The sequence below is a fragment of the Neorhizobium sp. T25_13 genome (assembly GCF_002968675.1).
Classification (GTDB): Bacteria; Pseudomonadota; Alphaproteobacteria; order Rhizobiales; family Rhizobiaceae; genus Neorhizobium; species Neorhizobium tomejilense.
The window spans coordinates 1-113,993 of sequence record NZ_PVBI01000007.1 but is presented as its reverse complement, the minus strand read 5'-3'; the positions used below and the strand labels follow the sequence as shown (position 1 = coordinate 113,993).

108 protein-coding genes and 9 pseudogenes (1 of these 117 running past the window's edge) are annotated in these 113,993 nt (G+C 58.7%); 74 read left to right on the top strand and 43 right to left on the bottom strand.

The window, feature by feature from the left end; genetic code table 11:
* Together C5J22_RS17845 and C5J22_RS17840 are read left to right on the top strand one after the other, a co-directional pair.
* Positions 1-833, top strand: partial view of a PAS domain S-box protein gene (locus C5J22_RS17845; protein WP_105439308.1) — the 3' portion only. Its footprint begins 271 nt before the window's first position; only the last 833 of its 1,104 coding nucleotides appear in the window; its start codon lies off the left edge, out of view; its stop codon occupies positions 831-833.
* Between the two features lie 226 nt (positions 834-1,059).
* Positions 1,060-1,434: pseudogene (locus C5J22_RS17840) on the top strand (PH domain-containing protein).
* Positions 1,435-1,826: 392 nt separating this feature from the next.
* On the opposite strand, the gene C5J22_RS17830 reads toward C5J22_RS17840, so the two are convergent.
* Both C5J22_RS17830 and C5J22_RS17825 read right to left on the bottom strand, forming a co-directional pair.
* Positions 1,827-2,186, bottom strand: a complete 360-nt coding sequence (locus C5J22_RS17830) for a DUF982 domain-containing protein (RefSeq protein WP_172746678.1) — start codon at positions 2,184-2,186, stop codon at positions 1,827-1,829.
* A gap of 34 nt (positions 2,187-2,220) precedes the next feature.
* Positions 2,221-2,460 (bottom strand): DUF982 domain-containing protein, encoded by a 240-nt coding sequence (locus C5J22_RS17825; protein ID WP_105439306.1) that lies wholly within the window; start codon positions 2,458-2,460, stop codon positions 2,221-2,223.
* A gap of 515 nt (positions 2,461-2,975) precedes the next feature.
* Here C5J22_RS17825 and C5J22_RS17820 point away from each other — a divergent pair.
* The 5 genes from C5J22_RS17820 to C5J22_RS17795 all read left to right on the top strand — a co-directional run bounded on the left by C5J22_RS17820 (position 2,976) and on the right by C5J22_RS17795 (position 6,188).
* Entirely contained in the window at positions 2,976-3,392 is a 417-nt protein-coding gene (locus C5J22_RS17820) for a hypothetical protein (RefSeq protein WP_105439305.1), read from the top strand.
* Between the two features lie 197 nt (positions 3,393-3,589).
* Positions 3,590-4,015 carry a hypothetical protein gene (locus C5J22_RS17815; protein ID WP_105439304.1) on the top strand — a complete coding sequence of 142 codons (426 nt, stop codon included), beginning with the start codon at positions 3,590-3,592 and terminating at the stop codon, positions 4,013-4,015.
* Positions 4,016-4,188: 173 nt separating this feature from the next.
* Positions 4,189-4,701 carry an invasion associated locus B family protein gene (locus C5J22_RS17810; protein ID WP_105439303.1) on the top strand — a complete coding sequence of 171 codons (513 nt, stop codon included), beginning with the start codon at positions 4,189-4,191 and terminating at the stop codon, positions 4,699-4,701.
* Between the two features lie 210 nt (positions 4,702-4,911).
* Positions 4,912-5,214 (top strand): hypothetical protein, encoded by a 303-nt coding sequence (locus C5J22_RS17805; protein ID WP_105439302.1) that lies wholly within the window; start codon positions 4,912-4,914, stop codon positions 5,212-5,214.
* A 722-nt stretch (positions 5,215-5,936) separates the two neighbouring features.
* Complete coding sequence (locus C5J22_RS17795; RefSeq protein WP_105439300.1) at positions 5,937-6,188, top strand: hypothetical protein; 252 nt, start codon at positions 5,937-5,939, stop codon at positions 6,186-6,188.
* Between the two features lie 44 nt (positions 6,189-6,232).
* Here the strand turns inward: C5J22_RS17795 and C5J22_RS17790 are convergent, their stop codons facing one another.
* Complete coding sequence (locus tag C5J22_RS17790) at positions 6,233-6,574, bottom strand: hypothetical protein (RefSeq protein ID WP_105405409.1); 342 nt, start codon at positions 6,572-6,574, stop codon at positions 6,233-6,235.
* Between the two features lie 616 nt (positions 6,575-7,190).
* On the opposite strand from C5J22_RS17790, the gene C5J22_RS17785 reads away from it, so the two are divergent.
* Positions 7,191-7,613 carry a MarR family winged helix-turn-helix transcriptional regulator gene (locus tag C5J22_RS17785; protein ID WP_245440450.1) on the top strand — a complete coding sequence of 141 codons (423 nt, stop codon included), beginning with the start codon at positions 7,191-7,193 and terminating at the stop codon, positions 7,611-7,613.
* 33 nt (positions 7,614-7,646) lie between these two features.
* Here the strand turns inward: C5J22_RS17785 and C5J22_RS17780 are convergent, their stop codons facing one another.
* From C5J22_RS17780 to C5J22_RS17765, 4 genes are all read right to left on the bottom strand, one after another.
* Positions 7,647-8,069: a hypothetical protein gene (locus tag C5J22_RS17780; protein ID WP_172746677.1), complete on the bottom strand. Its 423-nt coding sequence runs from the start codon at positions 8,067-8,069 to the stop codon at positions 7,647-7,649.
* 470 nt (positions 8,070-8,539) lie between these two features.
* Positions 8,540-8,746, bottom strand: a complete 207-nt coding sequence (locus C5J22_RS17775; protein ID WP_105439296.1) for a hypothetical protein — start codon at positions 8,744-8,746, stop codon at positions 8,540-8,542.
* A gap of 235 nt (positions 8,747-8,981) precedes the next feature.
* The gene (locus C5J22_RS17770; RefSeq protein WP_105439295.1) at positions 8,982-9,284 is read right to left on the bottom strand and encodes a hypothetical protein; all 303 of its coding nucleotides are present in this window, start codon (positions 9,282-9,284) and stop codon (positions 8,982-8,984) included.
* Between the two features lie 1,185 nt (positions 9,285-10,469).
* Complete coding sequence (locus C5J22_RS17765; protein ID WP_105439294.1) at positions 10,470-10,838, bottom strand: DUF488 domain-containing protein; 369 nt, start codon at positions 10,836-10,838, stop codon at positions 10,470-10,472.
* 136 nt (positions 10,839-10,974) lie between these two features.
* On the opposite strand from C5J22_RS17765, the gene fsa reads away from it, so the two are divergent.
* Both fsa and C5J22_RS17755 read left to right on the top strand, forming a co-directional pair.
* Positions 10,975-11,631, top strand: coding sequence for a fructose-6-phosphate aldolase (gene fsa / locus C5J22_RS17760; RefSeq protein ID WP_105439293.1), 657 nt, complete (start codon positions 10,975-10,977; stop codon positions 11,629-11,631).
* 228 nt (positions 11,632-11,859) lie between these two features.
* A complete protein-coding gene (locus C5J22_RS17755; RefSeq protein WP_105439292.1) occupies positions 11,860-14,361 on the top strand; it encodes an NAD-dependent epimerase/dehydratase family protein in 2,502 nt (833 codons plus the stop codon).
* A 138-nt stretch (positions 14,362-14,499) separates the two neighbouring features.
* On the opposite strand, the gene C5J22_RS17750 is transcribed toward C5J22_RS17755, so the two are convergent.
* Together C5J22_RS17750 and C5J22_RS17745 are read right to left on the bottom strand one after the other, a co-directional pair.
* Positions 14,500-14,799, bottom strand: coding sequence for a hypothetical protein (locus C5J22_RS17750; protein ID WP_105439291.1), 300 nt, complete (start codon positions 14,797-14,799; stop codon positions 14,500-14,502).
* 281 nt (positions 14,800-15,080) lie between these two features.
* Entirely contained in the window at positions 15,081-15,581 is a 501-nt protein-coding gene (locus tag C5J22_RS17745; protein WP_105439290.1) for a PTS sugar transporter subunit IIA, read from the bottom strand.
* A 485-nt stretch (positions 15,582-16,066) separates the two neighbouring features.
* Here C5J22_RS17745 and C5J22_RS17740 point away from each other — a divergent pair, with 485 nt between their 5' ends.
* The 3 genes from C5J22_RS17740 to C5J22_RS17730 all read left to right on the top strand — a co-directional run bounded on the left by C5J22_RS17740 (position 16,067) and on the right by C5J22_RS17730 (position 17,906).
* Positions 16,067-16,480, top strand: coding sequence for a DUF5602 domain-containing protein (locus C5J22_RS17740; protein ID WP_105439289.1), 414 nt, complete (start codon positions 16,067-16,069; stop codon positions 16,478-16,480).
* Positions 16,477-17,004: a plastocyanin/azurin family copper-binding protein gene (locus C5J22_RS17735; protein ID WP_172746676.1), complete on the top strand. Its 528-nt coding sequence runs from the start codon at positions 16,477-16,479 to the stop codon at positions 17,002-17,004. Before C5J22_RS17740 ends, C5J22_RS17735 begins: the two co-directional genes overlap by 4 nt.
* A gap of 110 nt (positions 17,005-17,114) precedes the next feature.
* Entirely contained in the window at positions 17,115-17,906 is a 792-nt protein-coding gene (locus C5J22_RS17730) for a nitrogen regulation protein NR(II) (protein WP_105439288.1), read from the top strand.
* 8 nt (positions 17,907-17,914) lie between these two features.
* On the opposite strand, the gene C5J22_RS17725 is transcribed toward C5J22_RS17730, so the two are convergent.
* Positions 17,915-18,766, bottom strand: a complete 852-nt coding sequence (locus C5J22_RS17725; RefSeq protein WP_105439287.1) for a LysR family transcriptional regulator — start codon at positions 18,764-18,766, stop codon at positions 17,915-17,917.
* A 432-nt stretch (positions 18,767-19,198) separates the two neighbouring features.
* On the opposite strand from C5J22_RS17725, the gene C5J22_RS17720 reads away from it, so the two are divergent.
* Complete coding sequence (locus C5J22_RS17720; protein ID WP_105439286.1) at positions 19,199-19,903, top strand: CBS domain-containing protein; 705 nt, start codon at positions 19,199-19,201, stop codon at positions 19,901-19,903.
* A 1,209-nt stretch (positions 19,904-21,112) separates the two neighbouring features.
* Here the strand turns inward: C5J22_RS17720 and C5J22_RS17715 are convergent.
* The 4 genes from C5J22_RS17715 to rnk all read right to left on the bottom strand — a co-directional run bounded on the left by C5J22_RS17715 (position 21,113) and on the right by rnk (position 24,188).
* Positions 21,113-21,880: a pseudouridine synthase gene (locus C5J22_RS17715; protein ID WP_105439285.1), complete on the bottom strand. Its 768-nt coding sequence runs from the start codon at positions 21,878-21,880 to the stop codon at positions 21,113-21,115.
* Between the two features lie 42 nt (positions 21,881-21,922).
* Positions 21,923-22,816 carry a DMT family transporter gene (locus C5J22_RS17710; protein WP_105439284.1) on the bottom strand — a complete coding sequence of 298 codons (894 nt, stop codon included), beginning with the start codon at positions 22,814-22,816 and terminating at the stop codon, positions 21,923-21,925.
* 37 nt (positions 22,817-22,853) lie between these two features.
* Positions 22,854-23,186: a helix-turn-helix transcriptional regulator gene (locus C5J22_RS17705; protein WP_105439495.1), complete on the bottom strand. Its 333-nt coding sequence runs from the start codon at positions 23,184-23,186 to the stop codon at positions 22,854-22,856.
* A 582-nt stretch (positions 23,187-23,768) separates the two neighbouring features.
* Positions 23,769-24,188, bottom strand: coding sequence for a nucleoside diphosphate kinase regulator (gene rnk / locus C5J22_RS17700; protein WP_371412631.1), 420 nt, complete (start codon positions 24,186-24,188; stop codon positions 23,769-23,771).
* 372 nt (positions 24,189-24,560) lie between these two features.
* Between rnk and gdhA the strand changes: the two genes are divergently transcribed.
* From gdhA to C5J22_RS17680, 4 genes are all read left to right on the top strand, one after another.
* A complete protein-coding gene (gdhA, locus tag C5J22_RS17695) occupies positions 24,561-25,907 on the top strand; it encodes an NADP-specific glutamate dehydrogenase (RefSeq protein WP_105439493.1) in 1,347 nt (448 codons plus the stop codon).
* 349 nt (positions 25,908-26,256) lie between these two features.
* Positions 26,257-26,643: a GreA/GreB family elongation factor gene (locus C5J22_RS17690; RefSeq protein WP_245440449.1), complete on the top strand. Its 387-nt coding sequence runs from the start codon at positions 26,257-26,259 to the stop codon at positions 26,641-26,643.
* Between the two features lie 169 nt (positions 26,644-26,812).
* Positions 26,813-27,331 carry a hypothetical protein gene (locus C5J22_RS17685; protein ID WP_105439282.1) on the top strand — a complete coding sequence of 173 codons (519 nt, stop codon included), beginning with the start codon at positions 26,813-26,815 and terminating at the stop codon, positions 27,329-27,331.
* A 335-nt stretch (positions 27,332-27,666) separates the two neighbouring features.
* Positions 27,667-28,191, top strand: coding sequence for a transcription elongation factor GreAB (locus C5J22_RS17680; RefSeq protein WP_105439281.1), 525 nt, complete (start codon positions 27,667-27,669; stop codon positions 28,189-28,191).
* Positions 28,192-28,737: 546 nt separating this feature from the next.
* On the opposite strand, the gene C5J22_RS31690 is transcribed toward C5J22_RS17680, so the two are convergent.
* Genes C5J22_RS31690 through C5J22_RS17660 form a run of 3 tightly spaced genes read right to left on the bottom strand, consistent with a single transcriptional unit; the run spans position 28,738 to position 29,985 of the window.
* Positions 28,738-28,941, bottom strand: a complete 204-nt coding sequence (locus tag C5J22_RS31690; RefSeq protein ID WP_105439279.1) for a hypothetical protein — start codon at positions 28,939-28,941, stop codon at positions 28,738-28,740.
* A gap of 13 nt (positions 28,942-28,954) precedes the next feature.
* Positions 28,955-29,284 carry a hypothetical protein gene (locus C5J22_RS17665; protein ID WP_105403741.1) on the bottom strand — a complete coding sequence of 110 codons (330 nt, stop codon included), beginning with the start codon at positions 29,282-29,284 and terminating at the stop codon, positions 28,955-28,957.
* Complete coding sequence (locus C5J22_RS17660) at positions 29,281-29,985, bottom strand: 5-formyltetrahydrofolate cyclo-ligase (protein WP_105403740.1); 705 nt, start codon at positions 29,983-29,985, stop codon at positions 29,281-29,283. Before C5J22_RS17660 ends, C5J22_RS17665 begins: the two co-directional genes overlap by 4 nt.
* Before the next feature lie 107 nt (positions 29,986-30,092).
* Between C5J22_RS17660 and C5J22_RS17655 the strand changes: the two genes are divergently transcribed.
* Positions 30,093-30,992: a LysR substrate-binding domain-containing protein gene (locus C5J22_RS17655; RefSeq protein WP_105439492.1), complete on the top strand. Its 900-nt coding sequence runs from the start codon at positions 30,093-30,095 to the stop codon at positions 30,990-30,992.
* 29 nt (positions 30,993-31,021) lie between these two features.
* Positions 31,022-32,152 carry an HPP family protein gene (locus C5J22_RS17650; protein WP_105439278.1) on the top strand — a complete coding sequence of 377 codons (1,131 nt, stop codon included), beginning with the start codon at positions 31,022-31,024 and terminating at the stop codon, positions 32,150-32,152.
* Positions 32,153-32,163: 11 nt separating this feature from the next.
* On the opposite strand, the gene C5J22_RS17645 is transcribed toward C5J22_RS17650, so the two are convergent.
* Positions 32,164-32,511 (bottom strand): hypothetical protein, encoded by a 348-nt coding sequence (locus tag C5J22_RS17645; RefSeq protein WP_105403738.1) that lies wholly within the window; start codon positions 32,509-32,511, stop codon positions 32,164-32,166.
* A gap of 777 nt (positions 32,512-33,288) precedes the next feature.
* Here C5J22_RS17645 and C5J22_RS17640 point away from each other — a divergent pair.
* The 4 genes and pseudogenes from C5J22_RS17640 to C5J22_RS17620 all read left to right on the top strand — a co-directional run.
* Entirely contained in the window at positions 33,289-33,693 is a 405-nt protein-coding gene (locus tag C5J22_RS17640; protein ID WP_105439277.1) for a GFA family protein, read from the top strand.
* Positions 33,694-34,032: 339 nt separating this feature from the next.
* Positions 34,033-34,221: a hypothetical protein gene (locus C5J22_RS17630; protein ID WP_105439275.1), complete on the top strand. Its 189-nt coding sequence runs from the start codon at positions 34,033-34,035 to the stop codon at positions 34,219-34,221.
* A gap of 443 nt (positions 34,222-34,664) precedes the next feature.
* Positions 34,665-36,677, top strand: coding sequence for a methyl-accepting chemotaxis protein (locus tag C5J22_RS17625; protein ID WP_105439274.1), 2,013 nt, complete (start codon positions 34,665-34,667; stop codon positions 36,675-36,677).
* Positions 36,678-37,101: 424 nt separating this feature from the next.
* Positions 37,102-37,702 (top strand): annotated as a pseudogene (locus C5J22_RS17620) (transcriptional regulator); the annotation flags it as partial.
* A gap of 398 nt (positions 37,703-38,100) precedes the next feature.
* On the opposite strand, the gene C5J22_RS17610 reads toward C5J22_RS17620, so the two are convergent.
* Complete coding sequence (locus C5J22_RS17610; RefSeq protein WP_105439272.1) at positions 38,101-40,194, bottom strand: ATP-binding protein; 2,094 nt, start codon at positions 40,192-40,194, stop codon at positions 38,101-38,103.
* Complete coding sequence (locus C5J22_RS17605; protein ID WP_105403734.1) at positions 40,191-40,934, bottom strand: response regulator; 744 nt, start codon at positions 40,932-40,934, stop codon at positions 40,191-40,193. The genes C5J22_RS17610 and C5J22_RS17605 overlap by 4 nt, the downstream gene beginning before the upstream one ends.
* A gap of 214 nt (positions 40,935-41,148) precedes the next feature.
* Between C5J22_RS17605 and C5J22_RS17600 the strand changes: the two genes are divergently transcribed.
* The 5 genes from C5J22_RS17600 (at position 41,149) to C5J22_RS17580 (ending at position 47,385) form a co-directional block, all read left to right on the top strand.
* Entirely contained in the window at positions 41,149-42,171 is a 1,023-nt protein-coding gene (locus C5J22_RS17600) for an ABC transporter substrate-binding protein (RefSeq protein ID WP_105439271.1), read from the top strand.
* Between the two features lie 124 nt (positions 42,172-42,295).
* Positions 42,296-43,318, top strand: coding sequence for an ABC transporter substrate-binding protein (locus C5J22_RS17595; protein WP_371412639.1), 1,023 nt, complete (start codon positions 42,296-42,298; stop codon positions 43,316-43,318).
* 66 nt (positions 43,319-43,384) lie between these two features.
* Positions 43,385-45,607, top strand: coding sequence for an iron ABC transporter permease (locus C5J22_RS17590; protein WP_105439270.1), 2,223 nt, complete (start codon positions 43,385-43,387; stop codon positions 45,605-45,607).
* Positions 45,604-46,665 carry an ABC transporter ATP-binding protein gene (locus C5J22_RS17585; protein ID WP_105439269.1) on the top strand — a complete coding sequence of 354 codons (1,062 nt, stop codon included), beginning with the start codon at positions 45,604-45,606 and terminating at the stop codon, positions 46,663-46,665. The genes C5J22_RS17590 and C5J22_RS17585 overlap by 4 nt, the downstream gene beginning before the upstream one ends.
* 81 nt (positions 46,666-46,746) lie before the next feature.
* A complete protein-coding gene (locus C5J22_RS17580) occupies positions 46,747-47,385 on the top strand; it encodes an HAD family phosphatase (protein ID WP_105439268.1) in 639 nt (212 codons plus the stop codon).
* Between the two features lie 192 nt (positions 47,386-47,577).
* Here the strand turns inward: C5J22_RS17580 and C5J22_RS17575 are convergent, their stop codons facing one another.
* Together C5J22_RS17575 and C5J22_RS17570 are read right to left on the bottom strand one after the other, a co-directional pair.
* A complete protein-coding gene (locus tag C5J22_RS17575) occupies positions 47,578-48,207 on the bottom strand; it encodes an RES family NAD+ phosphorylase (RefSeq protein ID WP_105439267.1) in 630 nt (209 codons plus the stop codon).
* Positions 48,204-48,983, bottom strand: a complete 780-nt coding sequence (locus C5J22_RS17570; RefSeq protein WP_105439266.1) for a hypothetical protein — start codon at positions 48,981-48,983, stop codon at positions 48,204-48,206. The genes C5J22_RS17575 and C5J22_RS17570 overlap by 4 nt, the downstream gene beginning before the upstream one ends.
* An 80-nt stretch (positions 48,984-49,063) precedes the next feature.
* On the opposite strand from C5J22_RS17570, the gene C5J22_RS32065 reads away from it, so the two are divergent.
* From C5J22_RS32065 to C5J22_RS17545, 5 genes and pseudogenes are all read left to right on the top strand, one after another.
* A complete protein-coding gene (locus C5J22_RS32065; RefSeq protein WP_172746675.1) occupies positions 49,064-49,276 on the top strand; it encodes a hypothetical protein in 213 nt (70 codons plus the stop codon).
* Between the two features lie 1,017 nt (positions 49,277-50,293).
* A pseudogene (locus C5J22_RS17560) lies at positions 50,294-50,602 on the top strand (transposase family protein); the annotation flags it as partial.
* Positions 50,603-50,647: 45 nt separating this feature from the next.
* Positions 50,648-50,752, top strand: a pseudogene (locus C5J22_RS31680) (acyl-phosphate--glycerol-3-phosphate O-acyltransferase); the annotation flags it as partial.
* Between the two features lie 153 nt (positions 50,753-50,905).
* On the top strand, positions 50,906-51,244 hold the full coding sequence (locus tag C5J22_RS17550; protein ID WP_172746674.1) for a hypothetical protein: 339 nt from the start codon (positions 50,906-50,908) through the stop codon (positions 51,242-51,244).
* A gap of 287 nt (positions 51,245-51,531) precedes the next feature.
* Positions 51,532-51,912 (top strand): RidA family protein, encoded by a 381-nt coding sequence (locus C5J22_RS17545; protein WP_105439263.1) that lies wholly within the window; start codon positions 51,532-51,534, stop codon positions 51,910-51,912.
* Between the two features lie 290 nt (positions 51,913-52,202).
* On the opposite strand, the gene C5J22_RS17540 is transcribed toward C5J22_RS17545, so the two are convergent.
* Positions 52,203-52,616, bottom strand: coding sequence for a gamma-glutamylcyclotransferase family protein (locus C5J22_RS17540; RefSeq protein ID WP_105439262.1), 414 nt, complete (start codon positions 52,614-52,616; stop codon positions 52,203-52,205).
* Between the two features lie 732 nt (positions 52,617-53,348).
* Here C5J22_RS17540 and C5J22_RS17535 point away from each other — a divergent pair.
* From C5J22_RS17535 to C5J22_RS17470, 15 genes and pseudogenes are all read left to right on the top strand, one after another.
* Positions 53,349-54,179, top strand: a complete 831-nt coding sequence (locus tag C5J22_RS17535; RefSeq protein WP_105439261.1) for an amidohydrolase — start codon at positions 53,349-53,351, stop codon at positions 54,177-54,179.
* A 56-nt stretch (positions 54,180-54,235) separates the two neighbouring features.
* On the top strand, positions 54,236-55,132 hold the full coding sequence (locus C5J22_RS17530) for a LysR family transcriptional regulator (RefSeq protein WP_105439260.1): 897 nt from the start codon (positions 54,236-54,238) through the stop codon (positions 55,130-55,132).
* Between the two features lie 185 nt (positions 55,133-55,317).
* On the top strand, positions 55,318-56,193 hold the full coding sequence (locus tag C5J22_RS17525; RefSeq protein ID WP_105439259.1) for a shikimate dehydrogenase: 876 nt from the start codon (positions 55,318-55,320) through the stop codon (positions 56,191-56,193).
* Complete coding sequence (locus C5J22_RS17520; protein ID WP_105439258.1) at positions 56,190-58,082, top strand: bifunctional sugar phosphate isomerase/epimerase/4-hydroxyphenylpyruvate dioxygenase family protein; 1,893 nt, start codon at positions 56,190-56,192, stop codon at positions 58,080-58,082. The genes C5J22_RS17525 and C5J22_RS17520 overlap by 4 nt, the downstream gene beginning before the upstream one ends.
* Before the next feature lie 76 nt (positions 58,083-58,158).
* The gene (locus C5J22_RS17515; protein WP_105439257.1) at positions 58,159-59,004 is read left to right on the top strand and encodes a shikimate dehydrogenase; all 846 of its coding nucleotides are present in this window, start codon (positions 58,159-58,161) and stop codon (positions 59,002-59,004) included.
* 156 nt (positions 59,005-59,160) lie between these two features.
* Complete coding sequence (locus C5J22_RS17510; protein ID WP_105439256.1) at positions 59,161-60,309, top strand: ABC transporter substrate-binding protein; 1,149 nt, start codon at positions 59,161-59,163, stop codon at positions 60,307-60,309.
* Between the two features lie 54 nt (positions 60,310-60,363).
* Complete coding sequence (locus tag C5J22_RS17505) at positions 60,364-61,248, top strand: branched-chain amino acid ABC transporter permease (protein WP_105439255.1); 885 nt, start codon at positions 60,364-60,366, stop codon at positions 61,246-61,248.
* Positions 61,248-62,258, top strand: a complete 1,011-nt coding sequence (locus tag C5J22_RS17500) for a branched-chain amino acid ABC transporter permease (protein WP_172746673.1) — start codon at positions 61,248-61,250, stop codon at positions 62,256-62,258. The genes C5J22_RS17505 and C5J22_RS17500 overlap by 1 nt, the downstream gene beginning before the upstream one ends.
* Positions 62,259-62,266: 8 nt before the next feature.
* On the top strand, positions 62,267-63,013 hold the full coding sequence (locus C5J22_RS17495) for an ABC transporter ATP-binding protein (RefSeq protein WP_105439489.1): 747 nt from the start codon (positions 62,267-62,269) through the stop codon (positions 63,011-63,013).
* A 2-nt stretch (positions 63,014-63,015) separates the two neighbouring features.
* The gene (locus C5J22_RS17490; RefSeq protein ID WP_105439254.1) at positions 63,016-63,738 is read left to right on the top strand and encodes an ABC transporter ATP-binding protein; all 723 of its coding nucleotides are present in this window, start codon (positions 63,016-63,018) and stop codon (positions 63,736-63,738) included.
* Positions 63,739-64,176: 438 nt separating this feature from the next.
* On the top strand, positions 64,177-64,674 hold the full coding sequence (locus C5J22_RS31675; protein ID WP_245440447.1) for a CHASE4 domain-containing protein: 498 nt from the start codon (positions 64,177-64,179) through the stop codon (positions 64,672-64,674).
* Entirely contained in the window at positions 64,622-66,280 is a 1,659-nt protein-coding gene (locus C5J22_RS17485) for a bifunctional diguanylate cyclase/phosphodiesterase (RefSeq protein ID WP_245440446.1), read from the top strand. The genes C5J22_RS31675 and C5J22_RS17485 overlap by 53 nt, the downstream gene beginning before the upstream one ends.
* A 110-nt stretch (positions 66,281-66,390) precedes the next feature.
* Positions 66,391-67,013, top strand: a pseudogene (locus tag C5J22_RS17480) (aquaporin).
* A gap of 154 nt (positions 67,014-67,167) precedes the next feature.
* A complete protein-coding gene (locus tag C5J22_RS17475; protein ID WP_105439253.1) occupies positions 67,168-67,584 on the top strand; it encodes a hypothetical protein in 417 nt (138 codons plus the stop codon).
* Positions 67,585-67,709: 125 nt separating this feature from the next.
* A complete protein-coding gene (locus C5J22_RS17470; RefSeq protein WP_245440445.1) occupies positions 67,710-68,135 on the top strand; it encodes a DUF309 domain-containing protein in 426 nt (141 codons plus the stop codon).
* 36 nt (positions 68,136-68,171) lie between these two features.
* Here the strand turns inward: C5J22_RS17470 and rpsU are convergent, their stop codons facing one another.
* On the bottom strand, positions 68,172-68,426 hold the full coding sequence (gene rpsU / locus C5J22_RS17465) for a 30S ribosomal protein S21 (protein ID WP_105439251.1): 255 nt from the start codon (positions 68,424-68,426) through the stop codon (positions 68,172-68,174).
* 360 nt (positions 68,427-68,786) lie between these two features.
* Here rpsU and C5J22_RS17460 point away from each other — a divergent pair.
* Positions 68,787-69,239 (top strand): annotated as a pseudogene (locus C5J22_RS17460) (transposase family protein); the annotation flags it as partial.
* Positions 69,227-69,508, top strand: a pseudogene (locus tag C5J22_RS17455) (IS630 family transposase); the annotation flags it as partial. The pseudogenes C5J22_RS17460 and C5J22_RS17455, both read left to right, overlap by 13 nt.
* A 52-nt stretch (positions 69,509-69,560) precedes the next feature.
* On the opposite strand, the gene C5J22_RS17450 reads toward C5J22_RS17455, so the two are convergent.
* The 8 genes from C5J22_RS17450 to C5J22_RS17415 all read right to left on the bottom strand — a co-directional run bounded on the left by C5J22_RS17450 (position 69,561) and on the right by C5J22_RS17415 (position 76,994).
* A complete protein-coding gene (locus C5J22_RS17450) occupies positions 69,561-70,286 on the bottom strand; it encodes a hypothetical protein (protein WP_105439250.1) in 726 nt (241 codons plus the stop codon).
* Entirely contained in the window at positions 70,283-71,317 is a 1,035-nt protein-coding gene (locus tag C5J22_RS17445; protein ID WP_105439249.1) for a zinc-binding dehydrogenase, read from the bottom strand. Before C5J22_RS17445 ends, C5J22_RS17450 begins: the two co-directional genes overlap by 4 nt.
* A 59-nt stretch (positions 71,318-71,376) precedes the next feature.
* Positions 71,377-72,234 (bottom strand): ABC transporter permease, encoded by an 858-nt coding sequence (locus C5J22_RS17440; protein ID WP_105439248.1) that lies wholly within the window; start codon positions 72,232-72,234, stop codon positions 71,377-71,379.
* Positions 72,227-72,994, bottom strand: coding sequence for an ABC transporter ATP-binding protein (locus C5J22_RS17435; protein ID WP_105439247.1), 768 nt, complete (start codon positions 72,992-72,994; stop codon positions 72,227-72,229). Before C5J22_RS17435 ends, C5J22_RS17440 begins: the two co-directional genes overlap by 8 nt.
* A gap of 52 nt (positions 72,995-73,046) precedes the next feature.
* Complete coding sequence (locus C5J22_RS17430; RefSeq protein WP_105439246.1) at positions 73,047-74,072, bottom strand: ABC transporter substrate-binding protein; 1,026 nt, start codon at positions 74,070-74,072, stop codon at positions 73,047-73,049.
* Between the two features lie 144 nt (positions 74,073-74,216).
* Positions 74,217-75,170, bottom strand: coding sequence for a LysR family transcriptional regulator (locus tag C5J22_RS17425; RefSeq protein ID WP_105439245.1), 954 nt, complete (start codon positions 75,168-75,170; stop codon positions 74,217-74,219).
* Positions 75,151-76,068: an alpha/beta hydrolase gene (locus tag C5J22_RS17420; protein ID WP_105439244.1), complete on the bottom strand. Its 918-nt coding sequence runs from the start codon at positions 76,066-76,068 to the stop codon at positions 75,151-75,153. Before C5J22_RS17420 ends, C5J22_RS17425 begins: the two co-directional genes overlap by 20 nt.
* A complete protein-coding gene (locus C5J22_RS17415) occupies positions 76,062-76,994 on the bottom strand; it encodes a LysR substrate-binding domain-containing protein (RefSeq protein ID WP_105439243.1) in 933 nt (310 codons plus the stop codon). The genes C5J22_RS17420 and C5J22_RS17415 overlap by 7 nt, the downstream gene beginning before the upstream one ends.
* A gap of 109 nt (positions 76,995-77,103) precedes the next feature.
* Here C5J22_RS17415 and C5J22_RS17410 point away from each other — a divergent pair, with 109 nt between their 5' ends.
* Positions 77,104-77,922, top strand: a complete 819-nt coding sequence (locus C5J22_RS17410; protein WP_105439242.1) for a shikimate dehydrogenase — start codon at positions 77,104-77,106, stop codon at positions 77,920-77,922.
* Positions 77,912-79,174: an FAD-dependent oxidoreductase gene (locus C5J22_RS17405; protein ID WP_105439241.1), complete on the top strand. Its 1,263-nt coding sequence runs from the start codon at positions 77,912-77,914 to the stop codon at positions 79,172-79,174. Before C5J22_RS17410 ends, C5J22_RS17405 begins: the two co-directional genes overlap by 11 nt.
* Positions 79,175-79,435: 261 nt before the next feature.
* Here the strand turns inward: C5J22_RS17405 and C5J22_RS32060 are convergent, their stop codons facing one another.
* Both C5J22_RS32060 and C5J22_RS32055 read right to left on the bottom strand, forming a co-directional pair.
* Complete coding sequence (locus tag C5J22_RS32060; RefSeq protein WP_105439240.1) at positions 79,436-79,744, bottom strand: sugar phosphate isomerase/epimerase; 309 nt, start codon at positions 79,742-79,744, stop codon at positions 79,436-79,438.
* Positions 79,723-80,166: a sugar phosphate isomerase/epimerase family protein gene (locus tag C5J22_RS32055; RefSeq protein WP_371412638.1), complete on the bottom strand. Its 444-nt coding sequence runs from the start codon at positions 80,164-80,166 to the stop codon at positions 79,723-79,725. The genes C5J22_RS32060 and C5J22_RS32055 overlap by 22 nt, the downstream gene beginning before the upstream one ends.
* Positions 80,167-80,482: 316 nt before the next feature.
* Here C5J22_RS32055 and panC point away from each other — a divergent pair, with 316 nt between their 5' ends.
* The 4 genes from panC (at position 80,483) to C5J22_RS17375 (ending at position 84,409) form a co-directional block, all read left to right on the top strand.
* Positions 80,483-81,358 (top strand): pantoate--beta-alanine ligase, encoded by an 876-nt coding sequence (gene panC, locus C5J22_RS17390; protein ID WP_105439238.1) that lies wholly within the window; start codon positions 80,483-80,485, stop codon positions 81,356-81,358.
* On the top strand, positions 81,355-82,176 hold the full coding sequence (panB, locus tag C5J22_RS17385; protein ID WP_105439237.1) for a 3-methyl-2-oxobutanoate hydroxymethyltransferase: 822 nt from the start codon (positions 81,355-81,357) through the stop codon (positions 82,174-82,176). Before panC ends, panB begins: the two co-directional genes overlap by 4 nt.
* 758 nt (positions 82,177-82,934) lie before the next feature.
* A complete protein-coding gene (locus tag C5J22_RS17380; protein ID WP_105439488.1) occupies positions 82,935-83,708 on the top strand; it encodes a fumarylacetoacetate hydrolase family protein in 774 nt (257 codons plus the stop codon).
* Positions 83,709-83,875: 167 nt separating this feature from the next.
* Positions 83,876-84,409: a carboxymuconolactone decarboxylase family protein gene (locus C5J22_RS17375; protein ID WP_105439236.1), complete on the top strand. Its 534-nt coding sequence runs from the start codon at positions 83,876-83,878 to the stop codon at positions 84,407-84,409.
* Positions 84,410-84,606: 197 nt separating this feature from the next.
* On the opposite strand, the gene C5J22_RS17370 is transcribed toward C5J22_RS17375, so the two are convergent.
* Complete coding sequence (locus C5J22_RS17370) at positions 84,607-85,608, bottom strand: LacI family DNA-binding transcriptional regulator (RefSeq protein ID WP_105439235.1); 1,002 nt, start codon at positions 85,606-85,608, stop codon at positions 84,607-84,609.
* 376 nt (positions 85,609-85,984) lie between these two features.
* On the opposite strand from C5J22_RS17370, the gene C5J22_RS17365 reads away from it, so the two are divergent.
* From C5J22_RS17365 to C5J22_RS17325, 9 genes are all read left to right on the top strand, one after another.
* On the top strand, positions 85,985-86,830 hold the full coding sequence (locus tag C5J22_RS17365) for a branched-chain amino acid ABC transporter permease (RefSeq protein ID WP_245440443.1): 846 nt from the start codon (positions 85,985-85,987) through the stop codon (positions 86,828-86,830).
* A gap of 2 nt (positions 86,831-86,832) precedes the next feature.
* On the top strand, positions 86,833-88,581 hold the full coding sequence (locus C5J22_RS17360; RefSeq protein WP_105439233.1) for an ATP-binding cassette domain-containing protein: 1,749 nt from the start codon (positions 86,833-86,835) through the stop codon (positions 88,579-88,581).
* Complete coding sequence (locus C5J22_RS17355; RefSeq protein ID WP_105439232.1) at positions 88,571-89,278, top strand: ABC transporter ATP-binding protein; 708 nt, start codon at positions 88,571-88,573, stop codon at positions 89,276-89,278. The genes C5J22_RS17360 and C5J22_RS17355 overlap by 11 nt, the downstream gene beginning before the upstream one ends.
* Entirely contained in the window at positions 89,268-89,861 is a 594-nt protein-coding gene (locus C5J22_RS17350) for a cupin domain-containing protein (RefSeq protein WP_105439231.1), read from the top strand. The genes C5J22_RS17355 and C5J22_RS17350 overlap by 11 nt, the downstream gene beginning before the upstream one ends.
* 45 nt (positions 89,862-89,906) lie before the next feature.
* Positions 89,907-91,223 (top strand): phosphopyruvate hydratase, encoded by a 1,317-nt coding sequence (eno, locus tag C5J22_RS17345; protein ID WP_105439230.1) that lies wholly within the window; start codon positions 89,907-89,909, stop codon positions 91,221-91,223.
* A 29-nt stretch (positions 91,224-91,252) separates the two neighbouring features.
* Complete coding sequence (locus C5J22_RS17340; RefSeq protein ID WP_245440442.1) at positions 91,253-92,365, top strand: VOC family protein; 1,113 nt, start codon at positions 91,253-91,255, stop codon at positions 92,363-92,365.
* Positions 92,366-92,401: 36 nt separating this feature from the next.
* Positions 92,402-93,616, top strand: a complete 1,215-nt coding sequence (locus C5J22_RS17335; RefSeq protein ID WP_205837196.1) for an amino acid ABC transporter substrate-binding protein — start codon at positions 92,402-92,404, stop codon at positions 93,614-93,616.
* 101 nt (positions 93,617-93,717) lie between these two features.
* A complete protein-coding gene (locus tag C5J22_RS17330; protein WP_205837201.1) occupies positions 93,718-94,836 on the top strand; it encodes an alcohol dehydrogenase catalytic domain-containing protein in 1,119 nt (372 codons plus the stop codon).
* 53 nt (positions 94,837-94,889) lie between these two features.
* The gene (locus C5J22_RS17325) at positions 94,890-95,441 is read left to right on the top strand and encodes an NADPH-dependent FMN reductase (protein ID WP_105439228.1); all 552 of its coding nucleotides are present in this window, start codon (positions 94,890-94,892) and stop codon (positions 95,439-95,441) included.
* Positions 95,442-95,594: 153 nt separating this feature from the next.
* On the opposite strand, the gene C5J22_RS17320 is transcribed toward C5J22_RS17325, so the two are convergent.
* The 4 genes and pseudogenes from C5J22_RS17320 to C5J22_RS17305 all read right to left on the bottom strand — a co-directional run.
* Positions 95,595-96,590: an aminoglycoside phosphotransferase family protein gene (locus C5J22_RS17320; protein WP_105439227.1), complete on the bottom strand. Its 996-nt coding sequence runs from the start codon at positions 96,588-96,590 to the stop codon at positions 95,595-95,597.
* A gap of 21 nt (positions 96,591-96,611) precedes the next feature.
* Complete coding sequence (locus C5J22_RS17315) at positions 96,612-97,574, bottom strand: C-terminal binding protein (protein WP_105439226.1); 963 nt, start codon at positions 97,572-97,574, stop codon at positions 96,612-96,614.
* A gap of 86 nt (positions 97,575-97,660) precedes the next feature.
* Complete coding sequence (gene ppc / locus C5J22_RS17310) at positions 97,661-100,417, bottom strand: phosphoenolpyruvate carboxylase (RefSeq protein ID WP_105439225.1); 2,757 nt, start codon at positions 100,415-100,417, stop codon at positions 97,661-97,663.
* A gap of 225 nt (positions 100,418-100,642) precedes the next feature.
* Positions 100,643-100,978: pseudogene (locus C5J22_RS17305) on the bottom strand (integrase core domain-containing protein); the annotation flags it as partial.
* Between the two features lie 259 nt (positions 100,979-101,237).
* On the opposite strand from C5J22_RS17305, the gene C5J22_RS17300 reads away from it, so the two are divergent.
* The 6 genes from C5J22_RS17300 (at position 101,238) to C5J22_RS17270 (ending at position 109,144) form a co-directional block, all read left to right on the top strand.
* On the top strand, positions 101,238-103,058 hold the full coding sequence (locus tag C5J22_RS17300; protein WP_105439224.1) for a methyl-accepting chemotaxis protein: 1,821 nt from the start codon (positions 101,238-101,240) through the stop codon (positions 103,056-103,058).
* 713 nt (positions 103,059-103,771) lie between these two features.
* On the top strand, positions 103,772-104,947 hold the full coding sequence (locus C5J22_RS17295) for an acyl-CoA dehydrogenase (protein ID WP_105439223.1): 1,176 nt from the start codon (positions 103,772-103,774) through the stop codon (positions 104,945-104,947).
* 8 nt (positions 104,948-104,955) lie between these two features.
* On the top strand, positions 104,956-106,122 hold the full coding sequence (locus C5J22_RS17290) for a CaiB/BaiF CoA-transferase family protein (RefSeq protein WP_205837194.1): 1,167 nt from the start codon (positions 104,956-104,958) through the stop codon (positions 106,120-106,122).
* A complete protein-coding gene (locus tag C5J22_RS17285) occupies positions 106,119-106,994 on the top strand; it encodes a 3-hydroxybutyryl-CoA dehydrogenase (RefSeq protein ID WP_105439221.1) in 876 nt (291 codons plus the stop codon). Before C5J22_RS17290 ends, C5J22_RS17285 begins: the two co-directional genes overlap by 4 nt.
* A 785-nt stretch (positions 106,995-107,779) precedes the next feature.
* On the top strand, positions 107,780-108,427 hold the full coding sequence (locus C5J22_RS17275; protein WP_105439219.1) for a hypothetical protein: 648 nt from the start codon (positions 107,780-107,782) through the stop codon (positions 108,425-108,427).
* Positions 108,428-108,589: 162 nt separating this feature from the next.
* A complete protein-coding gene (locus tag C5J22_RS17270) occupies positions 108,590-109,144 on the top strand; it encodes a DUF4172 domain-containing protein (protein WP_371412629.1) in 555 nt (184 codons plus the stop codon).
* 461 nt (positions 109,145-109,605) lie between these two features.
* Here C5J22_RS17270 and C5J22_RS31930 read toward each other — a convergent pair whose 3' ends face one another.
* From C5J22_RS31930 to C5J22_RS17265, 3 genes and pseudogenes are all read right to left on the bottom strand, one after another.
* Positions 109,606-109,728, bottom strand: a complete 123-nt coding sequence (locus tag C5J22_RS31930; protein WP_256386137.1) for a hypothetical protein — start codon at positions 109,726-109,728, stop codon at positions 109,606-109,608.
* Positions 109,725-109,871 (bottom strand): hypothetical protein, encoded by a 147-nt coding sequence (locus C5J22_RS31245; RefSeq protein WP_172746672.1) that lies wholly within the window; start codon positions 109,869-109,871, stop codon positions 109,725-109,727. The genes C5J22_RS31930 and C5J22_RS31245 overlap by 4 nt, the downstream gene beginning before the upstream one ends.
* 136 nt (positions 109,872-110,007) lie before the next feature.
* A pseudogene (locus C5J22_RS17265) lies at positions 110,008-110,422 on the bottom strand (ester cyclase).
* Between the two features lie 1,105 nt (positions 110,423-111,527).
* Between C5J22_RS17265 and C5J22_RS17255 the strand changes: the two are divergent.
* Positions 111,528-112,079: a hypothetical protein gene (locus tag C5J22_RS17255; protein WP_105439217.1), complete on the top strand. Its 552-nt coding sequence runs from the start codon at positions 111,528-111,530 to the stop codon at positions 112,077-112,079.
* Between the two features lie 10 nt (positions 112,080-112,089).
* On the opposite strand, the gene C5J22_RS17250 is transcribed toward C5J22_RS17255, so the two are convergent.
* The gene (locus C5J22_RS17250; RefSeq protein WP_105439216.1) at positions 112,090-112,440 is read right to left on the bottom strand and encodes an AraC family ligand binding domain-containing protein; all 351 of its coding nucleotides are present in this window, start codon (positions 112,438-112,440) and stop codon (positions 112,090-112,092) included.
* 720 nt (positions 112,441-113,160) lie between these two features.
* On the opposite strand from C5J22_RS17250, the gene C5J22_RS17240 reads away from it, so the two are divergent.
* Positions 113,161-113,993 (top strand): FecR domain-containing protein (locus C5J22_RS17240; protein ID WP_105439485.1); only part of this gene is annotated, 833 nt, incomplete at its 3' end.

The following is a 113,993-nucleotide window of genomic DNA, read 5'->3' as shown; positions in this document are numbered from 1 at the left end:
AGGAGCCGTCGATCCTTGCGCGTATCCACGCCGGAGAGCGCGTCGACCATTTCGAGACAATCAGGCGTCGTAAGGATGGCACCTTTTTCGATATTTCGCTGACGATCTCGCCAATCCGCAACAACGACGGCAGGATTATCGGAGCCTCGAAAATTGCCCGTGACATTTCGGACCGGAAGCGCGCAGCAGAACGCCAGGATCTTCTCCTTCGGGAGATGCATCATCGGGTCAAGAACCTTTTTGCAATCACCGGGAGCATCATCACGTTGGCAGCGCGCACGGCGCAGACGCCGAGCGAGCTCGCCTCTTCAATGAAAGACCGTCTTGTCGCGCTCTCGCAAGCACACGAGATGACACTGCCGAGCTTTACAGGGGACGAAGCATTTCAAGAGCGGTCCACGACCCTATTCCAGCTGTTGTCCAGCCTGCTTTCCCCGTACGATGAGGGTGAGGGAGGTAGGTGGCGCCTTCATGGTGAAGACGCACCGATCAGCGCCGAGAGGGTGACAAACCTTGCCCTGCTCTTTCACGAATACGCCACCAACGCGGTGAAGTACGGATCCCTGTCCAATGCGGAAGGGCGATTGGACGTGACGCTCAATGCATTCCATGAAAGATTCGAGATTTCGTGGCTTGAGTCTGGCGGAGGACCTTCCAGCAAAGCGGAAACGAAAGATGCGGGATTCGGCACGAGGCTGGAGCAGATGATCATCCGCAGCCTCAGTGCAAACGTTTCCAGAGATTGGCAGCCGCACGGCCTCCTGATCAAGCTGTCAATGCCCCGCGCCGCATTCGCAGCGCCAGCTGAGGCTCAACGTGTGCCGAGACCGTAACCCATGCTCGTGGTTGATCGCCGCGAAGCGGAGACGCCGACCGAAATGGTGGGGGCTGAGTGGATGCAAAGCTCCCACGTTTTCAAGGGAGCCTTCTAAAGGATTTTGAGTGCCGGAAGAAATTGCATTTTTCTTCGAGGCTCATTTTCTTCTAGTCGCCCCTCCATCTGCGCTTGCCGTCGAGACGCTTCACTCCTACCGTCCATGAAGAAATGGGGTTGGTGACATGGGTATCTCTCATGGCCTTTTTGGGCATGGATCGGCGCTAGATCCCAACGACCTGAAGCGCCGCCGAGACGGTGTTCTGATCGAGGGAGAAACACCGCAACTGGCCAAAGGTGATTCGAGATTTCTTCGTCTTCACTCAGTCCCAGATCATCCTCGTCGACATCCAGGGCATCACCGGCAGCAAGGTCGACACACGTCCATCCCATATAAGGCCATCACCCGCTTCGCGGTTGAAACGGCTGGGACGTTCGATCTTGATTCCGAGCTCAAGATCTGGGTTTCCGGCTCCAGCACGCCTATCGCCAAGACGCTCAAAAAGGGAACCGACGTGCGCGGCATTCAAAGGGAGTTGGCGACAGGAGTGCTGCGGTAGACCGGCCAAGGTCCAGTCCTAGTGTAAGTCGGATCCCGGAGCCTGACTCCCAGGGCCATTGCCGCGCGTCGCCGGCGGAATCAAAATCTAAAGCCTTGATTGGGAGCTTCTGGTAGAGGCCGGCATTCAATGCGGAAGTAGACGTAGATGTCACCCCCAAACCGGCACCTAGGGAAATGACTTTGCGCCCGACAACATCATGAGCAACTGACGCTCCCCCCTTATTCCATGTTGAAAGAGATCGATCAGATCTCGAGCTATCCGGTTGGCCGCGGCGCTTCCCTTCTCTAAGCGCCTTCGTTCGCACAATTGATCGAATACCTTTTGGAGCATTTCCAGGTCTTCGGGATCGAGAATAGACGCCGACTGAGAATGGTTCTGGAGCATCGTCTTTAGTCACATGCAAGATCGAGAGCGGTTGAAGGGGACCCCACGATAGAGACGGTAGCAACGGGTGCCTTGCCGAATAATTCGGGATCGCCAGGCTGATCAGAACACCGCTCATGCCGGTCATCGACCAGCGCGCCAGCTTCGATCACTGCAGCGACAAATGCCAATCGAGCCTTCGCCAGTCTTTCTCGGCCAGCTTGTGCGGCATAGCAGGCGTCCATTGCGATGAGGCGGTAATTTCCAGTCCTTACTGGCCATCGATCGAACAGAGCGACCAGCGCCTCGTCAACGCCGCTCACGGAATGCACCATATTATCATCGGTCCGATAGTAGACGCACAAGCCCCACAGCGCAGTCTCCATTGTTACCCCCTTGTCCCAATTTTGCTCCATTTTATCACGTGATTTGTGCCTCCTTCAGCGCCAGGCCGAAGCAGGCCCTGGCGTCTTCGATCGACAGACGGCCATCCATGGCTGCGAGCATTGCCAGTTGGGCCTTCGCGAACTGCGAACCCTTCACCACGGGCCAGCACACATTCTGACCGCCCCGCGAATTCATGAAACCATATGCTTCAAATGGGCCGCGAATGACGATCCCACAGGCGAAAAATGGAGGGTCCCAGAATACTGTTCTCATGAAATGCCCCTTCCCGGAATGGAAAGGTAGTCAGATTTTTCGCATCTGACAAAGCGGAAATGTCGTATCCATCCGTTCATCGGCAAAAGAAGGGGAGCGACATGCAAGGGGAGCCGTCCGGAACCCCGAGGAAATCAGGCGAAAATAAGGATCTCTGTCCACCCAATCACAATCACGTGTTTACGTTCTGGACGTCGTCGCACAAAGACTTGCCAAATGAACACCAGTAAATACTTTCCTGCGATTTTCCTTTGGGACAGATCCAGAACAGTGAGCAAGCTGAGCTTACACCCAAGGAGGGTCATCTGCGTGGTCGCGAGCTATATGACTGGCGAAATGTCTCAACTTCCTGCGCCAGCCTCGGCTCGAAACTCAGGCTCAGCCATCTGCTGCTTAGAGCTGAGAGAAGATGTTTCTGACAACCGCAGACGATCAAACTTTTGTGATCAATGTTAGGTTGATCCGAAAGGCTATTTTTATATCATGCCATGATCAAATACGTGGGGAGAACAGCTATGCTAGCTTTCGGAGATGGTGGACGCTCTTCGTTCCGTCCGTCCAAGATCCTATGGCTTTGGTCGCTGGTCGGCGCGTCGGTACTGACGATGATCGTTGGCTTCACATGGGGTGGCTGGACAACATCGGCGAGCGTGCGAGAGATGAAAATGGTCGCAGCGCGGGATGCGCGGGCCGATCTGGTCGCCGACATTTGCGTCCACGACTTCATAAGCGCGAGCAATGCCGAGCAAAACCTGCAGGCCCTCAAAGCTACATCGTCCTGGGAACGCGAGAATTTCATCAAGGAGGGAGGCTGGACAAAGGTCGCCGGGATCGAGGGGCCTGTTATCAATGCGGCAAACAACTGCGCGGAACAACTGATGAAAATGAATGAGCTTCCGCAACAAGCCACATCGGCAGTGACGGACAGTTAACCTTCGAGTGGATGTGATGAGATGTCCAGTCGAACCAGGCCCGCCTGAAATGACTTCGGGCGGGCCTAACGGGATCGATGTCGCGGCAGGCTGCGCAGTGGCCTGTTTGTTGGGTTCGTGGAGCGACGCACCACTTCAATGCTCGAATTTTTTACACAATTCCCGTCTCCGTCAGGAGCCGACGCGAGGAGCTAGGATTGCAAACCGAGGATTTTGAGGAAACAGCGGCCGACATCCACTCTGCGCCATACAATCCGAAGCCGTTTCACAAGCACATGATGAGCCCCTCCAGCGAAGCGACGCTTCGAGTCAATTCGATCACCATCAATGGGATTTGGTGCGAGGTTGTAAAGGCTGACCAGCAGTCGCTGCTGGGCACCGTCGCATTCATCGGCCGCGGCGATCCCCTTTTGTGCAATCGAGACCCGAGCGAATTCACCGATACAACAGCAGGGGCGGAGATCACGCTCAGGGCCGTAACCGATGGGCGCGGACTGCGAAAGACGGATGTCCTGTCGTGGAGAATCAACCGGCATTCGTCGGCAAACCTCTCACAGAATATCGCTTCAGATTTATGTAACATTGACTTAGCTGCGCGGGCCACTGACGTGCCTGCCGAGTAGCGGGCCGCCAAAGTCTCCGACGTTATTCGATGGCTTCGATTGGGATCCGTCAGTCCACGAAAGCGTATTTGGTCTAGTCCCCCGACACTGCCACTGCAGCGCCAGATTTAGGTGGAGCGCCGTCCACGGCCGACTTGGCCTCAACCTCTATTTAATCCAGCCATGGAGATGAGATGTCCCTCAAAACATTCGCGCTCGCCGTTTTTGCCCTCGCTGCAATCGGTCCAGCATCGGCAAATGCGCGGCCCGGCTCCGCGCCTACGATGATCAAAACGTTTGGAGCTTGGGGTCTCTATTCGTATTCAACAGATGGTCGGAAACACTGCTATGCACTCTCCACGCCACAGGAGGCTCGGCCGGCAAATGTCGATCACGGCAACAACTATATCCTGGTGGCCCCAGACCCAAGGGCCGGCAGCTACTATCCGCAAGCTGTGATGGGCTATGACATTCTCGGCGGCTCAGAGATAACGGTGGCGGTCGATGGCAGAAATTTTTCGATGACGTCGAAAGGGAATTCCGCCTGGACGAAGAACGCGATCGACGACGCGGCACTGGTTGCGGCGATGAAATCCGGCAGCTCAATGACGTTGAGCGCGATCTCGAAACGAGGCACGCGAACGAATTACAAGTACGCACTCGCGGGCATAACAGCGGCGCTTACAGCAGCTGCAAAGTGTAGCTGAACTCGATCGACTACCGATCACGAGGCGACATTTCAGCGTGATCTACTCGATGCCAATCGAGAAATCGACCGATCCCGCCCCCTCACGGTGCGATAACACTCCTGTGTCCGCCTCTATCTTTTTACGTTTATCATGTCATGATATATTTTGCTGAGCGATCAAAAAGAATCGCGGGTGAAAGCTAGCCTAAAAAAGCCGGGGAGGGTGCAGATGAAGGATATTGCAGAAGTTGCCAAGTTGACGCTGCTACTTGAGCGAATCCTAAGGGAACGCGGGCTTCTAGATCAGGAACAGTTCGATGTCTCGGAGCTACCAATTGATCTGCAAAAGAGGATGGGCCGCCTCATCGAGAACGCCTCCGAGCTGCAGGGTCTCTTGAGGATTGGCCACGCTGCTCGTCTTGGTGAAGCACTTTCTCCGCCCGTTCTTGAGGCAACCCGCGTCATGGTTCAGGAAGTGTGCGAGGCATTGTTGGACCGTGATAAAATTCAGATTGAAAGCACGGTGCATTAGTGGGGGATGGCTATGTCGATGTCATCCCCCGCACGGGGTTCTGTGCAGGCTGGTTTGCTTGCCGCTGTTTTTTCAATCGTGACTTTCTCATATGCCGTTGCTGGCGAAACGTCGAACTGCGCGGACGCCGCCAAGAGCGCGATGGTTCGAACCCCTGGGCAGATTTTGTCAGTCAGATCCGGGAGTGGTCGGTGTGTCGTTGTTCTCCTCATGCACCGTGAAGGGCAACGGCCGAAGAGGGTGGTTCTAGATCTCACGAACGAAATGAGTTCCTCCCACGGTGCTAAGCCGAACCAACCCGCCCTGGGTCAAATCCGGGCAATGAGCGATTGAGGCATTGCATCTTCATCAGGAGTGACGAAGCTTGTTGAACGGGGCCTTCGAATTTTACTTTTCAAAAAGTGGAGGTACTTGGACCCGGCTAATGGGCGGTGCAGCCTTGCTGGTTCTTGCCTTGATGCTGATATGGGCAGGCAGCGCGGAGGCCGCGCCACCAAGCCACCCGCAGAGACCACCTGCGTTGAAGGCTAAACAGGCCACCTATATTACCGACGTGACAGGCAAGCGCGTTCGAATCGTTGGTCCACGCTTCTATCCAAACCCCACGAAAAGCCTACCATTTCCCGGTCGCGGCGCGAGCCCGCCGGACCGGCAAAACTTCTAGCGACAGTAGGCGCAGCGTGTTGAGTGGGTCGGCGCGAAAGCACAAGGAGGTGTAATTGATGAATCGACGCGAAGAAACAAGAGCGGCAGTCATAAACTATCTCAGATCTATCCATGCGACGCCCGCGGCGCCCGTCAACCTGCACCAGCTGACAGTCGCCCTGGCTAAGGCGAACTTTACTCAGGAGGAGATCGTAAGAGCATTGTTCTGGCTGGAAGCGGATCGCGTCCTGGAGCTGATGCAAGGCAATCTTGTCCGTGTCATGCATTTCATGACAGTCGATGAAGATGCGCCGGCTTTGACGCGCTGATATTTAACGTTCACGGGCCTCGCCTGGCCCAGTAAGATCAATTTCTAGTTCTGTTCGAGAACCATGACTTGCTCGATTTGCGCCGACCATCGCTTCCCTTTCTGAGTTACAAAGAAAAAGGTCGCAGGCTTGGTCCTCCGTATCCAGCGGAAGAGACGGGTCGGCTGCCTTACACTGTCAACAGCGCCGGCCGCGACAAGAGTTGCGACGGCATCGGCAATCGCGTCATCGGCAGCTCTGACGTGAGCGGATAGCTCGGCCCAGGTGAACGGAGCGGTGCAGTAGATCTCTCCACGGTGGAAAACTTGCATTCGCCGATCGCGATGTCCGCGACCGATTACTCCGAGCAGTTGCTTCTCGACCCCGTTGAGTTCCGAAATTGCCACCGCAACCTCCTCTCTTGTCGGCGTCTCATCAGGGTTTAACCCCACCGTTCTCATAGTCGAGTTAGGTCGGGCACCATCGGGCAAAGCGAGCCCACTTTGTCCCCCGCCTCCGCCGACGTCACTTGAACGAGAGTGTACCGAAGCTTTTGTCACCCCGGAAACCATCGCTTATCCCGTGGGTTAGATGTCATGAAGGGGGCATCGATGCCCTATTGCCAAGTTGACCGATGAACGAGCGGCTTTTTTTCGAGTGAAGCCAGATCGTGTAAGGGCCACTTGATAGGAGCAGATATTGACGTAGCGGTCGAATTCAGCGTCGGACACCCTGGATTGACGGGCCACACAGCTCACATCACACCCGCACTCATTGAGCGCGGGTAGCAGTTCTACTCCGCATCCGGCTGAAACACTTCCTACTTTCAAAAGCCCCCTCTTACCGTCGCCGCCAAGACAATCTATGATTCGCGCGCGCGACAGCGGACATCGTGCTCGAGGCGGACCATGCACAATCCGCCGCGCGCACGCGAACCGTCCTCCCCAACGCGGACACCGAAATTATATATCATGGCGTGATTCAATAAAAGGTTTTTGAATGCCGAGTGCAGAAGAAGTTGACTTGAAAAAGGAACTGCCCCCTGACTTGTACGGCGCGCTCGCCGGGTTCCGGCTCGCACTGCGTCGTTTCCTGGCACTCAGCGAAGCAGCACTTGCGGAGGCCGAGGTCACATCACAGCAATACCAGGCAATGCTGGTGATCAAGACGGCGGTCGGCGGTCGCATCATGATGAGGGAACTGTCAGAGCAGATGTTGATGCACCCTCACGGTGCAGTACAGCTGGTTGACCGCCTCTCATTGGCTGGTCTGGCAAACCGAACGCCCTCCGAAAATGACAGACGAAGCGTCTTGATCGGACTGACGCCCAGAGGGGAGGGCCTCCTTGAGGCGCTTGCAAGAATCCACGTCCAAGGCTTGTTGGCCAATCAGCCCTTGCTGGTCGAATCGCTGTCGAAACTGCGCGACCTGGGTGAGATAGATTAGCGTCAGGCGGCGAACTCCGGGATATAGGCTTGGTCAGAAAGGCAGGATCTGATCCTTGACAACCGGGATATGGGCCGTGGCCAGCGTGAGGGGTGCAAGCCACAAAGCGGTGATGATACTCCCGAGCAGCCAGAAGATCGTGTCGAAGTTCATGCTATAGCGTTGTTTCTGCCGTCGTGACGGGGCCGGACTTTGCGAGAGATTCCACGTCACGCCCGCAAAGAAGATGGCGCTCAGAAGGCTCCCGAAAATGGCGACGAAGTAGAACGTCATCGTGACGACTCCGGCAGCGAATTTTATGCCGAAGGGATCATCGCCCTGGCTCAAAACCGCGACACCCGTTGCCCCAACGAATATGCATACAGGCGCCAACGGCCACCAGAGAACAAGCCAGCCAAAGGCATCCTCCATACCTCGTGCGGCCGCTTTCAATGCCATCGAAACACGATTGGTCACGCCAGCATCCTCGCAACTTCCTGCGGTTCACCACTGCAGCCCGCTAAAGAGGGCTATGCGCCCTCCACGTATTTTACATCATCCGATGTCATGGTTTAAGGAGGTTTGCGTTCAAATGCCCGCGATGTCGGGGCTTTAGGCGGGTTGGTCCATCGAAGGCCGTTGGCCGAGAGTGACGAGGGGCCGACATCGTTGAACGTCACATCGAGTTTAATAACAGGGCTCGGCACCTCGTCGGCCGGCTTGCACCATAGGGGCAAGTATCGCTTGTCGATGATGCACATTCCGCGGCGTCCCCAGAACAGCTGGAGAGTTCGTGCATCTTGGGCGGACCTGGTTCCGGACGTCGCAGATCGAGCCGTTGTCGGTCGTGACAATGGAAGGAAATCGGATATCAGGCTCTCCTCATCTGAGGTGTTCCTCTTAGAACGAAGGGTCGATGACGCATGCGTCGGATGGTGAACGCAAAATCAGACGTCGGAGGGGTTAAGAGCGCGCCGAGGCGGCCCCATCGATTTTTCCAAACCGAAAAGACCGCCGCGCTCGCGGTCGGCGATCATCTCTTTCAGTTGCCGGATCTGGTTTGGATAATATTCGTCCCCAGTACGGCGCCATTTCTTCTCCAGACTGCGAACTGCGCTGTGTAGCACCCGCAGTTCATCGTCGATGTTTGACATGATCGGCCTCCACATCCAGAACCTAAGTTAACGGCCAAAAAATGCCACCCCTTCGCCAGTCGCCTTTGAGAGTAAAGCAGCACAAAGGAAACGACGTAGATCGTATTGCTGAGGTTGATGGTCTCGCTCACGGGTTGTCTGCGATGGCATTTGGTCGACAGCCAAGAAAACTGTTGACATCGTGGTGGAGAGAATACGTTCTATGGGGTGAGCCGCCGAGAAGGTTGCCGCAATCCTACAGGAGATCTTTGCCTCCGGGTCCCACGAACTCGATGCGCAAACCCTGAGCCTGCGCGCCTTTGACAAATCTATCCGCGCTCAGAACATCGACGCTGATCCTTCCGCCCAAACAGTAACCGAATGGCTGAGCTAATTCCTTGCGAACCCACGCATCGGCTCGTGCCGACCGGATCGAAATCTCCCATTGATCATCTTGTTTCCGATCGAGCGCGAAATCGCAGTTGCTGTGGTCCGTCGGGCATACCGCTCCCGCAAGCAGCGGTTCGTTATTCCGTGAACGATGGAAATCGGTGGGCATTCGTACGCTCCTGCATGTTTCTAGGTGACCATCATGGCCGTCCTGGTTGAAACGAGGCCACTATTCGTGATGACGTCTTTAGCTGTGGCGACATTATTCTGCGGGCTTCGGAGCATTGCTATCGTTTGCTTGCTCTTTTTGCGCCTGTTCTGCGAAATATCTCTTCCCCAAAGATTCCGATATATAACCGCTGACAGCCGAGGCTTCTGACGGCGTGTCGCACTGCTTGGGCGAGCCGAACGAGCGCGAACAACAACCAATCTGTGCCGATGATTGATAAGATGCAAATGAAACTTATTGGCCGTTACCAACAACGTTTCTGCTTTGTGTTAATCGTTGGAGGTCGCGATAGCCCCGGCATTGCCTGAATTTCACTCCAACCGGTCGTGCTACGTGAAACGCAGCATGTACGAAGACCCGCAGCCGTCGCTGCTTTGATCCGTTGCGCGCGATAGACTTTGTTCGGAAAGGGCAGCTATGCGAAAACCAGTGCACTTTGGCGCCGAATGCGATCATGACAAGGTAACCTATCAACATCAGCAACAGACCGCGGTCCTAGGCTCAGGACCTATTTAAATCGCTTTGTGTGGCGTACTGCCTTTGATTAATTGAGATCGAAAGGAGGCCGCCGCAATCAGTGATCTGATGTTGTTGTCAGAGGCGCAAATGCGCGGGATCACGCCGTATTTTCCGCTGCCCCATGGCGTTCCGCGCGTTGATGACCGGCCCGCTCACCCTTAGCAGGAGGCGTGCCGTAAGGGTAGACGGGATGACGATCTCCTTGGGCCGAGAATGCAGGTGCCACTTCCTCGGTCGTCAAGCAAATGCCTCCCAGCCTGCACAGGCGGGGAGTATGCCGGGATACGCCGTCTGCGCCGGAACCGGATACCTCAACGTCCGCCGGAGAGGTCCTTGGCATTGGTGTCACGCAGCATGTTAGGGCCCAGGATGGGCAACGTCCAACAACTAGCGTCGGAGCCAAGCCGAGCGGACCGAGCCACAACTCTTTAAACCGTAAAAGCTGCCTTTATTGTGCTATTAAATTCGTTTGTCTGCTGAAGGCCAAATGATAAGCTTCAATGCATGCCATTGAGCAAGGTGAGTGACGCTTGCGCAAAATGCCCCGGCCCGATCTGAGGGCCCATCAAAACTTTGAGCGACATGGAAAAACGTAACATAGTTTCTCTATCGATCTTCCCGCAGCATCTCTCTGAGGATCACGGCGTTGTTGTGTGTCTCGTCCTGAGCCGAGTAAACGAGCGTGACTGTGCCCTTCGCCATCATGCCGCGCAACCGGTCGAGAGCGTCGCGATGCTCTTGGATTTCCGCCCCATACCGGCGGCGGAATTCAGTCCAGCGCGCTGGGTCGTGCCCGAACCACTTCCGAAGGTCGGTACTTGGCGCGAGCTCCTTGAGCCAATGATCGATTGCCGCGTCAGATTTTTTGATCCCGCGCGGCCAGAGTCGGTCAACCAACACGCGGATGCCGTCATCCTCGGTGGGGATCTCGTATGCCCGTTTCAATTTTACTCTGTCGGAGAGTTGTTTCGCCATCGGCGTCGATCCTCCCTGCACTTCGTTTCACGGGTTCAGGATGTGGATCAACCGAGATCAAGATCAGCCCCCGAAACAGGTTAAACAATTCTACCGATATATATATACGCCGGTACGCACGTTGAGGAGAATGAAAATGAGGTTTTTTATCGACACAGCCGACACCACTGAAATCGCGGAACTTGCCGCCGCAGGCCTTGTCGACGGAGTGACTACAAATCCTTCGCTGATCGCAAAAACCGGTCGCCCTATCAAGGATGTGATCAAGGAAATCTGCGGAATGATCGACGGTCCGGTGTCTGCGGAAGTTACAGCGAGCCGCCTCGACGGTATGATCGCCGAGGGTGAGCGTTTAGCCGGCATTGCTAAAAACGTGGCCGTCAAGGTACCATCGACGTTCAATGGATTCAGGGCTTGTCGGGCGCTCAGCGCACAAGGGATGGCGGTCAATGTTACCCTCTGCTTTTCAGCCAACCAAGCCCTCCTCGCTGCAAAAGCGGGCGCGCGGTTCATTTCCCCATTCGTAGGAAGGCTCGATGATCTGGGGCTGGATGGCATGGAAGTTATCCGAGAGATCCGTATGATTTATGACCACGACAACTCGTTCAAAACGGAAATTTTGGCATCTTCAATTCGCACGCCCCTGCATGTCAAGCAGGCCGCAATAGCTGGAGCAGACATAGCGACCGTGCCGCCGGCTGTGCTCAGGAATCTTGCCCAGCACCCGCTAACCGAGAAGGGATTGGCGTCGTTTCTAGCCGACTGGGACAAGACAGGGCAAGCGATCCTGTGATCGTCCAACATAACGATCTGTGGGAAGCCGGTGAGACTGACAGCTGCCCCAACGTAGAGCGAGTAGCGCCTGTGTCGAAGCACCGCTTGCCAAGCTCTCCCTTGCCTAGCGGGTCAAGTTGTAGGTGATGCCTATCATCACGAAGCGCTACCGCCCAGCTTTTGTCAGTTTTGAAACCGGCTTTCGCTCGGAGTTCGATTTGCCGCGAAACAAATCGAGGATTTCCCCATGTCAACGGTTTCTACGTTTGCAGACATAGTCTCAGATACTCGGCCCGTTATAGTCATTACCGGCGGAACTGGAAATCTCGGACGTTCAATCGCTCAGACTCTTGGCCGGGATTACCAGATCGTTGCACTCAGTCATGTGGAACGCGATGCTGACATCCCGGTTTTTGAAGTCGACATCACATCGAATTCGTCCGTCGAACTCGCACTTCGTAAATTCCACGATGCGTTCGGCGAGCGTATTGCTAGCGTCATCCATCTCATGGCTTTCTTTGACTTTTCGGGCAAGGAAGATCCGCGTTACCATTCTGTCAATGTGGAGGGCACTCGTCGCCTACTACGGTCATTGCAACGATTCGAGGTTCGGCAGTTCATCTATGCAAGCACCATGCTCGTGCATGCTCCGTGCAGCCCCGGAGAGCGTATCGACGAGCACCAGCCGCTTGATCCGCGCTGGGCATATCCGAAATCAAAAGCTGAGGCCGAAGAAGTGGTCCGCGCTGAGCACGGGAATATCCCATACGTCATTCTGCGGCTAGCCGGTGTTTACGATGAGCGCACGATGGTGCCGACGATGGCCCATCAGATTGCACGAATTTACGAGCGAGAATTTCAGAGTTACTTTTATTCCGGCAGCACCCTTGTTGGCCAATCAATGCTCCATCGCGAAGATATGGTCGACGCCTTCCGGCGCGCCGTCGAGCGTCGCGCAGAGTTGCCGGTGGAAACTGAGATCCTGATTGGGGAGCCAGATGCGATTGGGTACGATGGTCTCCAGGACAAACTTGGCTATCAGCTTCATGGCAAACACGATTGGCCAACACTACGCTTGCCAAAGTTCTTAGCCGCCGCGGGCGCGTGGATGCAAGGTAGGCTGGAGCCACTGATACCGGATGTCATCGATCAGGGTGAGGAACCATTCATTAAGCCGTTCATGGCTGGCATGGCCGATGACCACTACGCGCTCGACATACGGCGCGCGCGCCATCTGCTTGGCTGGGAGCCGCGACATCGGTTGAGTGACGAACTTCCCGGGCTCATCGCCACGCTCAAGGCCGACCCTGCGGGCTGGTATGATGCCAATCGGATTACACCGCCAGCATGGTTCGATGAGGCGGCGGGTGCCGGAAAGAACGCGGAGATATTGAGAGCAAAGCGCAACGCGCAGATCAAGGCCGAGCACGCCGCCAACCTCTGGGCGCATTTCGTCAATATCGGCCTCGGCACCTGGCTTCTCACGCAGCCGGCGCTGATAGACGTTTCCGAGCCGCTTCTGCGTAGAAGCGAAATGGCGCTCGGCGTCGCGCTCATCGTCTGCGCTGTGCTGGCGTTGTCTTGGCGCGCGATGTGGGCACGCTGGCTCTGCGCCGGCATCGGCGCCGTGGTCATGGCTGTACCGTTCCTGTTTTCGACGGCGAACGCCACAGCATATCTCTCCGACACGCTCGTCGGGGCCATGATCTTCGGGTTTGCGGTCTGCACCAGACCCGAGCCCGGTCCTTCGGCGGTGGCGGCGCTGACCGGTCCTGGCGTTCCCCCCGGGTGGAGCTACAACCCGTCCGCCTGGACCCAGCGGCTGCCCATTATCCTGCTGGCCCTGATTGGCCTCTATGTTTCGCGATACCTCGCCGGTTACCAGCTTGGCCATATTTCGGAGGTATGGGACCCATTTTTTGCTGGCTCGACCTCTGATCCACAAAACGGCACCGAGGAGATTATCACTTCCTCGGTTTTGAAAGCCTGGCCGGTCTCCGACCCAGCCGTCGGCGGTTACGTTTATCTGCTCGAGATTCTGACTGGCATCGTCGGCTCCCGCACGCGCTGGCGTACGATGCCGTGGCTGGTCGTGCTGTTCGGACTGATGATCGCACCGCTCGGTATCACTTCGATCGTGTTCATTATCATTCAGCCGATTGTCATCGGCACGTGGAGCACCATCGCGCTGATCGGCGCGGCGGCAGTCCTTGTGCAGGTTCCATATTCGCTCGATGAACTGCTGGCGACGCTGCAATTCATGCGTCGCCGGATCAAAGCAGGACGGAACTGGCTGCGCGTGCTCCTCTTTGGCGACACCGACGAGGTGCCGGAGTGCGGAGCGGATCAACCCTTACTGGACGAGTTCGACCGCTCCCCGGGTGCCGTGCTGAAGAGTATGATGAGCGGCGGTGTCAGCCTCCCGTGGAATCTGGCTCTCTCCGCCCTCATTGGCCTGTTCGTGATGTTCACCCGACTGACGCTCGGAGCCGAAGGCGGCATAGCCACTGCGGATCATGTGATCGGCGCGCTTGTTCTCACCGTAATTTCGATCTCCGCCGCGGAGGTTGCTCGACCGGCTCGGTACCTGACTGTGCTTCTAGGGGGAGCCCTAGTCATCATTCCGTTCATTTACGATGCCAGCCTAATTGGGACGGTTGCAAGGATTGCTGTCGGATCAGCTTTGGTTCTACTCAGCTTTCACCGCGGTCAAATTAAGGAGCGCTACGGGACCTGGAATCCTGGTTGAGCATGCCCTTGCCCAAATCTAGTTGCGCAGCGAGCAGGCCCACGGGGTCGCCGCAAAGTTTGTTGTAATGGAATGGAATGCCGCCGACTTGCCGCCAGACAAATCATCCTCGATAGTCATTCGGGGCTGAGCGCGCACTTACGGCACCCGGTCAGGTGCAACTATTCCGCCTTCATTTTCCAGTATTGCGATGCGTCTAGCGTCAGATTTCGAAAATTTCAGACGCACACCGATGCCGCGACCGTTGTCAGGAATGAAGACCGGGCCGGCCTCTTCCAACGCCGATTGCAAGGCCGACACTTCATCATCAGTTGGTTCCGAGAGTTTAGCCTCAAAATGCAAGATGCTTTCCATGCTAACACCTGCAGATAGTGCAAGGCGTTCGCACGAGAATTCGACAAGTGCTCTTGCTGCCCGACATTGCGAACCGTTGATCATAACTCACCTTCCTCTCTAATTACGAACGCTGCAACGGCTCGGGATATCGGCGTCCTTAGGTAAAACATGTTCTACTCCGATCCTGTGCGCGTACAGTTCCGGCCCCGAGACGTCGGCTAGCACATGCGTGCGTTCTGCTCGAGCAACAGACCACCGAACCCTCCAGAAGGCAATCTGTCGCTGTAAGGTTGTTAGTCGCTCACGATCCGTTATAGCAATGACGTTTGGCAGTGTACCCGGATCTTCGATGTATCTCTTCATGTCCTGCCGAATCCTTTCGTTCACCGGACCGACACATAAGTGGGGGGTTGCTCTGAGACGGGCCAGTAGATCGCTCGCGGATCGCCATCTAGTATCGCTATCACCTCGTCGGCGGATCGTGCCACTCGAAGCCCCTCGCGGATCCGCGAAGCCCGAAGCAGCCGGCACAATTGCGCGAGCGCTGGAAGGAAGGCGACAGCGGCGGCGCGAGGCCAAAGCAAGGTGAAAATAAGGTCGACAGCATGGCCGTCGGCGCTCCCGAAATCAATAGGAACGGTTAATCGCGTGAACGACGCGACAGGATCCGAGATCGGCTCGAGCAGCGCATGTGGGATGGCGATACCTCGCCCAATACCGTTTGTTCTGCCACTTTCGCGCTCCCAAAGGCCGCGAAGAACAACATGGTCGTCAACCTCGGCACTCTTCGCGATATTCAACGCAATTTTGCGCAGTGCCGAGTACTTTCCGTTCGCCACGAGGTCAAGGGTAACGACATTCGCTGACAAGTTTCTGAAAATCATCGTGGTCGCCTCTAAGCAAGGCCGCACAAATGCAAACGAAGCGCGTTTTGCACTCATCTGCAGCGGAGTTACACTAGATTGAGATGCTAATGGCCCCGGACGCGACGCAAGCGAATCGCGCCAGGGCTAGAGGCGTGCTTTCAGGCGTCGTGGCTCTCGCATACGTAAAATGATAGTCATGAGTCCGAAGATGGGAGTTTATTTTCACAAATCAAGACAGCCGGAAGGACAGAGGCGAGTAGTGTGAGTTTGGAATCGCCGCGTTGTCTAAATCTTATTAACCGGTGATTCGACCAAAAATAGGTAATGCGGCTTCGTTAAAAACATGCAACCGCGACGATAGTGCATAAATACTGCATTTAAACTCCATCCATTTTCATTGGACTAATATAAATGATAGGTTTTTGAATAGCGGCAGACGACGGACCGTGCCGCGGTTGGCTGCCGAATAATACCCGACGCGAATCAATGTAGAAAGATTTCCCATGAAAATGCTGCTCCTCATACCTCTTCTGACAGGCTTCACCTCGGTTGGTGCCATAGCCGCGGATGGCTTTAGGAAATCGCCACCGGCCGCACCCTATCAACAGGTTAGCAAATTGGTGAAGTTGCCCGACTTTTTGCCTGGGATGGGCCAACTCTTCGTCGATCCGACGACACTGCCAGCCGGTCCGTTCCTTGCCTATGATCATGACGGAAAGCTTGTCAGCACGATCTATATGTTGCCGATGAGGGATCTCAATCCGGACAAGTCATTCGATAACCTTGCCGCGCCCGGCGGCAATGTCGACCATGTCGACGTCCACTACAAGGCTGGCCATCCGGGAGTGGAAGAGCCGCATGTCCATGTGGTGCTGTGGCATGTCGCAGCGGACGGCGAAGCTGGTGTCGCCAAATGACGGTCGCGCGACGTGAATTGCTGTGTTTGGGTGGTGGGCTTCTCGCCATCCTTTCTATGTCCCAACAGATTTCGCGGGCCGAAGAGGTGGTGGAGATCAGGATGCAGGGGCGGGCAGATGGCTCGCATGTCTGGTTCGACCCGATCGGTGTTTTGATCATGCCCGGCCAGATGATCCGCTGGATCAACCAGAACCCCGGAAATTCGCATACAACCACCGCCTATCATCCAGTAAACTTCGGGAGGCCGCTTCGCATTCCCGAAGCCGCAAAGTCCTGGAATTCAGACTATCTCCTACCAGACGAGAGCTTCTCCGTCACCTTCACCGAGCAAGGGGTGTATGACTACTATTGCGTTCCCCATGAGCACGCCGGAATGGTCGGCCGCATTGTCGTCGGCCAACCAGAAGCACCTGCTGGCTGGATGGAGTCGCTGGCTGTGAGCAGCGACCTTCCCGACGAGGCCCTCAAGGCGTTTCCGATGGTTGAAGAGATTGTTGCGAAGCGGATTGTCCGTCGCTTGTAAAGAGCCGAAGCGACAGGTTCGGCAATAGCCGACCAAGCCAATAGATGAGGACAGCGCAGACGGCAAATGATGCCTCGTGACGGCATCTTTGAACAGAGGGATGGGGCAACGTGACAGACAATACGGCGTTTCCGAAAGAAGGCTCGCTGCCATCGCAGGAAAAACGCAGGGGTCGCCCCCGGGCGGTCCAACAGCGCGAGCGCGGAATGTATCGACTATCGACCTTGGGCGAGATGACTGGCGGTATTGTCCACGACTTCAGGAACCTCCTGACGATCATCGAATCCGGCTTGAGGCTCGCCGAAATTAAAGCGGACCACCCCGAAAGCGTTCGCAACTATATTGCAGCGGCGCGGGAAGGCGTCAATCGAGGTGTCGAGCTTACGTCGCAGTTGCTCACATTCGCGAACTATGAGGAACTCCACCTCAACGCACGGAACTTGAATGAGCTCATCAATTCTTTCAAGCCTATTCTTAACTATGGGAGGGGAACAAACATTCGTGTCCGATTCGCGCTAGGGGCGGACGTGCCGGACTGTCTGGCCGATCCGTCGTTGTTCGCCGCGGCCCTACTCAATCTGATGCTCAACGCGCGGGATTCCATGCCGAGCGGCGGGGAAATCTCAGTCACGACGGAACGTTTTGTCCAAACCAACATTGCGATCAACGAGCCGCCGCCGGGGGCCTATGCGCGCCTTCGGGTCAAGGACCAAGGCTGTGGGATAGAGCCGGATCTATTGCTGAAGGTGATGGATCCCTTCTTTACGACTAAGGGTGAAAATGGCACCGGGATGGGGTTAGCTCAAGTCCATGCGACTATGCAATTGGTTGGCGGCCATTTACGAATAGGCAGTGAGCCAGGATTGGGAACTGAGGTCGATCTCCTTTTTCCATCGCTCTGAGCCGCCACTTAAGCCGGTATGTTGCCCCCAGCGATGGCGTGCAATCCAGTCAAGGCAGCGCCTACGACGCTCTCGTCTGCGTTTGCAGATCTCACTGCGTAAACTGGATACGAGTACTGCGGCATTTCGGGTACCAGGTGAAGCTGACCCGCCGCTATATGCGGCTCAACCGCACTCATCCTGAAATACCCGGATCCGCCGCTCGCCAAAACATAACTAAGGGCCAATGGGCCAAGATCGAATGAAAGATTTGGGGTGACATCGGGGAAGCTCATGTCATGGTGCAGCACGAAATCTGGTCCCCAATCAATGTGAACGTAATTCGCCTCCTCAAGGCGCTCCACCCCAACATTTGTCGTCACAAGCACAAGTTTTTCTTCCACGAGGAGGTCGATTTGCAGGCCTGGGCGATGCTGTGGCGCATACATGATCGCCACATCCACTATCCCTGAAGCGACCTGAGTGATCAGGTCTTGGGGCACATCGACGTGCACACGAAGTGCGATATCGGGGAGGTTCTGACGGATCCATCGGACCCAATTCAGCAAGAGCGGTTGCGCAAGCGTGACTTCGCTGCCTATCGTTAACACCGCCCGGTGGCCTGCCGGCACCGCGACCTGTTGACGAGTGCGCTGCCACAACTGGACGAACGCCGGTGCGTGGCGCAGAAACTGCTCTCCAGCCGGGGTGAGCGACGCGCCAGACTTATTTCGAACGAAAAGCGGCCGACCGAGCAATTGTTCCAGGTTGCGAATTCTAGCGCTGACTGTGGTTTGAGCTACGTTCAAACGTTCTGCAGCCCGAACAAAGCTACCCGTTGAAACTATCTCCAAAAATGTACGGGCAAGTTCTATATCCATCGAAGCATAGCACGAAACTTGGGCTCCATTGTCAATCAACTTCGCTTGTCAAAACCTATAGGTGGTGTTGGTGAAACGAGGTTTGGATTCAGCCACCGTCCTACGGTGCCTGCCGCTTATCTGCGGCATCGGGGATCGCGCTGTCGCAGCCCACTTCAGGAACATATGCGCTCAGATCTCCACCAGTGGAGAGTAAATGGGAGGAAACGCCCGCGCGGGAACCATTCCTCGGAGACGAGAAATTCATTGTGGATGCGCACCGGCCTTCTCACCGGAGCGACCGCCAATTCTCCGGTAATCGCACAGGCGGGCGGAATGATTGGGAAGAGCACGTGCCATTGCGCAGAAAGATTGCTTGATTGCTGCGCATAAATTCGTTTGTCACGGCGGATGAGCCGGACGATGATGCCTTGACATTAAAGGAACGCGACGATGTTGACTGCTCAAGAAATCATGACGTCTGAAGTCATAACGGCACACAATGCAGATACGGTGGGGCACGTAGCCGAGGTCTTGGTATCCAGAAATGTTAGCGCCCTTCCTGTCGTCGACGATGCCGGCATGCTGGTAGGGATCGTGAGTGAAGCAGATCTACTGCACCGCGCGGAAATCGGGACTGAAGTCAGACCACGCTCTTGGTGGCTCAAGCTTTTCAAAGAGAACGCCTCCCTCGCCGTGGACTACACCACCTCTCATTCGGTCCATGTCGCCGACGTAATGACGACCAAGGTCATCACCGTGGGTAAGACCGCGCCAATTTCTCAAATTGCTGATCTCCTCGATCAAAACAAGATAAAAAGGATACCGGTCGTGTGCGACGGACGGGTGATAGGGATGGTTGGCCGGTCGGACATAGTCCGCGCTGTTGCTCGCGCAAATACGGCTGAAGGCCCGCAATTGCAACGGCCTGACGACGCGCAAATCAAAGCCACCATATTAGAAGTGTGGCGCAGCCAAAAATGGGCCTCGTTCAGAGCGTCGCTTGTGGAGGTGTCTGACGGCGTCGTCACGCTCTCGGGGGACTTCGGGTCCGCAGAAGAGCGCAAAGCCACCCAAATCCTTGTTGAAAATGTTCCGGGCGTTCGGGAGGTACTTGATCATCGTATTCGGCTCGATCTCGCTTATCCCGCTGTGTGATCTGAACCGAATGTTGCTGAGGCAGGAGCTTATTTTTGGGCCGCCGAGAACGTCCACATCCTTGACGGGGACAAGCTTCCGCAAAACTGCTGCCTGGAGCGCCGCTGATCGGTCGCTCCGATGGTGTCTTGGAGGAGGATCTTGTAGCGTTCGACGCTCTTCCAAAATCAGAGTTCCGTCTGTCCAATCCCTTCATCTTAGGAACATGAAACCGCACGGCTACGTCTTCAATTTCGTTCGTCTCAATCGTAGGATCCTCATGCTCCTGGCGCTTAGCGGGATCGTGCCATTGTGGATGCCGTTCATCAATAGATCTACTTCCACCGCCGGTTCGGCGGGCCGTCTGCGTTCTTCTCGTCGTTCGTGCCGCCGCTGTTGCTGTCAGCACGTAGGCACTTTCGCATGGGCCGACTTAAGACAAGCATCTTCAGCTTCCTAGAGACGAAGATATGTGTGCTATGAAGCACGGTAATTCATTGCCCCACTATTCATATTGGATCTGCTCTCTCGCAGAGTAGCTGACCCGGATCCGGGTTTGTCGCTCCGGGTTCTGGAAGTAATCAACACCGCTATGGTGTTGTAGGCGACTTTCTCCTGAAATTGTAACTGTACCGTAACATTAAGTCGGAATTATCATCGGTAGGGACGGGTATGCCAGTCTGAAGAGGCTCTGCAGGATTTGATTCGCAGCCGTCTCTGACGCTCAGGAAGAAGGGTTTTCCGGCTATATCAGGGCGGGTCTAGCCGAGGAGGCTCAGCGGTGAGAACACAGGGATCCACGTTGGTACCAAACTCTTGAGGGCACCGGATAGAATTGCCAGGATCTGGATCGGAGACATTTCGAAAAAATTTCTACTGCGACCGCTGCGATAAACGACGCGGAGTTTGCGGGTGACTGGGTCATAAATCCCGCACGCTATACGTCTTCCAAACACATAAAAATGCTGTTCATTGTTTTCCATGCAGCAAACCTCTGAGGCCAGCCTATCTGGACCTGTCCTTGGGGCGATCGCAATTGAAACTCGCGCTCTTGGTTGACTGTTAAGGTTACGATTGCGGAAGCAAACACCAAAGGAGTTACCTCAGCTCATTCCCGACAATCACTGCATTTGAAGTAAGTTGTCCCGTGGCACCGCAGCCATTCTCCTGGTCTGGACCATCCTGCCGGCGTTCAGCGGCGTGTGACTACCGCATTTCTTCAAAGCCTAATTAACCAGCAAGGACGGGCAACCCAACACGACGCCGTAGGCTCTCGATTTCGATGTCATTGAGGCAACGATACTCGCCCTTGTTCAGAGAACCGAGACTCAAAGTGTCGATACCGACTCTCACGAGCCTCTGACACTCGAAACCGAGAGCCTCCACCATCCTTCGGATCTGCCGATTGCGTCCCTCACGCAGCTCCACTTCGAGCCACACGTTCTTTTCCGCTGACCTGAGGATGCGCGCGGACGATGCGGTCAGGCTTTCTCCGCGATCCGCGATGCCGGCTACCATCTGGCCCATATCGGTCTCGGTCGGCTTCCCCGAGAGCCGGACATGGTAAATTTTCCTGACGTTCGTTTCCGGGTCGAGAAGACGCTGTGCGAGCACAGTGTCATTGGTGAATAGAAGCAGCCCTTCACTCGCCTTGTCCAGGCGACCGACCGGGGAGATATGTGAAGTATTCAGGGCCCTGAGGCAGCTAAACACCGTATCTCGGCCGCCGGGGTCGTCCCGAGTGGTTATCAGGCCGCGGGGCTTGTTTAGGACTACGTAGGATTTCGCTGCCCTGCGCACCGACGCGTCATCGACTGCGAGCACGTCGAGATCAACGTCGACCCAGATGCGGCAGTCTCTCGCTCTGGTACCATTTATCCTAACCCGGCCCTCGTTGATCAAGGCTTCGGCCTGCGTCCGCGAGCAGTAGCCGAGTTTTGACATCGCCCGGGAGAGCGTGACCCGTCTGCCGCTTGGTGTGCCGTTATGCTTTTTCATCTTTGGATCACACGCCAAAAAAAGGAGATTGAATAGAACGCGTTAGCGGGAGCGAGCCCGCTCAGCGAGAACGGCCCGGTAATTCGAGAGCAGGATGATCCCGCCACCAAATAGGACCCAGAGGTCGATAGCCTCACCGTAGGCGTAGTACCCGACCACCGCTGCGAAAGGGACCCTCAGGAAGTCGATCGGCATGACCACAGACGCTTCCAATCTCTTGAGCGCTTGCGCCTGGCAGTAATGCGCGCTGAGCGCACCAAGCCCCGCAACTAGCATCCAAGGGACGTCGCTGAGATGCACGTCATGCCAGTCGGTGAGAGCTGCAATCAATCCTAGTGGAGCCTGGATTAGGATCATCCAAACCACGATGGCGCCAGGAGAGCAGTCACGGGTCAACCGCTTTACGAAAATCAGCGAGAGCCCGTATCCAGCAGCGGCGATCAGGACAAGGCCGGCAGCCGGATCGACCATTGCGGTTCCCGGTCGAACAATGACGAGCACACCTATGAATCCCCCGATGGTGGCAAAAATGCGTGGAGCCGAGAGCCTCTCCTTCAACAGGATCCATGCGAAGAGCGCCACCCAGATTGGCATGGTGAATTCCAGCGCGAAGACCGAGGCCAGTGGCAGCATGACAATGCCGATCGTCCAGAAATACTGCGCACAAAAGTGCACGACATTTCGGAGGAGATGAAGCTTCACAAGCTTCATTCTCCGGATCTCGGGCAACAGCATCCGCCCTACCGCCAAGATCACAATGAGGCCGACCAGAGCTCTGAAGAAGAGGACCTGTCGGATTGAGAGGGTCGCGGCCAGTTCACGCGAGCCGACGGACATTCCGATGAAGGACGCCATGCTGACCGCCATCCAGATCAGCCCCTGGCCGAAGCTTTTCCGCGTTTCAACATCCGCGGAAGGAAGGTTTGTAGAAATCATTCTGTGGCTCCGGGTCAGGCGGATCAAGGTCGATGGACTAGAAGAGGGCTTTCAGAAGCTCTGCCTGCGACCCGGGGGAGTCACATTCGAACTTCCAGATGCCGAAGCCTACCTCCGGAAGCTGCGTAAGTACCAACCCCTCGCGTTCGAAGGCGGCAGTGATCAGCGATGCGGTACGCCGGTGAATGACGTGCCTGCAGCTCTCGTAGTCCCGTACTGTCGTCCGGGAGATAGTCGATCGCTTCGCCAGATCTTCCTGGGTCCAATCCAGCGCGCCCCGTGCCGCGCGGCACAGTGCAGGCGAAAGAGCCGGAAGGAGCCGCGTAACGGACACGTTTTGCGTCTGACTATCGGGGCCTGCAATCTTCATCTCGTCGGGCGCAAGATGGATCTGGTCCTCAACGAAAATTCGCGATGGCGCAACAGCCGTGTTCCTATCCTCACACGGCATGTCGAAGATCCTTGGACGACCAGGGGATGGGGCCCGTAACCGGCGAAGCGGCTCCCACCGTCCGGGTTGGCGGCGGATGAGCACACCACGGACATCGCGTTGCTGCACGAGGCAGTTTTCGGTAGCAGGCATGACAGCAGTATCGGTTGCTGGCGAACGACATATCAAGCTCCTTTGCCGGTGGGGACCGGCTAACAAAACCAATGTTTACTTGGAATCGTGCGTTTGCCCCGAAACGCCCACGGTTCACGGCCGTGCGGCGCCCGGGGTGGAGCCATGTGCTTGAGATCTGCTGCTCGAAGCCGATATGATTTCTGCCCTGGTCATGTCTGATAATTGGATCCTTGAACGACGGACACAAGAGCGGGGGACATTCCGCCGCACTCACGGGTTCCCACTGAAGTCGGCCTTCCGGCAGAAATGCGATGTCGGCGCGCAGACCTGCACAACAGTGAGCGCAGGGCACGCGTTCTGCACCTCCGGAATCGACAGGTGTGCTCGTCAGGCGTCGCTAGAAGCGACGTGAGGTTCGACGAAGGTCACCGTCAGCCTGTGAACGTGGCCGTCACGACCGTTCCAGTTGATCGACTGCCCCGGCGAGAGTCCCAGAAGGGCGACTCCGATCGGGGTCATCACACTCACCATCGATCGCTCAATGTCAGCTTCGTTTGGAAAGCAGAGCGTAACCGTCCGCGCCTGCCCATTTTCCGTCTCGTAAGAAACGGTGGAACCAATCCCGACGGCTTCCGTCGGAAAGCTATTGTCGTCCACGACCGCCGCCCGCTCAAGTTCCGCGAGCAGCTCGTCGGCTACGTCGAGATCGCGACCCGGCGCCGCCATGGCGAGCGAAATGAGGCGGGAGTGCTCGGTTTGGCGCACGATGATAGACGGCTTGGTGCCGTGAGTTGAGATCATTTCCATTTGTCATGCCTCTTCGCGCAGCCTTGGAGCCGCGCTGTCATGGTTTAGTTAAGTGCCGTGAAGGGGAGTCGCGCAGAAAGCCAGCGAACAGGAGTATGACGATCCCAGGGTTCAGGTGCGCGACAGCAGCGAAAGACCCTGGGCTAGTGTCCTGCGATAGAACACGCCCGGCGGAGGCGACAGCAATGAAAGCGCGAAATGTTCGTCATGGTCAGTAGATCATGCCGTTCCTGAAGCGGAAGTCAAGGCCGATCCAATAGCATCAGAGCTCGGCAGATGACGTGCCAAAAAAAGAGGTTCACTTACCGCGGCTGTTCCGGTATGGCGCCCGCGCCGATCGCAATCATGCGGATGTGGCTTAGGAGAAAAATCTTGAATGTCGATGAGAAGCTGGAACCAATTCTAACTGAAGTTTTGCGGCGTAACGGCGGTGAACACGAGTTCCATCAAGCCGTGCGGGAGGTGCTCGAAAGCCTGGGGCGTGTGATTGCCAAACACCCCCGCTACGCCGAAAACGCACTGATCGAGCGTATTTGCGAGCCGGAGCGACAGATAATCTTCCGCGTGCCCTGGGTGGATGATACCGGGCAAGTGCAGATAAACCGGGGCTTCAGGGTGCAGTTCAATTCAGCGCTTGGCCCCTATAAGGGCGGCATCCGCTTCCACCCTTCGGTAAATGTCGGGATCATCAAATTTCTCGGCTTCGAACAGACCTTCAAGAACGCGTTGACCGGAATGCCGATCGGCGGCGGCAAGGGTGGGTCCGATTTCAACCCAAGAGGCCGTTCGGACGGAGAAATCATGAGGTTCTGCCAGTCCTTCATGACCGAGCTTCACAGACACCTGGGTGAGTACACCGATGTCCCCGCGGGTGACATCGGCGTGGGAGGCCGGGAAATCGGCTACATGTTCGGCCAATACAAGCGCCTCACCAACCGTTACGAGGCCGGTGTTCTCACGGGTAAGGCGCTGTTCCATGGAGGGTCGCGAGCCCGTAGAGAGGCGACTGGCTACGGAGCGACCTACTTCGTCCAGCGCATGCTTGCAACCCGGGGCCTGGAGTTCGACGGAAGGCGTGTGACAGTCTCCGGCTCTGGAAACGTCGCAATCTACACGATGGAGAAAGTCGCTGAATTTGGGGGGCGCATCGTCGCATGCTCCGACTCAAACGGCTACGTGGTGGATGAAGACGGCATTGATTTCGGCCTGGTCAAGGAGATCAAAGAGATCAGGCGGGAGCGGATCTCTGAGTATGCAAAACGGAAGGGGTCACGCGTCCGCTACGTCGAAGGCGGCTCCATATGGGACGTTCCTTGCGACGTGGCAATGCCATCGGCAACCCAGAATGAACTGACCGGCAAGGACGCGCGGGCCCTCGTCAAGAACGGCGTTGTGGCAGTAGGTGAGGGGGCAAACATGCCCTCCACACCAGAGGCTGTCCGTCATTTCCAGCAGGCAGGTATCATGTTCGCGCCCGGCAAGGCCGCGAACGCAGGCGGAGTTGCCACCTCGGCTCTGGAAATGCAGCAGAACGCCTCCCGTGACAGTTGGACCTTCGAGCAAACCGAGGCGCGTCTCGCAACGATTATGCATGCGATCCATGACCGCTGCGCTGTCACTGCCGACGAGTACGGTGCCCCAGGCGATTACGTGCTGGGGGCCAATATAGCAGGCTTCGTTAGGGTCGCTGAAGCAATGGATGCCCTCGGCGTGATCTGATCCCTCAAGTCAGGAACGAAAGCCATCCGCTTTGGATGCGGCGGCCTGCCGCACTTCATGCACCCGAACGGATGGCTTGACTTCCGAGCTGCCAATGGCAATCTTAGGGTCATGCTGATCAATCACGACCTACTCCCGATCGAAGTGTTGCGGGTTTGCCCTATCGCAGGATCATAGCCCGGATCCGGCCCTCGTCGCCTGCCGGATCCTGGGCGAAAAGAGTCAGCACCAGCGTTCACTGACGGCGCGACAATTCTTCCAGAACAGTCACCGCATGCATGGAGCCCCCATGTCTGTAACGGAGGTTTAGCGAACAATGTCGCAAGCTCGTCCCTCTCCGAAGTATCAGATGTCCGTCGTCGGTGCATCGGATTACTCCTCACTCATTGACCTAGCTTACGCTGCCTTGTCGAAGGATTACGATGTCGCGGCTGAATTGGTTGGCAAGCTTGAGAAGAGCCTCGTCGTGCCTGACGGACAGGCACCACATGACGCTGTCCGTATTGGTTCCACCGTCACCTTCGAGGTCGCAGGCGGATCCCGCCGCACCATCAAGCTCGTCTATCCCGATAAGATCGACGTCGTCTTGGCTAGAATATCGGTGCTTACTCCGATCGGGGTGGCACTCCTTGGCCTTCGCGAGGGGCAGTGCAGCCAGTGGTTCTCTCGTGACGGCCAGGCCCATCACCTGACCGTGGTTTGCGTTGTCCAGGAAGCCGCCGGCCTGGTGCTCTAAATTCCGTCGAACATCAGCAACCCTGAGGACACCAATGATCTTGCGCGACAGCAGACACAGAAAACACCGGGGAGGTTGCCTCACCGCAGGCCCGTAGCCCTGTGCCGCCCATCGGGGTCGGCACAGGGCGTTCCTGTTGAACCAACATGGACATCCAAGGAGACCTACGATGAATGCGTCCCATCTGCCTCTCATACTCTTCGACGAGGACACCGCTATCCTGCGCCGTTTGCTCGATGACATCACTGTGTGTCATCGGGCGAAGGCTTTGATACGACGAAAAATCGCAACAGCTCGTGTGGTTGACGCGTCGAGCCTTCCTGGAAATGTCGCGACGATCAACAGCCGAGTCGCCTTTCAAGTCGGAAGTGACCTGCCGACCACGGCGGATCTCGTAAATACCGGGCAGTCCATCAGGCTGTTCCAGGATATCATCCCGCTACGTAGCCTGGTGGGGCTCGCTGTTCTAGGTCTCCAGGAAGGCGACGTTGCAGTCTTCGGTCCTCATCAAAACCCGAATGCGACACTTTCACTCAAGCGGGTTCTCCACCAGCCGCAGCGGGGGTTAACGGCGATCTTCGGATCCGCACTCTCGTCGGCGCCCTCGGGAACGGCACGCGGTGCCGCCCCTTCAGGTAATTTCGAGCGAGCTGGTATTTTCTCTTTTGGGAGCGAGGCAGCGCGATGACAAATCCTTCCTTCTCCAACAACAATTCTACCGGCGGAGCTATCCATGTTCAGCTCCACTACGACCACCTGAGCGGAACTGCACACGCGTGGTCGACCGTCTTCGACGGAGTACTACCCTCGCGCTATCCGACTCGCGAAGCTGCAGCCGACGCGGCTCGCACTGTGATCGCAAGGATTATTTCAAAGGACGACCCCAAGAAGCCCATGCGAGACATTCGTATTTGGCTGCGCTGACGCGGCGTACAGCATTGCGTAGCCAACAATGAGCATAGCAGGCCGGCGAGTTGCCCGCCTTTCTGTCACCTCCATGAATGTGTGCTGGAGAAATGAACTATGTCCAGGGAAGTATTCTGCCAACTGACGGCAGGAGATGCCAATGTCCTGATGTCGATGCTCGAACAGGAGGCCGACCGGCCGAGTCCGTTTTCGATCCTGCTTCGTGAGAAGCTGAATCATTCGGACGTATACTTTCGGGAGGATATACCCCCGAATGTGGTGACGATCGACACTCAGGTCGCTTTTACCGTCAACGGGTTGAGCATCGGACCGCAAATTCTTGTGCGGAACGCAGAAGGGCTACTTCCCAGTTTCGCTCTCTCGCTTCATTCGATGCGCGGCCTCGCGATACTCGGCCTCGCCGTCGGGCAAAAGACCGAGTTTCTAACGGACGACGGGCACTCTGAGGTACTTTCGGTCCAGCACATTCTGTTTCAGCCTGAGGCTGAAGCGCGCTTAAAGCAGCTCGGACAGCGTCTCATCGAACCGATCGACCATGCTCCGCAGGTGGTCAGCTTCCGGCCGCGGCCCAGGAGAGCCGTAGTTTCCCGTGACGATGATCCTGATCCCAGTGCTGCATGATAGGATGGATCCACCTGAGGGCCGCCAAAGGAATTCCCGCCGACGACGGACAATAGTAATACCAGCCGAAACTCTTGGTGAGCTTTAGAAGGAGCCGGGCTCCGGAATCGTGCCTTTCTGCTTCAAGAGCAACGGCATCCGCAGCGGTACGATGCCGGATTTCCTCATGTCGTCCCGCTTGAAGGTGTTGGTGGCCGCAATAGTGTGGATGGCATTGCGGCGGGCGTAGGTGATCGCCGAGCGGAACTCTTCGCACCTGATGGTGCGCAGGATTGCTTTCCCCGCGGATGCGGCAATGGAAGGCGTCGTAGCTGTATGACCGCTTCGCGCATGGCCCCCGGCGGGCCGGTGGGGCCAATCAGTTCCATTTGCAAGTCTCACCCCGCGGCGCATTTGGCCCATCCGTCCGAATACCCCTGAAGCTTCGACAGGTGCGATTCCTCGCCATCGGACGCATTGCGCATCCGGTGGCCCGACCGGTAAGTTTTTCGGATCTGTCCACTTCGCCCGGAGAGCCGCCTTCGGCTCGCCTTATCGCACAGACCATTAAGCACCTGGACAGAGCGGCGTTGCCATATCAGCACGCTGCTGTTCGTGCTTGGGCCTGAACGAGCGGTACACCCACCTTCCCGCCTCATCTTTCCGCCGATACACCGCTTCCAGCCAATGAATCGAGTCATCGACGGGCAGGACGGGGTACCAGGCATACCAATGCGACCAAGCCAGTTGCGGATATTTCCGGTCCGACATTATGTCTTCGCTCCTATACCTGAAGGCCGCCAGTAATCGAGAAAGAGGCGACAAGACTGACCGCGGAAAGCCCCGTGCTGAGCGCGGGGCGCAGGTAGCGCCTGGCTATCGGGGAGCCTGCGAGGCCGAGTGCGAAGACGAGGCTTCCGATGACCGAACCGCAATGGGCAAAGGAAAGCGTGACCGTCATCAGCGCCACGCTGGTGGCGACCATTGTTGTAATGGATGTTTGTGCGGCGGGATTAGTGTCTCGACGAAAGATAATGAGGAACGGATGCCACGCAAACGCGATCGCAGCGGCCAGGCAAAGCGGTGCCGTCCACTCGGCCGGTACGACGATCATTTTTCGCCTTCCAGCCTGAGCGCCGCGTCTCGGCCTGGGCGAACCCGCACCTGAACATCGGTCACGATCGCATCCATAGGAATGTCATGGGCTTGCGGGCGAATGCTCTCGATCTCTTGGAACTCGAAGCCGACTCCGATTTTGAGGGGTGGCGGATCCAGAGCCGCTAACGTCCGGTCGAAATAACCGCCACCGAAACCAAGGCGGTAGCATTGCGCGTCGAACCCGACGAGCGGCGCGATGATAATGTCGGGACGTCGCACCTGCCCATGGCGAGGCACGGGGATGTTCAAAACCCCTTGTTCAAGCTCCTCACCGACGCTCCAGGTACGAAATGTCAACGGTTTCCGCCGTTCCGTCACCACGGGCAGGAGGCCGATCGCCCCACCTGCCGATGCGGACACGATCCAGCCCCGCAGATCCGGCTCTCCCAGAAATGGCCAATAGAAGCTGACATTCCGGCCGCCCAGATTGGGCAGAAGCTTATCAAGATGCTGCCTGAGCAGGAGGGTTCTGCGTTGGCGTTCCTCAGAACTGAGAAGTGTGCGCAGATCGATCAGCCGGCGGCGCTCATCTCTTCGCCACGCGTTGATGGTCGCCCGGTCTACCCCCAGTCCCATATAGACTGGATCGACTTCATGCATCAGACAAGCAGGAGACGCGTAGGCTGCTGGAAGTTCTTTCTCGTTTTCATTGCTCATCGGCTCATTCTTTTCGCGCTGGCGTGAGTTTGCCCCTAGGATCAACCTTGAATGATATTCGCATTTAGGAAATGATAGCGCAGCATCATTCGTTTGGCGAGATCAACGTGGACCCGACATCACTCGAAATTTTTCTTGCTGTGGCTTGTGAAACAAGCGTCACGCGTGCCGCAAGAAAGCTTGCCCGCGCTCCTTCGAATGTTACCACGCGCATCCAACTGCTCGAAGAACAAGTCGGCGCGCAGTTGTTCAGCCGCGAGGGGAAAAAAATGACATTGACCCGCGAGGGCCGGACGTTTGTGACCTACGCGCGACGGCTGGTTGCACTTGCCGAAGAAGCCCGTCTTGCGATGAAGAACATGGCAACCCTTCGAGTTGGTACCATGGAGAGCACAGCCGCAAGCAGGTTGCCTCCGGTCCTTGCTCAGTTCAATGAGAATTGGCCCTCGGTGTCTCTGCAATTGACGCTCGGCGCTACTCAAGACCTTGCCGCTGCCGTTATTGCAGACGAACTGGACTGCGCGCTTGTCGCGCGGCCGCCGCGAGACCAAACCGACAATGCGGTCTCCTTCGACCGCCACGGGCTGCTCCACGTAACGCCGATCTACCAGGAAGAACTGCTTCTTATTCTTCCTCCCAACCACCTGCCGGTCCGGGACGCCAGTGACATCCGATCACGGCAGTTGGCGGCGCTTGAGCCCGGCTGCACCTATCGCCGCGTTGCCGAACGGTGGGTAAGGCTGACGGCCGATCTCCCAACCCTTGAGGTGGGCTCCTACCATTCCATGTTGGCCCACGTCGTTGCAGGCAATGCTGCCGGCGTCATACCCCGCTCCGTTTTGGATGGCATGCACTGGAGCGCCGATATCGAAGTTCATTCGCTGGGGCCGGTCGACACGTTGCTGATTTCGAAGAGGGACCGGAGGTCCGCGACGCTTCAGGGTCTTGAAGCGATTCTCGTCAGTTCCGGCGCCGCTACACCGGGATCGTCGGCTCGTCCCTCCTAAGTTCTCACAAACTCATCACCAGGTTTTGCATGTCATCTCCCAAGCAAGAAGACGCCGCTCGAAGGCGAGCTCGCCTCTCATTCCGCTTGTTCTATCCAATCCTCGCCGGCGCCACCCTTCGAGATAGGCTTCTTGCGTGCCTGGGTGCACTCGTTGCCATCGCACTGACGGGTATGCTCTGCGGCGTTCTCTTCGGAGAAGGCGCTCATTTGCCGCTCATCGTTGCCCCGATGGGCGCGTCGGCGGTTCTACTTTTTGCCGTGCCTGCCAGCCCGCTTGCGCAACCATGGTCGATCGTTGGCGGCAACACGATATCGGCTATCATGGGCGTTCTTTCTGCAAGCCTGATAAACGATCCGATCATCGCAACAGGTGTCGGAGTATCACTTGCGATTGCCGCAATGTCCTTCACGCGCTGCCTGCATCCGCCCGGGGGCGCCGCTGCACTCACGGCAGTCCTCGGCGGGCCGGTGGTTGCAAGTTGGGGGATGCTCTTTCCATTCGTCCCAGTCGCGCTAAATTCATGCCTGCTCGTAGGCGTAGGCTTACTGTTTCACAGACTGTCGCGCCACAATTATCCGCATGTCGTTCCGCAACCGGCAAACGTGCATCGCACTTCGGACCCGGCGCCCGCGCAACGGGCCGGGTTTCGGGAGGAGGATATCGATGCGGCGCTTGCGAAGCTGAACGAAACGTTTGACATCGATCGTGCCGATCTGGGCCGGGTATTGCGGCAGGTGGAGCTTGAGGCGGTCTCGCGCGCCAACGGCGACATCCGATGTGCGGATATCATGTCGCGCGATGTCATTGCGATCGATATCGATGCAACAGTGGAGCAGGCTCGTTGGCTTCTCTTAAATCACAACGTTCGGACCCTGCCAGTCAGGGGAGCCGACAGGAGCCTTGTCGGCTCAGTCGGCTTAAGGGAGCTCGCCTTAGCGTCCGGCTCGTTGGAGCGGCGGATCTCTGAGGCGACGACCGCACGATCCGACGATGTCGCTTTCGGCCTGTTGCCCGTATTGACCGATGGCCGCACGCATGCGGTCGTCATCGTAGACGATAAACGGCGGATACTCGGATTGATCACGCAGACCGACTTGCTTAATGCGGTCGCCAGGGCACTTCCGCGTGAGCAAAGGCTTGCGACCGCGGCGGCGTAGTCTCAGAAGCTTCAGCGCAGGCCCAGGTAGGCAATGAGACAGGCGACTGACAAGGCAACCAAAAGCGTTGGCCTCAGACCGTCCAAAAGAACTGCGAATAGCAGGCCACTGGCAAGCGTCAACGCAGCGCGCAGCACATCCGTATCCGCAATGGTCAGGGCCAGGGCCGTCAGAAAAACGGCGCTGGCGACCATCGTCAGCGGCGAGGTTGCTTCGGCTCTACCGTCCGCGCGAATGTATGGAACAAGGAACCGGCGCACGCTGAGAGAGAGTGCGGCAGCAAGTAAAAAACAGGTCAGGATATTCGTCAAATTGTGCCCGCCGCAGGAATTTTCACGGGCCAGCCATGCAAACGCCATGCCACTATGGCGTTCTTCAAAGTCTGGAAGTTGCGGCCCGCAAGGTGCGGCGGCGCGACATCTCCGACCATCGGCTCAGACCCGCGTGCACAAACAATGGTCGTAGGCCGGTCAAAAAATAATCAGTAGGGCAACCCGAAATGGTTTTGGCCGCTCTCGACAGATGGTGCCCCAATTTTACCACCAAGCCATCCGAAGTGGTGAAACCTCCTTGCAGCAAATTTTCGGTGCACCCTCCCGCACCTCCATCTGCGAATTACCTGGGAGCAGGTCGCCAAGATTGGTGGGGTGCCGATGTTGCCGTCCCTGCCACCACCTCTTGCTAGCGCGGCTACGGATGTCTGCCTGTAGAGGCCGAGGACGCCTCCGCCTAGCGCCGTTTGCGGACACGAAAGAGCCCGCGCGTACCCCCGTGCGCGGGCTCTTCCTAAGCCGGAGACTCTTCTACGCTCGGCTTAGGGATAATGATGGTAACCGGGATGATAGAGGCGACCAACCCACCAAAAGGAACTAGAGCAAATGGATCGCTTGACTGAAAGGACGGTCAGCGCCATAGGCGCCGACCGCTGAGATTGCTGGTTGGGGGTAAACTGCACCTCTCAGATGCGCATTACATCCGCTAATCTCATAAGGGTCAAGTTGGCCATTTGACCGACGCTGGCGAGTTGAGCGCCTGCACGTCCTTGCTATCAGAATCTATCGAAACCAGTATGATGGCGCCTGCTGAAGGAAAGGTTGTAACCACAACTTTCCGATGAGGATGGAGGAGGAGTTCCGTTGAAGAGAACAGCGATGTGTTCGTGCGGCAAACTTTCTGTCATGACCTCCGGCACACCAAAGAAGGTCTCCATATGCCATTGCGACGCCTGTCAACGCCGTACCGGGTCAGGTTTTGGGATAGCGGTGTTCTTTGCGTCTGAAGCGACGGAAGAGCACGGCCACGCATCGGTCTTCAGACGGATCGGCGACAGTGGAAAATCTATCGATTTCCATTTCTGCCCCGCTTGCGGATCAACTGTCTTTTGGAAGCCTGAGTTGCGACCCGGCTTGACCGCCGTCGCTTTCGGCTGTTTCGACGACAGGCAAGACCTAGAGCCGTCTCAGTCGGTCTACAATGATCAACGTCATGCGTGGCTTTCACTCGAAATCGACCACCGGACTTTGGAAAATAAGGACGGTTGATACCCTCCCTCGGTGCTCGGTGCTCGGTGCTCGGTGCTCGGTGCTCGGTGCTCGGTGCTCGTTGCCCGATTACGCGATTTCCAATGGGCGCCGTAAAGCTTTTGGAATTAGCGAGCCGCCTTCCGTGGGTGCGGCCGCAGTTCGCCGACCCCACAGGGCCGTGGTTGCCCGGTAGAGAGGCAAGTAGTGGCTTTGCACACCGGAGCTTACCCGCCACAGTCTTCTTGGATGGCTGCTTTCTCCTCTGAGGATTCCTGTAGCGTTAACACAGGTGGCGGGTAGGCATTGTTTGCAGGGCTATGGTAGAGAAGGCTACGGGCATTTGATAACGGGGAGACCATGACCAACCGCCAATTGACGATCCTCTCAATAACCCTGGCAAGCTGCATCGTTTACCTGCTGATCATTCAGACCATCGTTCGTCCTGGCTGGCATCCGAGTTTCCCCGGCGTTCTTGCGGACCCGGTGATCATAGCGATTTGCGCGATCGGCCTCTTCAAGGTCTGGCGCAGCCGAGACGCATCCTAAAGGGTGTCGTGAGATCTTGGAGACAATTGCGACGGGGAGACGTACCGTCGATGCCGAGCCACGTGCTGACACAGCACGTGATCGCTGGGCACTACAATTCTTGCGCCGGCGGCGGATCCTTCGTGTGGATACATTGAGTGCGGAGCTGGCAAAGGTGACCCGCAGGTAGGTCTGGATACGGTCGTCAGCCCGTTTCCATGTGCGGAAGCAAGCCTCCGCTGGTTGCTGGCTAGTCGCGCGCCGATTGAATGGCAGCCGTTCGTGCGCTTGTAACCTCAACGGAAACTTAAGCAATCTGTCATAATTCTAATTGATCACCTCCTTGTAGAGCGTGTGAAGACGCATTTGAGTTCCCCATGAATGTGCCGCTGGGATACCTTTGCCCGGCTCGTTGATCAATTGCGTCGCCGGGCCAGGGCGTTCGGCACGACAGGAGTGTTATGATGCCGTCAAAGCCTTTCGCCCGCATCAGTGCCAAGCTGAGCGTCATGTCAGCCGCCGGCATTCTGATGGTTTTGGCCCTTCTGGTGTCGGTCTTGGTTGGCGGAGCCTCGGTCGATAGGAGTTCCGATTTCGGTCGCTCGCAACTGGTTATTTCCCGTGACCTGGTCGATGCGAAAGCATCGTTACGTGGCATGATGATAGGAATGTTGGACCTGCGCCTCGCGGAGACATCGGCAGAGGCAATAAAAGCGCGCCAATATGTTGCCAAACGATATGAGTCGGTCACAAATTATCTGACGAGTGCGAGCGCCCATGTCACGCTGCAGGCGAACAAGGACCGGATAGCTGCGGTCACCGAGCTGACCCGTCAGTGGATGACGGAGTATGAAAGTCTTTCGAAAGCTGTCGGCGCAAGATTTGACAGCCCCGCCAAGGCTGCCGAGGTTTCCGGAGAGGAAAAGTCTGCTCAAGGCAGGCTCTTGGTCATTGCCGATCAGATCGGATCGTTGCTCGACGAATGTGTGAATGCGGCCAAAAGCAAGGCGGACGAAGCGGCAGTTCAAATGCGGGCCGCGTCGCGCTTGGCGCTCCAAATTAGCCTTGGAATGGGCTTTCTTGTCGTCGCAGCGCTTCTAGGATCGGCAATCTTTGGGTCGAGGGCGATCGCCCGCCCGATCAATCAGTTGACAGCAACTATGAAGCAGCTTGCACACGGCGACCTGGATACGAGAATACCATTCGCGCACAGGGCGGACGAGATCGGCGATATGGCTACCGCAGTCGAGGTGTTCAAGCAAAACGCCATTAAGGTGCGTCAACTGAATGCCCAGGAAAGTGCCTTGCAAGCCAAAAGCGCCGATCTCTCCTCGAACATTTCCATTGTTGTCGCGGCGGCGGTGGCGGGCGACTTTACGAAACGAGTTGAGAAGGCCTATGACAATCCCGATCTTGATCGTTTCGCGACAAGCGTCAACCAGCTGGTAACCACCGTGCACCAAGGCGTCAGTGAAACTCAACGCGTTGTTGCGGCATTGGCGCAGGGTGATCTCACCGATGAAATGCATGGGGAATTCCAAGGGCCTTTCGGCGGGCTTAGGCGTGATGTGAATTCGACGATGGGCGGCCTGCGAACTGTCATGGACGAGGTGAGGGCGGCGATAGACACGATCAATTCCGGCACTGACGAATTGAGCAACGCCGCTGGCGACCTGGCCAGACGGACGGAACAGCAAGCCGCTTCGTTGGAGGAAACCGCAGCGAGCCTTGAGGAAATCACAGCCGCTGTAAAGAATTCGACAGGTCGAGCGGCGGAAGCCAGTCAAATGGTAGGCGAGGCTCGAAAGAGCACGAACGAATCGAGCGCAGTGGTCACAGATGCGGTATCTGCCATGGGTCGTATCGAACAGGCCTCGAACGAAATCGGCCAGATCATCGGCGTCATCGACGAGATTGCGTTTCAGACAAACTTGCTGGCGCTCAACGCCGGCGTCGAGGCTGCGCGAGCCGGTGAAGCCGGAAAAGGCTTTGCAGTTGTCGCACAGGAGGTTCGCGAACTTGCGCAGCGTTCCGCTCAGGCTGCAAAGGATATCAAGGGTCTGATTACCCGCTCAAGAACCGAGGTCCAGACGGGCGTAAGATTGGTAACCGCGACGGGTGACGCATTGAGCGTCATTCAAACGCAGGTGACAAAGATCAACGACCACGTCCATTCCATCGCAACCGCTGCGAAGGAGCAGACAGTCGGGCTTTCCGAGGTCAATACCGCTGTCAATCAGATGGATCAGGTCACGCAGCAGAATGCGGCCATGGTCGAGCAGGCGACCGCAAACACCCGCCGACTGGCGGACGAAGTCGTTACGCTTTCCCGGCTGATCTCCCGCTTCAAGGTCAGGCCAGAAGCGGGTAGTGCGATTACTCTTGCCAGAGCGGCCGCGCCTCATGCACCCTCGGCTTCGCCAGCGCGTGGGCTGCATCAGACGCTGGTAAAGGCCGTGGGTGCGAACGCTCGCTGACGGACTAATAGGGGTGTGAAGGGCTTTCACCATCTTACCTACCACCACAGCCTACCGAGTTCGTAGCCCCGATCGAGACGGCAATGAAATAGCGGTAGAAGTTACTAACGCTGGTAGCGCTCCAATGCGGGAGGTAACGGCGAGTCGCAGTTGATGTCCGCCTGCTCATCTTGACCTGCGGCCGCCAAACGCGAGTGGTGAGGACGCGATGGCTGAACGTGCCCGAACCTCTCGCTGCGTGCTGACGGCGGAATTGGCTGCTAGTCCAGGTAGTGCCGCAGGCTGATCAAAAAGGGTCTTGGCGCATATCGGCAGCCGAGTATGGCCGTAGGCCTGGCCCGCTGGATTGATAGGGGTTATCTGGCAGGGCTTCTCGCGATGCTGAAAGCGTCGCCGGAACGTCACCGCAGATACCGGCCTCTCAAATACAAATCCGAGCTCGATCGGGGGAGACATGGATCTCAAGTCCGTTGCGCAGGATCTGCAGGACGAGGCAATGCCATTCCTGCCGGAAACTTCTAAGGTTGGCAGATCCGGAACGTCTTTCGCCGGGGAACAACAGGCGGCGTTGCTGACACCGCCGATCGAGCAGGAGACAAATGCAGCGGCTTTACACGAGACCATAATGGCCGACGATATGAATGCGATGACAGATGCTGACACGCCGACGGTTGCGTCGCCCGCACCGAAGAAGGAGCGCAAACCTCGCGCCAAAAAGGCCGACGCTTGAGACGGCCTCAGCCGCAGTTTCGGGGCAACCGGCAGCGGCTTCGAATGCCGCAGCGGTCAAGCCGAAGAGAGGACGCAAGGCAAAGTCCGACGAAGGTGCGCCAAGCGCCAAGCGTGCGCCTGTCAAACGTGCTCCGAAGGCCGTGCCGGCAGCGACTGCACCGTCAGTGGCGGCGGTTGACGAGTTTGCGGATCTCCTGCAGCTGGAAGAGGAAAACCAAAGACTGCGCAAGCAGCCGGCCGAGAAGCTGCGTGCTGAAAATGCCGATCTGCGAAAGCGGTTCAACCTCGGTTGATCGGCAGCCCTCGGTCGCCGTCGGAGGCGATATTCCCGGCAGCCTCGACAAAGGCGAGACTGGGCAGGGTTCCCGATCGTGCTGTCGATCTCTCAGACGGCCGACGACAGTTTGCCAGCGGTAACGACGTCATCGATCTGCTGGCCGACATTTTGCACCTTGGGTTCAGTACATCAAGCTTCCCTTTCGAGCCGCAGAACCCCCACGAGCTGTGCCTGGGGCGGTCCGCCTCCGCGCCGCTGAACAGCTAAATCGAGCTCCTTTCTACCGATGTCACTGTCGAGGAAGTAACCTTCTTCGCGGCACCAAATCCCAATCGCGCCCATCACCATTCTTTGTACGAAATCTTAACATCGGCGGTGATTATGAGTTTTCCCCCGCTTTGCGTAAAGCCAGTTTCAGGCTGGAAACAAAAGCTCGACAACCGTTCCCTTGTCCGGCAGCGATGCGATGCGAGCGTCGCCGCCGCTTTGGCGTACGAACCCATAGACCATTGCCAGGCCAAGACCCGCACCGCCCTCTGCGTCGCGGGTCGTAAAATAGGGTTCGAAAGCCCTGTCGACTGCCTCCGGTGTCATGCCGATGCCGTCATCCGTCACGCTGACGCTGACGCCGGGTTCGCTCCGGGAACAACGGATAAGAATTGTTCCACCAGTCGGCATAGCCGCGGCGGCGTTGAGGCAGAGATTGAGGATCGACTGCTCGAAGAGTGCGGTATCGATACGGACGGTGGGCAGGTCGTCGGAAATTTCGAACGCAAGCTGGCACTTTTCGCCGACGGCAATTTCCAGCACGTCGGCCATACCGCGTAGCGCCACGCCGATTTCCACCACGTCAGGGTGGATTGGCTGCTGGCTGCCAATGGAAAGCATACTGCCGGCGAGGGACCGGCCGCGGTCGGCAGCTTTACGGATGCGAGCGAGGTGTCGCTTTTGCCGGTCGTTGAAGCCTGTTTCGCGCTCCAGGAGGCCGAGGCTGCCGGTGATGATGCCGATCATGTTGCCTACCTCGTGGCTTACCTGGTGGGTCATGCGCATAATGCCGTCAAGGCGCTGGATTTTTGCTGCCTCAGCCTCCTGCCGGTCCATGTCTGTAATATCGCGCGCCAGAAGGACTATGCCGCCGTCTGGTTGGCGAGATAACGACACTTCCGTCACCCGGCCCGCTTCAGCGCGGTGGCGGAGCACAGACTGGTCGCGAAGTAGGCCGGCATCGTCGTCGTCTGGCAGATCGGCCGGATCGATCTCCTGCAGGGGTGCGACGAACCTTCGGAGCGGCAGTTTTCTCGCTGAACCGGACCAGCCGATCAACTCGATGACCCGCCGGTTCATCGTGATCGGGCGCCCACGCGGATCGAACAGCGCGATTCCCTCATTCATGCTGCGGAACGTGGAGCGGATGGTGCGGGCCGCGGCTTCGGTCGTGCGCCGTAGTCGCGTGACGCGCTCGACGCTCTCGCGGAACGCACGGAAGGCTTCGAGCAGGCGCACCAGCTCCGTTTCCGTGCCGTTGTAGCTGGGGGTTTCGACGTTTGTGCCCCCTTCGGCAAGCGCGTTCATGCCGTTCGAAAGGGAGACGATGCCGCGCGAGACTCGCATGACGGAGCGGATCGAGATCGCGGCCATTGCCAACACGAGCAGCGAGCCGGCGGCGACGGTGACGAGAATGCGGCTCAAGGCGTCGGAGGTCGAGACGAGGTCGTCACTGAGGCTGCGGGCAACGGCCTCGCTTTGTGTTTCCGTGGCATGGGACAGATCGCGCGAGACGGTGTGCAGACGCGAGACCGCGGCGCGAATGGCGAACATTTCGAAGAGATAGCGCGTCTGTGCCTCGAAGATTCGTTCGTAAGGTGCAAGTTCGGCCGCGGCGATCCGTATATCGGGCGCAGCGCGTTCGAGGCGCGGGGAGGTTTCCAAGACGTATCGGCGGCGCAACTCGCCGAGCTGGAAGAGACTGTCCGAATTGGAGGCGGATTGCACTATGCCGTTCAGGCGAGCGCGAAAGTCGGCATCCGCCAGGCCGCTGCCAGTCGCGATCTCGCCGAGCGCGGCCGCAGCCTCCGCCTTGTGCTGCTGGGCGGAGTCCGCATCGCCCGCAAGCGCCGTCGTCTGCGTGCGGATCGTTTGGAGCAGTTCGACGATCCGGCTGTTCCCAAAGCCCTCCAGGACGGCCCCGTCGCTCTCAGGTTGGATGGCGCGCAAAAGACCATCGACCTGAAAGACGATCGAACGGCTTTCGCTGGAGACCCGGTAGGGCGATGAAGCGTTCATCAGGAAAGGTGCGCTAGAGACGAGATCGGAAACCTGTCGCGAGACCAGCGAGGTCTTGGCGAGACTAGAGAACGCCTGCAAGCTATAGGCGGCCATCTCTTGGCGCGTCCGCTCCAAGCTGTAGACGGCGATTGCCGCCAGGCTGAACACGAGCACGCAGATGCAGGCTATGGCGAAGGGAAGGCGAAACGCGATGGAGGAAAGGAAGGGGCGACCGATCACGGTTCGATCTCGCCATCGTCGGTGGCCAGGACATAGCCTTTGCCACGCCGCGTCTTGATATGGCGCGGCAGGTCCGGATTGCGCTCGATCTTGCGACGCAGACGCAGCACGAGCACGTCGACATTGCGGTCGACATAGCGCTCGCTTTCCGCACCGCCCAATCGGTCAAGAATATGCGCCCGGCTGACGGGAATGTTGGGTGTCTCGGCGAGAATTTGGAGCAGCGCAAATTCGGCGCTTGTAAGCGACTTGCCGGGGTCGATGTGGCATATCGCGCGACGGCGCTCGAGGTCTACCGACCAATCACCGAGCTTCAGGGATGTGGCTTCGTGCTCTCGCTCGCTTTCCCGCTCCGGTTTCAGCCAGGGGATCGTTCGGCGCAGGACCGCCTTGATACGGGCAGTCAGTTCAATGGGCTCGAAGGGCTTGACCACATAGTCGTCTGCCGCAGTTTCGAGGCCGAGCACGCGGTCCAGGGCGCTGCCGGCGGCCGTTACCATGACAATACCGATATTGGTCTGTGCGCGCAGGCGCTGCGCAAAAGTGCGGCCGGACGTGCCGGGCAGATTGTGGTCTACAAGGACAAGATGGACGGTTCTGCGCGAAAGCACGGTCGCGGCCTCTTCAGCCGACCGCGCGGTGAGAGGTGTCCACCCTTCCGCCTCAACGAGGTCGGAGATAAGTTCAGCCATGTCCGGATCGTCCTCGACGATCAGGATTGTTATCCTCTCGTTCAACACATGCACGTCCTCCCGTATGTATTATACGCAGAGCCGTCACGATCTTCAAAGTGGGCGAATGTTGCGCGGTCTGTCACATTTGTAACGGTTGTCATCTTTTCCGCGGCGACACCGCTTCCGCTGTAAGAACCGTAATCATTCTTCGATTGCGCAAGACAGCAGATGTGACATCCTGACTGCGGAGATTGGGACGCAAGTCCAATGGGAGGAAATTGTGAGAGGTATCACCGCTTTCAGCGCGGTAGCAGCTTTGTGGCTGGCGACCGCCAGTGCCGGCATGGCAGCCGTGTCGCTCACCGTTCTGTGCGGTGCGGACGAGATGTGGTGTGCCGCGATGAAGACGGCCTATGAGGCGAAGACCGGTCTCGAAATTTCCGTTACCCGCAAAAGCACCGGCGAAATTCTCAAACAGATCCGCGCGGAGAAGACAGCGCCTGCCGGCGATGTCTGGTGGGGCGGCACGGGCGATGCCCATCTGCAAGCCGGATCTGAAAATCTTCTCGAAGCCTACCAGCCGGCCCATGAGCGCGACATGTTGCCCTGGGCGCAGAACTTCTTCGTCATGTCCGGCGGCCGCTCGGCCGGCATTTATGCGGGGGCGCTCGGCTTCGCTTACAATGCCGCTCTGCTGCGGGAGCTAAAGCTGCCCGCGCCGACCTGCTGGAAGGACCTCACGGACATCGCTTATCGTGGCCGCATCCAGAGCGGTAATCCGAATTCGTCGGGCACCGCGTTCACGATGCTTGCGACGTTGGTGCAGCTTTTCGGCGAGGACGAGGCCTTTCGATATCTCGCCGCGCTCAACCGCAATATCGAACGTTACACGCCTTCGGGGGCAGCCCCCATCAGGGCGGCTGCGCGCGGAGAAACGCTCATCGGCATTTCGTTCATGCATGACGCCGTCACGCAGAGACAAGTGGGTTTCCCCCTCGTCATCGTCGCACCCTGCGAAGGCACTGGCTACGAGATCGGCGCCGTCAGCATCATCAAAGGTACAAGGAATATCGAGGAAGCAAAACGCTTCGTCGAATTTGCGCTCAGTCCGGAAGGGCAGAGTACGGGCGCGGCGTCTGGGCAGAACCAAGTGCCGTCCAACGCGAAATCTAGCCTCCCGGTTGCAGCCCCGGATATCTCGATGATCAAGATGGTGGACTATGATTTCGCCACCTTCGGCTCGCCGGATGAACGAAGTCGGCTGCTGCGCAGGTTTGACGCGGAAATCGCTGCGACAAACTGAACTAGCCCTTTAGGCAAAGCACAAATCCGAAAACATGTACAAGCCGCCGCAAGTGGGCCGATGGCCCTGCTGTGTCTTGTTCGCGCGGAAATCAGACCAAGGCAACAGGAGGATGCCCATGAAAATGAAGACCCTTTCCCTCATGCTCTTCGCCGGCACGGCGATCGGCGCGTCACCGGTGCAGGCGAATGGCGAGCTCAACCTCATCTGCTCGGCAGACGTCGTGATCTGCGAGCAGATGAAGGGCGATTTCGAGAAGGCGCATAACGACGTGAAGGTGAATATGGTCCGCCTGTCGTCCGGCGAGACCTATGCCAAGGTACGCGCCGAGGCTCGTAACCCGAAGACCGACGTCTGGTGGGGTGGCACGGGCGACCCTCATCTCCAGGCGGCGTCGGAGAATTTGACGCTTGAATACAAATCGCCGAAGCTCGATGAACTCAATGACTGGGCGAAGAAGCAGGCCGAAAGCTCCGGGTACAAGACGGTCGGCGTCTATGCCGGCGCGCTCGGCTGGGGTTTCAACACAGAAATCTTCAAGTCTAAGGGCTACAAAGAGCCGGTCTGCTGGGCCGACCTTCTGGCACCGGAACTGAAGGGCGAAATCCAGATCGCGAACCCCAATTCTTCCGGCACCGCATATACGGCGCTCGCCTCTCTCGTGCAGATCATGGGCGAGGAGCGGGCCTTCGCCTACCTGAAGACGCTGAATGGCAACATCTCGCAATATACCAAGTCGGGCTCGGCACCGGTCAAGGCGGCAGCACGCGGCGAGACGGCGGTTGGAATTGTCTTCGTGCACGATGCGGTGGCGCAGACCGCGGAAGGCTTCGCGGTCAAATCGATCACGCCTTGCGAAGGCACCGGCTATGAGATCGGGTCTATGTCGATCATCAAGGGCGCCCGCAACCTCGACAGTGCGAAGGTCTGGTACGACTGGGCGCTGACGGCGGAAGTCCAGTCGCGAATGAAGGATGCCAAATCCTTCCAGCTGCCTTCCAACAAGAGCGCCATCATCCCGAAGGAGGCGCCGCGCTTCGAGGATATGAAGCTGATCGACTACGACTTCAAGACTTATGGCGATCCGGCAAAGCGCAAGGCCCTACTGGAACGCTGGGATCGCGAAATCGGCGCCGCCGCCAACTGATACCCTGATCGGAGGTGCCTGCCTCACCAGGCGCCTCCTCCTCACACTCAAAGAGCGAGGTTAGCCATGAGACATGGCAATCGCAGGCTGGACATGGTCCTGGTCCTGGGCGTGGTAGCATTGACGCTATTGCCCTGGTATCGAATCGAGAACGGCTTCCTGGGGCTCGGCTGGCTTGCCGGTTTCCCCCTTTCTCCGGAGGCTGCCCCTGCCGTCGTGCAGATGGTTGCTCATGGCCGGCTGTGGCTTTCCGGTGCACTCGTGCTCCTTTTCCTGGCGGTCATGGCTCGAACCATGGCAGATCCGATGCGCCGGGGCGCCCTTCTCGCCTGGATCGGTGCGATGGGCGTTCTCTTCCTCTCGCTCCAAGGCCTCGCCATCGGCTTTTCCGGCTGGATCTGGACAGTAAGTGAAACGCTCTTCGGCACGCTCTCGAATGGCCAACCTTCCATGGGAGCGGGTGCGGTCCTCTCTGCCATCACGTTCGCGCTGCTCTTCGCCTTCGGCCTTGCCGAACGCGGTGCCATGAAGGGCGATGCCTTCGTCGTGAGCGCGATCACGCTGCTCGTCTTTCTCGTTGCCGTCTTCGTCTTCTACCCGATCGGCAGCATATTCGTCGGTTCGATGCAGGATCTCGACGGCTCGTACCATGCGGAGAACTTCATCCGCAACATGCAGGATCCGAGCATCTGGAGCCTGAACTGCCTGATCGGTGCCGGTCGCTGTGGCATAGCCTGGCGCACGTTCTGGCTCGCCGTCATGACCGGCCTCGGTTCGACACTTCTGGGCCTCGCCTTCGCGCTCGTCGCCACCCGCACGCGTTTTCCCTTCAAGAAAGGCCTGCGGCTGCTGACGATCTTGCCGATCATCACGCCACCCTTCGTCATCGGCCTGGCGCTTACGCTGCTCTTCGGCCGCGCCGGCGTCGTAACGCAGGTCCTGTCGGACCTTTTCGGCATCGAGCCCGGCCGCTGGCTGTACGGCCTCACCGGCATCTGGATCGCGCAGGTCCTGTCCTTCACGCCGATCGCCTTCCTGGTGCTCATCGGAGTCGTCGAGGGCGTCAGCCCGTCAATGGAGGAGGCCTCCACGACGCTGCGAGCTGACCGCTGGCGCACGTTCCGGCGGGTGTCGCTTCCGCTGATGAAGCCCGGTCTCGCCAACGCCTTCCTCATCGGCTTCATCGAAAGCATGGCCGACTTCGGCAACCCGCTGGTACTCGGCGGCAGCCACGGCGTGCTCTCGACGGAAATCTTCTTCGCCGTGGTCGGTTCGCAGAACGATCCGTCGCGCGCGGCTGTCCTCGCCATGGTGCTGTTGTTCTTTACGCTCTCGGCCTTCCTCGCCCAGCGCGTCTGGCTATCGGGCAAGAACTACGCCACCGTCACTGGCAAGGGCGATAGCGGGTCGCATATCGCGCTGCCGCGCGGGCTGTCGATCGGTGTTCATGCCATGGTTATTCCGTGGATCCTCTTCACGCTCGTCATCTACGGCATGATCCTGATCGGCGGCTTCGTGAAGACCTGGGGCCTCGACAATTCGCTGACGCTCGACCACTACGCCAAGGCTTTCTCAATCAGCTTCGAAAACGGGATTGCCTGGACGGGCGTCGCCTGGAACTCGTTCTGGACAACGATGGAGATCGCGTTGATCTCCGCCCCGCTGACCGCCGCCGTCGGTCTTCTGACGGCCTATATCATCGTCCGTCAGAAATTCGCCGGCAAGAATGCCTTCGAATTCGCCTTGATGATGAGCTTTGCCATTCCCGGCACGGTCATCGGCGTCAGCTACATCATGGCCTTTAATCTTCCCCCCTTGGAGATGACCGGCTCGGCACTGATCTTGATCGCCTGCTTCGTCTTCCGCAACATGCCCGTCGGTGTGCGCGGCGGGATCGCGGCGATGAGCCAGCTCGACAAGAGCCTGGATGAGGCCTCCCTGACGCTCCGGGCCAACAGCTTTCGCACGGTCCGGAAGGTCATCCTGCCGCTCTTGCGCCCGGCCATTACCGCGGCGCTCGTCTATTCCTTTGTGCGCGCAATCACTTCCATCAGCGCAGTCATCTTCCTCGTCAGCGCCGAGTACAATATGGCGACCTCCTACATTGTCGGTCTTGTCGAAAATGGCGAGTACGGCGTGGCCATCGCCTATTCCTCGATGCTGATCGTCGTGATGATCACCGTCATCGCCGGCTTCCAGTTCATCGTGGGCGAACGGCGCCTGCGCCGTGAAAACCGCGTCGCCGGCCTCGCCACATTCGCTACCCCTCGCCAGGAGAAAATCGCATGATCAACCATAAAGCCGGCACCGTCGTCTTCCACAACGTGCGTAAGACGTTTGGCGCCTTCACTGCCATTCCGGACCTGTCGCTCACCATCGAGCGCGGCACTCTCGTTACCCTGCTTGGCCCTTCCGGCTGCGGCAAGACAACGACGCTGCGCATGCTTGCCGGCCTCGAACATCCGTCGGCCGGGAGAATCCTCATCGGCGGCAAGGATGTCACTATGCTACCGGCCAATGAGCGCGACGTCTCGATGGTCTTCCAGTCCTATGCGCTCTTTCCGCACATGAATGCGCGCGACAACGTCGCCTACGGGCTGGAATCGTCCGGTCTCGGTCGCAAGCAAGCGCGCGAGAAGGCGGAGGAGGGGTTGGCCCTTGTTGGCCTTGCGGGCATGGGCCATCGCCTTCCCGCCGAACTATCCGGCGGTCAGCAGCAGCGCGTTGCAGTCGCCCGCGCACTGGTGCTGGAGCCGCAGGTGCTGCTGCTCGATGAGCCACTGTCCAACCTTGATGCGCGCCTGCGCCGCAAGGTGCGCACGGACATCCGCGAACTCCAGCAGCGCCTCGGCTTCACGGCCGTGTATGTCACACACGATCAGGACGAGGCGCTTGCTGTGTCCGACCGCATCATCATCATGAAGGATGGCGAAGTCGCTCAGTCTGGGACCCCGCGCGAACTTTACGAAGCGCCGGCTTCTGCATTCATCGCCGATTTCATGGGGGAGGCGAATGTCATCCCATGCGAGGTGATCGGCATCCATGGGCAAAATGCTGAAATCCGCATTGGTGGCTTTCAGCATCGCGTTCCGGCGGGCAAGGCAACGCCGGGTGCGGCGATCCTTGCCGTTCGTCCTGGCGCGATCGCACTCTCTGCGGAACCTGGGAACGGTTTTGTTGGTCGCATTCTGCACTCAGCATACCTCGGAGATCATGTCGAGTATGAGGTCGAAACCGACTTCGGCACCCTCTTCGTCGTCGACCCTGCGGTCGATCGCATACTACCGGCCGCGTCCGACGCTACGCTCTGTTTCCGAAGTCGCGGTATCGCACTTATCCGCACATGAGCGCTTCAGGGGTAAAGCAGTGAGCCAGTTGTATCGAGCCGTTGCGTCACGTCAACGTCCCGATCGGACGAGGGAATAGCCATGATTGATCTTCTGACGATTGAACAAAATTTCGAGGCCGTGATCTTTGATTGCGACGGTACACTTGTTGACACTCCGCCTAACTATGCAGACGCATGGGCAGCCGGCTTTTCACTGTCCGGCAAACTGATGGACCGTGCATGGTATTTTGTGCGGGCCGGAATGTCCGAGGGGGTGCTGATGGACGCCTTTGAGCAAGAATTCCGCGTCGTGCTCGATCGCAAAGCCGTCATCGACACCATGCGGTCGCGCTTCCTTCAGAATGTACATACTGTGCGCGAAGTTCGTCCAGTTGCGGCAACCGTTCGTCGACTGGCCACTTTGGTTCCCATGGCTGTTGCCTCTGGCGGTTCGCTCGAAGTTGTGGCAGCGACGCTACAAGCGACCGGGCTTCGGGAGTATTTCGACCACGTGGTTACGATTGATGACGTGGCAAATCCAAAGCCGGCGCCGGATCTGTTTCTGCACGCGGCCGCTTTGCTGGGAATGAAACCGGCTCGGTGCGTCGTGTTCGAAGATAGCGAACAGGGCCTTGAGGCCGGTCGACGGGCGGGTATGAGCGTCATTGACGTGAACCGTCTCGATCGCGATGAGCAGGGGCAAATAAGCGTAGGCAGCGGCTTCCCGCGGGATGGTTGACGCGAATTGACATAGGCAACAACTAGTCACGCCGGCTGACACGCCGCTGGCCTCTCGGGTGGGCACCTTTAAATAGGCAACGACCACAACCGATGTGCTCGTATTTGACTGGGTTAGGGACGCGGCTGCGTTGTCGATCCGCCTTTTCCTCCTGAAGCCGCAGAAAGGGCCCTGAGGACAACACCAGAGCGATTACAGCACGAGGGTGATATCAACGCGTGCGGCGAACGTAGCAACCTGCCGCATTTCCCCGACGTTCGAGTAGATTCCGACTTTGCTGATTTCCCTCAAATCGGTCTCGGCGACGCAATCTCCAAACAGGAGAACCGCCTGCTGTGGATCACAGCGTTTCGACGTCCAGATCAGGCAATGCGCGTCCGGCCGGCTTTTGTGGATGGCTAAGGCCCACTGCGCAGTGATGTGATAGTCAGCGGCTGTCGTATCGATGAGGTCTCCTCTGCTGACGCCCCACCTCGCAAGATCAGGGGCGAAAAGAGGAACGAGAACAAGATCACGCTTCAACTCAATGATTGAATGGGCAAGGGGCTTGATATTGTCGACGCCAACGGTTTTGTTCGGCTCGTCAATCGGCACATCGTGAAAGATTGTCTCGTGAACGGCGCATTCGTAGTCGGTTGCCAGATACTGCGTGGGGACAGCGCCGCCGCCCAGGAACAGCGGGGCAAAACGGCTGGGGCGCCCTTTGCCGGGATTGAAAGAGCAGCTTCCAAAACGCTGTTCATGGACTCTGTGGAACCTCGTCCGAGCCTTGATCTCACGCGAGTTCGACGCCGGGAACGGGGATGGAGGGGTATCGATCATCCGGCGATATGTTCAGCCTCGCGGGATGCGGCGGAAACCGCGGCATCGCCGTCTTTCAACACGTCGACAGGGCGCTTGCCAGCAAGCCATCCGTTGGGAGAGGTGAACCAGAATGCCAATTGCCAGCCGGACTTTTTCTCGCCAAGTAGGGCAAGCACCCTGGCGATGCTTTCAATGGGCTGCCCCTCCTCGAACTGAAAGGCGGGAAAATACTCGACGCCGCCGTGCTTGATCGAAAATACCTTTCCCTTCATTTTCCATCGCGACGCCGTCATGCTCTTGTTTTTGGACCCATGTCCGGCAACGTCCGCCAGATCCTTGCTCGTAAAGCTCGGCCATTCCCCGAAAAACCTTGCTCTTGCCTTGGCATTGCTGTCGTAGAGCAATCTCTCAACCTCGGCATTGGGAGGCGTGCGCATATACACCGACACCAGCGCGTCTATGGCGTCATCGGTCAGTTTGCTCTGACGGGCTTCCACGATTGCCGGAACATGCTCGACGATATCGCGTATCGTTTCCCGTACTGCCCGATTGGGGTTGTCGACCAGCAAGACCATCATGTCATCGACATCGGTTTCAGGCGTGGATTGCATGGCGCTCGCCATCGCCCTGCGCAGTTTCGCGCCAGTGGGTGATACACGCGGCTCCGCCGCCGGCTTACGCTTCTCTAACTGCGCACCCGATCTCTTCTCGCTGGAAGCCGAATCCATCTCGACCTGCAGCGCGTGAGCGAATTCGGCGCCATCGTAGACGCGAAAGCCGCTGGTAGAAACCATATTGATGCTCCCGGATATTCTAGTTATCAATCTGATCTGTAACTTATATCACTCACAGGTCGTATTCAAGTACTGCCTCCATGGCGGCAAAGGGCAAATGCAACGGAGAATCTGGCGCCTCTCAACCGCACGCGAAGACGACAGATGCCGCACAAACCACCCCGATGGGCGAGATCGGCGACGTTGCGGAGTTTCTGCAACTAGAAGAAGAACACCGGGACCTGCGCAAGCCGTTTTCCGAAAAGCGTCGGGCCGAAAATGCGGATCTGCGAAAGCGACTCCATCTCGGTTGAGGGGAGAAGGCATGCCCGCCTAGCCGCGATCGTCATGTCGGCGAGGTCACGGCCGCTGACCGGTTCGCGCTCGCTTCGTGCATGCGAGCAGAACGAGAGATCAATGAAACTGGGATCCACCTTCCAGCCCCATGTTCGCAGGCTGCCGCCAGTAGTGTCGCACCATCCGCTACGATCTCTTGCGAGACGCGGATCGCGCCGTCGCTGTCGCGTTCGGTCCAGTCATTTCCACCACGGGTGATGATCTTCACCTCGTTCGACCTGAAATCGATTGCGATCCGGTACCCGTCCCATTTAAATCAAATGCCAGTTGAGCCCTCACGGCGGCTTCGCGTTCAAGAGAGCCAGGTACGGTTCGAACGCGAGTTGGCCGGAAAAGTGGCCACATATCAAGGATGCCGCAGTTGAAGCGAAGTCACACTGCACAAATAGCCGCTCGGTTGTTCCATAATAGCGCGTTACGCCGCAAGTCGTCTTTCAACGGCTCAATCCATCATGTGGGGTGCCGCCGGTTCGTTTCCCTTCAAGGCGAGCGGAAACCAGAACTCTGATGGCTGCTACGTATTGACTCTGGGCGCCGCGGAGGGTGAGGCCCCTGCGGCTTCCCATCCTCTTCATGTTGTTCGGCGCCGTCGACGGCGCGAAGCCAGCTTTCGCGTCGCTTGGTCCAGATCTCGAATGCGAAAGCCAGATCCGTCGGCGCGTCCGTGAGAACGCCGAAGCATAACGCTTCGGCGGCTGGGATCGTCATCAGTAGTGACGCTTCCGTATTGGTGAACGCGAATTACTCGCGGATCATGGGGAGTAAAGTTCCAACCGAGACGTGGCAGGCCTGAGATCGACGGCTACGAGGACGATGCAGTGTCGTTTGGCATTTGATCGTAAGAATGCCCCTGTTCCGGCAGGCGATGGCACCTAATTGGGTCTTCCTCACTTTGTGTGGTTAACAAGTCGTTGGCGGTCATCCCGATATGGAGGGGGATGCGAACAAAATCGAAATGGTCGCCCGGTACGGGAATGAGTGTAAAAAGCGTCGTGTCCGACGGTGATGGTGATTGGGTTGTGTCTGCTTGCGGACCATCCTCGGGCAGATGCCCGGCTTGCCGGAAACAGAGCAGAAGTCGGCATGGTTGGTCGTACCGCAGTTCACAGGACCTGCCGATCCAGGGCAGTGAAGTGACGGTAAGGCTTCGACTAAGCCGCTGGCGTTGCAGTTATCGGCAGTGCGAACGGCAAACGTTCACCGACCCGATCCCGGAGATCGCCGCGCCCTACGCCCGCAGGACAAAGAGCGTCGCCAAGATAGTTGGCCTTTCAAACCGGTCGATCTCCACACAAAGTGAGGCAGACCCCGATTAAATGTAAAACGACATCGTCCTCGGCGGCCTGTATGTCGTTATCCGCCATCGCGCTAATATTCAACGACTATTGGCGGGTACGGAACCGCGACTGGGCAGCAATCCTCCGAGCAAGTAAGACATAGCCGTGTCCGCAATAGGCACAAGAGGCCAAGACCCAAGGTCCCAACGGGCCAATTGCGGCAGCATACACCCCACCACAATTATGCCGGGTGAATTCTGATGCGACGAGCGTAAACTGATAATCATCTGATACCACAAGAGAGCGCCGATGCCCCGATTTCTTGCCGTTTACACCATGAGGCCCGAAGACCTCGCCTCCTTCAGGAGCCTGCCCAAAGCCGAGCAGGATGCCATCGACGCCATCGGCTTGAAACAATGGGCCGCGTGGGAGGACAGAAACGCCGCGTCTATCCTTGATCGTGGTGGCATGGTGGGCAAAACGACGCGCGTAACCAGGGACGGCGTCGGCAATGGCGCGAATTCATTCTGCGGTTACCTCGTCATCGAGGCGGAAAACGTTGACACCGCGGCAAGGCTTTTCGAGGATCACCCGCACATCACCGTGTTTCCAGGTGACGGCGTAGATATCATGCCTTTTTTGACGTGAATTCCTCCGGTCGATATCGGTCGCCGACGCTCACATCGTTTGTAGGCCGCAGAGACGGCGAGGACTGCAATGGGGCCAAAGGCGGAAGTCGTGTCGCCTTTGCTCCCATCTCGGTCGTACAGCTGATCGCGGCTGCACGCCACAAGCGGATAGGCGGTTGATTTGGCGGCGATCTATTGCGACTGAGAACGGGCCGTTCCATCCATCTCTGGATTTCTGATGCTTGACTTTGGCCCTGTTTGGCCGAGCTTAGTCGGCCTGAATCAAAATCTCACTGGATAACTTTCATGTCGCGCACGATAATCACCGCACCGGCCGCACCAAAGGCGCCAGCTTCCTACAGCCAAGCCGTCAAGGCCGCAGGATTGGTTTTCGTGTCAGGGACTGCGCCGATCGACCCGTCAACGGGGCAGGTTGTGAAGGGGCCGGTGCAGGCCCAGGTTGCACAATGTCTTCGCAACATCTCCGCTATTCTGGAAGCCGCAGGAAGCAGTTTGGAGAAGGCGGTCAGTGCGACGCTGATTGTGGCCGACGAGGAGGACTTCGCAGGTGCCAATGAGGAATGGCTTAGGTGGTTTCCACGCAATCCACCTGCCCGACAGGGCGCCAAGATGCCTGTCCGCATTCCGGACATGAAAGTCTCGATAGCAATGATCGCCGAGGCATGAGCACAGCCTTGCAGTAGCGACGGCGTTGGACGCCGCGCTTGGCCACGAGGCTTGCGAGCCGGTCTGCGGTGTCAGCTTTCTCCACCAAAGTCGCACTACGTTCGTGCTTGCAGCAGCATATCGACCACTTGACTGTCTTCCGATGGATTGGCGCGCCGGTCGAGATTCCGAACCTCGCATCGTTTTTTGACGCAAGAGCATGTCTACTGTTCTTGCTGCCCTCTAGCAAAGCCGCCAGTCCGATTGCGGCCCCAGATCCGCCGACGGCTGATGAGGGTAGGAAGTGGATGCTAGTCCCTCTGATCAAACGGAATAAAGCGCCGATCTTCGTAAACCTGAAGATGATCCAAGTGAATAGGATGGGCCAGTTCCCGTGCCTTCATATAGGCAAGTGCAAGACGCGGGGATCCGCCTTCGGCTGGCTCAACTTCGATCGACAAGCGAAAATTTCCGAGTTCGCCTACCGATTCAAGCCGATCCAGGTCTCCAATAGTTTTGTCATCTACCTCGTATAGCTCACCGACGATCTGACACCCGGTACCGGGTTCGTTGAGCATCATCGGCGCGAACCACGGTCCGGCAATGAGGAGGGGATAACGCTTCCGGGTCCTGTATCTTCCGAGAAACGTCGCTCCCGACAGTCCCTGCTCGTGAAGCGGGAAGCCCCTCTTTAATGTGCCGAAGACAAATAGCCTTTGCGCCATGGGTGCGGGTTCCTTGCGGGTGTGTCGTTTGGCACTTCTGTGGTTGCCGCCGGTTTTGGCAAGAAGTTTCTGACCATTCTGACGTGTGATCGAGTGCGGTCTTCTGTCAGGCCTGTCGTTGCGGCGCTTGCAAAGGCCGCCGGCCGGTATGGTGATCTGCGGAGCGGGTCCAAATCTTAATCCCGAGCGTACAGGCTCAAAGTGCCAAACTGGTTTTCCCGCTCCCGATCGGTTCGATCATGCGCCCCATTCAGGTCGTCGACTTCTCACTCCTCTTTGCCATCCCGCACTCGTCGCGATTTTGCAAGCAAAGGCAGGCGCTTACCGCCTGTTTAAACGGGGCCAACCTTCGGTGCTGTTTCACAGCCAGAGCCTTCACTAGCATCGTGAAGGAGTCTTCACGAGAAGCGGTCTTAGAGATCCTCTCGAGGTTTTCGAAAACGGTTATTTTGCGTGAAGCTGCTCGGGGCGAGTTGAGATGAGCTCTGGTCGAAACTGGAGGCCTTCCACTAGAATCCAGTTCCCGGGCTGCGGCGGCCTCGCGGTCAGATCCCGCGTGAAGCTTCTCCAATATTTGCACCTGCAATCCTCGCTCTGCGCGACCAACGGCCATCTTTTATGGAGAAGTGTCGCGCCACCCAAGAATTCTGGGAGTTTTTCGCCATTCGCGGCGCTACGCAACGGCCCTCACTTGCTGTAGGTAAGCTGTCGGTATCTGTAAGGGGGCGCGAAATGGGAATTTTCGATGTGCGTAAGATTGATTGCCATGCCCATGTGCTGGATCCTCTACGCTTTCCCTACGCACAGGGTGCTGCGTACCGGCCGTCCGGCCAGGAGATCGGCACCACGGACCAGTTTGTCGAGGTGCTGCAATGTTACGGCACGGAACACGTTCTCCTGGTTCAGCCGAATTCCGGATACGGGCCGGACAACAGCTGCATGCTCGACGCGATCCGGCGGTATCCAGGGATATTCAAAGGAGTGGCGATCGCCAGCCTGGACGCCGATCTTTCTCATCTGCGCGATCTGAGGGATCAGGGCATTGTCGGCATTGCCCTTAATCCGACATTTTACGGCAATGATTTCTACGCGGATTCGCCGGCGCTGATGGAGAAACTGGCCGAACTCGACATGTTCGTGCAGATCCAAGTGCAGCACGACCAGCTGCTGATGTTCAAGCCATGGATCGAACGTATTGCTGTCCGCGTGCTGATCGACCACTGCGGCCGGCCGACGCCGGAGCAGGGGCTGGCGCAACCGGGGTTCAGCGCGCTGCTCGATCTTGCGGAGACGGGCCGTGTTCACGTCAAGCTTTCAGGCTATGCGAAATTCGCCAAAACGCCGTATCCCTTTCGCGATACTTTGCCGTTCGTTCGTGCCCTAGTCGAGGCGTTCGGACTCGACCATTGTATGTGGGCATCCGACTGGCCCTACCTGCGCGCGGCCGACCGGCAGGACTACGGGCCGCTTCTTAAGCTGTTGGATACGCTTTTCCCGGACCCCGCAGATCGCGATATCCTGTTGTGGCAGACACCGAAGAGGCTATTTGGCTTCGGCGCATGATATCATCGGGCGGCGGAAGAAGCCGTCCGATACAGTCCCACAGTCCGAGGTTCTATATGCTGACGCTCCGCCAGATCGAAGTCATCCGAGCCATCATGGTGACCGGCACGATCGCGGGTGCTGCCAAGCTCCTGAACGTTTCCGCGCCCGGCATCAGCCGGCTGATGAAATATACCGAGGACATGGTCGGCGTGCCACTCTTCAATCGCCGCCATGGCCGCTACGTGCCAACACCGGAGGCGCGCAACGTCTTCGACCTCTTAGACAATATTCACCGCAAGGTGGAGGATCTGCAGACATCGATCGACCGGCTCGGCAGCGGCGAGGGGCGGGAGCTTAGTTTTGCCTCCGTGCCCAGCATTGCCAATGTCATGGTTCCCCGTGCCGTCGAGCGGGTGAAACGGCGGTTTCCCGATATCGCGCTCGAGATCGACATCCTGAAGATCGAGCAGGCTATAGATTATCTGCTGCTCGGGCGCGGGGAACTGGTGGCGATTAGCTCCCGCTTCGATCATTCCATCATCGACTTCGCGCCCCTGGCGACCGGCCGCCTGGTATGCATCGTGCCGCCTTCGCACGAACTGGCGCAGAAGTCGTCTATTCGGCCTTCGGAAATCGCCAGCCACACCTTGATCGGCATAAATCCCAACGACCCCTATGGGCGTATCATGACGGAGATTTTCCGCCGCGAGGGTTTGTCCCACAGGATGAACATCAAGACCCGGTTCGGCACGACGGTCTGCAGCCTCGTGGCCGGAGGCCTCGGCATTGCCGTGATCGACGAGTTCACCGTCGCGCATGGCATGCTGCCCGGGGTGAAGATTCTGGAAATCGAAGCAGAGACGACGTTCCACACCTATGTGGCCTACCGCAACGATACCCCGCTTTCGGTCTATGGGGAGGCGATCATCGAATCCCTCCGGGCTGAAATGAAGGCAGCATCAAGTCACTAACACCGATGAGACTGTCAGAAATTAACACCATGTTATGAAGAGCGCGGATTTTGGTATTTGCGTTTCCTTTTTGGTGGGTTCATCACTGTTCTCAACTGATGGAGGCATGTTTTCACGTCTGGGAGGTCCTATCGAGGACCCCTTGCGGGTTGATGCGCTGTCGGGTGGGAGGAGTGCAGCAGTTGATGGCGCAGACCAGGCAAAAGCACGTGGTGACGGGCAAGACAACGATCGTTCCGTTGATCGGCCACCCTGTCGAACAGGTGAAATCGCCGGGGCCGATGAACCATTGGTTCGCAGAGAATGACGTGGATGCCGTGATCGTGCCCATGGATATCCGGCCCGAGCGGATCGTCAATTTCTTCGATGTCCTGCGCGCGACCGAAAATTGCGCCGGCTGCTCGGTGACCATGCCGCACAAGCAGGCCGCCTTCGTCGCGTCGGACGAGGTGACGGAGCGGGCACGTCGCGCCAAGGCCGTCAACACGATCCGGCGTTCGTCCTCCGGCAAGCTGATTGGCGACATGACCGACGGAATGGCCTTCGTCGCCGCCATGGCCATCCATGGTGTGACCGCCCGGGGCTGCAACGTCCTGCTCATCGGTGCCGGCGGGGCCGGAACGGCGATCGCCTTCGAACTTGCGGCCGAAGGCGCCGCATCTCTGATCATCCTCGAACGTGACCAGATGCGCCAGCGGGCGCTGATGGCAGAACTGGCGCGCCTGTATCCGGAGATGGCAACGTTCGTCCAGGTGCCGGCGGGGATGACGATCGACATCGCCGTCAATGCATCCCCGCTCGGAATGGCCGCCGCCGATTCGCTTCCCTTTCCCGTCGACCGCCTGAAGGACGCCCGCATCGTTGCTGACGCGGTGACCAAGCCGGTGATGACGCCGTGGCTGATTGAGGCGGAGAAAAACGGCCTGAAAGTGCAGAACGGCGAGGAAATGGCGGTGGCGCAGCTGCCGATCCAGCTCACCTATCTACGCTTCATGCCGCCGGCAGTGAAATCCGGCAACGGTCGCAAGGGATCGTCCGAGACGCAGGAGAGCGTCGGGTGAAGACATCGATCGCGACCGTCTCGATCAGCGGCGATCTTCGCGAGAAGCTCGAGGCGATCTCGGCTGCAGGTTTCGACGGCGTCGAGATTTTCGAAAACGACTTCCTGACCTTCGACGCGTCGCCGCGCGAGGTCGGCCGGATGGTTCGTGATGCGGGCCTCGAGATCACCCTGTTCCAGCCCTTCCGCGATTTCGAGGGCATGCCGGAGCCGCAGCGCTCCCGGGCTTTCGACCGGGCCGAGCGCAAGTTCGACGTGATGCAGGAACTCGGCGCCGAGTTGATGCTGGTCTGCTCCAACGTCTCGACAGCGGCGCTGGGCGGCATCGACCGGGCTGCTGCGGATTTCCGCGAGTTGGGCGAGCGTGCAGCCAAGCGCGGAATCCGGGTCGGTTACGAGGCGTTGGCCTGGGGGCGGCATATCAACGACCATCGCGATGCCTGGGAAGTCGTGCGCCGGGCCGATCATCCCAATATCGGTCTGATCCTCGATTCCTTTCACACGCTTGCGCGTAAAATCGAGGTCGATTCCATCCGCTCCATTCCGGGGGATCGGATCTTCATCGTGCAGCTCGCAGACGCGCCGATGATCAACATGGATCTTCTCTATCTCAGCCGCCATTTCCGCAACATGCCGGGCGAAGGCGATCTGCCGGTGATCGGTTTCATGCGGGCAGTGGCGGCGACGGGCTATGACGGGCCGCTCTCGCTGGAGATTTTCAACGACCAGTTCCGTGGCGGTTCCCCCAAGCTGATCTCGATCGATGGTCGCCGGTCGCTGATAGATCTGATGGATCGTGTTGGACGAAGCGAAGACGGCTCTGCCGGCGCGGCAACGACGCTGCCGCCGCCAAGCTGCGTCAGGGGCGTGGAGTTCATCGAATTCGCCACCAGTCAGGAAGAAGCGGACAAGCTTGCCGCCTTCCTTCGCACACTCGGGTTCAGGGCCGGAGCGCGTCACAGGTCGAAGGCCGTGACACTCTTTCGCGAAGGCGGCATCAATATATTGCTCAATACGGAGGGCGTGGGTTTTGCCCATTCCTCATTCGTTGTTCACGGGACATCGGCCTATGCGGTCTGCCTTAAGGTCGAGGACGCCGCCGCGGCAGTCGAAAGGGCGCAAGCCATGGGCGCACAGCCCTTCGAACAGGCGGTTGCTTCGGGTGAGCTGACGATGCCGGCAATCCGTGGCGTCGGCGGCGGGCTGATCTACTTCATCGACGATAGCAGCGAGCTGGCGAATGTGTGGGGCGTTGACTTCGAGCCAGTCGAGCAGGAGTCGGCGACCGTCGACACGGGTCTCGTACGGGTGGATCACCTCGCCCAGACCATGCCGTCGGAGGAGCTTCCATCCTGGCTGCTGTTCTACATGTCGATCTTCGACGTGACGAAGACGCCGCAGGTGGACATCGCCGATCCTGCAGGCCTGGTGCGCAGCCAAGTCATCGAAAGTGCGGACGGCGCCTTCCGGATCACCATGAACGGTGCGGAAAACCGCAGGACGTTGGCTGGCCATTTCATCGCCGAACGGTTCGGCTCCAGCATCCAGCACGTCGCGTTTTCGACCGGCGATATCTTTGCGACCGCGGCGAAGCTGCAAACCACCGGCTTCCTGCCGCTCCGGATACCGCGCAACTATTACGACGACGTCGAGGCACGATTCGGCCTCGACCCTGCCTTCGCCGACCGGATGCGCGAGCAGAATATCCTCTATGACCGCGACGAGCATGGCGAATATTTCCAGCTCTACAGCCCGGTCTTTTCGGAGGGGTTCTTCTTCGAAATTCTCGAACGCCGTGGCGGTTACCGGGGGTATGGGGCGCCCAATGCGCCGTTCCGTATCGCCGCCCAAAAGCGCCACCTGCGGCCGGAGGGCATGCCGAGTGTCTAAGTCTTCCGGTGATCGAGACAGTGCATATTTCCCGCCGGGAAGCCGGCGAATTGACTGGTAAGGGAGTAAGAAAGGCATGGTGTCAAAACGCGCGTTCGTCATGGGGCACCCCATTGCGCATTCACGCTCGCCGATGCTGCATGGTTATTGGCTGACGCGTTACGGACTGGAAGGCAGCTATGAGCGGCTTGATATTCCGCCGCAGGAACTCGACGCGTTCTTCGCGGATTTTCGCAATGCCGGTTGGATCGGCGGCAATGTGACGGTGCCGCACAAGACGTCCGTCATTCCCCATCTCGACCGGATCGACGACGATGCGACGAAGATGGGCGCGGTCAATACGATCTGGTGGCAGGATGGCGCGCTTCTGGGCGGCAATACCGACGCGATCGGCTTTCTCGGCAATATCGATGAACTGGTTCCCGGCTGGGACAAGACCGCCAGGCGCGCCGTCATCCTCGGTGCGGGTGGGGCGACACGCGCGGCGGCCTATGGCCTGCAAAGCCGTGGCCTCGACGTGGCGTTGTGCAACCGGACGCCTTCCAAGGCGCAGAAGCTCGCGGATCATTTCGGCGCCGGCGTCAGCGCCCATGCGATGGAAGAGCTCGCTGGCCTGCTGGAAAACTGCGACCTGCTCGTCAACGCCACCAGCCTCGGCATGATCGGCCAGCCGGCGCACGATATCGACCTTGCGCCGCTCAAGAAGGACGCGATCGTTTATGACGTCGTCTACGTTCCGCTGGAAACGGATCTGCTGAAAAAAGCGCGTGAAAAAGGCCATCGTACCGTCGATGGTCTCGGCATGCTGCTGCATCAGGGCGTCGAGGGCTTCAGCCGCTGGTTCAGGACGCGGCCGGAAGTGACGGCGGAGCTGCGCCAGCTGCTGATCGACGACATCAGGGCGAAGACACCGGGGGCCTGACCTCCGGCAGACGTCTCGTCCGCGAAAATGCTGCAGGGAATGTCCGGATCGGGAGCCGGCGTCCCTGAAGATGAAATGGTTCCGGGCGGCAGATGCCGGGCGGGACACGGGAGGAAACGTTTCCGGCAGAGCCCGGAAATATTTGGGAGGATGAACATGAAAAGACGCAATCTTATCACAGCGGCGGCACTCGCCATCATGGCAACCGCCACCGCAATGCCGATCGGCCTTCGCGCCGCCGACACCGTTTCGCTGCCTTGCCTGTGCGAGCTTTCGGGCGCAGGCGCCGTATCGGGCACCAACTATCGCGATGGCGCCAAGATGGCGATCGAGGAAATCAATGCCGGCGGCGGCATTCTCGGTAAGAAGATCGTGATGACCGACTACGACACCCAGTCGGACGCCCAGACCTCGCGTGCGCTGGTGCAGAAGGCTATCGATGCCGAAGCCTATGCCATCATCGGCACGGTCTATTCCGGTTCGACGATCGTCAACATGCTGGTCGCCCAGCAGAACGGGGTGCCGCAGTTCACCGGTTCGGAAGCCCCGAACGTGACGCGCCAGGGTAATCCCTACATCTTCGCGACTGCGTCCAGCTCCGCGAAGGGCGTCCCGGGCCTTACTCCGTATTTCAAGGATACGTTGAAGGCGAAGAAGATCGCGGTCGCCTGGGTCAACAACGAATTCGGCAAGGGCGGCCGTGACGTCTTCATCAAGGAAATGAAGAGCGCGGGCATCGATCTTGTCGCCGACGTGCCGTCCGAACAGGGGCAGGCGGACTTTGCTGCCGACGTTTCCAAACTCAAGGAATCCGGCGCCGAAGCGGTCTTCGTTTATCTGAACGAAGAAGAATCCGCCCGGTTCCTCAAGGAAGCTAAGAAACAGGGCCTCAAGGTCCCGCTGGTCGGCGAAGTCACCTTGACGGGCCAGAAGGTTATCGACCTGGCTGGCGATGCGGCAAACGGTGCTTACGCGCATGTCGGTATCACGACAGGCGCGAATGTCCCGGCGATCCAGGAATTCGGCAAGAAGTTCAAGGACAAGTACAAGCGCGATACGGACCATAACGGCCTCAAGGGCTATATCGCCATCTACGCGGTGAAGTACGTCACGGAAATGAACGGCTCGTTCGATCAGGAAGCGCTGGCGAAGAAGCTGCACGGATTGACGCTCGATGTCGTCAAATATCCCGGCATGCTGCTGACGACCTCCTGGGACAATACCGGCGAAATGTCGCGCGAAAGCTTCATGACACAGGTCGTGGACGGCAAGCAGAAGGTTATCGGAACCGTTCCGGCAAACTGATATCCGGCAGGGTGCCGATTTGGTCGGCACCCTATCCCTCGATAGGTAAAATCCATGGCTCAATTCCTGCAAGTCCTTCTCTCGGGTCTGGCTACAGGATCGATCTACGCGCTGGCGGCGATCGGTTTCACCCTGCTCTGGCAGGCGGCCCAGACCGTGAACTTCGCCCAAGGCGAATTCGTCATGCTGCCGGCTTTCTTCACGCTGATCGCGATGGGAACCGGATTGCCCATGCCGATCGCGCTTCTGGTCTCGCTCACGGCTTCGATATTCGTGCTGGGTTATCTGTTCAAACGGCTGATCGTCGAGCCGATGCAGGCATCGAAGACCGGTGGGGGGTTGCCGCTGGTGATCGCCACCATGGCGCTGGCGATCTTTCTGAAAGAAGGCGTCAAGGAGTTCTACGGAGCCGAAGCGCAGCCCTATCCGGAACTCATTTCGGGCGGCAGCTGGGATTTCTTCGGTGCCATCGTATCGGTGACGGATCTGGCGCATCTCGGCGTATCGCTCGGCGTCGTCGTGCTCCTGACGATGTTCCTCAACCGGACGCGCACCGGACGGGCCATGCAGGCGACCGCGCAGAACCCGGATGTCGCGAGAATTCTCGGCGTCAATACCAGGCGCATGGTGCTCTATACGTTCCTGATCAACGCGGCACTCGCAACGCTCGCCTCGTTCCTCATCACGCCGTTCTATCTCGCCAAGTTCTCGAACGGCGAATATCTCGGTCTGATCGCCTTCATTGCCGCGATCGTCGGCGGCTTCAACCAGATCCGCGGGGCGCTGGCCGGCGGGCTGCTGATCGGCGTCCTCGACAACATGACGGCGACCTACCTCACCGCCGAATACCGCGCCGCCGTTCCGCTCGTGCTCCTGATCGTCATCATCCTATGGCGACCGCAAGGATTGCTCGGCACCACCGAAGGAAGGAGCGTCTGATGGCCATCATTCCAAAATGGGTCTGGATTATTGTGGGCATCGCGCTGCTGATCGCGGCTCCGATCGGCCAGGGCAACTATGTCAGCCTCATCCTGTGCTCATGGTTGATCTACACGATCGCCGCCATGGGCCTCAACCTGACACTCGGATACGCCGGCCAGATATCGCTGGCGCAGGGGTCGTTCATGGCGATCGGCGCCTATATCACCGCACTTCTGACGCTTTCCGGGGTTCACTGGCTGATCGCCATGCCGCTTGCGGTGTTCGGATGCTTTGTCGTCGGCCTGCTCGTTGGCTTTCCGGCTCTGAGGGTAAAGGGGCATTTCCTCGCCTTCGTCACCCTTGCCTTCAATACGCTCGTCGTGCTGGTGCTGCGCAACGAGGACTGGCTCACCGGCGGCTCCTACGGCAAGTCGAACATGCCCCGGCCGGATTTTTGGCTGTTCAATACCGGCATGAAATCGACCTTCCTGTCGATCCCGTTGACCTCGAACCAGAAGATGTATTATCTTTGCCTGGCCGTCTTCATCGTCTTTGCACTTCTCATGTACGGGCTAATCCGTTCGCCTTGGGGGCGCGCGTTTAAGGGGCTGCGCGAAAATCCGATCCGCGCCGAGAGCCTTGGGCTGGACACCCGCCGGCTGACATTGCTCGCATTCGCGATCGGCTCGGCGGCCGGCGGTCTCGCCGGGGCCCTGGTGTCCCCGGTGGTGCAGTATATTGAACCGAACTCGTTTGCGCTGGGTCACTCGCTGCGTATCCTGCTGATGGTCGTCGTCGGTGGTGCTGGCTTCTTCTTCGGTCCGATGCTTGGTGCGGCCGTCGTCATCCTCCTACCGGAATTCCTGCGGTTCACCGAAGGCTATTATCTGATCATCTACTCCGGCCTTGTCATCGTCCTGATGGTGTTCTCGCCGAGCGGGCTGATGGGGGTCGGTAGCCGCATCCTCTCAGCCATTCGTCCGAAACGTGTAGAGCGCGGCGACATGAAGGAGGGAGCGCGGCTATGAGTGACACCATGAACAACGCCGTTCTGTCCGTCCGCAACATATCGAAGTCGTTTGGCGGTATTCGCGCCGTCAGGGATGTCAGCTTCGAAGTGGTCAAGGGCGAAGTCCTGGGGCTCATCGGTCCGAACGGATCAGGCAAGTCGACCCTCTTCAACTGCGTGCTGGGACAGCTTCGGCCAGATCAGGGGGAGGTGCACGTCAACGGCAAGCCTGTGGCGGGCCTGCGGGCCTGCGATCTCAATAAGCTCGGCGTCGGCCGCACCTTTCAGCAGCTATCGGTCTTTCCGGAAATGACGGTGCTGGACAATATCATTCTTGCGGGCCAGGAACACAAGGGCACGATGTGGTCGCGCCTTATCGGCTCCGCGGATGCCGGATTGAGCGGCGAGGCTGACAGGCTGATCGAGTTCTTTAGGCTGCGCCACCTTCGGGAAGAAAAGGCCGGTTCGCTGTCCTACGGTCAACAGAAGCTGCTCGACGCCGCGATGGCCTTTATGGCCGGGCCGGATCTCGTCCTTCTCGACGAGCCGGCGGGCGGCGTCAACCTGACGATGCTCGGAAATCTCAAGGAACGGCTCCAGACCTATAACAGGGATCACGGAACGACCTTCGTGGTGATTGAGCACAATATGGAGTTCGTCATGTCGCTGTGCACACGGATCATCGTGCTGGCGGAAGGATCGGTCATCGCCGAGGGCTCGCCGGAGGAAATCCGCTCGAACCAACGGGTGATAGACGCATATCTCGGAGGCTGACCATGCTGGAACTCAAGGACATCCAAGGCGGCTACGGCAAGGTCGTGATCCTGAACGGCGTTTCATTCAAGATCCCCGAAGCGTCGATCACCACCATCATCGGGCCGAACGGGGCCGGCAAGTCGACTGTCTTCAAGGCGATCTTCGGCCTCCTCGACATCCATTCCGGGCAGATCACGTTCGACGGCAAGGATGTGACGCGGCTGACGCCCCGCGAACTGATCGGCCGCGGCGTCACCTACGTGCCGCAGGGACGTAACGTCGTTCCGCAGCTTTCCGTCTACCACAATCTCGAACTCGGCGGCATCACCGTCAAGGACCAGGCTCGGGTGCGCGAGCGGATCGAGGTGGTGATGGATCAGTTTCCGGCGCTTCGCCAGCACCGGGACCGCAAGGCGATCGAGCTTTCGGGGGGGCAGCAGAAGCAGCTCGAAGTGGCGCGTGCCTTGCTGCTCGACCCGAAGCTGATCCTGATCGACGAACCGTCCATTGGGCTATCGCCCAATCTCGTCCAGGAAGTCTTTCGGACCTTGATGCGGTTGCGTGACCAAGGGGTGACGATCCTGATGGTGGAACAGAACGCCAAGGCGGCGCTTGCCATGTCGGACTATGGTCTCGTGCTTGAACTGGGTCAGGCACGCATGCACGACCGAGCCGATAAGCTGCTGGTCGATCCACGCGTAGGCCGCCTATTTCTCGGTGGCCATATCGAAGACGCGGATTGATCATCTGCGTTTTAGGCACGCCGCCGTGGATGTCCAAACGCCGGGCGGCGGCAATCTCAAAACGGTTCGATGCAAGAGCGTCGGCCGACGCTTACCAGTTTTTCCTGTTGCCATAACCCGTCTCCGATGAGGCCTATTGCGCGAATGAATTGCGTGTGATTCGGGGCGGTGAAATGCGATATGCCGTTCAGGCATATCTGAAAGGCTTCTTGCACTGGCCAGCCGCAGAGCGAGCGTAAACAGGGCCGCTGAGAGTGCATTGAGCATCGCCTGACCGCCGAGGCCCTCGATGCTTGTCTCCATTCGCATGAGCGCCACCAGGCTCGTCAATTGGAAGCGCGTGGCGGTCTGCTGAAAAGTGGGGGAGGTGGCATCCCGCGCACGATCAGGCGCGAACTTAGATAACGGCCTAACAGCCGATCGTGGGGAGGTGCCAGGATGAACCGTCCGCACAGCATATCCAGTCGTTCGCCAGATCCTGCGTTCTCGCTGATCGTCAGATTGACGCCGACGCGCTGGGTCGCCAGGCTTGGCTGGGCGCCGCTGCCATCATGCAAGAGATGGGGCGCACCGGTCGGAACCATCAGGATGTTTAAAGAACGCGATCTTGACTGGCTTGATGTCAACCTCGGCCGGTGGATGAACACCCACTTTGGCCATGACGCTGCCATCGTACTCTCGGCAGACGGCCAAGTGATCTACCAGTTCGCTACGGAGTCAGCGAATGGGGTGCCGACAAGAGACCTTAGCCTTGCTTACAGCCCATTGGCGCACCGTCTCCATGAACGACTCATTGCCGGCGACCAGGACGGAATGTCAGACAGGGTGCTGTCGATCGGTGAGAGCGACCTGGTTCACGTTGGAGGCCGGCCGGCAGTCGTCAGTGTCAAACCCATCATTTCCGATACAGGAAAGATCGAGCAGCGGGCGGGGTGAGGAAAATCTGCATGTCGCGGTCCGGTTTCTCGACGGCGAATTTTCCGACGATATAGGCACTGAATACCAATTTGCGGAAACGATCTTCACGCAAAGGATGCATCAAGACAAGCGACACTCGCAGGTCGCTCTCACGTCGCGGTCCGGTGACGTTATCGGGTACTTCAGCTGGCATCCTTTTGAGCCTGGAACCAGCGTGCTGCACGCGACCCTGCCGGTCGTCGGCCTATCCGTCCTAGCAATTTTCCTTGCTACCAGTCTGGCAGGTCATGCGATCTGGAGACGATTGGTCAAGCTCAACTTCAACCGTCAGGAGCTTCAGCATCTGGCGCTGCATGACCCATTGACGGGGCTTGCTAACAGAGCTCATTTCAAGAGTGAGCTCACGGCGCGGCTGCAGCGAGCGTCCCCGGAGGATGTCTGCAGTGTGCTCTTTATCGATCTCGACCGGTTCAAAGCCGTGAACGATACTCACGGCCACCCGACCGGTGACAAGCTGATTTCTCTGGTTGCGAAGCGAATGAGAGAGATACTTCCAACCGCCCTGATCGGACGAATTGGCGGCGACGAGTTCACGGTCTTCCTGGAAAAAATCGAAGCCGAAGAAGCGGCGGTCATCGCAAATCGGATCGTAATGTGCCTGCACGAGCCTTTTGAGATCGAAGGGGTTTATGTGTCGATTGGAGCGAGCGTCGGTGTGGCAACTGCGACGGGTGCGGATACTGATGCGATCGAGCTGACAAGGCAGGCTGATATCGCCCTCTATCATGCGAAAGCCGCCGGTCGGAACGCATACGCTCTGTTCGGCGAGCATATGGACGAACTTCTTCGCATGCGTCGGAGGCTTGAGCACGACCTCCGTGAAGCGCTGTCGACAGGAACCCAGATCGAAATTGCTTATCAGCCGGTCTACTCGTCCGACAGCTCGATCCCTTGTTCGTTGGAGGCACTGTCACGCTGGCGACACCCCGAGCTAGGCTCTATTGCTCCAGACGTGTTCATTCCCCTTGCGGAGGAAATCGGCGTCATCCACAAGATCGGCGCCCTTGTACTTGAAGACGCATGCAGCTTGATTTCGCTTTTGCCGTCGGTCAGCGTTGCTGTGAATGCTTCCGCCGTGGAATTAAGCGCTCCGGGCTACCCGTTGCGCGTCCTGTCTACCCTGGCCAAGTGGGGGATCGACGCCAGCCGGCTCGAAATCGAAATCACCGAGAGCCTGGCAATCAATGGCCAAGAGGAAGCTGAGTGTAACATCATTATGCTCAGGAAGGCCGGCGTGAAGTTTGCCATCGATGACTTTGGAACTGGATATTCCTCATTCTCCAGAGTTCAGAACGTGACGGTGGATCGGCTCAAGATTGACAAATCCTTCATTGGCGGAATTCGCGAAGGTAGAAACAGCGCGATTGTCGAGGCCATAATCAACATGGCGCGAGCGCAAGGATTGCGAACAACAGCCGAAGGCGTCGAGACGAACGAACAAACGGCTGCGCTGAAGTCGCTTGGTTGCAATAACATTCAGGGCTTCCTGATGTCGCGGCCGATCGCGCGTGGAGAGATCTTGGCACTGCTGGGTGCGCGGGAGCTCGAGAGCGATCTGCTCTAACGACCTGCATCTCAACGTGCAGCACTAGCTTTTGTCACCATCACCAATCATGCCTGGGACAACCTCTGATCTATAATGTGGCGGTGGTGCGGTCGTTGGGGCCACCATCGATGGGAAGGGGAAACTCGACGAGCATGAAAAAATATTCTGCAGAGGCAATCGGTACGTTCTTGGTTGACGTTTGGCGGATGCGGTAGCGCGGTTATTGCAGCCGGCTTACCGGACGTGGGTATCGGCTATCTAGGCGTCTCGATTGCTTTCGGTTTGACGGTTATCACAATGGCCTACGCTATTGGCCATATCTCAGGATGCCACCTCAATCCTGCCGTCACGGTTGGCCTTGCGGCCGGCGGGCGATTTCCGACAAGCCAGATCATCCCATATATCGTGGCGCAGGTGATCAGCATGTCTGGTAGCTGAGTTCGTGTTGACCGGTATGTTCCTGTTCATCATCATGGGCGCGACGCATGGCAAGGCTCCGGCGGGTTTTGCCCCCCTGGCGATCGGGCTTGGTCTCGCTCTCATTCACCTCATCAGCATCAATGTTACGAACACCTCCGTGAACCCGGCGCGAAGCACCGGTGTGGCGGTTTTTGCCGGCGGCTGGGCGGTGCAACAACTGTGGCTCTTCTGGTTGGCGCCGATGGCTGGCGGTATCGTCGGCGGCGTCCTTTATCGCTGGCTCAGCACCGAGCCGAGCGGTCAGATCGTTGGATCCGTCCCGGCTGAATAGGTAAAACAGCGATGGGCGGCGCTCGCCGCCCATCGCGGCCAATCAGCGCTCAGCCGCGCGTCGCGGCGACTTGACTGGCGTTTGTTAGCAGCGATCCTATCTACAGGGGATGCGTCTCTGCTTGTGAGCAGGACATGATCTAGGGAGGCCAATCATGAAATTCGGACAGTTCTGCGGGTTGATCGCAGACGAGATGGACCTTCAACATAGCGACTTCCTGTTGGGTGCCGAGATCCTTTTTGCTTCGGATCCTGCCGGAAAAATCCAGGAAACTGTACTATCGCTGCCGGACCGTCCGATATCGGCGAAGGACGCGGCACTGCTGATCTGCCTTGTGGTTGCCATGGACCAAGTGCATGTCGATCCCTCGCAATGTGCTGAGGCGGCTGACGATATTGCTGCCCTTGGGCAGAACCTTTCGCTCCTAATCGATGCAGTGGAGAAAGGAGAACCTGCGGTCCTCGACATCAGCGGCCGTTTCGAGGCCAACGTGACCGTTCCTCGATCGTTGACCGCGAAGATTTCGCCGCTGATCCGGGGAGGGGTGGTTCCCCACCTCAAATCGGTTTAACAGCTAAAACCATGGCACGTCCGCGCTGGGTTCCCCATAGACCATTTCCGGCCTATGCATATCTTCCGGGCCGGCACCCGCATCCTGTCCGCGACCCGCTGGGACATAGTTATCAGGCAAAGCCTGTGACGGTTGACGCCAAAATTGAATCAGAAGAGTTCCTGTGGGGTGAAGATCTCTTCAATCACGGCTACTATTGGGAGGCTCATGAGGCGTGGGAAGGAATTTGGCACGTCTCTGACAAGTGCAGCGAAATCCGGGCCGTCTTGAAAGGCCTGATCCTGCTTTCGGCCGCCGGCGTGAAAATCAGGGAGGGCAAGCGCACAGCAGCCATGCGACACGCCGGACGCGCAGCGGGGTTGTTTCGGAACCTGGCGAATGGTCAGCGTCATCACCTTGAGCGGGCGCTCGGCATTCGGCTGGATAGACTTGCCGAGCGCGCAGAGACAACAGCAGCCGCTCCACCAGTGTTGCTGGGAGCCAGCAGGGGCCGGCCTGAACCGGTCTTCGAGTTCATCCTTGGAAGCAAACTTGCGCCTCCAAACACCTGAAAGCATGTGATGTTGCTCCAGGCAACTCGCTGGGAATTAGCCGGCAGGTTTCGGACGGACTGGGGGCTTCGCCTTTTTCGGCGCAATTATTCCAAGCTCGCGATTCAGTTTTTTCAGTGCCACCTTACGCGTCCGGCGGATACCTTCCGCCTTTTCACGCGCACACTTCACGGAAGGCTTTTCATAATGCTCCCGAAGACGCATCTCCCGAAACACGCCTTCCTGCTGCAACTTCTTCTTCAGGAAGCGCAAAGCCTGATCAACATTGTTATCCCGCACCAGAACTTGCAAGTGTCACTCCCATATTTTAGACCGGCCCTCCATACGCGTACGGCCGGCCTCTGGCAATATTGCCCGCGTGAGAAGCGGGAATGACCGTTTCAGCAGCGGCAGCGACCCGAATTCAGTGCCGGTTTCCGCTATCTTATTGGTTCTTTAAACCACAGCTATAGCAGCAATGCCTGCTTCAGCGGCCGCTCGTATCAAAGCCTCTTGTCGGTTGGCAGTTAACCGGGTTCTTCCTCACTTTGTGTGGTTCACCTGTCGTTAGCGAGGTTGTCGCTATGGGCGGGCATGCGAACAAATTCGAAATGGTCGCCCGGCCCAGGGGTCAAGATACTGGGTGTCGCGCTCACTGTTGACGACAGGTGGATTGTTTCCGCCGCTGGATCCGCGATCGGCATCTGCCCCGATTGTGGACGGCGAAGCCGAAGTAGGCATGGCTGGTCCCGCCGTAGTCTCCAGGATCTGCCGGTCCAGGGTCAGTCGGTGACAGTGAAACTCCTGGTGAGCCGCTGGCGATGTGCACATGGGGACTGCGCACGACGAACGTTCACCGACCGACTGCCGACGATCGCTGCTCCTTATGCGCACCGGACGAGAAGGGTCGGGGGGATTGTCGGCTTGCTCGGCCACAGCGCCGGCGGCCGTCCTGGCGAGCGGTTGATGGAGCGGCTCGGCCTGCCGGTCAGCGACGACACCATTTTGCGGCAGTTGAAGCGGGATGCTGCGGCGGCTCAACGCAGTTCCGAGATACGGGTGGTCGGCATTGATGATTGGAGCTGGCGGCGGGCGACGAGTTATGGGACCATCCGAAGGTCCGTGCCTGGTTATCACGGCATCCACGATGGACCTTCCACTTCGTCCCGACTTCTTGCTCATGGCTCAACGCTGTCGAGGGCTTCTTCGCGAAACTGACCCGACGACGGCTCAAGCACGGTGTCTTTCATTCCGTCGTCGACCTGCAGGCTGCCATCAAACGCTTCATCAAAGAACACAATCAGGAACCAAAGCCATTCGTCTGGAAAGCCGACCCCAATGAGATCATTGCGGCCGTCAAACGTGGGCACCAAGCGTTGGAATCAATCCACTAGCGCGCTGAGTAGGCTCTCTCCAAGCCTGCCCCGTCAAGGCCACGCTGGCCACCTAGGAAAGGAACTGTGCCCTGAGTCTCTGGCTCACCCCAATCTGCGATCTGTTGCCGGCAAACTCCCCGTCCGCATAGGCCACCACCAGCTCGAACACCTCATCCCGCAGCCTTGCCCGCGGCCGCAGCATTTCGTCCGCCGCCGCCGCAATCCCACCCTGTGCCAACGTCAGCTTGTCTCCGCAAACCCCGTCGACCATCACCACCAGATCGAACGTATCCGGGTTCGTCCGGGCCTCCTGCGAAAATACCGCATAGGGCTGACCGGGTTCGGCAAGCCCTATCCTGAACGCGAGGATCGTGCCTTGGGCAATCATCTCCTCGAGCAATCTCGCCAGCCGCATGCCGGCCGTCTCCGCAGCCTCTCGTCCGACCGAATAGACCTGCACCAGCATAGACCGGCCGATGCCCCGGCCGCCGATGGCGATCGTTATTGCCGGGATGCGTAGCACGCCTGAAAAGTGCCGGCGCATCTTGGCCGACCAGGAGGTGGGGTTGCGGACGAGGTCGAGATAGGCGGGATGTTTGACGACGGTGAGGTCCTCTAGTTCGTAGAGTGTGAAATAGCGGTTCTGGCCAGCATCAAACGCGGCATAGCGGCGGGCGCCGCGCATGCCTGGAGTCGTCAGCCGTTCCGGTACGTGTTCATAGGTATGCCAGGCCTCGTATTCCTCGGTCATTGTGCTCGGATAGAGGTTCCAGAGGGCGAGAAAGGCGTGGCTCATGCGTCGCCCCCGATCGTAAGGACCACCTTGGAGGCCGTGCGGTCATGGGCGGCAGTAAAGCCGGTCATCGCCTCCGCGAGCGGGAGCCGTTGCGAAACGAGCTTGCTTATGGTCTCCTGGTTTTCCGCGAGGAAGGCGATGACGCCGTCCCAGTCGTGCGCCGCCGCACGGTATGAGCCGCGGATCTGCTGGTGCAGACGCACCAGACGCACGAGGTCGATCTCCGCCGGTTTCGAATGGATGCCGACGACGGTGAAGATGCCGCGTTTCTTGAGGTAGGGCAGGGTGGCCGACACCAGCGCCGGAACGCCGGCCGCCTCGATGATCGCGTCGAAGGGCGGATAACCGGCCAACGCCTCTTCCAGCGGTATCTCGGCCGTATCGACTAGGTGCTCGAAGCCGATCGCCCGCAAAGCCCCAAGCCGTGGCCCGTCATTGCGGCCGATCACCACGACCTTGGCGCCCTTCGCACGCGCCAGCACGGCGATCCCCTGGCCGATGAAGCCGGGGCCGATGACGAGAATCCTCTGGCCGGCCTGTACCTCGGCGGTCTTCACCGCCTCGGCGCAGACGGTCATCGGCTCGGTCAGTGCGGCTATTCCCATATCGAGCCGATCGGGCAAGGCATGGCAGTTTGAATAGGGCACGCACACGAATTGTGCGAATGCCCCGTTGCGGCCGATGCCGACACCCTTGCGGTTGCTGCAATTGTCCTCGTCACCGGCAAGGCAGGCGGCACATGTCCCGCATGTGGTGGACGGCCGGGCGGTGACGCGGCGGCCGACCAGGGTGTCGGACAAGCCCGCGCCGACCTTGGCGATCGTACCGGAAAACTCATGCCCCAGGGTCACCGGCATTGCGCCTGCCATGGATTCGTAACCGGGCGTCCAGTCGGCGATATGCAGGTCGGTGCCGCAGATTCCGGCGGAATGGACGCGGACGATCGCCTCGCCCGGCGGTGCTTCGAGCGGGGCATCGACCGCGCGAAATTCCAGGCCCACGGCGGGCCGGACCTTTTGCAAAGCCAACATCTGAATTCTCCGAAATTGTCTGAAAGATCGCGATACGCTTTAGGTCGGTGTGGCTGGCGCTATTCGCGCCAGCTCAGAAAACGCCGCTCAACCTGGCCGATGACGAAGTTGACGATCAGGCCCATGATCGACAGGATGGCAACGCCCGCAAACAGTTTTTCGAGATCGTAGAGCGATCCGGCCGCCAGGATGTAGGAACCAACGCCATATTGCGCACCGAGCATTTCGGCGGCGACGAGCAGGATGATGGCGATGGCGATCGACACGCGCAGGCCCGACAGGATGGCCGGGAAAGCGCCGGGCAGCACGATCTTGCGGACGATCGACCACCAGCTCAGACTAAAGCTTTGGCCCATGCGAATCAGCGAGCGATCGACGTTATCCACCGCGCCATAGGTGGCGACGACAGTTGGCGTGAACGTGCCGAAGGCGATCAGCATGTATTTCGACATTTCGTCGATGCCGAACCAGATGACGAAGAGCGGCAGCAGCGCGATCTTCGGAATGGGAAAGAGCGCCGCGATGAGCGGCACCAGGCCGGCGCGGACATAGCTGAACAGGCCGATCATCACGCCGAGCGCGATGCCGAACCAAATGCCGAGCGCGCCGCCGACCAGCAGGCGTTGCAGCGAGGGGATGAGGTGTTTCCACAATCCGCCCGTCTGCCACAGCTCCACCAGCGTCTCCACCACCGCGGTCGGGCGCGGCAGGGTCAGGCTGGTTATGAAGCCGGTGCGGGTGCCGATTTCGGCAAGCACGAGCAGGGCGGCAAACACGAGAAGCGCCACGCCGCGGATCGGCCGCGGCGCAAAGCCGCCGCCGCGGAAGGGCACTGGCTGGCCGCCGTCGGGCTTTTGGGCTGAACTGTCATTTTTCGAAACGGCCGCCTGCGCCGGAAGCGCGCTGACGTCAGACATTCACCAGCTCCTTGTCGGCGGCCATCGCTTCTTCGCGCATGAGCTCCCAGAGCTCCTTCTGTTTTTCCTCGAGCATCGGATCGCCGAGATGGCGCTCGGCAAGCGGGATATCGATATCGACGATCTGGCGGATGCGGCCCGGCCGGCGGGACAGAACCACGACGCGGTGGCCGAGCCGCACGGCTTCGTTGAGATTGTGAGTGACGTAGACCGACGTGAACGGCTGGCGGGTCCAGAGCGAAATCAGGTCGTCCATCAGAAGTTCGCGGGTCTGGCTGTCGAGCGCCGAAAGCGGCTCGTCCATCAGCATTACGGCGGGCCGCACGGCGAGCGCACGGCTGATCGCGACGCGCTGGCGCATGCCGCCGGACAGCTGTTTCGGCAGCGCGTCACGGAATTCGGAAAGCCGCGTGCGTTCCAGCACGTTGGCGACGATGTCGTCCATCTCGCGGCGGGAAAGGCCGTGGTCTTCCAGCACAAGCCTGATATTGCCCTCGACAGTGCGCCAGGGCAGCAGTGCGAAATGCTGGAAGACGTAGGTCAGTGGGTTGAGACAATCCTGCGGCGGCTGGCCGATCTGCAGCACTTCGCCGGATGACGGGCGCTCAAGCCCGCCGAGAAAGCGCAGCAGCGTGGACTTGCCGCAGCCGGAGGGGCCGATCAGACAGGCGATCTGCCCCTGCGGAATGTCGAGCGAGATGTCCTTCAGGACCTCGACGGAACCATAACAATGCGTGATGTTCTTGAGCTTAAGGTCCATGAGGCCTCCCCGCCGGAGGCCGGCAAGGCCTCCGGTTCAGTGCGTCAGCCGATCAGATCGTCTTGACGTAGGATGTATCGAAAAGCTGCTCGTTGGTGATGCTGTCCTTGACCATGCCTTCGGCCTTGAACCACTCCAACTGCTCGTTGCAGCTCTTCAGCGAAATCGCCATGCCCTTGTTGACGCGCATCGCACCCTCGATGAGGTTCTGCTTGGCGACCTCGAACGGGCTGTCGGCTTCGACATACTTGTAGACGAGCTTTGCCAGCGCATCGCGGGTGGCGTCGTCTGCGGTCTTGTCGACGAAAGCGGCATTATAGTCATCGATCGCCCTGGAATATGCCTGGATGAAGGATTCCGTGAGTGCGCGGTCGTTCTTGGCGTTCTTCGTCGAGGTGAAGCCGGTTGTGACCTGATAATCTGGCGCGTAGTCGGACACGAGGCCGATCTTCTTGGCTGCGCCTTCGCGGATCATCTTGTTGGCGACGTTCGCCTGGATCGCCCATGCATCGATCTGGTTGGTCGACAGCGCGCTGACCAGCGCGCCGAGCTTCTGCAGCGGTTTCAGCTGAATGTTGGCAAGCTTTATTTTGTTGGCGACAGCGATCTTGTGCGCCATGAAATGGAAGGACGAGCCCGTCGTGGTGATGCCGAAGGTCTTGCCAGAAAGCTTGGAAGGGTCCGTAAGGCCAGCTTCATAGGCCTTGTTGGAGGCCAGGATGACGGCGCCGACGATGCCCTTTTCCTCGGTCAGCGCACCACCGACCACCTTGACCGCATCCTTCTGCGCCAAGCTGATCAGCCCGCCGCTCATGGCGGTGACACCGAATTCCGCATCGCCCGAGGCGATCGCCACAGCCATCGGCTGGGCGGCTTCGAAGAACTTCAGTTCGATGTCGAGGCCCGCATCCTTGAAGTAGCCGCGCTCGTAGGCAATGAAGCTCGGCGCATGGCTGGCAAGATTGAGGACGGCGAGATTGCGATTCGTCGCGGCCAGTGCGGGCATGCCGAGTGCAGCAGCAGCGCTGGTGGCGCCCATGGCCATGAGTGCCTGACGGCGGTTCAGGGTGAAAGTCATTTGGGTTGCTCCTCCGAGATCAACGCGCTTGGCGGCGTCATGCCTTCTCACTGCCACTCCATGCATAAGAAGACAACGAACAATGATTATGTCTCCCATGTCCTCAGGACATGGCATATGGTCGCATGAAATACAGGGGTTGTATCACGAAATGCCGGGCAGGCTCGCAAGCTTGCGCGTCAGGATTTCCACGAGCTTGCGCAGGTTCGCCGAATGCGGTCGCCTTCGGTTCCACAGGACCGAGATCTGGAACTGCGGCGCGTTCTCGAGCGGCCGGATGACGAGGTTGCCGCCGACCGGCCCCAAGGTCGTCAGGTAGTCGACCAGCACGATGCCCATCTGCTCGTTGGCGAGCGCCAGCGCCGTATCGGAAAAACGCGCCACGGCGCGGTGGTTGACCTTCACGCCGCCGCGGCTGAGGAAGCTCTCGACCACGCGCTGATGCGCCCCGCCGGCGGCAAAGGCGATGAAATCGGTCCCTTCCAGTTCGGCGGCGCGGATCAGCGTCCGGGCGGACAGCGGATGGGCTTTCGGGATGACGGCGACGAGATCCGCCTTGCCAACATGTTCGGTGGCGATCAGCGGATGGTCGGAGGAGGCGATGGTCACCACCGCCTCGCCGCGCCCGGTGATCAGGTAATCCTCCATCTGGTCGACGGGCAGGACGTCGAAGAACAGCTCGATGCCCGGCACCTCGACGGACAGATCGCGCAGCGCCTGCGGCACCAGGGCACGCGCGACGCTGGCGGTCGAGGCGGTGCGGAACACCGCCGTCTCGCCGCGGGCGATGCGGCCGATCTGGGTTCCGACCCCCATCAGCTGGCGCATCAGCGGATCGATCTCCGCATGGATTTCCAGTGCCTCCGAGGTCGGCACCAGGCCGTTGCGGTCGCGGTCGAACAGCGCGATGCCGAGAATGTCCTCGATGCGGCGGATGGTGCGACTAAGCGAAGGCTGCGAGACGTTCAGCACCTTCGACGCGCCGGTGATCGAGCGCGCCTGCATGACGGCGTGGAACACCTCGATCTGCCGCAGGCTGAGCAGGCCTTCGATCGTCGCCTGTTCGAGCGGCTTGGCGTTACTGCCGCCCGGCGCCATCGGCAGTCCTCGTCAGAAAGGGAAGCAGCATGTCCAGCATTTCCTCGGTACCCGTCTCCGGCAACAGATGGCCGCCGCCGAGGCCGCGGCCGGTGACATTCTCGGCCCAGTCGGCCCAGATATCCAGAGGCTCCCGCCCGCCGCCATATCGCCGGCCTTCCTCCCAGAAGAGCAATACCGGCGCGGTGATCCTGCGGCCATTTTTTCTGTCCGCAAGATCGTCTGCCTCGTCTACCGTCGCTCCGGCGCGATAATCCTCGCACATGGCGTGCCGCACGTCCGGCCTGTCGAAGGCGTTACGATAGTCGGCCAGCGCCAGCGGGTCGAGCCTGTCGAGGCCATGCACCATCTTGTCGAGCGTCACGTCGATGAGGAAACGCGGATCGCCGGCCATCAGCTTTTCCGGCAGCGGCGCCGGCTGGGCCATCATGTACCAGTGCCAGGCGCCCAAACCGAACGCCTTGCTGGCGCCCTCCCACATTTCCGGCGTCGGCACGACCGTCACCGAGACCAGCGCGGTCACGGCCTCCGGAAAGTCGAGGGCCATGCGATAGGCTACTCGACCGCCGCGGTCGTGGCCGATGACGATGTAGCGGTCATGGCCGAGCCCCCGCATCATCGCATGCAGGCTTTGCCCCATCCGGCGTTTCGAACCGGCACCTTCAGGATTGCCCGTCACGGCGCTTTCGCCATAGCCCGGCAGATCCGGTATCACGACACTATGGGAGCCCAGAAGCGCAGGGGCGATCCGGTGCCAACAGGCGCGGGTTTCCGGATAACCGTGCAGCAGCAGCACGGCTGGACCGGTGCCGCCCGTCAGCACCGCAAAACGGGTCTCCGCCGTCTCGACGAACCGGCTCTCGAAGCCGGGGAAAAGCGCATCTGCTTCTCTCAGCATGGTTTGATCACTCCACTCGAATGGCTGCCTTCCGCCAGCGCCACGTCGCGCAGCGCCGCAATCATGCTGTCGACCGCCGCCGGCCGGGGCCGCAGGCGGCTGGTATGCACATAGGCCGAAATCGATACGCTGTTTTCGACCGGGATCGCCACCAGCCCGGCGGCAGTGCAGTCGATGGCCGAAAAGGCGTCGAGAATGGTAACGCCGATCCGCTCCGACACGAAGGAAAGCGCCGCCTCGACGAAATGCACATAGACCGCCGTCGTCCGCGTCACGCCGCAGCGCCGGTAGGTCTCGTCGATGTAGAAACCGTGCGTGGTCGTCGTTCCGAAGGAGATCAGCACCTCGTCTGCCAGATCCGCCGGATGGATCGAGGCCCGCTCGGCAAGCCGATGGCCGGCCGGCACCACGCAGACGAGGCCCGCCTGGGCGATCTCGGTCGTCTCGATGACGGGATCGTCGATGCTGGCGATGGTGGCGACGGATGCGCCGCGGCCGAACAGGAGATAGTCGCGGATGTCGCGCTGCGGCAGGGAGTCGCAACAATAGGTGCCGGCGATGTTTTCCTGCTGCAGCCGCTTCAGCGCCTTCGGGATCAGCCGCATGCCGATGCTCGGCGTCGCGCCGAAACGGAAGGTCGAGGCATTGCCGCGGGCGATCGAATAGATCGCCTCGGACAGCATTTCCGACTGCTGGTGAACCCGCTCGACCTCCTCGAAGATCAGCTGTGCCTCCTGCGTCGCCACCAGTTTCCCGGCGATCCGTGCAAAAAGCGCCACGCCCAGCTGGTCCTCCAGCCGCCGGATGGCGATCGACAGATTGGGCTGCGAAACTCCGAGATGCCGCGCCGCCGCCGTCAGCGACGTCGTCGCCATCACGACCCGGAAAATCTCGATCTGGCGTTCCTTGAGCTTGGGATTTGCCACCCCGTTTCACTCCAGCCTATAAATTTCATTTATGAAGTGCATCCATTTCCATATTGGCGTCAATGGGTCTGCCGCCCTATTCTTCATGTCAACAGAGGATTGAATCCGCATGACTGGAAGCACGACCCGTCTGGTGGCGATCATCGGCACGCCGATCGCGCAGGTGAAATCGCCCGACAATTTCAATCGCCATTTCGCGGCGGCGGGCGAGGACCGGGTGATGATCCCGGTCGACCTGAAGCCCGAACAGGTGGCGGATTTCGTCCGCGCCGTGCGCGGCTGGGAAAACCTCGACGGCTTCGTCGTCACCATCCCCCACAAATCGGCAGTGGCTGAACTGATCGACGAGCTGACGCTGCGCGCCAGATTTCTGGGTGCCGCCAATGTGGTGTGCCGCCACCCGGACGGCCGCCTTTCCGGCGACATGACCGACGGCGAAGGTTTCGTCCGCGCCGCCAGGGCGCATGGTTTTACCGCTGCGGCCAAGTCCGTGCTTTTGGTCGGCGCCGGTGCCGCCGGCCGGGCGATCGGCCACGCGCTCGCCGATCAGGGTGCTTCGGAAATATTCATCAGCGACATGCACCAGGCCGCCGCCGAGATGCTTGCCGCGCGCCTCACCGAGGCGTTTCCGGGTCTTGCCATTTCTGCCGGAGACATTCCGGAGCGGGCCTTCGATCTGGTGGTCAACGCCTCGCCCTGCGGCATGGGGCAGGCGGATCCGCTGCCGGTACCGCAGTCGATCATCGACCTGATGCCCGCCGCGGGTCTGGCCGCCGACGTCATCACCAGCCCCGAACAGACGCCGTTCCTGACGCTCGCCGCCAAACGCGGCCTGAAGATCCAGCTCGGCCGCGAGATGGCCAAGGCACAGCTTTTCGCGCTCGGCGCCGCCATGGGCGTGATGGAGGCTGCCGTCGATGCCGAATAAGCGGGATGCCCGATACGACGTCGTGGTCGTCGGCGGCGGTGCGGCCGGTACCAGCGCTGCGGTCGCTGCGGCAAGGACCAGCGCAAAAGTGGCGCTGGTCGAACGCTACGGTTTCCTCGGCGGCGCGGCGGCCAATTCGCTGGTTCTCGCCTATTGCGGTTTCTATGAAAAAGGCGAGCGCGCCGTGCCGGCCGTCCGCGGCATCGGCGAGGAGCTGCTTCGCACCCTCTCGGAGATCGGCCAGGATGTTGCGCCGACCAAGTCGCGTAGCGGCAACTGGATCGTGCTTCTCGACCCCGAAGCGGTGAAATTCGCCTCCGACCGGCTGACGGAAGAGGCCCGCATTTCCACCCTCCTGCACACCCGGGTGACGGCCGCGACTGTCGCGCGCGATGGCCTAACCTCGGTGACCGTCACCGATCATGCCGGCAGCTACGAAATCTCCGCCGAGGCCTTTGTCGATGCGAGCGGTGAGGCGACGCTTTCCGTGCTGGCCGGCGTCGAGATGAGCGTCGACGCCACCGGAGGCAGCCACGTCCAGCCGGCCTCCATGCCGGTCCGGATCGGCGGCGTGGCGCCCGGCGTTCTGTTCGATCGTGCCCGCATCGCGGACCTGATCGCTGCGCACAACGAGGGCTCAGAAAACCCGATCCTGCGCCCCGATGGCGGCGTGATGTTCCGCCTGCCGCTTTCCGGCGACTACTGGTGGATGACCATCGATCTCGCCACCGACGGCCTGACCGGCGCCGATCTCGGGGCGACCGAACAGCAGGCACGGCGCGAGGCTTGGCGCAATCTGGGCCTGCTCAGGCAGATGCCGGGTTTCGAGAACGCCTATATAATCGCCACCGGCCCGCAGATCGGCATCCGCGAGACACGCCGCCCGAAATCCGTTGAGGACATGACCGGCGCGGCACTTGAAACGGGCCGCCGCCGCCCGGACGGCATCGGCCGCGCCGCCTGGCCGATGGAAGTGCATGAGGCGCCGGGCAAGGCGCGGTTCGTCGAACTCGGCGGCGAAGGTTTCGCCGATATTCCGCCCGGCGCGCTAAAGGCGTCGGGGGTAAGCAACCTCTTCCTATCGGGCCGGGTGGCCGGGGCGGATCCCGCAGCCTACGGTTCGATACGAGTGATGGGCACGGCTTTCGCGACCGGTCAGGCGGCAGGCATCATGGCAGCTCTCCGCCAAGAAGAACCGGGCACGATTTCTCGAATCCGCGCGGAGCTTGTCGCTCAGCATGCGTTGGTGTGATTATTTGTATCTTAGCTGGCTCAAGACGTTGCCCGCGGTTCGAATTCTTATTTCGTATGTATTATTCGTGATGTCTCAGGTGGTTCGGGCGATCCGAGACCGAGCTGAATACAAGGAGGTTTCGACGGCGTAATCCCTTCGGACCCATGTCTGGACCGTATCTGCGACCAAGGGAATTAAAGTTCCACAATAGCGCGTTACGCCGCAAAAGATGCTTCAGCCGGTTGAGCCGTAATGTTGGTGCCGCGGGTTCTGTTCCCTTCAAGGCGGGCATCGCTGAGATGCATCAAAGTCTCTTTCTCGCGGTAAGGCGGATATCAAAGGCATGTAGTCGAACGCGCCTTGGAAAAGCGGTGTCATTCCGACGCGGTTGCCGTTGGCCGAATAGACATTCTCCGGTGCAAAGAAAGACAGGTATTCTCGCCCGCGAATGTATTTGAGATGATAATGATCGACGAAGGGCTTCATGACATGAATGGCCTCCAGGGGATCATCTCCGCCTTCCCATACATGCAGCGCGTCAAAGTTGATGCAAAGGTTGGGCGGGTCTACCTCCTCAATGAGGAGCATCGTCGCCGCGACTGTGTCGGCGAGCGTGCAGGATGCGTCTCTACAAGCAGACGCACGCCCAAATCTGCAGCAATCGTGCATGCTTCCCGAACCCCCGCGAAAATTGCCAGCCGATTTTCTGACCCCATCTCTGAACTGGCCCGATTGCCGGCAAACGTTCGAGGTTTCTTCGTCTGCCATCGCTGTGCCAATCGGCATAGTTCAATCGTCTTTTGCCGAAGCTCATCGCTCTGAGCGCTCAGCGGCAGATAGTCACTCAGCATTGAGATAGAGAGGCCTTGGTTTCTCAGCCATTCCCCATTCAAGTCAGTGCTCGGGGCAAGACGTTGAGCATGAGGGCCCCAGAGTTCAATCGCCTGAAACCCATTCGCTTTCGCCCAGGTAGTGAGTTCCGGGATCGAGATCAGGTGATGTCGGAACATTATGGTGCAAAGGGATAGATTCATTAGGAGTCCATGTTCGCGTGGTGGTTCAAGCGGCATGCGCGCTCTGCGCACCCCATTTAGAACGACCGAACCCCGCAGTTCTTCAACTCTGCACTTCAAGCTGCAACCGAGTTGGAGTGGCGTCGCATTCAGTGAGACGGACTGCGTCCACGATGTGGTCCTTAAGCGGACCGAAACCGGCAGATAAACGTTTCCGCGCTAATCGTTTTTATTGGAATCCACGCATTGACGTGTCGCGCGCCTTGCAGTCTGTATCCGACCCCAAACGTGCAAGAACCATCAGGGAGGGCGCATGCAGGTCCTATCGAACATCGAGGTGGTGCGCGCAGCACTTGGTCGGGCTGGCGACAAGGGAGGAAGCATAGGCTTCGTTCCGACCATGGGCTACCTCCATGCCGGCCATATGGAACTGGTATCGCGCGCCCGTGCGGACAACGCGATCGTCGTCGCGTCGATCTTCGTAAACCCCTTGCAATTCGGCCCGAACGAAGATCTTAGCCGGTATCCGCGTGATCTTGAGCGCGACAAGGCGATGTTGGAGCAGGCAGGCGTCGATCTCCTCTTTGCGCCCAGCGCGTCGGACATGTACCCGCATCCCATGAAAACCGTGGTAGATGTGCCGGAACTGGGTTTTGAACTCGAGGGCGCTGTTCGACCGGGGCATTTTGCAGGCGTAGCGACAGTCGTCTGCAAGCTCTTCAACATCGTGCAGCCGAAGCGCGCCTACTTTGGCGAGAAGGATTACCAGCAGGTGGTTATCATCAAGCAGATGGTGAGAGACCTCGCTTTGCCTGTGCGTGTGGTTTCCGTACCGACGGTCAGGGACATGGACGGTCTCGCTCTGTCGTCGCGCAACGTCTATCTGACCACGGAAGAAAGGCGTGCCGCCATTGTGATCCCTCAAACCCTGGATGAAGCGGAGCGCCTTGTTGCACAAGGCCTGACGGATCCGCTCGTCTTGGAGGCAAAGCTCGTCGATTTTCTCACGCGGGAACCTCTGGCTGAGGCGGAGGTAGTTGCCGTCAGGGATGCAGTGACGCTTCGGCCCATTGCCAGCATTGAAGACCCGGTGGTCGTGGCGCTGTTTGTCAGGATCGGCACGACCAAGCTTCTCGACAACCGCGTCATTGCCAGATCCCGTTCGGCGGCGCCTGGAGGAACCTTATGAGCGCGACTGGCTTGAAGATGCGGCTGACGCCGACCCGAATCCGCGCGATGAAGGGTGGGACGCCGATTGTCAGCTTGACGGCATACACCACCCCAATGGCGCGGCTCCTCGATGAGCATTGTGATCTTTTGCTAGTCGGTGATTCCGTAGGTATGGTTCTTTATGGCATGGAGAGCACGATTGCGGTCACGCTCGACATGATGATTGCTCATGGCAAGGCAGTGATGCGCGGCGTTCAAAACTCGTGTGTCGTGGTCGATATGCCGTTCGGCAGTTATCAGGAGTCTAAGGAAATCGCCTATCGCAATGCCGTTCGCATCCTGCAGGAAACCGGCTGTGACGCGGTCAAGCTCGAAGGCGGCCAGGAAATGGCCGAAACCGTCTCCTTCCTGGTCGAGCGTGGAGTTCCGGCCCTCGGCCATATCGGTCTGATGCCCCAGCAGGTGAATACCGCAGGCGGCTACCGATCCGTGGGCCATTCCGGTGAAGAGGTTGGCAAAATTCGCGCCGACGCGGAAGCTATCGGCAAGTCCGGAGCATTTGCCGTCGTGATAGAAGGCACGGTCGAAACACTCGCCAGGGAGGTCACGGCAATGATCCCTGTGCCAACGATCGGGATTGGCGCCTCTGTAGCTTGCGATGGGCAGATCCTGGTTTGCGATGACATGCTGGGGCTGTTCAATGATTTTACGCCCCGCTTCGTCAGACGTTATGAGGAACTCGGCAAGAGGGTAGCGGCGGCGGCTACAGCTTATGCGGTCGACGTCCGCTCCCGTGCATTTCCAATGGAGGAGCACACGTTCAAGCGCCGCTCTTGACAATGCGTTGTGCTAGAGCAGTTCACCAGAATCGAGTTGGGACACCAATATGAGCAGAATTGTGAACCATCCCGGGCGTTGGAATGCAGGTCAGCGCCCATGACGCGAGCCTTTTCGGATGGCCTTCGTGAACGTGTAGTGGCTGCAGTTTGGGGACAGTCAGAGTTGCCAGGTGTGACGAAAAAGTTCGATATTGCAGTCTCGGCGAATCTCCTGAAAAACCTTGGTTGAGAGACCCTTGGTTAGCCCTGCCTTCCGAAAGGCCCCGTCGCGAATGTCGCAACGGGGCTCCGGAGCGCAGCGGAAAGCTTCCCAAGACTAAGCGCGCGCATCCTTTTCAGCCAACCCGCGATCACGCGATATGTTCCGGCTATCCGCGGGCCAATCGGCCCAGCGAAACTCATGGCCCAAGATGTAGGATGCTGCGCGGCATTGATATCTTCAACTGACGCAGCATCTATCCCCGCTGCGCGGGTTGTGAACTGGCAAGGGGAGTCTCGCCCACCCGTTCAGCCGCGCTGCGCTCGCTTCTTCGCTTGGTTTATTCTGAAGGTTACGACTGCGCCAGCAAACAGCAAATGCCGACCTGTATCGGCCCTAGGTGTTTAGCCCGGCATTTGGCGTAGGCCCAGCCGCCGCCAGTTTGCTGTTTTGCTTTCTCAACATTTGAGTATCGGACACAGTGGAAGGATGGCGCCGCGAGGGGCATTGACGAACTTCCGATCGTTGTGCTAACGTTAGCAGAAATGGAGATCAAAATGAAAATTGTGCGCTATCAGGCCGCCGACGGAATTCACTACGGCGTTGAGTGTGAGGGCAGTATTGAACGCATTGGCGGTGATCCGTTCGAAACAATCGAGTGGACGGGGGAGGTAGATTGCCTTTCGGAGGTCCGCCTGTTGTGCCCTGTGGACCGGCCTCGGATCTTTGGCGTCGCGTACAATTACCGACAGCACACCGACGAATCCGGAAAAGAGCAGCCGACCCTTCCAGTGCTGTTTATGAAGCCAAGTACGGCCGCGAGCGGCAACGGCGATATGATTGAATATCCGAGCGACGGCGAAATCGTCCACTACGAGGCTGAACTGGTCGCCATCATAGGCAAGGGCGGCCGCCACATCAGCAAGGAGAACGCGCTTCAGCACGTCCTCGGCTACACATGCGGCAACGATATCAGCGACCGCGTCATCCAGCGGCAGGAAAGCAAGTTTGGCTGCCTGCTGGCAGGTAAGGGCTACGATACCTTCGCACCCCTGGGTCCGGCAATCGTAACGGATCTGGATCCGGCAAACCTTGACGTCATCCTTCGCCAGAACGGCACCGTCAAACAGTCCGGGAACACGCGAGATCTCGTTTATCCGGTTGCCGACATCGTTGCTTACTTAAGCCGGTTCATGACGCTGCTGCCCGGTGACGTAATTATGACCGGTACGCCCGCGGGGGTTGGGCCGATCGTGCCAGGGGATGATCTCGAGGTGGAGATTCCCGGGATCGGCGTTTTGAAAAATCCCGTGGTCTCCGCGGCGCACTAGGCGCGGACGAGCCGGCCCGTCAGGCGGTTTGTTGTATTGCACGAGAATTGCCGGTTGACCTGAAGTTCGAGATGCTATTAATGCAAACGTTAGCATTGGTCGACGGAACGCTCGTCCAACCGGCGGACTAGACAGGAATATTTGCGAAGCAAGCTGAGGATGAGCAAATGGCACGCGTAAAATATGTCTCCAATACCGAACTGGCTAAGTCGCAGCCCGCACTGAATGAGCGCCTGATGAAGGAGAGGAAGGTTCCGACCGGAAATATCTTCCTTGCCCTTGCCAATGCTCCGGCAGTCCTCAATGACTTCCTGACCTATGCGAATGCGGTACGGGCGGCCGACCTCAGCCCGAAGCTGCGTGAGATGGCGATCCTGACGGTCGGGTACTGTACAAACTCGGAATACGAGGTGAAGCACCATCACTCTCATGGCCTCAAGGCCGGCCTGACGGATGAGCAGTTCCATGCCATTCCCAATTTCGAAAGCTCGGATCTCTTCAACGAACAGGAAAAGGCTGTGATGGCCTTTGCCAAGGACTCCACCCTGAACGTCGACGTTTCCGATGAAGTGTGGAACGGGGTCGCAAGGTTTCTGTCGGAGAAGCAGCTTGTCGAACTGTCCATCAATGTCGCCTGGTACAATTCCGGCGTTCGCCTCATGGGCGCGCTGAAGATCGATCTTGAAGATGGATATCGGTGAGCGCGGCGTGGAAGGTGCGTCCGCCACCGCTTGCGGCATGGTCTTGGCCTCGGCTCATCAGATAACTCCAGAGCTTTCAGCGTCCAGCCTTGGAATGTAGGGTGAGCCGCAGCCAATCGATGAGAGGTGCGCGTCGCCAGACGGGCACCTCTCTCTGATTCGGCGGCTTAGTTCGGGAGGCAGGTGCCCCCCGCACTTCACGGCGCGCTCGTGCTGCCGCGAATGACCAAATGGGGCGGAGAGATGAAGCTGTAGGGCTTGCTGAGTTCACTCTTGTTCTGAAGGTGGTGCAGGAACCAGAGTCCGCAAGCCGTTGCCAACTCCGATACAGGCAACTGGACTGTCGTAAGTCCAGGCCCCCACCATCGATACCCAAGTTCGTCCCCAAAGCCGATGACAGAAATGTCGCGTGGGACGCTTAAGGCTTGATCCTGGATTTCATCAATCACTCCGGACGTGTTTTGCACCGCACCGATCACCAGGGCGGTTGGCCGATCCTTCAAGGAAAGAAGACGACGGACTGCCTCCCGTCCGAACTCGGGCGAGGAGGGGGCGCCCAGTTCCTCGTGAATGGCAATCGCTCGACCAGAGTTTTTAATCGCCTCGCGGAAACCCTGCACGCGAGCAGCGCCCGTGGGCAGATCTTCCGTACCGCCGATATAAGCAATCCGTTTGTGGCCTCCTTTGATGATATGATCAGTGCTTTCGTATAGCGCCCGTCTGTCATCAATCCCAAACCATTGTTCGCCTAGCAGCGGTGCCTTTCGCAGCAGCTGGATATGAGGCGTCATCTTAAGGATTCGGGCGGAATCGGGGTGCGGTTTTGCGCTTGGGACCAGAATGATTCCGGCTACGTTGACGCTTGTGAGTTCCTTGATGTGACGAAGTTCGTGCATTCGATCGTCATCGGTTTCACACAAGGTCAGCTGGTAGTTTGCTGAAAGAAGGCACCGGGAGAGAGCATGGGCAATCGTCGAATAAAAGCTGTTCCGGATATCTGGAACGATCAGCCCCACGAGATTACTTTGAACCCCACGCATCATGCGTGCTGCACGATTGGCAATGTACCCCGCTTGAGTTGCAGCCTCGTTTACCTTTCGCTTCATCTCGGCGCTGATGCGTCGATCGTCCGCAAGGGCGCGACCCACCGTTGAGGGCGAAACTTGCAGTATGGCGGCGATGTCTTTAATTGTTACCATTGTGCCCGGCTCGAATGTTCATTGTCGCCAACGATAGCATTGACGCCGCAGTTGTCAAACTCCAAAACCACAATCGATTTCGGTAAACCGATGCGGTCAGACCTCCCCAGAGAGGCTTCGGCTCGCTGCCGCGCTCTAGTCAAAAACGCCTTAAATTCTCGGATGTTTGTCCTGTATCTGCGACTTTTCGCGCCTGGTTGCCGCGCTTTAAGCGAACTCCACTGGCGGATTGACCTGTTGAAAGACGTTGACACGAAGGCTTCGCTGTGAGACGGATGTTGTGCGAACGTTAGCGCAAACGGGAGGAGGCATAACGTATGGATGTTCTGGTGTTCCTGGAGCCGATCATCGTTCCCACAGAAAGAGGTGGATGCTGATGACCCTTGCTCTTTTCTTGCAATCCACTGTCGGGGGCGTCCTGCTGGGTGGGATCTATGGTCTTCTAGCGATGGGTCTCAGCCTGAGCTGGGGCTTGTTGAAGCTGGTGAACCTAAGTCACTTCGCGCTTGCGTTTCTTGGCGCTTACCTGACCTATCAGCTGGGCACCGTTTACGGCGTCCCGGCATATTTGAGCGTTCTGGTGATCGCGCCGCTGTTTTTCGCGGTCGGCGTTGCCCTGCACAGCGTATTCGTACGCTTTCACGTGAAGGAATTCGCGTCTCTCCTCGTCACGTTCGGCGTCACGATCCTGATCGAGTCGCTGATCCAATGGATCTGGTCGGCGGACTTCCTTCGCTATGAGACACCCTATGCCCAGACCACCATCCGGCTCGGTCCGATCTTTGTGCCCGTATTGGAACTCTCAGCCTTAATCTGCGCCGGGGTGCTGGCAGGAGCGTCGTGGTACGCGCTGAACAAGACGATGCTTGGCAAGGCACTGCGAGCCGCTGCCCATGACGCACCCATAGCATCGGCTTTTGGTATCAATTCCACCCGCGTCTCGTACATTCTGGCGGGCCTTTGCTCGGCCACAGCCGGTATCGCCGGTGTCTTCATCGCGCTGATCGGGACTTTAGCGCCATCTCAAATTGAAGCCTGGATTGGAGTCGTATTTGCTGTTGCCATCATTGGAGGATTGGGCAGCCCCATCGGTGCGCTCGGCGCCGGAATGCTGATCGGCGTCGCCGAGAGCCTGACGATGTCCGTCGTGAATCCCGCTTGGGCGCCGCTCGTGGCATTCAGCGTGCTCATCGTCATCCTGCTTCGTAAACCGGTGATTTGACAATGAAAAAGCTTCTAACCACAGCGCCGCTCGTGGCGATCTTGGTCTCGCTGCCTTACCTGGGATTGGCGGATTACTACCTTTCCTACCTGTACATCATCTTCTTCTGGGTCGTGCTGGCAACGAGCTGGGGCATCCTGAGCGGTTATACGGGCTATTGGAGTTTTGGTCACGCGGCGTTCTTCGGGATTGGGGTCTATACGACAGCCACGCTGGCGACGCAGTTGTCATGGCCTTTCGTCGCGACGATTCCAGCTGCGGCACTGCTTGCGGCCGCAGTCGCCGTTTTGATTGGCTTTGTTGTCTTTCGCTCCAGGTCTCTGCGCGGCGAGTTCTTCGCGCTGCTGACGCTGTCGGTGACGTTCGTTATCGCTGCCATCGTGTCAAACACCTCGCTGGACTCCGGCACTGGCGTATTTCTCTCGGGGATTGAGATCCCGATGATCGGCGTGACTGCGTCCGGTTCCCTCTACATGTTCGGGCTTGTCGCGGCTCTTGCTGCGCTGACGACCTCTTATTTCATCTCTCATAGCAAGTTCGGCCAGGGGTTGCTCGCAATCCACGACGACGAGGACGTCGCAGAGGTCAAGGGTGTTCCAACCTTTCGCTACAAGCTGATTTCATTTGCCGTCTCGTCGGCACTTGCTGGCGGGATGGGCGCGATCCACGCCGTATATGTGGGCTATGTTACGGTCGGTGAGACGTTTGCGGTGACTGTTCCTCTCTATGTGGTGCTCATGAGCATTCTGGGCGGTGCTCGCCATTGGGCGGGGCCCGCGATCGGCGCAGTCATCATCACCGTGCTACAGAGTGCGATCGTGGGCGGCGCTCATGCAGAATTCGGTCGCGCGGGCGTCGCTCTTGCGCTGATCGTGGTAATCCTGGTGCTGCCGTCCGGCATCGTTCCGAGCATTATTCGCAGAGTTGCCGACAGGCGCGATGGAATTGATGCATTGGAGACGGTGGCTCGGGCCGCATCATCTCTCCAACTCGCGCCTCCAGCTGCAGCCGGTTCCAGTTCGATCCTTCTCAAATGTGAGGATGTCACCAAGTCCTTTGGCGGCATTCGCGCCTTAACCGGCGTCACCCTTGACGTTTGGCAGGGTGAAATCCTCGCTCTTGTCGGGCCGAACGGGTCCGGCAAGTCCACGCTGATCAACATGATCAGCGGCCACTACAGCATGACCTCCGGTAAGATCACACTTGAAGGCGAGGAGATTTCTGGTCGGTCACCGCATCTGATCGCTCAGAAGGGGGTGGCGCGGACGTATCAGATTCCGCGGTTGTTTAACAATCTGACCGTTCTTGAAAACGTTCAGATCTGCGCGAAGTTTAGCAGAGTGGCTGGCATGAGTGCGGCTGAAGTCGACGCGGCTACCCGGGGGGCGCTCGCTTTCACCGGCCTGGCCGAGAAGGCCGACGTGCTACCCGCATCATTGAACCTCCATGACCGTAAGTTTGTCGAGTTCGCGAGAGCGTTGGCCGCAAAGCCGCGTCTGCTCCTGCTCGACGAGGTGCTCTGTGGTCTCAATCCATCCGAGGTCGATCACGCCGTTGAAATGATCAAGCGGATCAAGGCTGGCGGCACTACCATCATCTTCGTTGAACACCTGATGAGGGCGGTAGTTGCGCTGGCGGACCGAGTCGCGGTGCTGGATCAGGGCAGGGTTCTGGCGCTTGGCCATCCGGGCGAAACGATGAGAGACCCAGCTGTGATCAGCGTATACCTGGGAGGTAGTCATGCTGCTTGAGGTTGATAAAATAGAGGTCGGTTACGGAGACGCCATTGCTCTGTGGGACTTGTCCATAAGCGTAAAGCCGGGCGAGATCGTTTCGGTCGTCGGCCCGAACGGCGCAGGGAAGAGCACCCTGGTCAACGCCATCGCAGGTATTCTTCGGCCGCACAAAGGAAAGATCGTTATCGAGGGTAACGACGTCTCGAAAGTGCCCAGCCATCAGGTCTGCGACTACGGCATAGCAGTGGTACCTGAAGGACGTCGTCTGTTCACTGCGATGAGCGTGCTGGACAATCTGTTGCTCGGGGCCTACCGCTCGATTGCACGTGCAGAGCGCGACGCGACACTCGCCGAAGTCTTCAAGCTTTTCCCTATTTTAAAGGAGCGCCAAGAGTCATTGGCGGGCTCCCTGTCAGGCGGGCAGCAGCAGATGGTTGCGATCGGTCGCGGCCTGATGGCTAAGCCGCGCGTGCTCCTGATGGACGAGCCGTCGCTCGGGCTGTCGCCGTTGATCGTCGGCGAAATGTTCAAGATCATCCAGATGATCAATGAGCGGGGTGTCGCGGTGTTGCTCGTCGAGCAGAACGTGAACAAGGCGCTCGAGATTGCGCATCAGGCCTACGTGATCGAGCAGGGCCGGGTAACGGCCTCCGGTGCACCCGAAGTTCTCATCAACGATCCAAGCATAAGGGAGGCGTATCTTGGTATCTGAAAATCCGAACGGGAAAGTCCCCGTGCATGTTCGGCGCGTCGTGACAGAGCATTGCAGTCTGGGTATTGCCAGGTTCGCTCAGGACGGCACCGTCCCGCGCACTGACATATTCAAAACAATTCCCGGATTGGTGTCGCGGATGATCTGGTCAACCTCGGTTTCCACGACCCTTTCGTTCGACGGAGCCGATCCGACGCCGCTGGTTAAAAGCTTCGTCCCCGAGCCGGGCGGCACGCGTTTTCTAGTGCTAACGTTCCCACCAGACACAGTTTTCATGTCTCCGGATTTCGATGGTCCTGCAGCCATGATGGAGAATATGGCGATCAGTCCAGGTTTGGCTGAACGCTTCGAGCCTGACGGAAAACATCAAACTCCGACCGTCGATTACGGAATCGTCCTCGAAGGCGAGATCTGGATGGAGCTCGACGATGGCAACAAGACCCGCTTGGGTCAGTTTGATGCCTTCGTCCAGAACGGAACGCGGCACGCCTGGCGAAACAAGAGCGACAAACCGGCAACCGTCGCTGTGGTGCTCGTTGGCGCGCGCAGCCCCGATACGACGGATTACGACGACGGCCTATGAGGCCTCAATTTCCAGTTTCAATCTGACCTTGTGGATCAACTGAACATGACCATTACCGAAATCCGAAAAGTACAGGGCCGTCGCGTCTGGGATTCACGTGGCAGGCCAACCGTCGAGGTAGAGATCAGGCTGGCCTCAGGTGTGACCGGCCGGGCGATTGCACCCGCCGGAGCATCAACCGGCACTGGCGAAGCTCTCGACCTTCGTGACGGCGGAAGCGTGCTTGCCGGTCTGGGTATCAATAAGGCTCTGACGGCAGTCAACGGTGAAATCGCGCGCTTGCTTGTTGGCCGGGATGCCAGGGATCAAAACGCGTTGGACCGCGCGATAGTCGAGCTGGACGGCACGCCGAACCGCAGCAGACTGGGTGGAAATGCATCGGTGGCAACGTCGATGGCACTGCTTCACGCGGCATCGGCGGCAGCCGACCAGCCGATCTGGCGATATCTCGCGGGCTCCGACACGGGAATCACGATGCCGCTGCCCGAAATTCAGATTTTCGGCGGCGGTGCGCACGCAGCGCGCCGAGTCGACGTTCAGGATTTCATGATCATGTGCCCCGCCGCCTCGACTTTCTCGGAGGCTTTGGAATGGACGGCTGAGGTCTACCGCGCGGCAGGTGATATCATGAAACGCGCCGGCAAGCTCCAGGGTGTGGCTGACGAGGGAGGTTACTGGCCGGCCTTCGCCAGCAATGAGGAGGCCCTCGACGCGTTGGTGCGTTCGATTGAAGCCGCGGGTCTGAAGCCGGGGAGCGAAGTTGCGATATCGCTCGATATCGCGGCATCCGAATTCGGCCGTGAAGGCAAGTATTCCCTGGCCTTGGAAGATCGACAGCTCGATACCGCCCAGATGATCGACATGCTTGGCGGCTGGTTGAAGGCCTACCCGATCGTCTCGATCGAGGATCCGCTCGCCGAGGACGATCCCGATGGGTTCAAGGAATTTACCGCGCGCTACGGCTCCAGATGTCAGATCATCGGTGACGACTTCCTGGTGACGAATGCGACGCGAGTGACCGAAGCGGTCAAGGACAAAAGCGCCAATGCGGTTCTAATCAAGCCGAACCAGGCGGGCACGATCACTGAAACGTTCGAGGCGCTCACCGTCGCCAAGAAAGCGGGTTTTCGGACGATCGTCTCGGCCAGATCCGGTGAAACGGAAGATGTGACGATCGCTCATCTGGCGGTCGGGTGGCATGCCAAGCAGCTCAAGGTCGGTTCGTTCTCCCGCTCAGAACGGATGGCCAAGTGGAACGAGGTTCTTCGTATCGAGGAGGCCCTTGGAAAAGATGCTTCGTTCGCCGGCTGGTCGGCCCTCGATTTGGCCGAACGGCCAGCCGCGATTGCCGCCGTAGGCTAGTAATCGGCGGGGGCCGACGAGGCTCTTGATTGAAAACAGGCGTTGACAAAAAACCATACAGTTTTATGCTAACGTTAGCAACGAAAGAGAACGAGATGCTCCCGGCCGTAAATCTGAAACCTCCCTTCAACATCACGCGCTTCAGCCACGTCGTCCTTGAAGTCAGTGATGTGCAACGTAGCCGAGATTTCTACGTCAATGTCGGCGGCCTGGTAGAAACAGAATTCGCGAGCGGTGTTTCCTATCTTCGCGGATTGTCAGAGGCCTGCCATCATAGTCTCGTGCTGGCGCCGGCCGGTGCAAAGCCGGTGTGCAAGCGGGTCGGTTATCGGGTGTTCCTGGAGGACGACCTCGACCTGGCAAAGCTCTTCTTTGATCAGAAAGGACTGCCGGCGGAATGGATCGAAGTAAGAAACCAAGGGCGGACCCTGCTTGTCAGCGATCCCTCAGGCGCACGCATTGAGCTCTGCTCCAGCATGAGCGTTCATCCCCGTCAGTTTCTCCAGGTGCATGAACATCGCGGCGCCCGGGCCCAGGGACTCGACCATTGCCAGATCATGGTTGCCGATCCCTTGAGTCTCAGCGCGTTCTACGGCGAGCTCGGTTTCCGTACCTCGGAATATATCGCAGCGGGTGATCATCTCATTGCAAACTTCATGTATCGCAAAGGTGTCTGCCTCGACCTGGCTTTGGTACCCGGCATCGGGCCCCAGTTGCATCATTTCGCTTACACAGTATCGGACAGCAGCGACATCTTCGCCGTCTGCGACTTTGCCAGCCGTTATGGATATGGAGACAGCGTCGAGCGTGGGCCTGGGCGCCATGGGCCGTCCGGTGTCCTGTTCGTCTATCTGCGTGATCCCGATGGCCATCGGGTGGAGTTCTTCAACAATCACTACACCACCATAGACGCGGAACTGGAGCCCATTCGCTGGGATGCGGCGTCCCTCAGTACCAACGTGCATTGGGGGATGCCGGCGCCCTCGAAATGGTTCTTCGAGGCCAGCGAATTTGCGGGAGTACCGCTGAAGCATCCCGAAAAAATGCCGAATCCTATGACACTGGAACGTTACGCAGAAGCGCTGGCGAAGCAACGATATCTGTCGCTCGCGGCAGAAAATGACGCGCCACGAGGTTCGTAAGCGCGATGACATACCGAAAGCACTTGGGAGGACGAAATGAGTGAAAATTTCAACACAATAAACAGACGAGCATTTCTAGGGTCCGCTGCCGCAGTAGCAGCTTTCAGCGCGATGCCGAGAGCTTTTGCGCAGGAGGGGCCGATCCGCGTCGGCGGAACGTTGCCATTAACGGGTCCGCTTGCAGGCGTGGGCGCGATCCATAAGCTCGCGGCAGAGGTGTTCGTCGAGCAGATCAACGCCAAAGCGGGGATTCTCGGACGAAAGGTGGAGTTCGTCCTACTCGATGACCAGTCGCTTCCCGCCAATGCCCGAACGCTCTATGAGCGGTTGGTGACGGCCGACAAGGTCGACCTTCTGATGGGCCCCTATGGCACGTCCTCAATTATTGCGGCAACGGGCGTTGCCGCTCGGTTCAAGAAGATGCTTGTTCAGAGCAGTCTTGGCGACCCCAGTCTCGCACCGTATCCCCTGCAGTTCCCGTCTCTGCCGATAGGGGCCGAGCCGCAGTTTGCAGATACCGAAGTCGTGCTCGATGCCTATGCGACCCTAGCGACCCCACCCAAGACAATCGCCTTCGTTACGAGCAAGTTCCCCTCGGCCCTGACGATCGCCAAGGGCGGCCATCAAGTTGCTGAGAAGCGCGGCGTGAAGAACGTGCTTGAGCTTGAGTATGAGTTCGGCACCAAGGACTTTGGTGCAATCGCCAACCGCATCAAGGCGGCTGATCCGGACCTGCTGTGGTCCGGGGCGATCGGCATGGAGGCCGTCCAGCTCCTTGATGCAATGAGCCGGATCGACTATCAGCCAAAGAACCAATTTTACCTGTTCCCGGCGCCTGGCCCCACCGCAGCTCACCCAAAAGCGAATGGCTTGACCTCGCTGACCTGGTTCGAGGAGCATGAGCCCTTCCTCAACTTTCACGGCGCACAGGAATTCGTCAGCGCTTATGACAGCAAGGCGAAGGCGGCGGGCTTCCCTTATCCGCGCGCAGAGTATCAGGCTGCCGTCGAATATGCTGCTTGGCAAATCCTGGCAGCGGCGGCAGAAGGGGCGGGGAGGCTGGACGACGCCGCGATGGCCGGGTGGTTGCGCTCGAATACAGTGGAGACCGTCGTCGGGCCGCGGACTTTCGACGGCAAGTTCAATGCCGGCAAGCCGTCGACGAAGCTTAAGCAAGTTCAAGGAAAGGATTGGGTGACCATCTGGCCCGCGGACTTCCGGCCAGCAGGGAAAGAGTTCCTGGCCCCTTGAGGATGCCGACGGCATTTTCCACGCACGTCTCTGAAACTGCAAAAACCGTCCGGTCGCGTAGGTCGATCGATCTGCCTATGGAGGAGTTAATGGTTAAGACTATGATCGCCGCTAGGCTGCATGCTCTGCATCAGCCGATGTCGCTGGATGAGATTCCTATTCCCACGCCCCGGCCCACTGATGTCCTGGTGCAGGTCAGGGCCTGCGGGATCGTGCCAAATATGGCGAATGTCATCAATAATTGGCCAACTTGGTTTCCCCACCAGCCGCTGCCGAAGTTTCCGGCAGTGTTCGGTTTGGACCCCGCCGGGATCGTAGCGGAAGTCGGCGAGGCGGTCACGAATGTCAAAATTGGCGATCGCGTCTATGTCAGCCCTCTCAGATCCTGCGGTTCTTGCAAAGCGTGTCGGTCAGGCAACCGCAGCCAATGCCGCTACTACACCCTGAATGGGTACTTCAGCACCAGCCGCGATGGTCAAAGGATCTTTGATCTTTATCCGTACGGCGGCTTCAGCCAGTACATGACTGCCCCGGACTATTCCCTCGTATCCCTACCGGACAATCTTAGCTTTGAGCAGGCAGGCCGCTTTGGCTACCTCGGTACATCCTACGGCGCGCTAAAGAATGCTCAGGCCGGACCTGGTCAGGTTTGCCTCATTGACGGTATCACCGGAACACTCGGCATCGCAGCCACGAAGCTCGGCCTTGCGATGGGCCTTTCCAAAATTCTGGGCACCGGCAGAAACAAGGAACTGATGGACCGCATAAAGGCGATTGCCCCCGGTCGCATCGATACGATGATGCTCGGTGAAGGCTCAACGGGAGAATGGGCGAAGGCTCAAACCGGCGGCGAGGGCGTCGACTTTGTGATCAGTGCTCTCGGCGCGAGAGCCCCCGCCACGACCGTGGTCGACTCCATGCGCGGAGTTCGCCGAGGCGGCCGCGTAGTTGTGGTTGGCGGCGTCGCGGAGGATGTACCTGTCGACGTGAAGTGGCTAATGGACGAGCAGGTTCAACTGATCGGCTCCAACTGGTTCAGTGCCGCCCAGGGGCAGGAAATGGCCGATATGGTCCGCACCGGCGCCCTCGACCTCACGTATCTCGAGCACAAGATCTATCCGCTCGAGCGCGTGAATGAAGCAATTTCAGGCATTGGTGAACGTGATGGCGGTTTCAGCAACTATGTGGTCGTTCCTCCAGTCCCGGCCTCCTATCAGTAACAACAACCGGCGTCGGCTGTGGCCGGCGCCTCCTTCAAGCGAAAAGAGAGAATATGACCAAGAAAGATATCGCGGTCCTGGTCGGAAGCCTTCGTGAGGCTTCAATCAACCTGAAGCTCGCTCGTGCCATGCAGAAAGTGGCACCCGATGGGCTGAACCTGCAGATCGTCGCGATCGGCGATCTTCCGCTCTATAACCAGGATTTGGAGACCGGGACGCCGCCGCCGGAGTGGACGTCATTCCGCGATCGTATCAGAGTATGTGATGGCGCAATCTTCGTCACCCCCGAATACAATCGATCCGTACCGGCGGCCTTAAAGAATGCGATCGAAGTCGGCTCTCGGCCATTCGGCAAGAGCGTGTGGGATCACAAACCCGGCGCGGTGACGGGAGCGTCTCCCGGACTGATTGGCGGGGCTGTCGCAGCGCTTCAGCTCCGAGTTATCCTGACTAACATCAACGTGCCCACCATGCCCCAGCCTGAAGTTTACCTCAGCGGGGCCGACAAATTGATAGGGGATCACGGGGTGTTCCTCAACGAAGGAACCCAGAAGTTCATAGAGAGCTTCCTGATCGCGTTCGAAGGCTGGGTCAATCGGTTCTGAAGCAGAGGCTGATGAAAAGTGTCATTCTGCCATCGCGACGGCTGCGCGATGGCTTTCGTAACCTTGTTCAATGAATGCGTCACATCCATGCCGCCTGAGCGGGCCTCGAGCCGCGGCAAAAGATATGCCCGTGCCTGAGGGCGACCGCATTCGTTAAGGAAACCAAGCCCGCGCCACGTCAGCCAGCTTTTGACGAGGTGACGCTATCAGCGGAATTGCGGCTTTGCGGACCATTTCACGCTGGCATTCATCGGTTATGTATTCGACCGGCGACTTGCCATCGACCCGGGCGAGGAAGAGGGCGGGTAACAAGCTTGCCGCCCGCGCCTCCAGAGCATCGCGATCCTCCCAATCGACCTGATCCATATAGGCTGCCGTCACCGCCGCGAATGACGACGCAAGCTCAGTTGCCGCGTGCCCAACGATGATCTTCTTCAGCATCAGGTGGTTGAGGCAGAAGGCCAGATCGAACGCCGGATCGCCGTACCAGGCGCATTCCGCATCCAGGAATACCGGGCCGGGCTTGCCCAAAAGGATGTTTTTCGGGCTGACGTCGCCATGGACAAGCGCCAGCTTCGTTTCCGCCGTGCGCTGAACCAGTTCCGCAAGCCGATCACTGACAAAGGGATGTTTGGCCGCAGTTGCAACCAAATAGGGCTCAAGTCGAAGGGCGTAGAAGTTCGGGCCAGAGTCGAATTTCTCAGCCAATCCCGAAGTCCTGGCACTGATGGAATGGATTTGCCCAATCAGCCGGCCAGTTGCCTCTGCCGCCTTTCGGTCGATGTTTCCTTGGAGCAACTGGGACTTCCAGAGGTGGTATTCGCCGCCGGGAAGAAACTCCATTGCGAAGACGCCGGACGACGCATCATGCGCGAGAGGCTTCGGAACGGCCGAGGGGAAGTTTCGCGCCACGAAGGAAATCCAGTTCCATTCATACACATTTCTCGACACCGGCGCCTGCCAATCGGCAGATACCTTGAGCTTGGCGAGTGCGCGTTTCACGCAGAGCATCCGGCCTGGGAGCACGACGCGGTATATATCCGAAGAAACGCCGCCGGTCAGCGGCTCATAGACCGCTTCCTCAGAGGCAGTTTTCAGTCCGCTCGCCATCAGGAAGTCATCGAAAATCGTCGTGTCGTTCTTAGACATGAATCCAGTGTCCTTGCGATATTAGCGGCGAGGGCTGTTGCGGGGTTGTTCAGGCATCTCTCCCCCGAGGACCCTGACGACCTCCTCCGCCGCCCGGCGGCGGAGCTCGATCAGCGATGCGTCGGAGGAAAAGGCAACGTGCGGGGTGATCATCGCGCCGGGATGAACTATCAGCTCCTGTGGGACATTGGGTTCACCCTCGAGTACGTCAAGGCCGACACCGCTCAGAATGCCGCAGTTCAGACCCTCGATCACGGCGTCGGTATCGACGACGCCACCTCGGCTGACGTTGATCAGAAGGCTTCCGCGGCGCATCTTCGAGATGGCGTCACTGTTGATCAGGTGACGCGTCGCAGGCACCAGCGGCGCATGGACGATGACGATATCGCTCCTCCCCAGAAGCGTATCGAAGGCGACGAGTTCCACATCCGCAGGAATATCCGAGGCATGCGGATCGTAGGCTATCACCCGGCACCCGAGGGCCTGCATTTTTGCCGCCGTCGCACGACCGATGCGGCCAAAGCCAACGATGCCGCAGGCCAGGTCTGAAAGCCTGCGGAGATTCGCCGAAGCCGGGTCCCAGCCCCCTGCGCGAACTTCGCGATCGAAGTGGATCAGGCCGCGGGCCCAGGCGAGTGCAAATCCCACGGCGTGGTCAGACACTTCTGCGACGCAATAATCGGGAACATTGGTGACCCATATCCCCCGCTTCGTCGCGGCCTCGACGGCAATATTGTCCAGGCCTACTCCGAGGCGGGCGACGATTATGAGATTCGGTGACGCAGCGATTGCCCTCTCGCTGACTTGAGCCCAGCAGGTCAGAATCGCGTCGGGCTGGTGTGTTTCAGCCAAAGCGTCGATTTCGGCGGACGGAGAAGGCTTGGGAGGGCCGCTGACGAGTGTGAACCCGGCTCCCTCGATCACGTCTCGCTCCACTTTGTCGTCCGGCCAGGCGTAATCAGTCAGTAGCACGGTCCGTATCATGAATTCCTCCAGTTGTGCGAACGTTAGCACTTGAGCTTCGCCAAGATCAAGGCAAATTGGCTTGCGCCCTGCGCAGAGGCGGCACGTTAGCCGCTGTTCCTTAACCCCGCGGCAATGCCATTGATGGTCAGATGCAGCGCTTCTTCAGTGTCCTGATCGCCCTCTCCGGCACGGTGGCGGCGAAGAAGGTCGATCTGCATGTGATTAAGCGGATCCAGGCAGGGAAAGCGATGGTGGATCGACTGCTTGAGTGCCGGATTATTTGCGAGCAGCGAAGCCTGATCGGTTATGCCGAGCAGCGCAGCTGTCGTCGCTTCCAATTCGTCTTTTATGCGTGCGAAAATCTTTTCGTGTGTAGACCCCTCAGGGGTGAGTCCGACATATCGCGCCGCGATCGTCATGTTTGTCTTGGCCAACACCATTTCCATGTTCGCAATCAGTGTCTGGAAGAAGGGCCAGTTCCCGTGCATTTTCTGAAGCGTTTGCAATCCATCGGGGTGCCTGGCCAGCCATTGTCGCACGGCTGAACCGAACCCAAACCACCCCGGCAGCATTATCCGGCTCTGAGACCAACCGAACACCCAGGGTATCGCGCGCAGGTCTTCGATGCGACGCGACGAACTACGAGAGGCTGGGCGGCTGCCAATGTTCAGTTTTGCGATTTCGCCGATGATCGTTGCATCCCAGAAGAACCGTTCAAATCCCTCGGTTTCGTAAACCAGACGGCGATAAGCGCTAAAAGCAAGGTCGGACAACTCCTCCATGGCCTCGAGAAATTGGGGATTCGGCTCTTGTGCATCGGAGGGGAGCAAAGACGCTTCCAGGGTGGCAGCGATTAAAAGCTCCAGATTTCGGCGGCCAAGCGCTGGGTTGGAATATTTCGCGGCAATGACTTCACCTTGTTCCGTCAGCCGGATCGACCCGGCAACCGTGCCAGGGGGCAGGGCCGTGATGGCTTCGAAGCTTGGGCCGCCGCCACGGCCCACGGACCCGCCGCGACCATGAAAAAACCTGAGGCGGAGGCCCTCACGCTCGAAGAGCGGAATGAAGGCAGTTTCTGCCTTATACAATTCCCATCCAGAAGTCAGATAACCGCCATCCTTGTTGCTGTCCGAATAGCCGAGCATGATCTCCTGTTTGCCGCCAGCCGCTTCCAAGTATGCCCTGTAGGAACTGACGGCCAGAACTGTCTGCATTACGTCATGCGACGCTCTAAGGTCTGAGATTGTCTCGAAAAGCGGGATGATGTTGATTGACGCCGCTTCGGGTTCATCGGGCCGGAACAACCCGACCTCACGGAACAAGACCATGACCTCCAGGAGGTCGGATGGGCTTGCGGCCTTCGAGATGATGTAGTTCGGGATGCTGGCGCGGCCATAGCGCTTATAAGCCTCGGCGGCTTCACGCAGAACGGAAAGCTCTGATATCGTCTCGGGCGAATATGCCTTGAACGGTGTGGTCAGCATCTGCGAAGACCGGAGTTCCTCAGTGAGCAAGATGATCTTGTCGCTCTCTTCTTTCGACTCGTACCCCGTGCCAGGTCGCACATTCTCGAAAAGCTCATGAACAACCCGCTGATGGACCTCGGAATTCTGTCTCAGATCAAGGCTGACAAGGTGAAAGCCAAAAATGTCTATCGCGCGTTGGAGACTGCGCAGTTTTCCGTTTGCGATCTTTTCTGCGCCATTGGCTGCCAAGGATTTGCTGATCGTCGCCAAGTCTTTGGCGAATTCGGCAGGCCCTAGGTAGGCGGGGGCGGCCGCGACTGGCTCCCGAACCAGGTCCGTACTGCCGAACTTGCGTGCTGTGGTCGCCAGGCGAGCATACATGCCCGAGATCGCCAGGCGATATGGCTCGTGCCGGCGTTGCTCGGATCTATCGGGAGAGGCGGTCGCGAGTCGTCGAAGCTCCTGCGAGACTTCCACGTACCGATCATCCAATGAGAGGTCAGCGCCAAGCCTGTGCAGTTCGCCCAGATAAAACGAGAAAACTCGCTCACTCTGCAGCCGGAGTGCCTCCCTCAGAGTCTCTCCGTTGACATTGGGATTGCCATCGCGGTCGCCGCCGATCCATGAACCCATGCGCAGGAATGGCGGCAGTGCTTCCTGCCCAAAGCGCCAGGGTGACGCTCGGAGCTGATTTTCGAGACTCTCGTAAACCTCCGGGATTACGCGAAAAATGGTGCTGTCGTAATAGGACAAGCCGTTCAGGATTTCATCGACGACCTGCAGTCGGCGCCCTCGGAGGCTGTTCGTTTGCCAAAGCGTTGTCGTCGCTCTTTCCAGATCCTCTCGATACCGGCCTATCTCATGCTCCGTTAGGCCCACTTGGTCGAGCCGGGTGAGGCATCTCGAAAGCTCCTGCTCAATTTCGATAACGCTCTTCCGCCGAATTTCGGTCGGGTGGGCTGTGAAAACAGGCGAGATGACCGCGTCAAGGAGCAGTTTTCGGATATCTACCGCCGCCACCCCGGCTGCAGCCAGGACGGAAAGCGATCTTGCAATCGTTCCGGGCATCGCAGGTTCGCGATCCGCAATGCTGAAGCGCCGGACTCTGGCTTGGTGTGAGTCTTCGGCAATATTGACGAGCTGAGAGAACTGACTGAACGCGCGGATCACGCGCTTGAGCGTCCGGGGAGGCATTTCTGCGAAAAACGGAGGGAGCTTGTCGTGCAAGTGCGGACCCATCGTTCTGTGTCCGGTAACCGAGAGGGCGTGGACGTGTTCCACTATCGCAAGCGCCTCGTTGCCGTCGCTCGCTTCGATAGCCTCGCAAAGCATGCGGCGGAGCAGCCGAACGTCCATCACCAGGGCCCTGCTGGAGATAGAATTTTTCCCCTGCATGCTTGCTTTGTTCGACTGAAGGTGCAACTGCGCACTCCTTGTGCTATCGTTAGCATGAATTTGCACGATCTGGTAAAGGTGTCAAGCAGCGCTTTCAGGCCGGCGTGGAAAACCGTTTTCGGCAAGAGCGCCGATCGCGCGCACGTAGCCGGCGCGTCTCCGTGAGAACGACGCGTGGACTGGCCGTTAGGACAGCAAACATTGCTGTTGTTCCAGTCCGGTAAATTAACGTCTGATGGCTCCTAGTAGCAAGGAAAGCTCCTCTGCGGCCGCAGAAACCCTGGATCTCTCGGGCTCTTTTGTCCAGATGCTGCAGATGTGATCATACGGCGCGAGGTAAGGGACTTGAGCCGGCGGGCGAAATTGTATGCCGAGACGATATCACCGATATGTCCGCGGAGCTGGTCGTGGCTGTCGAAGTGATAGCGTTTGACGGTTGCCTCCTTGATCGTCCGGTTCATCCGCTCGACCTGGCCATTTGTGCAGGGGTGCTTGGGGTTTGGCCAGCCGATGGTCGATGCCGTCTCGCCGCCGGCATGCCCGGTCAAACGGATGGGCGAAGTAGACGATCTGTCGCTGACCGCCTGAAAGCATCTCGATCCGCCGATGGGGAGGCCACATCCGTCAACCTTGGATCCGCGCCGACACTCATGGTCCCGCGCTCGCCTGGGCATAGCTGACATCTTTGAGAAATAGTGCTAACGTTCGCCTTGGCAACCATATAGTAATCAAATCTTTATCTCGGGTGCCTAGTCTTTGCAGTTAGCGAGCCTTCACTCAGCTGTCAAGATTAGCGCTAACGTTAGCATCAGGGGCTTCCATGGGACGTTTTAAGATCGCCTACCAACTCTTTCTCCTCGTGGGTGTGTTGGCAACACTATTCATTGCAGGGAACGTGATGCATCTCAGGACGTTGCGAGAGTCCGTTTACAATGAACGGTTCGAGCTGTTGCGGACGCAAGTCGAGACGGCGGTCTCGGTTCTCAATCTCTACTACCAGAAAGAGGTGGCAGGCGAGCTGACGCGCGAGGAGGCACAGAAGCATGCATTCGCCGTTGTATCCGGGATGCGTTACGAACCCGCAGGTTACTTTTTCGGCCTCGACTACAATGTCGTCCAGCGCTTCCATCCCGATAAAGCTAATATCGGGAAAAATCTCAGCGGAATGCTCGATAAGAATGGAAATGCCTTCAGTTTTGACCTCGTTGCAAAGGGCCGAGCTGGCGGCGGGCGGACGGTCACCTATTGGCCCAAGCCCGGCCAGCCCGCCAACCGGGTGTATGAAAAGGGGGGCTACTCTAAGGCTTTCGAGCCATGGCAAATTGTCGTTGGCAGTGGCCTCTACATTGATGACATTGAGGCGCAACTCCGACAGACAGCGATGAGTATGGCCTGGACCACCGCAGGCGTTCTGACCATCTCACTTCTCCTCGCCTTTTGGATCATCAGAGGCATCACCCGTCCCCTTGCAGCAATCCGTAGTGCCCTGGGCGCTGTCGCGCTGGATGATGTGAGCGCGCCGATCCCGCATGCCGACTACAAGAATGAGGTTGGTTTGATGGCTATCGCGACAAAAGAGCTTCAGGAAAAGGTCAGGGAACGCCACACCCTCGAAGCAAAACAGCGTGCCCAGGAGGTTGAACTCGCCGAAGAGCGCGCCGACAACGCAGCCTCCCAGCGTCGCCGGGCCGAGGAGCAGGCTCACGCGGTCGGAACGATCGGAGAGGCGCTCGCTCCTTTGGCAAGGGGTGACCTGACGGTTCGTTGCGCCGACCTCGGCGACGACTACCGTGCGCTGTGTGTGAATTTCAATGAAGCGGTAGCAAAGTTGGATGAAGCGATGACGCGTGTCACTGTTAAGGGTGGTGATATTGCTTCTAGCAAGGATGAAATCCTCAAGGCCTCGACTGAGCTCTCGATTCGAACCGAGAGACAGGCTGCCAGCCTGGAAGAGGCCTCGGCCGCTCTCGAAGAGGTTTCCGTTACTGTGCGGCGAACATCTGAAGGAGCACGAGTGGCTGCCAACCAAGTGGGGAGTGTCGCATCGGAGGCTCGCCAAAGCGATGCAGTCGTCACACGAGCAGTGGAGGCGATGAGCGGGATTGAGAACTCGGCCACAGAGATCTCCAAAATCATCGGCGTCATCGATGAAATCGCATTCCAGACCAATCTCCTCGCGCTGAATGCCGGTGTCGAAGCGGCGAGGGCAGGTGAAAGTGGTAAGGGCTTTGCAGTCGTTGCCCAAGAAGTTCGGGAACTCGCGCGACGCTCGGCTACTGCAGCCAAAGAGATCAAGGCACAAATCGCTCGGTCGTCCGCTCAGGTCGCGGAAGGTGTGGATCTCGTCAGCAAAGCCGGCGACGCGCTCAAGAGGATCTCACAGCAGATCGTTCACGCGAGTGATATCGTCACCGAAATCTCACGGACCTCTGATGAGCAGAATGCAACGCTAAAATCGATTTCCGAGAGCATCGGCCAGCTGGATCTCGCGACACAGCAAAATGCTGCCATGGCTGAAGAGACAACCGCCTCTGCACAGGTGCTCGCGAACGATGCCGGGCAGCTCCTCGCGCTAATACGTGAGTTCAATGTCTCGGCAGGTTCGGTACCAACGTCTGGGAGGCTTCGGCTCGTGGGATGACGGAGAGAGAAATGACCGTATTGATTCTGATGATGGCATATCCGAACTTACATTGATGTCACGCGATCGGTTGCGCTAACGTTGAGCATAGAATGGAAATTGACATGAGAGTAGTACAACCAAGCTGAAGATGGGTTTCGTCAGGGTTCTGCGACGGCGCGGCGAATGGACCGTCGCGACAATTGTTGCCCGTTGGCGTTGCGAGTACCGCAGTGGCCTTCTGAGCTTTCCGCGACGATAAGCTTCGTGCCGCTTTCGATCTCTCCCGCGGCGGCGGCATCTTGCGGATGGGCAGGCTTACCAGCATCAACGACTCTGCTGGTTCGACTTCACCTTCCAGCCATCGCTCGACGGAACCGAATCTTCACGCTCCCCCAGCTCGGGTTCTTCGAGTGCCGCATTGCCATCCAATCCGGACACAACGGTAATAGGAGCACATTGCGTGCGATTACGTGAAATCCATCAGAGACTACATCGGCAAAGGATTCTTCATCTCCCTGATATTCGATTCCCTCATGCCGTTGGAAGGGAGGTCGGTGCTTCCCAACAAACAATACGCTGGAATCGTTGGGAACTGAAGTTGGGCCGATAATCTTAGCATGCGCCTCAAATGCACGTTGATTACCAGAGCTCATACCTCCATGAGGAACTCTCGCTTTTATTGTTGTTCACTCCGAGTCATTCTGGAGGCACTAGAAAGCTTGGAGGGGCCGATGGCATTTTCATGGACTGACCCGTTTCTAATCAATGCTCAGCTGACCGACGAGGAGCGGATGATCCGTGAAGCGGCTGCCGCCTTCGCCAAGGCCGAACTCCTGCCGCGTGTCCAGGAGGCCTATCTCGACGAGACGACCGACAAGGGCCTCTTCAAGCTGATGGGCCAGACCGGCCTGCTCGGTGTGACTCTGCCGGAAGAATATGGCGCAGCCAACGCTTCCTACGTCGCCTATGGCCTCGTCGCCCGCGAGATCGAGCGTGTCGACAGCGGCTACCGCTCGATGATGAGCGTGCAGTCCTCGCTGGTCATCTATCCGATCTTCGCCTACGGCTCCGACGAGCAGAAAAAGAAGTATCTGCCCGGCCTCGTCTCGGGCGAACTGATCGGCTGTTTCGGCCTGACCGAGCCGGATGCCGGCTCAGATCCGGGCGGCATGAAGACCCGCGCCGAAAAGATCGAAGGCGGTTACCGCCTGCGCGGTTCGAAAATGTGGATTTCCAACGCACCGATCGCAGACGTCTTCGTCGTCTGGGCAAAATCGGAAGCCCATAACAACGAGATCCGCGGCTTCGTGCTCGAAAAGGGCATGAAGGGCCTGTCGGCGCCGAAGATCGGCGGAAAGCTGTCGCTGCGTGCCTCGATCACCGGCGAGATTGTCATGGACAGCGTCGAAGTCAGCGAGGATGCGATCCTGCCGAACGTTTCGGGCCTTAAGGGTCCCTTCGGCTGCCTCAACCGCGCCCGCTACGGCATCTCCTGGGGCGTCATGGGTGCGGCCGAAGACTGCTGGTTCCGCGCTCGCCAGTACGGTCTCGACCGCAAGCAGTTCGGCAAGCCGCTCGCCGGCATGCAGCTCTATCAGAAGAAGCTCGCCGACATGCAGACCGAAATCACCCTTGGCCTGCAGGCTTCGCTCCGCGTCGGCCAGCTGATGGATCAGCACAAGATGGCCCCGGAAATGATCTCCATCGTCAAGCGCAACAATTGCGGCAAGGCGCTCGATATCGCTCGCCAAGCCCGCGACATGCACGGCGGCAACGGCATCCAGATCGAGTATCACGTCATGCGCCATTCGCAGAACCTGGAGACGGTCAACACCTATGAAGGCACGCACGACGTCCACGCACTGATCCTGGGCCGCGCCCAGACGGGTATCCAGGCGTTCTTCTGATGAGAGGCTTGAACAGCGCACCCCTCGTGGGTCTGAAGGTCATCGAGCTTGCCCGCATTCTGGCCGGCCCCTGGATTGGGCAGACGCTCGCCGATCTCGGAGCTGAAGTTATCAAGATCGAAAGCCCGCAAGGCGACGATACCCGCACCTGGGGGCCGCCCTTCATCGAGCGACCCGATGGGGAATGCGCCGCTGAAAAGGTAGCGGCCTATTTCCATGCTGCCAATCGCGGTAAGACGTCGGTGAGGTGTGATTTCGACAACCTGGAGGACCTCGCCCGCCTCAGGGCATTGATCGCGGAAGCGGATGTCGTGATTGAAAACTTCAAGGTCGGGGGATTGAAGAAGTTCAGCCTAGACTACGAGAGCGTTGCCGAACTCAACCCACGGATCGTCTATGCTTCCGTCACTGGTTTCGGTCAATCGGGCCCTCGCGCAAAGAATCCGGGATATGACTTTCTGATCCAAGGCATGTGCGGGATCATGGACCTGACCGGCGATCCCGGCGGCGAACCACAAAAGGTGGGCGTCGCTTGGGTTGATATATTGACCGGACTGTACGGTGTCATCGGGATCCAGGCAGCACTTGCGGAGCGTGAGCGCTCCGGCCTCGGTCAGCACATCGATCTGGCTCTGCTGGACGTGGGCGTGGCAGTGCTCGCCAATCAAGCGATGAACTATCTTGCAGGCGGCCCAGTGCCTCGTCGCATGGGCAATACGCATCCAAATATCGTTCCCTATCAGGTATTTCCAGCAAGAGACGGGCATCTGATTGTCGCCTGCGGCAACGACCGGCAGTTCGCAGCGCTTTGCGGGATGCTCGGGCTGGATGGCGTCTCAGACCATCCGGCCTACGCGACAAATTCAGCGAGAGTCGAGAACCGTGAAGTACTTAGCGACCTGCTCGCGGAAAAAACCAGACAGAGGCCCAAGGAAGAGCTAATTGCCGGCCTTGAGAAGGCTGGTGTCCCGGGAGGTCCCATCAACACGGTAGCCGAGGCGATCAACGATCCACAAATCCAGGCACGGGGTCTCCGAATTGATCCTCAAGGTATGCCCGGCTTACGAACGCCCATTCGGTTGTCACGCAGCCCGCTGGTGCTCGATAGGGCAGCGCCGGTATTGGGCTCTGGTAGCTGGGAGTTTTCCGAAATATCGGAGGGAGAGACGCGGTGACAATCCAATCCGTCGGAGTGGTCGGCGCCGGTCAGATGGGCAGCGGTATCGCACATGTTTTTTCGCTAGCGGGATATGAAGTCGCACTCATGGATGTTCGAGCGGATGGCCTTGGTGCCGCGCTTCAGAAAATCGGCGAGAACATGGACCGGCAAGTGGCGCGAGGAACGCTTGCTGCCGAGGAAAAGGCCGGCGCGCTTGGCCGTATCCGCACAACTGTGAACTTGCCCGAGCTCGGCATGAGCGACCTCATCATAGAAGCGGTGGCGGAGAATGAGGCGGTCAAGTTCAACGTTTTTGACGAGCTCAGACCGCACATGAAGCAGACAACCATCCTCGCCTCGAACACGTCGTCGCTTTCGATTACCCGGCTCGGCGGGCGGACGGAACGGCCAGAGCTATTCATCGGTCTGCACTTCATGAACCCGGTTCCGGTCATGCAACTCGTCGAAGTGATCCCCGGAATAGCGACAAGCAAGGAGACCCTTGAGGCTGTCACCGACGTTGTCCGACGGCTTGGCAAAACCACGGTAATCGCCGCGGATTTTCCGGCTTTTATCGTGAATCGCATCCTGATCCCGACGATCAACGAGGCTGTCTACACGCTCTATGAGGGGATCGGTTCGATTGTTGACATCGATCAAAGCATGAAGCTCGGCGCAAATCACCCGATGGGACCGTTAGAACTCGCCGACTTCATCGGCCTCGATACCTGTCTCGCTATCATGAATGTGCTCCACGATGGCTTCGCCGACACGAAATACCGGCCTTGCCCGCTGCTCGCAAAGTATGTTGAGGCTGGATGGCTTGGCCGAAAGACGCGTAGAGGCTTTTACGACTATCGCGGCGAAGTCCCGGTAGCCACTCGCTGAATCTGTCCCGAGGCTATACTGCCCTTTGGTATCGCTAAAACGGGTTGTCGATCAACTTAAGACCTCCCGTTCGCAATCGCTGGGTTCCATAATATCTCTTACGCGACTTTGCATAGCTCACGATGTATCGATGGCTATATTCTACATTGGCTTGGCACCCGCTGGGCTCCTGGTGACCGGCTAAGTCCGGGGCCGACCGGACGATATCACTTTCACCTCTCCGGCCCTCTCGTGAATCCAAAGCTATTTCTATCGGTATCGACCGCGCGCATCAGACGCGCGGTCAGCGGTCTTCGGGCTTGAAGCTGAGACCAGTCTCACCATTGGGGCCGGAGGTAAAATGTACTCCCGCTCTTTCAAAAGCAGATCTAATTGCCCTGAGGTTTGCCGACGTTATCGATGGGATGCCGTTGTGGGTCTCCGCTCGGCTGATTGTAGCAACTCCGAGCCCTGAGGCCATCGCGAGCTCTTTCGCACTCCAGCGAGTGAACGCGCGGGCAGCTCTAATCTGCGCCCCGGTGATTTCGATTCTATCATCTGATTTCAAATTGATCATCTTCAGTTTCGGTGGTATCTAGAAGACGCGTGCCGGAAGGCACGCGGCTTGCGGCTGCACTCGGTGCTCTAACACTAAGTGCAGCCTGACCACGTCTAGCTGTCTGGAGCTTGGATCATGGCTGATTCTGAGAATAGCAGAACTTTGTCTGCAATCATCCGCCGAAAATTACCGTGGGCAAAACTGAACGCGATACTCACGGATCTCGTTCTGATCGGAGGCGGTCCCAATGGCCACCTCCGGCAATAAGGATGCCTCCCCCGAGACCACGCGCAGAAACTTCCTTGCACGCGCTGCGGCTTCGATCGCAGCCGCGCCCGCCCCGGCAGGTGCAATGGTGCGGACGGAGAGATCGGAGCAAGGCGATCCGGTGGTATCACTTTGGAGAGATTGGATGGCCGCTCATAGGCTTTGCGGGGAAGCCTGCCGCCGCCAGCAAAAGCTCGAGAGTGAGTTGCTCCGGCAATTCAGAAGTTTCCCCCGCACGAAAGTCCCGTTCTCCGAAGACTGTGGTTTCATCTGGGCGTATTCAGGTCGGGAGATAGACCGTCTCCTGCCGAACGCTGATCAGGATGAAATGCGGCGGCAAGCAAGGGCCGCATTGGCGGCCCGCCGGCGCGAATGGAAGGCGGCGGACAAGCGGGCCGGATATACCAGGGCGAAGAAAGCCGAGGAGGAAATCGCAGATGTCGAGGAGGCTTTGGCAAAGGAATTGTGGAATGCGGTGCCTCAATCTGTCGCCGGCGTCGCGGTGAAGCTGCATTCCCTCCTGGAAATGGAGGATCCAGGCTCTGCCCTCCAGGAAGCGCCGTGGCCGGAGCTTCGCACGATCCTGGCCGATCTTGTGCGGATTTGTACAGGTCCGAATGCGATCTGAGTTTGCGCTGGCCAGCTCACAAACGACCTCTCAATCCTGTCGATATATCGGCTATAGCCGTCAGATGATCTCGGAGGAAGCTGCGAGCGGAGGCAAGGGCTGGTCGAGGTCGCGGCGCTTGGTTAAGCGACTTAATTCCTCATATCGGGGTTTGCGGCGAATATGGGCTTAATCCCCGCAGAACATGCGGCGATTAGCGTTGTGTCACGCGGCGCGGGATTGGCCACATATATCCATGAGCGAAAGGACTGGCCGCAGTTCCGTTGGGACGAGGCGCGCATTACGAGGTTGCTCGGCGAGGTCAGGCGCCGGCAGGGCCGGTTCATCGGGCGCATGGAAGCGCTCGGGTTCGATCTGCGAACCGAGGCGGTCCTTGCGACGCTCACGCAGGATGTTCTCAAGTCCAGTGAGATGGAAGGTGAAATCCTCGACAAAGAACAGGTTCGATCATCCATCGCGCGCCGCCTCGGGATCGACATCGGCGCGCTCGCAGCCACCGCCCGCAACGTTGAAGGTGTGGTCGAGTTGATGCTTGATGCCACGCAAAACTTTGCGAAACCCTTGACCGATGATCGGATATTCGCGTGGCATGCAGCGCTCTTCCCGACAGGCCGGAGCGGCATGACAAGGATCGTTGTCGGCGCGTGGAGGGACGAGCGCGCTGGCGCTATGCAGGTCATCTCAGGCCCGATCGGGCGCGAGCGCATTTCACTTTGAGGCGCCCGGTGCGGGGAGGCTCGATGCAGAGATGGCAGGATTTCTTGAATGGTTCGAGAAAGACACGCCGCTCGATCGCGGTTACTTCTCGCCGGGCTAGATCGACTGAAAATAGGAGGCAGGCCGTCTCGTCACCGAGGCTGGCCCAGAGGTCAGCAAACACGTTTCTTAGGCCATGAGGACCTCGCGGGCAGGCGGTGCCAACCGGGCGCCTACTGCGGTTTCGTTCGCAATATTGTCTGCAAGCGGAGCAGCAAAGGTCAGCTACCGTACGCAAAGTCGGGGACCGGAACTTAGGAAAGAAGCCAATGTTAGACAGGCCGAATGTTGACGCGCCATTGCCTTGCTTCGAGGACGAAGACCCAGCAAGACCAGGCTTCGTGAAACAAAAAAAGGCTCGCTGCGAACGAGCCTGTTTTGAGTTGGGCATCTCGGCTAGGGGTAGAACCGTTATTGATGCTCTAGCAATCCAAAGCGACAACTGAAGAGAATGTTCCTTCTCTTTCAGGCACGCCGAACGGCATCACGGCATAGGCACCTCCGTAGCGGTAAACCCACCAGTCCAGAGCTTTAACCTTGATCATCGTCCGTCCTCCGTCGCGATGGCGGCAAGGATGCGGATATCCCGTGCGATCCACGGGTCGGCATTATAGCGCTCGACTCTGCGCGCCTTTTCGACAACGTCGTTCCGCCAGAACTCGGCCGTCTCCCGCGCGAATTCTCGCATTTGCATCTCCGTCCAAAGCTCGTGGAAATCATGCGGAAATGCGCTTTGACTATAGGGGTGTAGCTTCGGGAGCACTGCCACATGCAATCTGGGTGCGGGTGCCGTCGTCACCCTGAAGCGACCCAGCCCCCTTCGGTCAAGGAGGCGGCTGGCCGACTGACAAATCGACGAGCTGTGCCTCGATTGCGGCCTTATCAACCACCGACCAGACCGAACTGATCTTCGATCCCGTGAACTCGTAGAAGACGTTCTCCGTAAAGAACACGCGACGTCCGTTGACACTCAGGCCCAGGAACTCGCCCTTCGGGGAGCAATCGAATGAAAGGCGGGCGGCGAGGCGCGGCGGCTCGCAGACAAGCAGTTGAATGTTGTAGTGCAAATCCGGGATATCTGCGAAATCCTTCACCAGCATTTCCCGGCAACCCCGTAACCTTAGCGGCCGACCGTTATGCTTTACGTCATCGTCAACGAAACGGCCCAAGCTCGTCCCAGGCCTGCCGATTGAGGCAATCCCGGTAGGCACGATATGTATCAGCGAGTTCTCCGATCATGGGCAGTCTCCCTGCGCCGAAGGCCCAAATGCCATGCGGTCTTCGAAAGGTGGAGATATGGCGCACCCTCCCCTTCCTCCAAGGCGGTGACTGGCCTCTTCATTGGCGGGTAGCACGAAAGCCGCCTTGACGAGGCGATCTCCTGGCACACGTAGAAAGCCCGGGGATCGCACGATAGCAAGCAATCCTAAGCAAAGACCTCCTCTTGAGGAACATCGCACTCCTCTCCCGGTTGATGGGTGTGGAGGAACCACGATGATCAGGACACTCGACAGTCACCCGCTTCCCTCGGTCGAATTTTGGGGTTCGGACACAGTGACTAGCCTTCCGGTGACGACCTTTCGCGGGCTGATCTGGCCGCTCCGACGGCGGTCGTGATGTGAACGAAACGGTCGAAACGGCACTTTTGGTCACGGTCGTCCTCGCCATGCTCGCTTACGGCGCATGGTGGCGATAAGAGCCGCTACCGCCAGCTTTGACATTCACTAAGTTCATCCTTTGATCGCCAGCAAATTGATGATTCTCCGGCTTCCGACTGGCCAGGAAACTGATTTGGGCATATACAGGCACAGCTCCTAGGAGATGTGGCAAACCCAAGGCCCGGCATCGATTGGCCGGGCTTCTTTCGCGTTACCGCCCTTCATAAGCAGGCGGAACAAGCAGCGCACGTACACAGCATATCCACAGAACATACCCTCTTTTCCATCACAGCCTGTGAATAAAGCGGTGCATTCACCGGGGACGCTGGCGCAGTGAATTAGGCGATGGGTCTAGGCCGACCCTCCCGTCCCATTCCAACGCCACTGTCTTCGATATTGTGGCTGATCTGCCGGAACCTCTGCCGATGATCGCAGTTCTTCATCTCGCCAAATGATGGAGTTTCCATGGACATCTCTAGCACTCACAGCATCTTATCGGACAGACCCGCGCAGGCCGCCGGGAGCCTCCTGAACGCCCGACTGGCAAAGGGTTACAGCGTGAGCGAACTCGCTATCGCGACCGGCCTGACCGAGACCGAGATCAGGCTCGCGGAAGACGGGCGAATGCAGAACCCGGACTACATCCGCCGTATCAAATCGGCGCTCGCGTAGAGCGCGGAGGATCGATGGACGAATTTCGCTCGGAATTTTTCGATACGATCCAGGACCTCTGCGATATCGCGGAAGGACCTACGCTATTTGACCAAGCCGTATGGAAAGCGGAATACCTGACCCGATCCGGCCACTGGTACCACTACTACGGGGTCGTCAAAGGCGGGAAGGCAGCGTCGATCGGGCACGACTACGATTGTCGTACGGGCATTTCGCGTGACGCCGACGCTCACACATTCTTATTCACGCTCCTCGACTTCGCGACCAATGACGCAATCGCCTCGTATTGCGGCGGACGTTATGCCGCGACGGATATTCTGGAGGAGGTTGAGACCTCGGGACTGCAGTCGTCGGAGGTTCTTCGTATCGGCGTCGAGGTGCGCGAGCGGCTGGCATGTGGTCGCGCCGTGATGACGGTGACTGATTTCGCGTTCGTCGGTCTGCCCCAGGATAGACGGGAAGATGTCAAACCGCGGTGCCTTTCCTCGCGGGAACAGGTTTCGCCGAAATGGTGCCGGGGGCGGCGCTTCATCGGAAGCGCTCCTCAGTTTGTCGGCAATGGCTGAACCGATAGCTCTAGTCGTGAACCTCTGCCCAGTGAGGATATGTCACGTAAGCCGTGAGCGCTCCCTCCCCCTCCGTCGTAATCGTCACCGACTCCCCCTTGGGCATGTAGACGATCTCGCCCGGACCCGCCGTGACGGTCCCAGCTCCCGTCGAGACCACTAGTCGTCCTTCCAGAACGATCATGACGTCATCAACTGCTATCGTTTCTGTGAGGGTCTGACCCGGTGCGTACCGGCCGTAGCCGATGGTGATCGGCCCGCCGTTCTTCTCGTCGACCAGGTTTCCAACGAATATATCGGCATCCTGTCCTGGAGACCTGGCCAGGTTCGCGTCGGCGATATTGAATTTCTGGACCGTCATCGGCTCCTCCCGTTTTTCGACGGAGGTAGCGCGGCTGCCGAGGATGCCAAGGCCCACACCACCACGCAGACAGGCACGTCGACCAGGCGCCGTGCTCCGACACCCGACAGAGACGCTCCATGGAGATCAGGGACGCGACAACCATGCTCGACACCAACTACCAGGTGATCGGCAACGATATTCAGCTTCCAGCGAGATGTTTTCTGGTTCATCAGGATGCCTCATGCGGAACCACAGGCAAGATGGCTCGTTTATCGGCGAGATCAGGGAGACCAGCCATGCCGACCGGATCACTCAAAGCACTTCTCGCCGTCCTCGCAGTCGCAGACTTTCCGATCTGCGCCTTGACCTCATCCGGCCAATGCCGGTGAATCTCACGCCCGGACTTCCTGGTCGTGAGAACCTCCAACGTACTCTCCATGGAGAAACTCCCGTTGCTCGCCCACGGAAAGCGGATCAAACATTAGGGCGAAGGAGACAACGTGGGAGTGGAACACCGATTACTCCTTTCCCAATAGAAGCTACAAATATTCGTGCGCGCGCGCAACCGCATCGTTTTCCGCCCCTGCCGTCAATCCTCGAATGGCGGGCAGGGGCTAGGGCCAGTTTGATGACGAGCCGCCATCAGTATGTCTTCGTACAAGCCGCTGTTCCTTGGAACGATTCAAAGGAAGTTAAGAAACCTGTGATGTAGTTACCGGTGGGTTCTGGGAGGTACGAATGCACCGTTTTCTGGCGACAATTATCTTTGTATTTTCTCTTGCCTCCGTAGCCGCCCACGCCGGTCAAGGGGACTGGCAGGTCGTGAAGGCAAGCCAACAAGTCACCTACACACTGGACAAGCAGAGTTGGCAGTCGGTCCGCGTCGGTGACACTGTTCCAAACGCTGCGTGGGTGTCGACGGGTCCGAAAGGGCGTGTGCAACTGGCTCGGGGTGCAGAAAGCCTTATCTTCCAACCAAACACCCTCGCCGGCCTTTTCACGTCAGGATTCATCGAAACCAAGACGGAAATCGTCCAACGAACCGGCGTCCTTGACTTGGAAATAGAAAAGCGCGGCCGGCCTCACACAACTGTTCAGACACCTTTTTTGGCGGCTGTGGTCAAAGGAACAAATTTCAGAGTGACGGTGTCGAAAAGTGCTGCCAACGTGGGTGTCAACCGAGGGCTTGTCCAGGTCACATCGTTTCAGACTGGTCAACGCACCAACGTCGGAGCCGGCCAGCGGGCGTCGGTTGACAGCGTCAAAGGAATGACAGTCTCCGGCGTCGTCTCGAAGCCGACGGTAACCTCGGTAGCTCCCTCGGCGGCAAAGGTGGCACCTATTGGAAATCAGCTCAACGGGTCTCGCGCTGCGACGAGCGGCAATAAATCCACATCTTCGGGAGTATCCAAAGGTGGCCTCGGTGCGACCAACGGCCAAGGCAAGAACAGCCGCGGAGATGATGGCAAGAGTGGTGGCGTCGGAAACAGCAAAGGCTCCAATGGTTCGAACGACCACGGCGGCGGGAATGGTAACGGGGGTGGTGGTGGCAAAGGGGGCGACAATAGCGG

Bases quoted from the DNA above. Each gene is read 5' to 3' on its own strand.
- C5J22_RS17830 (WP_172746678.1), bottom strand. From the start codon at position 2,186: ATGGAGACTGCGCTGTGGGGCTTGTGCGTCTACTATCGGACCGATGAT.
- C5J22_RS17825 (WP_105439306.1), bottom strand. From the start codon at position 2,460: ATGAGAACAGTATTCTGGGACCCTCCATTTTTCGCCTGTGGGATCGTC.
- C5J22_RS17820 (WP_105439305.1), top strand. From the start codon at position 2,976: ATGCTAGCTTTCGGAGATGGTGGACGCTCTTCGTTCCGTCCGTCCAAG.
- C5J22_RS17810 (WP_105439303.1), top strand. From the start codon at position 4,189: ATGTCCCTCAAAACATTCGCGCTCGCCGTTTTTGCCCTCGCTGCAATC.
- C5J22_RS17805 (WP_105439302.1), top strand. From the start codon at position 4,912: ATGAAGGATATTGCAGAAGTTGCCAAGTTGACGCTGCTACTTGAGCGA.
- C5J22_RS17795 (WP_105439300.1), top strand. From the start codon at position 5,937: ATGAATCGACGCGAAGAAACAAGAGCGGCAGTCATAAACTATCTCAGA.
- C5J22_RS17775 (WP_105439296.1), bottom strand. From the start codon at position 8,746: ATGTCAAACATCGACGATGAACTGCGGGTGCTACACAGCGCAGTTCGC.
- C5J22_RS17770 (WP_105439295.1), bottom strand. From the start codon at position 9,284: ATGCCCACCGATTTCCATCGTTCACGGAATAACGAACCGCTGCTTGCG.
- C5J22_RS17765 (WP_105439294.1), bottom strand. From the start codon at position 10,838: ATGGCGAAACAACTCTCCGACAGAGTAAAATTGAAACGGGCATACGAG.
- fsa (WP_105439293.1), top strand. From the start codon at position 10,975: ATGAGGTTTTTTATCGACACAGCCGACACCACTGAAATCGCGGAACTT.
- C5J22_RS17755 (WP_105439292.1), top strand. From the start codon at position 11,860: ATGTCAACGGTTTCTACGTTTGCAGACATAGTCTCAGATACTCGGCCC.
- C5J22_RS17750 (WP_105439291.1), bottom strand. From the start codon at position 14,799: ATGATCAACGGTTCGCAATGTCGGGCAGCAAGAGCACTTGTCGAATTC.
- C5J22_RS17745 (WP_105439290.1), bottom strand. From the start codon at position 15,581: ATGATTTTCAGAAACTTGTCAGCGAATGTCGTTACCCTTGACCTCGTG.
- C5J22_RS17740 (WP_105439289.1), top strand. From the start codon at position 16,067: ATGAAAATGCTGCTCCTCATACCTCTTCTGACAGGCTTCACCTCGGTT.
- C5J22_RS17735 (WP_172746676.1), top strand. From the start codon at position 16,477: ATGACGGTCGCGCGACGTGAATTGCTGTGTTTGGGTGGTGGGCTTCTC.
- C5J22_RS17725 (WP_105439287.1), bottom strand. From the start codon at position 18,766: ATGGATATAGAACTTGCCCGTACATTTTTGGAGATAGTTTCAACGGGT.
- C5J22_RS17720 (WP_105439286.1), top strand. From the start codon at position 19,199: ATGTTGACTGCTCAAGAAATCATGACGTCTGAAGTCATAACGGCACAC.
- C5J22_RS17715 (WP_105439285.1), bottom strand. From the start codon at position 21,880: ATGAAAAAGCATAACGGCACACCAAGCGGCAGACGGGTCACGCTCTCC.
- C5J22_RS17710 (WP_105439284.1), bottom strand. From the start codon at position 22,816: ATGATTTCTACAAACCTTCCTTCCGCGGATGTTGAAACGCGGAAAAGC.
- C5J22_RS17705 (WP_105439495.1), bottom strand. From the start codon at position 23,186: ATGAAGATTGCAGGCCCCGATAGTCAGACGCAAAACGTGTCCGTTACG.
- rnk (WP_371412631.1), bottom strand. From the start codon at position 24,188: ATGGAAATGATCTCAACTCACGGCACCAAGCCGTCTATCATCGTGCGC.
- C5J22_RS17690 (WP_245440449.1), top strand. From the start codon at position 26,257: ATGTCCGTCGTCGGTGCATCGGATTACTCCTCACTCATTGACCTAGCT.
- C5J22_RS17685 (WP_105439282.1), top strand. From the start codon at position 26,813: ATGAATGCGTCCCATCTGCCTCTCATACTCTTCGACGAGGACACCGCT.
- C5J22_RS17680 (WP_105439281.1), top strand. From the start codon at position 27,667: ATGTCCAGGGAAGTATTCTGCCAACTGACGGCAGGAGATGCCAATGTC.
- C5J22_RS31690 (WP_105439279.1), bottom strand. From the start codon at position 28,941: ATGTCGGACCGGAAATATCCGCAACTGGCTTGGTCGCATTGGTATGCC.
- C5J22_RS17665 (WP_105403741.1), bottom strand. From the start codon at position 29,284: ATGATCGTCGTACCGGCCGAGTGGACGGCACCGCTTTGCCTGGCCGCT.
- C5J22_RS17660 (WP_105403740.1), bottom strand. From the start codon at position 29,985: ATGAGCAATGAAAACGAGAAAGAACTTCCAGCAGCCTACGCGTCTCCT.
- C5J22_RS17650 (WP_105439278.1), top strand. From the start codon at position 31,022: ATGTCATCTCCCAAGCAAGAAGACGCCGCTCGAAGGCGAGCTCGCCTC.
- C5J22_RS17645 (WP_105403738.1), bottom strand. From the start codon at position 32,511: ATGGCGTTTGCATGGCTGGCCCGTGAAAATTCCTGCGGCGGGCACAAT.
- C5J22_RS17630 (WP_105439275.1), top strand. From the start codon at position 34,033: ATGACCAACCGCCAATTGACGATCCTCTCAATAACCCTGGCAAGCTGC.
- C5J22_RS17625 (WP_105439274.1), top strand. From the start codon at position 34,665: ATGCCGTCAAAGCCTTTCGCCCGCATCAGTGCCAAGCTGAGCGTCATG.
- C5J22_RS17595 (WP_371412639.1), top strand. From the start codon at position 42,296: ATGAAGACCCTTTCCCTCATGCTCTTCGCCGGCACGGCGATCGGCGCG.
- C5J22_RS17590 (WP_105439270.1), top strand. From the start codon at position 43,385: ATGAGACATGGCAATCGCAGGCTGGACATGGTCCTGGTCCTGGGCGTG.
- C5J22_RS17585 (WP_105439269.1), top strand. From the start codon at position 45,604: ATGATCAACCATAAAGCCGGCACCGTCGTCTTCCACAACGTGCGTAAG.
- C5J22_RS17580 (WP_105439268.1), top strand. From the start codon at position 46,747: ATGATTGATCTTCTGACGATTGAACAAAATTTCGAGGCCGTGATCTTT.
- C5J22_RS17575 (WP_105439267.1), bottom strand. From the start codon at position 48,207: ATGATCGATACCCCTCCATCCCCGTTCCCGGCGTCGAACTCGCGTGAG.
- C5J22_RS17570 (WP_105439266.1), bottom strand. From the start codon at position 48,983: ATGGTTTCTACCAGCGGCTTTCGCGTCTACGATGGCGCCGAATTCGCT.
- C5J22_RS32065 (WP_172746675.1), top strand. From the start codon at position 49,064: ATGGCGGCAAAGGGCAAATGCAACGGAGAATCTGGCGCCTCTCAACCG.
- C5J22_RS17550 (WP_172746674.1), top strand. From the start codon at position 50,906: ATGCCCCGATTTCTTGCCGTTTACACCATGAGGCCCGAAGACCTCGCC.
- C5J22_RS17545 (WP_105439263.1), top strand. From the start codon at position 51,532: ATGTCGCGCACGATAATCACCGCACCGGCCGCACCAAAGGCGCCAGCT.
- C5J22_RS17540 (WP_105439262.1), bottom strand. From the start codon at position 52,616: ATGGCGCAAAGGCTATTTGTCTTCGGCACATTAAAGAGGGGCTTCCCG.
- C5J22_RS17535 (WP_105439261.1), top strand. From the start codon at position 53,349: ATGGGAATTTTCGATGTGCGTAAGATTGATTGCCATGCCCATGTGCTG.
- C5J22_RS17530 (WP_105439260.1), top strand. From the start codon at position 54,236: ATGCTGACGCTCCGCCAGATCGAAGTCATCCGAGCCATCATGGTGACC.
- C5J22_RS17525 (WP_105439259.1), top strand. From the start codon at position 55,318: ATGGCGCAGACCAGGCAAAAGCACGTGGTGACGGGCAAGACAACGATC.
- C5J22_RS17515 (WP_105439257.1), top strand. From the start codon at position 58,159: ATGGTGTCAAAACGCGCGTTCGTCATGGGGCACCCCATTGCGCATTCA.
- C5J22_RS17510 (WP_105439256.1), top strand. From the start codon at position 59,161: ATGAAAAGACGCAATCTTATCACAGCGGCGGCACTCGCCATCATGGCA.
- C5J22_RS17505 (WP_105439255.1), top strand. From the start codon at position 60,364: ATGGCTCAATTCCTGCAAGTCCTTCTCTCGGGTCTGGCTACAGGATCG.
- C5J22_RS17500 (WP_172746673.1), top strand. From the start codon at position 61,248: ATGGCCATCATTCCAAAATGGGTCTGGATTATTGTGGGCATCGCGCTG.
- C5J22_RS17495 (WP_105439489.1), top strand. From the start codon at position 62,267: ATGAACAACGCCGTTCTGTCCGTCCGCAACATATCGAAGTCGTTTGGC.
- C5J22_RS17490 (WP_105439254.1), top strand. From the start codon at position 63,016: ATGCTGGAACTCAAGGACATCCAAGGCGGCTACGGCAAGGTCGTGATC.
- C5J22_RS31675 (WP_245440447.1), top strand. From the start codon at position 64,177: ATGAACCGTCCGCACAGCATATCCAGTCGTTCGCCAGATCCTGCGTTC.
- C5J22_RS17475 (WP_105439253.1), top strand. From the start codon at position 67,168: ATGAAATTCGGACAGTTCTGCGGGTTGATCGCAGACGAGATGGACCTT.
- C5J22_RS17450 (WP_105439250.1), bottom strand. From the start codon at position 70,286: ATGAGCCACGCCTTTCTCGCCCTCTGGAACCTCTATCCGAGCACAATG.
- C5J22_RS17445 (WP_105439249.1), bottom strand. From the start codon at position 71,317: ATGTTGGCTTTGCAAAAGGTCCGGCCCGCCGTGGGCCTGGAATTTCGC.
- C5J22_RS17440 (WP_105439248.1), bottom strand. From the start codon at position 72,234: ATGTCTGACGTCAGCGCGCTTCCGGCGCAGGCGGCCGTTTCGAAAAAT.
- C5J22_RS17435 (WP_105439247.1), bottom strand. From the start codon at position 72,994: ATGGACCTTAAGCTCAAGAACATCACGCATTGTTATGGTTCCGTCGAG.
- C5J22_RS17430 (WP_105439246.1), bottom strand. From the start codon at position 74,072: ATGACTTTCACCCTGAACCGCCGTCAGGCACTCATGGCCATGGGCGCC.
- C5J22_RS17425 (WP_105439245.1), bottom strand. From the start codon at position 75,170: ATGGCGCCGGGCGGCAGTAACGCCAAGCCGCTCGAACAGGCGACGATC.
- C5J22_RS17420 (WP_105439244.1), bottom strand. From the start codon at position 76,068: ATGCTGAGAGAAGCAGATGCGCTTTTCCCCGGCTTCGAGAGCCGGTTC.
- C5J22_RS17410 (WP_105439242.1), top strand. From the start codon at position 77,104: ATGACTGGAAGCACGACCCGTCTGGTGGCGATCATCGGCACGCCGATC.
- C5J22_RS17405 (WP_105439241.1), top strand. From the start codon at position 77,912: ATGCCGAATAAGCGGGATGCCCGATACGACGTCGTGGTCGTCGGCGGC.
- C5J22_RS32060 (WP_105439240.1), bottom strand. From the start codon at position 79,744: ATGCTCCTCATTGAGGAGGTAGACCCGCCCAACCTTTGCATCAACTTT.
- C5J22_RS32055 (WP_371412638.1), bottom strand. From the start codon at position 80,166: ATGTTCCGACATCACCTGATCTCGATCCCGGAACTCACTACCTGGGCG.
- panC (WP_105439238.1), top strand. From the start codon at position 80,483: ATGCAGGTCCTATCGAACATCGAGGTGGTGCGCGCAGCACTTGGTCGG.
- panB (WP_105439237.1), top strand. From the start codon at position 81,355: ATGAGCGCGACTGGCTTGAAGATGCGGCTGACGCCGACCCGAATCCGC.
- C5J22_RS17380 (WP_105439488.1), top strand. From the start codon at position 82,935: ATGAAAATTGTGCGCTATCAGGCCGCCGACGGAATTCACTACGGCGTT.
- C5J22_RS17375 (WP_105439236.1), top strand. From the start codon at position 83,876: ATGGCACGCGTAAAATATGTCTCCAATACCGAACTGGCTAAGTCGCAG.
- C5J22_RS17370 (WP_105439235.1), bottom strand. From the start codon at position 85,608: ATGGTAACAATTAAAGACATCGCCGCCATACTGCAAGTTTCGCCCTCA.
- C5J22_RS17365 (WP_245440443.1), top strand. From the start codon at position 85,985: ATGACCCTTGCTCTTTTCTTGCAATCCACTGTCGGGGGCGTCCTGCTG.
- C5J22_RS17360 (WP_105439233.1), top strand. From the start codon at position 86,833: ATGAAAAAGCTTCTAACCACAGCGCCGCTCGTGGCGATCTTGGTCTCG.
- C5J22_RS17355 (WP_105439232.1), top strand. From the start codon at position 88,571: ATGCTGCTTGAGGTTGATAAAATAGAGGTCGGTTACGGAGACGCCATT.
- eno (WP_105439230.1), top strand. From the start codon at position 89,907: ATGACCATTACCGAAATCCGAAAAGTACAGGGCCGTCGCGTCTGGGAT.
- C5J22_RS17335 (WP_205837196.1), top strand. From the start codon at position 92,402: ATGAGTGAAAATTTCAACACAATAAACAGACGAGCATTTCTAGGGTCC.
- C5J22_RS17330 (WP_205837201.1), top strand. From the start codon at position 93,718: ATGATCGCCGCTAGGCTGCATGCTCTGCATCAGCCGATGTCGCTGGAT.
- C5J22_RS17325 (WP_105439228.1), top strand. From the start codon at position 94,890: ATGACCAAGAAAGATATCGCGGTCCTGGTCGGAAGCCTTCGTGAGGCT.
- C5J22_RS17320 (WP_105439227.1), bottom strand. From the start codon at position 96,590: ATGTCTAAGAACGACACGACGATTTTCGATGACTTCCTGATGGCGAGC.
- C5J22_RS17315 (WP_105439226.1), bottom strand. From the start codon at position 97,574: ATGATACGGACCGTGCTACTGACTGATTACGCCTGGCCGGACGACAAA.
- ppc (WP_105439225.1), bottom strand. From the start codon at position 100,417: ATGCAGGGGAAAAATTCTATCTCCAGCAGGGCCCTGGTGATGGACGTT.
- C5J22_RS17300 (WP_105439224.1), top strand. From the start codon at position 101,238: ATGGGACGTTTTAAGATCGCCTACCAACTCTTTCTCCTCGTGGGTGTG.
- C5J22_RS17295 (WP_105439223.1), top strand. From the start codon at position 103,772: ATGGCATTTTCATGGACTGACCCGTTTCTAATCAATGCTCAGCTGACC.
- C5J22_RS17275 (WP_105439219.1), top strand. From the start codon at position 107,780: ATGGCCACCTCCGGCAATAAGGATGCCTCCCCCGAGACCACGCGCAGA.
- C5J22_RS17270 (WP_371412629.1), top strand. From the start codon at position 108,590: ATGGGCTTAATCCCCGCAGAACATGCGGCGATTAGCGTTGTGTCACGC.
- C5J22_RS31930 (WP_256386137.1), bottom strand. From the start codon at position 109,728: ATGATCAAGGTTAAAGCTCTGGACTGGTGGGTTTACCGCTACGGAGGT.
- C5J22_RS31245 (WP_172746672.1), bottom strand. From the start codon at position 109,871: ATGCGAGAATTCGCGCGGGAGACGGCCGAGTTCTGGCGGAACGACGTT.
- C5J22_RS17255 (WP_105439217.1), top strand. From the start codon at position 111,528: ATGGACGAATTTCGCTCGGAATTTTTCGATACGATCCAGGACCTCTGC.
- C5J22_RS17250 (WP_105439216.1), bottom strand. From the start codon at position 112,440: ATGACGGTCCAGAAATTCAATATCGCCGACGCGAACCTGGCCAGGTCT.